Source organism: Kitasatospora sp. NPDC058046, assembly GCF_042885595.1.
Lineage (GTDB): Bacteria > Actinomycetota > Actinomycetes > Streptomycetales > Streptomycetaceae > Kitasatospora.
This window is the reverse complement of the sequence record NZ_JBHVRS010000015.1, coordinates 6,653-120,080: the sequence shown is the minus strand read 5'-3', so window position 1 is coordinate 120,080 and position 113,428 is coordinate 6,653. Positions and strand designations below refer to the sequence as shown.

103 protein-coding genes are annotated in these 113,428 nt (G+C 73.7%); 55 read left to right on the top strand and 48 right to left on the bottom strand.

Annotated features, from left to right (window positions below):
* Positions 1-392: 392 nt before the first annotated feature.
* The 4 genes from ACFVU7_RS27610 to ACFVU7_RS27595 all read right to left on the bottom strand — a co-directional run bounded on the left by ACFVU7_RS27610 (position 393) and on the right by ACFVU7_RS27595 (position 6,462).
* Entirely contained in the window at positions 393-2,309 is a 1,917-nt protein-coding gene (locus tag ACFVU7_RS27610) for a glycoside hydrolase family 5 protein (protein WP_388047671.1), read from the bottom strand.
* A gap of 126 nt (positions 2,310-2,435) precedes the next feature.
* Positions 2,436-3,242, bottom strand: coding sequence for a siderophore-interacting protein (locus tag ACFVU7_RS27605; protein ID WP_388047819.1), 807 nt, complete (start codon positions 3,240-3,242; stop codon positions 2,436-2,438).
* A 184-nt stretch (positions 3,243-3,426) separates the two neighbouring features.
* A complete protein-coding gene (locus ACFVU7_RS27600) occupies positions 3,427-4,371 on the bottom strand; it encodes a DUF5996 family protein (RefSeq protein WP_388047669.1) in 945 nt (314 codons plus the stop codon).
* 108 nt (positions 4,372-4,479) lie between these two features.
* Positions 4,480-6,462, bottom strand: coding sequence for a heavy metal translocating P-type ATPase (locus ACFVU7_RS27595; protein ID WP_388047667.1), 1,983 nt, complete (start codon positions 6,460-6,462; stop codon positions 4,480-4,482).
* Between the two features lie 109 nt (positions 6,463-6,571).
* Between ACFVU7_RS27595 and ACFVU7_RS27590 the strand changes: the two genes are divergently transcribed.
* From ACFVU7_RS27590 to ACFVU7_RS27520, 15 genes are all read left to right on the top strand, one after another.
* Positions 6,572-6,967, top strand: a complete 396-nt coding sequence (locus ACFVU7_RS27590; protein WP_388047665.1) for an ArsR/SmtB family transcription factor — start codon at positions 6,572-6,574, stop codon at positions 6,965-6,967.
* A gap of 334 nt (positions 6,968-7,301) precedes the next feature.
* Positions 7,302-10,664, top strand: a complete 3,363-nt coding sequence (locus tag ACFVU7_RS27585; protein ID WP_388047663.1) for a type 2 lanthipeptide synthetase LanM family protein — start codon at positions 7,302-7,304, stop codon at positions 10,662-10,664.
* Positions 10,661-12,889, top strand: a complete 2,229-nt coding sequence (locus ACFVU7_RS27580; RefSeq protein ID WP_117485623.1) for a peptidase domain-containing ABC transporter — start codon at positions 10,661-10,663, stop codon at positions 12,887-12,889. Before ACFVU7_RS27585 ends, ACFVU7_RS27580 begins: the two co-directional genes overlap by 4 nt.
* Positions 12,890-13,013: 124 nt before the next feature.
* A complete protein-coding gene (locus ACFVU7_RS27575) occupies positions 13,014-13,205 on the top strand; it encodes a hypothetical protein (RefSeq protein WP_049659012.1) in 192 nt (63 codons plus the stop codon).
* A 40-nt stretch (positions 13,206-13,245) separates the two neighbouring features.
* Positions 13,246-13,434: a hypothetical protein gene (locus tag ACFVU7_RS27570; protein WP_074003145.1), complete on the top strand. Its 189-nt coding sequence runs from the start codon at positions 13,246-13,248 to the stop codon at positions 13,432-13,434.
* A gap of 48 nt (positions 13,435-13,482) precedes the next feature.
* Positions 13,483-13,674: a hypothetical protein gene (locus ACFVU7_RS27565; protein ID WP_074003146.1), complete on the top strand. Its 192-nt coding sequence runs from the start codon at positions 13,483-13,485 to the stop codon at positions 13,672-13,674.
* A 22-nt stretch (positions 13,675-13,696) separates the two neighbouring features.
* Positions 13,697-13,891: a hypothetical protein gene (locus tag ACFVU7_RS27560; protein WP_387828920.1), complete on the top strand. Its 195-nt coding sequence runs from the start codon at positions 13,697-13,699 to the stop codon at positions 13,889-13,891.
* 203 nt (positions 13,892-14,094) lie between these two features.
* Positions 14,095-14,517, top strand: a complete 423-nt coding sequence (locus ACFVU7_RS27555; protein ID WP_049659008.1) for a hypothetical protein — start codon at positions 14,095-14,097, stop codon at positions 14,515-14,517.
* Between the two features lie 79 nt (positions 14,518-14,596).
* Positions 14,597-15,142, top strand: a complete 546-nt coding sequence (locus ACFVU7_RS27550; protein ID WP_181970381.1) for a hypothetical protein — start codon at positions 14,597-14,599, stop codon at positions 15,140-15,142.
* Positions 15,135-16,325, top strand: coding sequence for an MAB_1171c family putative transporter (locus tag ACFVU7_RS27545; protein ID WP_388047661.1), 1,191 nt, complete (start codon positions 15,135-15,137; stop codon positions 16,323-16,325). The genes ACFVU7_RS27550 and ACFVU7_RS27545 overlap by 8 nt, the downstream gene beginning before the upstream one ends.
* 159 nt (positions 16,326-16,484) lie before the next feature.
* The gene (gene dnaE, locus ACFVU7_RS27540) at positions 16,485-20,051 is read left to right on the top strand and encodes a DNA polymerase III subunit alpha (protein ID WP_074003307.1); all 3,567 of its coding nucleotides are present in this window, start codon (positions 16,485-16,487) and stop codon (positions 20,049-20,051) included.
* Between the two features lie 177 nt (positions 20,052-20,228).
* Entirely contained in the window at positions 20,229-20,702 is a 474-nt protein-coding gene (locus ACFVU7_RS27535) for a nucleoside deaminase (protein WP_388047659.1), read from the top strand.
* Between the two features lie 108 nt (positions 20,703-20,810).
* Positions 20,811-21,851, top strand: a complete 1,041-nt coding sequence (locus tag ACFVU7_RS27530; protein ID WP_388047657.1) for a zinc-binding alcohol dehydrogenase family protein — start codon at positions 20,811-20,813, stop codon at positions 21,849-21,851.
* Positions 21,852-21,950: 99 nt separating this feature from the next.
* Positions 21,951-23,075 (top strand): DUF5954 family protein, encoded by a 1,125-nt coding sequence (locus tag ACFVU7_RS27525; protein WP_388047655.1) that lies wholly within the window; start codon positions 21,951-21,953, stop codon positions 23,073-23,075.
* Positions 23,076-23,211: 136 nt separating this feature from the next.
* Positions 23,212-25,062 (top strand): FAD-dependent oxidoreductase, encoded by a 1,851-nt coding sequence (locus tag ACFVU7_RS27520; RefSeq protein WP_388047654.1) that lies wholly within the window; start codon positions 23,212-23,214, stop codon positions 25,060-25,062.
* Positions 25,063-25,127: 65 nt separating this feature from the next.
* Here the strand turns inward: ACFVU7_RS27520 and ACFVU7_RS27515 are convergent, their stop codons facing one another.
* The 4 genes from ACFVU7_RS27515 to ACFVU7_RS27500 form a co-directional block, all read right to left on the bottom strand.
* Positions 25,128-26,411: a HEAT repeat domain-containing protein gene (locus tag ACFVU7_RS27515; RefSeq protein WP_388047652.1), complete on the bottom strand. Its 1,284-nt coding sequence runs from the start codon at positions 26,409-26,411 to the stop codon at positions 25,128-25,130.
* Between the two features lie 165 nt (positions 26,412-26,576).
* On the bottom strand, positions 26,577-27,239 hold the full coding sequence (locus ACFVU7_RS27510; RefSeq protein ID WP_388047818.1) for an NADPH-dependent F420 reductase: 663 nt from the start codon (positions 27,237-27,239) through the stop codon (positions 26,577-26,579).
* Positions 27,240-27,374: 135 nt separating this feature from the next.
* Positions 27,375-27,827 (bottom strand): nuclear transport factor 2 family protein, encoded by a 453-nt coding sequence (locus ACFVU7_RS27505; protein WP_049650237.1) that lies wholly within the window; start codon positions 27,825-27,827, stop codon positions 27,375-27,377.
* A complete protein-coding gene (locus ACFVU7_RS27500; RefSeq protein ID WP_388047651.1) occupies positions 27,824-28,033 on the bottom strand; it encodes a hypothetical protein in 210 nt (69 codons plus the stop codon). The genes ACFVU7_RS27505 and ACFVU7_RS27500 overlap by 4 nt, the downstream gene beginning before the upstream one ends.
* A 99-nt stretch (positions 28,034-28,132) precedes the next feature.
* Here ACFVU7_RS27500 and ACFVU7_RS27495 point away from each other — a divergent pair, with 99 nt between their 5' ends.
* On the top strand, positions 28,133-28,600 hold the full coding sequence (locus tag ACFVU7_RS27495; RefSeq protein WP_049650238.1) for a nuclear transport factor 2 family protein: 468 nt from the start codon (positions 28,133-28,135) through the stop codon (positions 28,598-28,600).
* A 35-nt stretch (positions 28,601-28,635) separates the two neighbouring features.
* Here ACFVU7_RS27495 and ACFVU7_RS27490 read toward each other — a convergent pair whose 3' ends face one another.
* Positions 28,636-29,379: an SDR family NAD(P)-dependent oxidoreductase gene (locus tag ACFVU7_RS27490; RefSeq protein ID WP_388047648.1), complete on the bottom strand. Its 744-nt coding sequence runs from the start codon at positions 29,377-29,379 to the stop codon at positions 28,636-28,638.
* Between the two features lie 53 nt (positions 29,380-29,432).
* On the bottom strand, positions 29,433-30,308 hold the full coding sequence (locus tag ACFVU7_RS27485) for an SDR family NAD(P)-dependent oxidoreductase (protein ID WP_388047646.1): 876 nt from the start codon (positions 30,306-30,308) through the stop codon (positions 29,433-29,435).
* 81 nt (positions 30,309-30,389) lie between these two features.
* Here ACFVU7_RS27485 and ACFVU7_RS27480 point away from each other — a divergent pair, with 81 nt between their 5' ends.
* The 4 genes from ACFVU7_RS27480 to ACFVU7_RS27465 all read left to right on the top strand — a co-directional run bounded on the left by ACFVU7_RS27480 (position 30,390) and on the right by ACFVU7_RS27465 (position 34,612).
* The gene (locus ACFVU7_RS27480; protein WP_388047644.1) at positions 30,390-31,115 is read left to right on the top strand and encodes a TetR family transcriptional regulator; all 726 of its coding nucleotides are present in this window, start codon (positions 30,390-30,392) and stop codon (positions 31,113-31,115) included.
* 187 nt (positions 31,116-31,302) lie between these two features.
* Positions 31,303-32,847 carry an MFS transporter gene (locus tag ACFVU7_RS27475; RefSeq protein ID WP_388047643.1) on the top strand — a complete coding sequence of 515 codons (1,545 nt, stop codon included), beginning with the start codon at positions 31,303-31,305 and terminating at the stop codon, positions 32,845-32,847.
* Between the two features lie 141 nt (positions 32,848-32,988).
* Positions 32,989-33,378: an SCO5389 family protein gene (locus ACFVU7_RS27470; protein ID WP_049650243.1), complete on the top strand. Its 390-nt coding sequence runs from the start codon at positions 32,989-32,991 to the stop codon at positions 33,376-33,378.
* Between the two features lie 199 nt (positions 33,379-33,577).
* Positions 33,578-34,612: an LLM class flavin-dependent oxidoreductase gene (locus ACFVU7_RS27465; RefSeq protein WP_388047641.1), complete on the top strand. Its 1,035-nt coding sequence runs from the start codon at positions 33,578-33,580 to the stop codon at positions 34,610-34,612.
* Between the two features lie 89 nt (positions 34,613-34,701).
* Here ACFVU7_RS27465 and ACFVU7_RS27460 read toward each other — a convergent pair whose 3' ends face one another.
* The 11 genes from ACFVU7_RS27460 to ACFVU7_RS27410 all read right to left on the bottom strand — a co-directional run bounded on the left by ACFVU7_RS27460 (position 34,702) and on the right by ACFVU7_RS27410 (position 45,844).
* Positions 34,702-35,271 (bottom strand): Uma2 family endonuclease, encoded by a 570-nt coding sequence (locus ACFVU7_RS27460; protein WP_079272261.1) that lies wholly within the window; start codon positions 35,269-35,271, stop codon positions 34,702-34,704.
* 175 nt (positions 35,272-35,446) lie between these two features.
* Positions 35,447-36,895 (bottom strand): WGR domain-containing protein, encoded by a 1,449-nt coding sequence (locus ACFVU7_RS27455; protein ID WP_241852931.1) that lies wholly within the window; start codon positions 36,893-36,895, stop codon positions 35,447-35,449.
* 192 nt (positions 36,896-37,087) lie between these two features.
* Positions 37,088-38,098, bottom strand: a complete 1,011-nt coding sequence (locus ACFVU7_RS27450; RefSeq protein WP_375877297.1) for a quinone oxidoreductase — start codon at positions 38,096-38,098, stop codon at positions 37,088-37,090.
* Positions 38,099-38,303: 205 nt separating this feature from the next.
* Positions 38,304-38,549, bottom strand: coding sequence for a hypothetical protein (locus tag ACFVU7_RS27445; RefSeq protein WP_388047639.1), 246 nt, complete (start codon positions 38,547-38,549; stop codon positions 38,304-38,306).
* Between the two features lie 38 nt (positions 38,550-38,587).
* Positions 38,588-39,163: a GNAT family N-acetyltransferase gene (locus ACFVU7_RS27440; protein WP_388047637.1), complete on the bottom strand. Its 576-nt coding sequence runs from the start codon at positions 39,161-39,163 to the stop codon at positions 38,588-38,590.
* Positions 39,147-40,082: a class I SAM-dependent methyltransferase gene (locus ACFVU7_RS27435; protein ID WP_079272263.1), complete on the bottom strand. Its 936-nt coding sequence runs from the start codon at positions 40,080-40,082 to the stop codon at positions 39,147-39,149. Before ACFVU7_RS27435 ends, ACFVU7_RS27440 begins: the two co-directional genes overlap by 17 nt.
* 129 nt (positions 40,083-40,211) lie before the next feature.
* On the bottom strand, positions 40,212-40,667 hold the full coding sequence (locus ACFVU7_RS27430) for a Pycsar system effector family protein (protein WP_388047635.1): 456 nt from the start codon (positions 40,665-40,667) through the stop codon (positions 40,212-40,214).
* Positions 40,668-40,822: 155 nt separating this feature from the next.
* The gene (locus tag ACFVU7_RS27425) at positions 40,823-41,785 is read right to left on the bottom strand and encodes a hypothetical protein (protein ID WP_388047632.1); all 963 of its coding nucleotides are present in this window, start codon (positions 41,783-41,785) and stop codon (positions 40,823-40,825) included.
* Entirely contained in the window at positions 41,769-44,045 is a 2,277-nt protein-coding gene (locus tag ACFVU7_RS27420; RefSeq protein ID WP_388047630.1) for a hypothetical protein, read from the bottom strand. Before ACFVU7_RS27420 ends, ACFVU7_RS27425 begins: the two co-directional genes overlap by 17 nt.
* Entirely contained in the window at positions 44,042-45,007 is a 966-nt protein-coding gene (locus tag ACFVU7_RS27415; RefSeq protein WP_388047627.1) for a hypothetical protein, read from the bottom strand. The genes ACFVU7_RS27420 and ACFVU7_RS27415 overlap by 4 nt, the downstream gene beginning before the upstream one ends.
* 144 nt (positions 45,008-45,151) lie before the next feature.
* A complete protein-coding gene (locus ACFVU7_RS27410; protein WP_241852933.1) occupies positions 45,152-45,844 on the bottom strand; it encodes a Crp/Fnr family transcriptional regulator in 693 nt (230 codons plus the stop codon).
* A 413-nt stretch (positions 45,845-46,257) separates the two neighbouring features.
* Here ACFVU7_RS27410 and ACFVU7_RS27405 point away from each other — a divergent pair, with 413 nt between their 5' ends.
* The 5 genes from ACFVU7_RS27405 to ACFVU7_RS27385 all read left to right on the top strand — a co-directional run bounded on the left by ACFVU7_RS27405 (position 46,258) and on the right by ACFVU7_RS27385 (position 51,031).
* Positions 46,258-47,997 (top strand): ATP-binding protein, encoded by a 1,740-nt coding sequence (locus ACFVU7_RS27405; RefSeq protein ID WP_388047624.1) that lies wholly within the window; start codon positions 46,258-46,260, stop codon positions 47,995-47,997.
* A 17-nt stretch (positions 47,998-48,014) separates the two neighbouring features.
* Entirely contained in the window at positions 48,015-48,401 is a 387-nt protein-coding gene (locus ACFVU7_RS27400) for a roadblock/LC7 domain-containing protein (protein WP_181970384.1), read from the top strand.
* Positions 48,402-48,479: 78 nt separating this feature from the next.
* Positions 48,480-48,842, top strand: coding sequence for a DUF742 domain-containing protein (locus ACFVU7_RS27395; RefSeq protein ID WP_380670015.1), 363 nt, complete (start codon positions 48,480-48,482; stop codon positions 48,840-48,842).
* Positions 48,823-49,440, top strand: coding sequence for an ATP/GTP-binding protein (locus ACFVU7_RS27390; protein WP_375877289.1), 618 nt, complete (start codon positions 48,823-48,825; stop codon positions 49,438-49,440). Before ACFVU7_RS27395 ends, ACFVU7_RS27390 begins: the two co-directional genes overlap by 20 nt.
* An 88-nt stretch (positions 49,441-49,528) precedes the next feature.
* Entirely contained in the window at positions 49,529-51,031 is a 1,503-nt protein-coding gene (locus ACFVU7_RS27385; RefSeq protein ID WP_388047621.1) for a cytochrome P450, read from the top strand.
* Between the two features lie 60 nt (positions 51,032-51,091).
* Here ACFVU7_RS27385 and ACFVU7_RS27380 read toward each other — a convergent pair whose 3' ends face one another.
* The 3 genes from ACFVU7_RS27380 to ACFVU7_RS27370 form a co-directional block, all read right to left on the bottom strand.
* A complete protein-coding gene (locus ACFVU7_RS27380; RefSeq protein WP_388047619.1) occupies positions 51,092-52,726 on the bottom strand; it encodes a purple acid phosphatase family protein in 1,635 nt (544 codons plus the stop codon).
* Between the two features lie 142 nt (positions 52,727-52,868).
* The gene (locus ACFVU7_RS27375; protein ID WP_387973790.1) at positions 52,869-53,690 is read right to left on the bottom strand and encodes an SAM-dependent methyltransferase; all 822 of its coding nucleotides are present in this window, start codon (positions 53,688-53,690) and stop codon (positions 52,869-52,871) included.
* 191 nt (positions 53,691-53,881) lie between these two features.
* Positions 53,882-55,234, bottom strand: a complete 1,353-nt coding sequence (locus ACFVU7_RS27370) for an MFS transporter (RefSeq protein WP_079272265.1) — start codon at positions 55,232-55,234, stop codon at positions 53,882-53,884.
* A 146-nt stretch (positions 55,235-55,380) separates the two neighbouring features.
* Here ACFVU7_RS27370 and ACFVU7_RS27365 point away from each other — a divergent pair, with 146 nt between their 5' ends.
* Entirely contained in the window at positions 55,381-56,985 is a 1,605-nt protein-coding gene (locus ACFVU7_RS27365; RefSeq protein WP_388047617.1) for an alpha/beta hydrolase, read from the top strand.
* A 60-nt stretch (positions 56,986-57,045) separates the two neighbouring features.
* Here the strand turns inward: ACFVU7_RS27365 and ACFVU7_RS27360 are convergent, their stop codons facing one another.
* The 3 genes from ACFVU7_RS27360 to ACFVU7_RS27350 form a co-directional block, all read right to left on the bottom strand.
* A complete protein-coding gene (locus ACFVU7_RS27360) occupies positions 57,046-57,396 on the bottom strand; it encodes a 5-carboxymethyl-2-hydroxymuconate Delta-isomerase (protein ID WP_375877678.1) in 351 nt (116 codons plus the stop codon).
* 127 nt (positions 57,397-57,523) lie between these two features.
* Positions 57,524-57,916 (bottom strand): ribonuclease domain-containing protein, encoded by a 393-nt coding sequence (locus ACFVU7_RS27355; RefSeq protein ID WP_074003174.1) that lies wholly within the window; start codon positions 57,914-57,916, stop codon positions 57,524-57,526.
* Positions 57,917-58,012: 96 nt separating this feature from the next.
* Entirely contained in the window at positions 58,013-59,083 is a 1,071-nt protein-coding gene (locus ACFVU7_RS27350; protein WP_388047615.1) for a phosphatidylinositol-specific phospholipase C domain-containing protein, read from the bottom strand.
* 291 nt (positions 59,084-59,374) lie between these two features.
* On the opposite strand from ACFVU7_RS27350, the gene ACFVU7_RS27345 reads away from it, so the two are divergent.
* Positions 59,375-60,019, top strand: a complete 645-nt coding sequence (locus tag ACFVU7_RS27345) for a dihydrofolate reductase family protein (protein WP_074003175.1) — start codon at positions 59,375-59,377, stop codon at positions 60,017-60,019.
* A 71-nt stretch (positions 60,020-60,090) separates the two neighbouring features.
* Here ACFVU7_RS27345 and ACFVU7_RS27340 read toward each other — a convergent pair whose 3' ends face one another.
* Both ACFVU7_RS27340 and ACFVU7_RS27335 read right to left on the bottom strand, forming a co-directional pair.
* On the bottom strand, positions 60,091-60,969 hold the full coding sequence (locus tag ACFVU7_RS27340) for a geranyl diphosphate 2-C-methyltransferase (protein WP_074003176.1): 879 nt from the start codon (positions 60,967-60,969) through the stop codon (positions 60,091-60,093).
* Positions 60,970-61,056: 87 nt separating this feature from the next.
* Positions 61,057-62,355 carry a family 2 encapsulin nanocompartment cargo protein terpene cyclase gene (locus tag ACFVU7_RS27335; protein ID WP_241852934.1) on the bottom strand — a complete coding sequence of 433 codons (1,299 nt, stop codon included), beginning with the start codon at positions 62,353-62,355 and terminating at the stop codon, positions 61,057-61,059.
* 545 nt (positions 62,356-62,900) lie between these two features.
* Here ACFVU7_RS27335 and ACFVU7_RS27330 point away from each other — a divergent pair.
* Positions 62,901-64,226 carry a radical SAM protein gene (locus ACFVU7_RS27330; RefSeq protein WP_049651571.1) on the top strand — a complete coding sequence of 442 codons (1,326 nt, stop codon included), beginning with the start codon at positions 62,901-62,903 and terminating at the stop codon, positions 64,224-64,226.
* Positions 64,227-64,275: 49 nt separating this feature from the next.
* Here the strand turns inward: ACFVU7_RS27330 and ACFVU7_RS27325 are convergent, their stop codons facing one another.
* Positions 64,276-65,109, bottom strand: a complete 834-nt coding sequence (locus ACFVU7_RS27325; protein ID WP_388047614.1) for a thioesterase family protein — start codon at positions 65,107-65,109, stop codon at positions 64,276-64,278.
* Between the two features lie 152 nt (positions 65,110-65,261).
* Positions 65,262-66,239, bottom strand: coding sequence for a sphingomyelin phosphodiesterase (sph, locus tag ACFVU7_RS27320; RefSeq protein WP_049651569.1), 978 nt, complete (start codon positions 66,237-66,239; stop codon positions 65,262-65,264).
* 237 nt (positions 66,240-66,476) lie between these two features.
* On the opposite strand from sph, the gene ACFVU7_RS27315 reads away from it, so the two are divergent.
* Complete coding sequence (locus ACFVU7_RS27315; protein ID WP_380745469.1) at positions 66,477-67,175, top strand: hypothetical protein; 699 nt, start codon at positions 66,477-66,479, stop codon at positions 67,173-67,175.
* Here the strand turns inward: ACFVU7_RS27315 and ACFVU7_RS27310 are convergent.
* Positions 67,157-68,464: a hypothetical protein gene (locus tag ACFVU7_RS27310; RefSeq protein ID WP_388047612.1), complete on the bottom strand. Its 1,308-nt coding sequence runs from the start codon at positions 68,462-68,464 to the stop codon at positions 67,157-67,159. The genes ACFVU7_RS27315 and ACFVU7_RS27310 overlap by 19 nt on opposite strands.
* A gap of 218 nt (positions 68,465-68,682) precedes the next feature.
* On the opposite strand from ACFVU7_RS27310, the gene ACFVU7_RS27305 reads away from it, so the two are divergent.
* Complete coding sequence (locus tag ACFVU7_RS27305) at positions 68,683-69,930, top strand: GNAT family N-acetyltransferase (protein WP_388047609.1); 1,248 nt, start codon at positions 68,683-68,685, stop codon at positions 69,928-69,930.
* Positions 69,931-70,005: 75 nt separating this feature from the next.
* Entirely contained in the window at positions 70,006-70,575 is a 570-nt protein-coding gene (locus tag ACFVU7_RS27300) for a PH domain-containing protein (protein ID WP_388047608.1), read from the top strand.
* 101 nt (positions 70,576-70,676) lie between these two features.
* On the opposite strand, the gene ACFVU7_RS27295 is transcribed toward ACFVU7_RS27300, so the two are convergent.
* Entirely contained in the window at positions 70,677-72,737 is a 2,061-nt protein-coding gene (locus ACFVU7_RS27295; RefSeq protein ID WP_388047606.1) for a glycogen debranching N-terminal domain-containing protein, read from the bottom strand.
* 218 nt (positions 72,738-72,955) lie between these two features.
* Between ACFVU7_RS27295 and ACFVU7_RS27290 the strand changes: the two genes are divergently transcribed.
* From ACFVU7_RS27290 to ACFVU7_RS27265, 6 genes are all read left to right on the top strand, one after another.
* Entirely contained in the window at positions 72,956-73,948 is a 993-nt protein-coding gene (locus tag ACFVU7_RS27290; RefSeq protein WP_310593080.1) for a LacI family DNA-binding transcriptional regulator, read from the top strand.
* A gap of 57 nt (positions 73,949-74,005) precedes the next feature.
* Complete coding sequence (locus ACFVU7_RS27285) at positions 74,006-75,259, top strand: extracellular solute-binding protein (RefSeq protein ID WP_388047604.1); 1,254 nt, start codon at positions 74,006-74,008, stop codon at positions 75,257-75,259.
* Complete coding sequence (locus ACFVU7_RS27280; RefSeq protein ID WP_388047602.1) at positions 75,249-76,355, top strand: carbohydrate ABC transporter permease; 1,107 nt, start codon at positions 75,249-75,251, stop codon at positions 76,353-76,355. The genes ACFVU7_RS27285 and ACFVU7_RS27280 overlap by 11 nt, the downstream gene beginning before the upstream one ends.
* Positions 76,342-77,238 carry a carbohydrate ABC transporter permease gene (locus ACFVU7_RS27275; protein ID WP_079272266.1) on the top strand — a complete coding sequence of 299 codons (897 nt, stop codon included), beginning with the start codon at positions 76,342-76,344 and terminating at the stop codon, positions 77,236-77,238. The genes ACFVU7_RS27280 and ACFVU7_RS27275 overlap by 14 nt, the downstream gene beginning before the upstream one ends.
* A 51-nt stretch (positions 77,239-77,289) precedes the next feature.
* Complete coding sequence (locus ACFVU7_RS27270) at positions 77,290-79,116, top strand: glycoside hydrolase family 15 protein (protein WP_388047600.1); 1,827 nt, start codon at positions 77,290-77,292, stop codon at positions 79,114-79,116.
* A 126-nt stretch (positions 79,117-79,242) separates the two neighbouring features.
* Complete coding sequence (locus tag ACFVU7_RS27265; RefSeq protein WP_074003184.1) at positions 79,243-80,730, top strand: glycoside hydrolase; 1,488 nt, start codon at positions 79,243-79,245, stop codon at positions 80,728-80,730.
* 80 nt (positions 80,731-80,810) lie between these two features.
* Here the strand turns inward: ACFVU7_RS27265 and ACFVU7_RS27260 are convergent, their stop codons facing one another.
* The gene (locus tag ACFVU7_RS27260) at positions 80,811-81,536 is read right to left on the bottom strand and encodes a dienelactone hydrolase family protein (RefSeq protein WP_388047598.1); all 726 of its coding nucleotides are present in this window, start codon (positions 81,534-81,536) and stop codon (positions 80,811-80,813) included.
* Positions 81,537-81,679: 143 nt separating this feature from the next.
* On the opposite strand from ACFVU7_RS27260, the gene ACFVU7_RS27255 reads away from it, so the two are divergent.
* Together ACFVU7_RS27255 and ACFVU7_RS27250 are read left to right on the top strand one after the other, a co-directional pair.
* Entirely contained in the window at positions 81,680-81,997 is a 318-nt protein-coding gene (locus tag ACFVU7_RS27255; protein WP_387977166.1) for a hypothetical protein, read from the top strand.
* Positions 81,998-82,125: 128 nt separating this feature from the next.
* Positions 82,126-82,341 (top strand): cold-shock protein, encoded by a 216-nt coding sequence (locus tag ACFVU7_RS27250; protein WP_049650536.1) that lies wholly within the window; start codon positions 82,126-82,128, stop codon positions 82,339-82,341.
* A 33-nt stretch (positions 82,342-82,374) separates the two neighbouring features.
* Here ACFVU7_RS27250 and ACFVU7_RS27245 read toward each other — a convergent pair whose 3' ends face one another.
* Positions 82,375-83,121, bottom strand: a complete 747-nt coding sequence (locus ACFVU7_RS27245) for a hypothetical protein (RefSeq protein WP_388047596.1) — start codon at positions 83,119-83,121, stop codon at positions 82,375-82,377.
* Positions 83,122-83,463: 342 nt separating this feature from the next.
* On the opposite strand from ACFVU7_RS27245, the gene ACFVU7_RS27240 reads away from it, so the two are divergent.
* On the top strand, positions 83,464-84,753 hold the full coding sequence (locus ACFVU7_RS27240) for a hypothetical protein (protein WP_380745426.1): 1,290 nt from the start codon (positions 83,464-83,466) through the stop codon (positions 84,751-84,753).
* Positions 84,754-84,839: 86 nt separating this feature from the next.
* Here the strand turns inward: ACFVU7_RS27240 and ACFVU7_RS27235 are convergent, their stop codons facing one another.
* The 8 genes from ACFVU7_RS27235 to ACFVU7_RS27200 all read right to left on the bottom strand — a co-directional run bounded on the left by ACFVU7_RS27235 (position 84,840) and on the right by ACFVU7_RS27200 (position 94,151).
* On the bottom strand, positions 84,840-85,052 hold the full coding sequence (locus tag ACFVU7_RS27235) for a hypothetical protein (protein WP_117485691.1): 213 nt from the start codon (positions 85,050-85,052) through the stop codon (positions 84,840-84,842).
* Positions 85,053-85,138: 86 nt separating this feature from the next.
* Complete coding sequence (locus ACFVU7_RS27230) at positions 85,139-85,840, bottom strand: hypothetical protein (RefSeq protein WP_388047594.1); 702 nt, start codon at positions 85,838-85,840, stop codon at positions 85,139-85,141.
* A gap of 112 nt (positions 85,841-85,952) precedes the next feature.
* Positions 85,953-86,669, bottom strand: coding sequence for a ribonuclease H (locus ACFVU7_RS27225; RefSeq protein ID WP_388047592.1), 717 nt, complete (start codon positions 86,667-86,669; stop codon positions 85,953-85,955).
* 42 nt (positions 86,670-86,711) lie between these two features.
* Entirely contained in the window at positions 86,712-88,883 is a 2,172-nt protein-coding gene (locus ACFVU7_RS27220) for a trehalase family glycosidase (RefSeq protein WP_388047590.1), read from the bottom strand.
* Positions 88,880-90,997 carry a beta-galactosidase gene (locus tag ACFVU7_RS27215; RefSeq protein WP_388047588.1) on the bottom strand — a complete coding sequence of 706 codons (2,118 nt, stop codon included), beginning with the start codon at positions 90,995-90,997 and terminating at the stop codon, positions 88,880-88,882. Before ACFVU7_RS27215 ends, ACFVU7_RS27220 begins: the two co-directional genes overlap by 4 nt.
* Positions 90,994-91,878 (bottom strand): carbohydrate ABC transporter permease, encoded by an 885-nt coding sequence (locus ACFVU7_RS27210; protein ID WP_388047586.1) that lies wholly within the window; start codon positions 91,876-91,878, stop codon positions 90,994-90,996. Before ACFVU7_RS27210 ends, ACFVU7_RS27215 begins: the two co-directional genes overlap by 4 nt.
* Positions 91,875-92,807 (bottom strand): carbohydrate ABC transporter permease, encoded by a 933-nt coding sequence (locus ACFVU7_RS27205; RefSeq protein ID WP_074003192.1) that lies wholly within the window; start codon positions 92,805-92,807, stop codon positions 91,875-91,877. Before ACFVU7_RS27205 ends, ACFVU7_RS27210 begins: the two co-directional genes overlap by 4 nt.
* Before the next feature lie 9 nt (positions 92,808-92,816).
* Complete coding sequence (locus ACFVU7_RS27200; RefSeq protein WP_388047584.1) at positions 92,817-94,151, bottom strand: ABC transporter substrate-binding protein; 1,335 nt, start codon at positions 94,149-94,151, stop codon at positions 92,817-92,819.
* 153 nt (positions 94,152-94,304) lie between these two features.
* Here ACFVU7_RS27200 and gcvPA point away from each other — a divergent pair, with 153 nt between their 5' ends.
* From gcvPA to ACFVU7_RS27175, 5 genes are all read left to right on the top strand, one after another.
* The gene (gene gcvPA / locus ACFVU7_RS27195; protein WP_375875943.1) at positions 94,305-95,678 is read left to right on the top strand and encodes an aminomethyl-transferring glycine dehydrogenase subunit GcvPA; all 1,374 of its coding nucleotides are present in this window, start codon (positions 94,305-94,307) and stop codon (positions 95,676-95,678) included.
* Positions 95,675-97,273: an aminomethyl-transferring glycine dehydrogenase subunit GcvPB gene (gene gcvPB, locus ACFVU7_RS27190; protein WP_388047582.1), complete on the top strand. Its 1,599-nt coding sequence runs from the start codon at positions 95,675-95,677 to the stop codon at positions 97,271-97,273. The genes gcvPA and gcvPB overlap by 4 nt, the downstream gene beginning before the upstream one ends.
* Positions 97,270-98,475 carry an ATP-NAD kinase family protein gene (locus ACFVU7_RS27185; protein WP_388047580.1) on the top strand — a complete coding sequence of 402 codons (1,206 nt, stop codon included), beginning with the start codon at positions 97,270-97,272 and terminating at the stop codon, positions 98,473-98,475. The genes gcvPB and ACFVU7_RS27185 overlap by 4 nt, the downstream gene beginning before the upstream one ends.
* Positions 98,476-98,499: 24 nt before the next feature.
* Complete coding sequence (locus tag ACFVU7_RS27180) at positions 98,500-99,246, top strand: SDR family NAD(P)-dependent oxidoreductase (RefSeq protein WP_380742288.1); 747 nt, start codon at positions 98,500-98,502, stop codon at positions 99,244-99,246.
* A gap of 139 nt (positions 99,247-99,385) precedes the next feature.
* Positions 99,386-100,039: a GntR family transcriptional regulator gene (locus ACFVU7_RS27175; protein ID WP_049657573.1), complete on the top strand. Its 654-nt coding sequence runs from the start codon at positions 99,386-99,388 to the stop codon at positions 100,037-100,039.
* Between the two features lie 56 nt (positions 100,040-100,095).
* Here the strand turns inward: ACFVU7_RS27175 and ACFVU7_RS27170 are convergent, their stop codons facing one another.
* Both ACFVU7_RS27170 and ACFVU7_RS27165 read right to left on the bottom strand, forming a co-directional pair.
* On the bottom strand, positions 100,096-100,848 hold the full coding sequence (locus ACFVU7_RS27170) for an MBL fold metallo-hydrolase (RefSeq protein ID WP_388047579.1): 753 nt from the start codon (positions 100,846-100,848) through the stop codon (positions 100,096-100,098).
* 34 nt (positions 100,849-100,882) lie between these two features.
* A complete protein-coding gene (locus ACFVU7_RS27165) occupies positions 100,883-101,887 on the bottom strand; it encodes a GlxA family transcriptional regulator (protein ID WP_380779725.1) in 1,005 nt (334 codons plus the stop codon).
* A gap of 176 nt (positions 101,888-102,063) precedes the next feature.
* Between ACFVU7_RS27165 and ACFVU7_RS27160 the strand changes: the two genes are divergently transcribed.
* Entirely contained in the window at positions 102,064-102,705 is a 642-nt protein-coding gene (locus ACFVU7_RS27160; RefSeq protein WP_388047578.1) for a DUF4937 domain-containing protein, read from the top strand.
* 36 nt (positions 102,706-102,741) lie between these two features.
* Positions 102,742-103,227: a hypothetical protein gene (locus tag ACFVU7_RS27155; RefSeq protein WP_388047576.1), complete on the top strand. Its 486-nt coding sequence runs from the start codon at positions 102,742-102,744 to the stop codon at positions 103,225-103,227.
* A 59-nt stretch (positions 103,228-103,286) separates the two neighbouring features.
* On the opposite strand, the gene ACFVU7_RS27150 is transcribed toward ACFVU7_RS27155, so the two are convergent.
* On the bottom strand, positions 103,287-104,438 hold the full coding sequence (locus tag ACFVU7_RS27150; RefSeq protein ID WP_388047574.1) for a hypothetical protein: 1,152 nt from the start codon (positions 104,436-104,438) through the stop codon (positions 103,287-103,289).
* Positions 104,439-104,553: 115 nt separating this feature from the next.
* On the opposite strand from ACFVU7_RS27150, the gene tsaA reads away from it, so the two are divergent.
* Positions 104,554-105,000: a tRNA (N6-threonylcarbamoyladenosine(37)-N6)-methyltransferase TrmO gene (gene tsaA / locus ACFVU7_RS27145; RefSeq protein ID WP_380779718.1), complete on the top strand. Its 447-nt coding sequence runs from the start codon at positions 104,554-104,556 to the stop codon at positions 104,998-105,000.
* Between the two features lie 68 nt (positions 105,001-105,068).
* Here tsaA and ACFVU7_RS27140 read toward each other — a convergent pair whose 3' ends face one another.
* Together ACFVU7_RS27140 and ACFVU7_RS27135 are read right to left on the bottom strand one after the other, a co-directional pair.
* Positions 105,069-105,986: a phosphotransferase gene (locus tag ACFVU7_RS27140; protein ID WP_388047573.1), complete on the bottom strand. Its 918-nt coding sequence runs from the start codon at positions 105,984-105,986 to the stop codon at positions 105,069-105,071.
* A gap of 142 nt (positions 105,987-106,128) precedes the next feature.
* A complete protein-coding gene (locus tag ACFVU7_RS27135; protein ID WP_387825582.1) occupies positions 106,129-106,614 on the bottom strand; it encodes an ATP-binding protein in 486 nt (161 codons plus the stop codon).
* Between the two features lie 453 nt (positions 106,615-107,067).
* Between ACFVU7_RS27135 and ACFVU7_RS27130 the strand changes: the two genes are divergently transcribed.
* The 7 genes from ACFVU7_RS27130 (at position 107,068) to ACFVU7_RS27100 (ending at position 113,294) form a co-directional block, all read left to right on the top strand.
* Positions 107,068-107,727 carry a phosphoribosyltransferase gene (locus ACFVU7_RS27130; protein ID WP_388047571.1) on the top strand — a complete coding sequence of 220 codons (660 nt, stop codon included), beginning with the start codon at positions 107,068-107,070 and terminating at the stop codon, positions 107,725-107,727.
* A gap of 66 nt (positions 107,728-107,793) precedes the next feature.
* Positions 107,794-108,351 carry a GNAT family N-acetyltransferase gene (locus ACFVU7_RS27125; RefSeq protein WP_380742265.1) on the top strand — a complete coding sequence of 186 codons (558 nt, stop codon included), beginning with the start codon at positions 107,794-107,796 and terminating at the stop codon, positions 108,349-108,351.
* 352 nt (positions 108,352-108,703) lie between these two features.
* Complete coding sequence (locus tag ACFVU7_RS27120) at positions 108,704-109,189, top strand: hypothetical protein (protein ID WP_388047569.1); 486 nt, start codon at positions 108,704-108,706, stop codon at positions 109,187-109,189.
* 127 nt (positions 109,190-109,316) lie between these two features.
* Entirely contained in the window at positions 109,317-109,676 is a 360-nt protein-coding gene (locus ACFVU7_RS27115; protein ID WP_388047567.1) for a hypothetical protein, read from the top strand.
* Between the two features lie 60 nt (positions 109,677-109,736).
* Positions 109,737-110,828: a PLP-dependent cysteine synthase family protein gene (locus ACFVU7_RS27110; protein WP_049651746.1), complete on the top strand. Its 1,092-nt coding sequence runs from the start codon at positions 109,737-109,739 to the stop codon at positions 110,826-110,828.
* 50 nt (positions 110,829-110,878) lie between these two features.
* The gene (locus ACFVU7_RS27105) at positions 110,879-112,111 is read left to right on the top strand and encodes an MFS transporter (RefSeq protein WP_388047816.1); all 1,233 of its coding nucleotides are present in this window, start codon (positions 110,879-110,881) and stop codon (positions 112,109-112,111) included.
* 250 nt (positions 112,112-112,361) lie between these two features.
* Positions 112,362-113,294, top strand: a complete 933-nt coding sequence (locus tag ACFVU7_RS27100) for a S1 family peptidase (RefSeq protein ID WP_117485736.1) — start codon at positions 112,362-112,364, stop codon at positions 113,292-113,294.
* Positions 113,295-113,428 lie beyond the last annotated feature (134 nt).

Here is a 113,428-nt window from a genome sequence, read left to right as displayed (position 1 = left end):
CCCGGCCTCGACCTGCCCGGCCCGCAGATCCCCCCTGCGCACCGCCGGAGCGCCGTCGGTCCTCTCCCCGTCGAAGAGGCCGATCATGGTCCAGACCTGCCGAGAGGTTGGCAGAGAAGCCCTGCGCCGTCAAGGGTCGTTCCGACCCGTAGGAAAGACGTCATGAACGCGTCCAACCTGCGGGAATGCGACCACGGGGGCGGGCTTCTGATCGTTCGTCATCGTCTCAACGGGCGGCCGCTCCCGCCGTCGGCCCCCGGACCCCCGGAGCCGTCGCCGAATCGGGTCCGGGCCGTCGCCGCATCAGCTGAGCGCCCGCCGCCGGAGCGGCCCAGCAGCCACCGCCGGATCAGCCCCGGGCCCCGCCGATTCGGCCCCGGGGAGCCGCCGAATCAGCCGAGCGGGCGGCAGAGCAGCGCGGCCGGGGCCCCGTACTGGAGGCGCTGCCAGGTGGACGCGACGCCGGCCAGGTACTCGCCGTCCGCGCACTGGCCCTTGTAGCGGCCCGGCGCCCAGTCGCTCGCCACCGAGCCGCCGGTGGCGGGCCGGTTGTCGCCCCGGTCGAACCAGACCGTGCGGCCGGTCAGCGGCAGCGGGCCGGCCGCCGGGGCGCAGAGCAGGGCGGCCACGGCGTTGGCGCGCACGCTGTAGCCGACCGCGAAGCTGCGGTCGGGGCACTGGAGCTTGTCGTAGCCGGACGCCCAGTCCCCCGCGGTGACGTAGCGCCCGTCGGTGACGGTGGTCCAGTCGCCGCTGCCGGCGGCCGGCTCGCCCGCGTCGGTGCACAGGGCCCGGCTGTCGCCGCGGGCGAGGGCGGTCAGGCGCAGGCCGTCCGGGCAGTCGCCCTTGCGGTTGCCGGGGCTCCAGTCCGGGCGGGCCAGCATCCGCCGGGAGAGGACCTGGTCGGCGTGGTCGAGGGCGAGCATGCTCCAGTGGTCGACGGCGGGCACCGGGCCGCTCGCCGACGGCGCGCCGACCAGCCGGGTCCAGTCGGCGGCCCGCCAGTCGCCGGGGTCGGTGAGGCCGGTCCGGGTGCCGTCCGGGCCGTAGGAGAGCAGCGCCCAGCTGTCCTGCGGCCGCCCGGCGGCGTCGGCCCAGCCGACCAGCGGCCAGACGGCGAAGTCGGTGTCGCCGCGCACCAGGATGTCGGTGAACGCGTGCAGCCAGGCCTGCTCCTTGGCGTCGGTCGAGCCCCGGCCGCCCGCGCCGAACTCGCTGATCCACACCGGAGCGGTGAAGTGCTGCCCGGCCCGGGTGACGAACAGCGCCTGGTCGTCCACCACCTGGGCGAGCTGCTCGGGGGTGAAGTCCTGGTAGCGCGGGTCGCTGGTGGATCCCGGGCCGCTGCCGGCGCCGGTGTTGGCCGGGCCGGTGTAGCCGTAGAAGTGCGCGGCGTAGACCAGCTTGCCGGAGTCGATCAGGGTGTGGGACAGGTTGCGCACGGGGGTGAGCATCGGGCGGCCGTGGCTGAACCCCGCGGCGGGGATGCCGTACCAGTTGATGCCCTCCATGACGACCAACAGGTCCGGGTCGGCCCGCAGGACGCGGTTGCCGGCCTCCTCGAAGGCGGCGTACTCGTCGTGGGCGTCGCCGAGGCCCCAGTTGGGGTCGTCCCAGACGTCCCGGCGGACCTCGTTGCGCAGGTCGACGCCGACCACCCGCTTGTCGGCCTTGTAGCGGTTCACCATGAACAGCCAGTCGTCCTCCCACTGCGCGGTGGACTGGCCGCTGTTCCAGCGCTCGTTGCCGTCCAGGCCGCAGCAGAAGCGGTAGCTGGTGGTGTGGTTGTTGAGGATCACCGCGAAGCCGTCGGCGGTCAGCGCGGCCACCACGGCGTCGAACACCTGGAGCGGGGTCCGGCCGCGCAGCTGCGGGTTGGCGGCGACGGCGGAGTCCGGCACGGGGGCGGTGTCGTGGATCATCGCGTTGGCGAACGGCAGCCGGACGCTGTTGAGGCCCAGCCCGTGGAAGTCGGCCAGCAGCCGGGCCACCGGCACCCGGTCCAGGCCCAGCGGGAGGTTGTGCGACACCTGGCCGGCCTGGTTGTTCGCCGGGTCGTCGGCGCTCCCGCTGCCCTGCCAGGTGCCCTGGGCTCCGGCCCAGTTGGCGGCCTTCAGCTTGAAGCGGTCGCCGTCGGCGTCGACGATGTAGCGCCCCCGGGTGCTCAGCGGGCCGGTCCAGGACGCGGCGAGCCGGGCCCCGGCTCCGCCGTCCGGCGCCGCGATGCCGGGGCCCGCCGCCAGCACGGCGAGCACCGGCAGGGCCGCGACCAGGGCGAGCAGGCGCGCCGCGAGACTCTTCATCGTCATCCCCGCTGTGGTGAGGTGGCTCGGGCCGTCACCCGGCGCTCGGCGCACCGTCGGCGAGAACGACAATATGACGGAACCTCATGTTCCGGGAGGGTGCGTACGGCGGCGCTTCCCCGGCCCCCCGCTTCAGTCCTCGCTGCCCTCCCCCGGGCCGTCCTCGGCGCGCTGGTCCTCGGTGCGCCCGGCCCGCCAGTAGCCCATGAAGCAGACCGCGCGCCGGTCCATCCCCCGCTCGCCGACCAGGTGGCGGCGCAGCTCGCGCACCGAGGCCGCCTCGCCCGCGATCCAGGCGTACGGCCGCCCGTCCGGCAGGTCGGCGGCGCGCACCGCCCCGGTGAGGCCCGGCGCGCCGGAGCGGCGGTGGAGCCAGACGGTCTCGACCCCGGCGCGCTGGGCCGGGAGGTAGGCCTCCTCGGCCGGCCCGTCCACCTCGGCGAAGACCCGGACCGGCAGGTGCGCGGGCAGTTCCTCCAGGATGGCGGCGATGGCGGGCAGCGCCGACTCGTCCCCGGCCAGCAGGACCCAGCCGGGATCGGCGGGCAGCCGGAACTCCACGCCGCCCGCCTCCTCGACGGCCGGTCCGCAGACCACCACCCGGTCGCCGGGCGCGGCCGTGGCGGCCCACCGGGAGCCCGGGCCGAGGTCCCCGTGCACGGCGATGTCGATGTCGATCTCGTCGGGGTCGCGGCGCTGGCCGCGGACGGTGTAGGTGCGCAGCACCGGGCGCACCCGCGGGTCGGCCTCCCGCCAGCTCTGGTACCAGCCGAAGTCGCCGTCGCCGGGCGGGATCAGCGGCTCGGACTGTCCGGGGAGCGGCAGCAGCAGCTTGATCCGCTGGTCGAGGCCGCCGTTGACGAACCCGGCGAGGCTCTCACCGGTGAGCGTGACACGGACCAGGTGCGGGGTGAGTCCGGCGGTGCGGGCGACGCGCAGGGGGAAGAGCGCGAAACGGGCGGGAGCGGTGACGGTGGACAGGGCGGGCTCCTTCCAGCGAACGGGCGGACGCCGCGGCCGTGCCGGTCCGTTCGTCGTCGACGCGCACCGCAGCTTAGGTGAGGCTAACCTAAACTCCGCGCCGAGGACAGCCGCCCTGGTTCGCCGTCAGTCACCGTTCCCGTCAGCCGCCGTTCCCTGCCGCCACCGGGTCGGTGATGCCGCCGGGCGAGGCCTCGCCCCGGACGTCCCAGCCGGCCAGGCGGGCCGCGGGCTCGTAGACGGACTCGTAGAAGTCCAGCACCACGGCACGCGGGTCCTCCCGGCCGCGGACCTCGTCGTACGGCAGGACGGCCAGGTGGCTGCCGCTGCGCTCGACCCAGCGGGCGGCACCGGGCCGGAGCGGGCTGTCGGCCAGGCCGGCGGGCTCGGGGGCCGCGTAGGAGTAGAAGGCCGGGTCCGGGAAGGAGTCGTCGCCGAACCAGAAACCGGAGCTCACGACCTCGCGGGAGTAGGCCTCGCGGGTCACCGGGTCGACGGTCCGCGGCTGTTCGATCACCCGGCCGGAGAAGCGGGTGACGGCGATGTCGAAGGTGTGCCAGAAGTGGTGCACCGGGCTGATCTTCCCGCAGAAGCCGGCGGCGAACTCCTCCAGCACCAGGTTGACCTGGCTCAGCACCTGCCAGTAGCGGTTGACCCAGAACGGGTCGTAGGCGGCGTGCTCGGTGTCCTCGGTGAACGGCCGGCCGGCGTCGGGCAGGTCGAACGGGAACGGGTGCGAGACCGTGACCGGCACGCCGACCGCCGCGAGGGAGTCGAGCGTACGGCGGTAGAACGACGCCACGGACTGCCCGGTGAGCGGGAACGAGGCCGTGCGGCCGTCCGAGGAGGAGACCACCAGCCGGTGGTTGACGAAGTCGAAGTCGACGCAGAAGGTCCCGCCCCCGTCCAGCACGGCCATCGGGCGGGTGGTGATGCCGCGCCCGGTGAGGTGGTAGGGGACGTTCCACCAGTGGTTGCGCCGCACGCTGCACGCCAGGCGGATCTTGCCGACGACCTGGGCGAAGCGGTGGACCGTCGCCTTGGAGTCCTGCCACTGGGCCAGCGGGATCGGGGGGAACAGCTCCATGGGGGCCACGCTAGGCCGGTGGGGGCCGCCCCGCATCCGCACCCGGGCGTCGCACGGCCTCGGCCGGCGCGCCCCGCCGGGGGACGCGCCGGCCTCGTTCCGGACCGGTCAGAGGGCGCGCGCCCTCGTCCAGGCGGCCTCGCGCAGCAGCCGCAGCCCGTTGAGGCCGACGATGACGGTCGAGCCCTCGTGGCCGAGCACGCCCAGCGGCAGCGGGAGGGTGGCGACCAGGTCCCAGACCACCAGGGCGGTGATGAACACCGAGGCGATCACCAGGTTCTGCACCACGAAGGACCGGGCCCGCCGGGAGAGCGCCACCACGGCCGGGACGGTGGCCAGTTCGTCACGGACGATCACCGCGTCGGCGGTCTCCAGCGCCAGGTCGGAGCCGGCCCGGCCCATCGCGATGCCGGTGTGGGCGGCGGCCAGCGCGGGCGCGTCGTTGACGCCGTCGCCGATCACCAGCACCTTCCGTCCGGCCGCCTCCCGCTCGCGGACGGCGGCGACCTTGTCCTGCGGCAGCAGCCCGGCCCGGATGTCGGTGATGCCGACCTCGGCGCCCAGGTGGGCGGCCGCGCGGGGGTTGTCGCCGGTGAGCAGCATCGGCGCGGTACCCGTGAGGGCCGTCAGCGCGGCGACGGTGGCGGCGGCGTCCGGGCGCAGCCGGTCGGCGATGCCGAGCACGCCGACCGGGACGCCGTCCGCCTCGACCAGCACGGCGGTGCGGCCGGCCTCCTCCAACTCGGCTGCCAGCGCGGCGGCTTCGGCGCACGCGGCGTCGGTACGGCCGTTGATCAGCCGCGCGGGCGCGCCGACCGCGACCACCCGGCCGTCGACGGTGGCGGTGACGCCGACGCCGGGGGTGGAGCCGAAGTCCTCGGCGGCGGCCGGGGTCAGGCCGCGGTCGCGGGCGGCGTCGACGACGGCGCGGGCGAGCGGGTGCTCGCTGGGGTGCTCGGCCGCGGCCGCCAGTGCCAGCAGCTCCGCCTCGGCGAGGCCGGAGCCGGTGAGCGGCCGGAGGTCGGTGACGCGCGGGGTGCCCTCGGTGAGGGTGCCGGTCTTGTCGAGGGCGACGGCGTCGACCTGGCCCAGACGCTCCATCACGACGGCGGACTTGACCAGGACGCCGTGCCGCCCGGCGTTGGCGATGGCGGAGAGCAGCGGCGGCATGGTGGCCAGCACCACCGCGCACGGGGAGGCGACGATCATGAAGGTCATCGCCCGCAGCAGCGAGCCGGTGAAGGCCGCGCCGAAGGCCAGCGGGACGGCGAAGACGGCGAGGGTGGCGGCCACCATGCCGAGCGAGTAGCGCTGTTCGACCTTCTCGATGAACAGCTGGGTGGGCGCCTTGGTCTCGGAGGCCTCCTCGACCAGCTGCACGATCCGGGCGATCACCGTGTCGGAGGCGTCCCGCTCGACCCGCAGCCGCAGCGCCCCGGTGCCGTTGAGGGTGCCGGCGAACACCTCGTCACCGGGCTGCTTGGCGACCGGCAGCGGCTCGCCGGTGATGGTGGCCTGGTCGACCTCGCTCGCGCCGTCGAGCACCCGCCCGTCGGCGCCGATCCGCTCGCCGGGCCGGACCAGCACGGTGTCCCCGACGGCCAGCCGCTCGGTGGGCACGGTCTCCTCGCCGCCGTCGGGCAGCAGCCGGGTGGCGGTGGCCGGGGCGAGGTCGAGCAGTCCGCGTACCGAGTCGGCGGTACGGGCGGTGGCCAGCGCCTCCAGGGCGCCGGAAGTGGCGAAGATGACGATCAGCAGCGCGCCGTCCATGACCTGCCCGACGGCGGCGGCGCCGAGCGCGGCCACGATCATCAGCAGGTCGACGTCGAGGGTCTTCTCCCGCAGCGCCTGGAGCCCGGCCCAGCCGGGTTCCCAGCCGCCGGTGACGTAGGCGAGGGCGTACAGCGGGCCCCAGGTCCAGGCGGGGGCGCCGGTCAGCTGGAGCGGCAGCGCGACCAGGAAGAGCACCGTCGCGGCGGCGGCCCAGCGGGCCTCGGGCAGCGACAGCACCCGGGTGCGCCGCCGGGGCGCGGTGTCCGGACGCGGCGCGCCCGGGGACGCGGGGCGCTCGGTCAGGGTGGTGGAGGACATGGCGGACGGGACCCTTCGGGGCAGGCCTGGGCAGGGCGGGGCCGGTGACTCACTCACGATACATGAACATATGAAGGCCCCTTCATCTATCAGTTGTAGTATTGCCCGCATGGGTCATGGAGCCACCCCCGCCACCGCCGTCCCGCACACGCGCCTGGACGCCACCAGCGCTGCCCGGGTGGCCACCACCCTGCAAGCCCTGGCCACACCCTCCCGCCTGCTGATCCTCTCCCGGCTGCGCGAGGGCCCCTGCGCCGCCACCGAGCTCGCCACCGAGGTCGGCCTGGAGCAGTCTGCCTGCTCCCACCAGTTGCGCCTGCTGCGCAACCTCGGCCTGGTCATCGGCCGGCGCAACGGCCGCCAGGTGGTCTACGCGCTCTACGACAACCACGTCGCCGCACTGCTCGACCAGGCCGTCTACCACATCGAGCACCTGCGCCTGGGACTCAGCGACGCCGACGACCCCCAGGACGCGGACGAGCCGGTCGGCACCGCCACCCGCTGACATCGGCGCCGGGTCGCGCACCCTGGGCCGACGGCACCCGCGCGGCCCGCCGCAGAGGCGTGGGCAGCGCTCAACATCCCAAGCGTGAGGCACGGTTCGGCCTTCACGGCACGACCGGCCTGCCCCTGCTGGCAGCTGAGATGAATGACTTGGGCATTGTCATTCACACCACTTGACGGGCCGCCGCAAGCCGAGCAGACTCGCATCGCGGCACCAGCTGACATGAATCCGTGAATCAAAGCCATTCACACCAGCTGCCATTGCCTGCCCGTTCCCGGCAGCGTCCGCCTGCCCGCCTCCGGATCGCCCGTCCTCCGCGCCCCAGGAGTCCAGCATGCCCTCGAACACCCCGCCCGATGCCGCGGCCGCCGCCCCGCCCTGGTCACGCGTCAACCGCGCACCCCTGACCGGGAGTTGGTGGGCCCGCGGCCTGTGGCTGGCCGAACGTCTGAGCGGCGAGGGCGACCCGCCCGCCCCGGTCGCCGACAACCCGGCGGAGGGCAGCCTCGGCTGGCGCGCCGACCGCCGACTGGCCCGCTGGCGCTCGGCGTTCACCGACCACGCGCCGGACACCGCCGAAGCCCAGGCCCGCGCGCTCGGCATCGACCCGCCCCTGCTGCGCCGGCTGCTCGCCGAACACCCCGACAGCCTGGCCGCGCGCACCGTCAAACCGGCCTGGGCCCGGTTCGTCGAGGATGTCGTCGCCCGCGCACCACGGCTGCCCCCGGCGCCCGACGGGGAAGACACCACGGAACACGACGAGGGGCACGACGGAACGCACCGGCACGGCTTCGCCGACTTCGCGGCCGTCGTCGAACCCTTCCTCGCCGAGGCCCTCCGCCTGCTGGAGGCACCCGCCCGCACCGCGGACGCCACCGAGCCCTCCGCCGCCGTCCTCGCGGCCGTCCGGCGCTCGCTCACCGCCGGCCTGCGGGACCAGCTGGTGTCCGTCCTCGGCCGCACCCTCGTCCTCGAACTCCATGTGGCCCGGCTGTCCGGCCAGTTGATCGGCGACACCCCGCAGGAGCGCTTCCACGCCTTCATCGCCTGGCAGCGAGAGCCCGAGCGGCTGGCCGCGCTGCTGGACGAGTACGCCGTCCTGGCCCGGCTGCTGGCGTGCGCCACCCGGAACGCCGTCCACGCGCACCGGGAGTTCCTCGACCGCTTCACTGCCGACCGGCCCGCACTGGTCGAGCGGCTCTTCGCCGGACGCGACCCCGGCGAACTGACCGAGGTGCGCACGGGCCGCGGCGACGGCCACGAGGCGGGCCGCTCGGTCGCCCTGCTGACCTTCTCCTCCGGCGCCCGGCTGGTGTACAAACCCCGGCCGCTGGCCGTCCACGAACACTTCAACGCCCTGGTCGACTGGTACGACACCGTCCTGCCGGGCCCCGGCCCGGGCACCGTGGCGGTGTGGGACCGGGGCGGGTACGGCTGGATCGAGTACGTGGAACCGGCGCCGTGCGCCGACCACGCGGCCGCCGAGCGGTTCTACCACCGCCTCGGGGCGCTGCTGGCCCTGCTCTACGCGACCGCCGCCACCGACTTCCACTTCGAGAACGTGATCGCCGTCGGGGAGCACCCGGTCGCGGTCGACCTGGAGTCCCTGTTCCACGTCGGCGTGCCCCACCTGACCGGCAGCCCGCTGATCGACGACGACCCGGCGCAGCACCTGCTCGCCCACTCGGTGCAGCGGGTGGGCCTGCTGCCCTCGGTGCTGGTAGGCGACGGCGGCGCGGTGCTGGACGTCGGCGGGATGGGCGCCGACAAGGGCGCCGTGATGCCCTTCAAGTCGCCCACCTGGGAGGGCGACGGCACCGACGAGATGCGCCTGACCCGGGTGCAGCGCGCCTTCGAGGGCAGCGCGAACCGGCCGCGCCTGGACGACCGCGACGTCGACCCGGCCGACCACCTGGCGTCCCTGCGGGCGGGGTTCGAGGCCGGCTACCGCGCCATCGCCGCCCACCGCGAGGCGCTGCTCGCACCGGACGGCCCGCTGGAGCGGTTCCGCGAGGACACCTGCCGCACCATCGTCCGCGCCACCCGGGTCTACGCCCACCTGCTGGGCGAGAGCACCCACCCGGACGTCACCCGTGACGCGCTCGACCGCGACCGGGTACTCGGGCTGATCTTCGCCCAGTCCGCCGGGAACCCCGCCCAGCGGCCGCTGCTGCGGCTCGAAGCCGAGGACCTCTGGAGCGGCGACGTCCCGCTGTTCCGCTCCGTCGTCGGCTCCCGCGACCTGCGCACCCACCGCGGCCGGTCGCTGCCGCGGGCGCTGCCCGAGTCGGGGCTCGACCGGGCCCGGCGGATCGTCGCCGCCATGGACGAGCACGACCTGGCCACCCAGGACTGGATCATCCGGGCCGCCTTCGCCGCCCGGGCCACCACCGGGGGAGCCGGCGGTGCCGCACCCGCGGGCACCGGCCCGCGCCCGGCCGGGCCCGCCACCGGCCCGGACCGCTCCCCCGGCGGACGCGCCCTGCGCCTCGCCCGGTCCGTCGCCGACCGGCTGCTGGCCGACGCGCGCCGCGACGGCGGGCGGGCCGGCTGGCTCGGCCTCGACCTGAGCCGGGACCAGTGGCGGGTCACCGCCCTGCGGGACGACCTGTACGGCGGCTACCCCGGGACGGCGCTGTTCTTCGCCCAGCTCGCCGCCGTCACCGGGGAGGAGCGCTACGCGCGGTGGGCGCGGCGGATCCTGGCACCGTTCCCGGAGCACCTGGCCCACGTGCTGCGCCACACGCCGAACCGCTCCTGGGGGGCGTTCGGCGGCCTCGCGGGCACCGCGTACGCGCTCGACTGCGCCGCCGTGCTGCTCGACGACCCCGCCCTGGCGGAGCCCGTACCGGGCCTGTTCACCGCGGCGGCCGGCGCCCTGGACGACGACCGGCAGCTCGACCTGATCGGCGGGGCGGCCGGCTGCCTCGCCGTGGCCGAGGCCCTGGCGCACCGGTACGGCGCCGCCGCGCACGACTGCGCCCGGCGCTGCGCGCGGCTGCTGGTGGAGAAGGCCGAGGCGCACCCCGGCGGCACCGTCGCCTGGCGCACCGCGATGCCCGCCGCACGGCCGCTGCTCGGCATGTCCCACGGCGCCGGCGGGATCGGCTGGGCGCTGCTGCGGCACGCCGCCCGCACCGGGGACGCTGCCGCGCTGCGCACCGGCCGGGCCGCGCTCGCCTACGAGGAGGCCGGCTACGACCCCGAGATCGACAACTGGCCGGACTACCGGGAGCAGGCCCCCCGGCCCTGGCGGGCCACGCCTCCCCCGGGCACCTTCGCGGCCGTGCACGCCTGGTGCCACGGCGCCCCCGGCATCGGACTGCTCCGGGCCGACCTGCCCGCCGGGGTCCGCACCCCGTCGAGCGACCGGGCGCTGCTGCGCGCCGTGCGGTCCACCGCCGACGCCGGCCAGATCGGCGACGACAGCCTCTGCCACGGCACCCTGGGCAACCTGGAGCTGTTCGCCGCGGCCGCCCGCGCCGGGGTGGCCCGGGCCCGGGACGACCACTCCCGGACCCGCGACGCCCTGCTGGCCGCGATCGAGGAGCGCGGCCCGGTCTGCGGCACCCCGGGCGGGATCGTCACGCCCGGCCTGATGACCGGCCTGGCCGGCATCGGCCACGGACTGCTGCGGATCGCCGCGCCCGAGCGCGTCGCCCCCGTGCTGCTGCTCGCCCCGCAGGAGGCCCCGTGAGCGCCGCGACCGACCCCGCCCGGCCGGCCGCCCCCGCCCGGGAGCGCTCCCGGCGGCGCGCCCACCGGGTGCCCCAGCGGCTGCAGTTCACCCGGACCGAGTGCGCCGCCGCCTGCCTCGCCATGGTGCTCAGCCACTACGGACGGGACTCCACGGTGGCCGACTGCCGCCCGCTGCTCGGCGCGGGACGCGACGGCGCCTCGGCGGCCGTGCTCGTCGACGCGGCGCGGCAGGCCGGGCTGACCGTCCGCGTCGACCGCGGCCCCGCCGCACTGGAGCAGCCGCTGCGCGGCCCGGTCATCGCCTACCTGCGGACCCACCACTTCGTCGTCCTGGAGCGGGTCGACCGCCGGTCGGTCCGCCTGGTCGACCCGGCCGGCGGGCGCCGCCAGATCTCGCGGCAGGACTTCGACGGCCTGTACGGCGGCGTGACGGTCGCCCTGGAGCCGGGCGAGTCCTTCGAGGAGCGGCACACCCCGCTGCGCGACCGCCCGATGGTCCGCTACCTGCGGCGCTTCCTGGCCGCCCCGGGCGGCCGCTCCCTGCTCGCCCTGACCGCCCTGGTCACCGGACTGCTGCAACTGCTGGGCCTGGCCGTCCCGTTGCTCACCCGCACCGTGGTGGACTCGCTCCTCCCGCAGCACCGCACCGACCTGCCCGTCCTGCTGGCCCTGTCCGCCGTCGGCATCGCCCTGCTGACCGGACTGCTGACCGCCCTGCGCGCACTGGCGCTGCTCGCCCTGCGCCGGCGCGGCGACCTGGTGCTCACCCGCTCCTTCGTCGAACACCTCTTCCGGCTGCCGCTGCGGTTCTTCCTCGAACGGGGCCGCGGCGACCTGCTGATGCGCACCTCCAGCGTCTCCAGCACCCGGGAGACCCTGACCCAGCAGCTGATGACCGTGGCCCTGGACGGCGTCCTGCTGGTCGGCTACCTGGTCGCCGTCGTGCTGCTGCAGCCCCTCTACCTGCTGGCCGTCGCCCCGCTGTTCCTGCTCCAGCTGCTCCTGGTGGTCCACGCCCACCGCCGGCTGCGCAACCTCGCCCAACTGGAGCTGGTCGCCAAGGCGGAGGAGCAGAGCTACCTGGTCGAGGCGCTGGAGGCGATCCTGCCGCTCAAGGCGAACGGCGTGGAGAGCCGCGCCGTGGAGCACTGGCAGGGGCTGTTCACCCGCTACCAGGGCGCGATGCTGCGGCGCGGACGCGCCACCGCCGGGCTCTCCGGGGCGCAGCGGGCGATGACCTCGCTCGGGCCGCTGCTCATGCTGGGCGTCGGCGCCTGGATGGTCATGACCGGCCGCTCCACGCTGGGCACCATGCTGGCCGCGAACAGCCTGGTGCTGTCCGTCCTGGCGCCGCTGGAGACCCTGTCGACCACCGGTCAGCTCTACCTCACCGTCAACGCCCAGGTGGAACGCCTCTTCGACGTCCTGGACGCCCCGGCGGAGACCGGCGGCCGGCTGCGGCTCACCACCCGGAAGGCGACCTCGGTGGACGTCCGCGCGCTGACCTTCCGCTACCAGGCGTCCGGGCCGCCGGCCCTCAGTGGGATCGACCTGTCCGTCCCCGCCGGCGGCAAGCTCGGCATCGTCGGCCGCACCGGGTCCGGCAAGAGCACCCTGGCCCTGCTGCTGCTCGGGCTGCTCCCGCCCGACGAGGGGACGGTGCGCCACGACGGCGTGCCGATCGACCGGCTCGACCTCGCCGACCTGCGCGCCCACTGCGGCGCCGTCCTCCAGGAGCTGAGCCTGTTCGGCGGCAGCATCCGGGACAACCTGACCCTCGGGCGGCCCGACGCCGAGGACGCCGAGGTGATCCGGGCCGCGCGGATCGCCGGGCTGCACGAGGACGTGCTGGCCCTGCCGATGGGGTACGACACGCCCGTCGGCGAGAGCGGCTCGGCGCTCTCGGCCGGCCAGCGCCAACGGGTCGCCCTGGCCCGGGCCCTGGTGCACCGGCCGCGGCTGCTGCTGCTCGACGAGGCGACCAGCCACCTCGACCCGCAGACCGAACGCCATGTCGACGGCGCGCTCGCGGAGCTGGCCGTCACCCGGATCGTCGTCTCCCACCGGCTGAACGCCGTGCGCAACGCCGACCAGATCCTCGTCCTCGAACACGGCCGGATCGTCCAACGCGGCCGCCACGACGAGCTGATCGAGCAGGAGGGCGCGTACCGCCTGCTGTTCGGCGCGGCCGACACCGACGTGCGCCCCGCCGCGAGCCGCTGAGGCCGACGGGCCACCGTTCCGACGGGCCACCTTTCCGACGGGCCGCTCGACGCCCGTCCCCATGAACCCCGGTCGGCCGCCCGGCCGTCCGGTCGAGGAACCACCACCGAGAGGCAGGAACGCCATGAGCGACAACAGCACCGCCCGTGCGTGGAAGGACCCCGAGGACGCGGCCCGCGCCGTCGCCCCCGCCCACCCGTCCGGCGAGGTCGACCTCGGCCTGTTCGTCGGCGGCCTGTCCGACGAGGAGGGCGGCAGCGAGGCCCTCGGCACCGGCGGCTGCTGCCCCACCTGGGCCACCGGCACCCACTGCTGACGGCCCGTACCCCCCGACCCGGAGCGGAAGGAGCCGAACCATGAGCGACGAGGAGACCGTCCGGTCCTGGAAGGACCCCGAGACGGCCCGCACCACGCCCGGCCACCCGCTGGGCGAGCCCGACCTCACCGCCCTCAGCGGCGGCGAGGAGCCGGTGACCGTCTTCGAGATGTGCACCGGCCAGACCGCCTGCGGCACCTGTGGCGGCTTCACCTTCGGCTGCTGCTGAACGACCCTGCCGAACGACCCTGCCGAACGACCCCGAAGGAGTCGAACCATGAGCAACGAGGACATCGTCCGGTCCTGGAAGGACCCCGAGACGGCCCGCACCGCCCCCGGCCACCCGGTCGGCGAGCCCGACCTCACCGCCCTCAGCGGCGGCGAGGAGCAGATCACCGTCTACGACATCTGCACCACCAACCAGACCGGGTGCGGCACCTGCGGCAGCTTCAGCTTCGGCTGCTGCTGAGCGGCCCGGAGGGAGTCGGACCATGAGCGACGAGGAGACCGTCCGGTCCTGGAAGGACCCCGAGACGGCCCGCACCGCCCCCGGCCACCCGCTGGGCGAGCCGGACCTGACCGCCCTCAGCGGCGGTGAGGAGCCCTTCACCAACAACGACGTCTGCAGCAGCACCGACCAGAGCTGGTGCGGCACCTGCGGCAGCTTCAGCTACGGCTGCTGCTGACCCGCGCACCACCTCGCACCACCCTGCACCATCCCGCACCGGGCGTCGGGTCCGGCCCTCCCCCGAGGGCCGGACCCGCGTTCGTCCCCCGGGGACGGCACCGCCCGACGCCGGGGCGACGCCCGAAGCTACGATGGTTACCCGGTGGCCGGCCCCGCGTTCCAGTGCCGCCGGGACCGGCAGTGGCGGCGCAGGAGGCGGAGATGGCGGAACCCGGGGCGAGCACGCTCGCCGAGAAGATCGAGACACTGTTTCGCACGGTCCGGCGCCCCAACCGGGAGCAGTACAGCAACGAGGACGTGGCGCGCGCCTGTCGCGAGGCCACCGGCGAGACCTTCTCGGCCACCTACCTGTGGCAGCTGCGCACCGGCAAGCGCGACAACCCGACCAAGCGCCATCTGGAGGCGCTGGCCGGGTTCTTCCACGTCTCCCCCGCCTACTTCTTCGACGACCGCTCCGAGGAGATCGTCGCCGAACTCGCCCTGCTGGAGGCGCTGCGGGACGCCGGCGTACGGAACATGGCGCTGCGGGCGGTGGAACTCTCGCCCGAAGCCCTGGACACCGTCTCCGATGTGATCGAGACTATCGCTCGCCGGGAGGCTGCCAGGGGGAAGCCCTCCCCGTGAGCACGACGTGGTGCCGCCGAGGGGACACCCGCAACGGCTGACCGGCCACGTCGGCCCCGGCGGACTGGGGAGGCGCGCGTTGCGATGGATCCGACGCCACGGCGGACTGATGCGGCGATGTCGCGCGATCAGCGAATCACTGGACCTGCCCGACCCGTTCGACGCCGCCGAGCTCGTCGCCCGCCTCGCCCGCGCCCGCGGCCGTCCGATCGACCTGATCGCCGTGCCCGCACGGCCCGGGGCGCCCTGCGGGCTGCTGGTGACGACCGGCCAGGCCGACTACATCGTGTACGCCGAGGACACCAGCGAGGTGCACCGCCAGCACATCCTGGTGCACGAGTACGCCCACCTCCTGCTGGGCCACGCCGACGGCCCCTCGCCCGACCCCGGGCTCACCCGCGGCCTGCTGCCGCACCTGTCCCCGACCCTGGTCGGGAAGGTCCTGGGCCGCACCGTCTACCTCGAACCCCAGGAGCGGGAGGCCGAGTTGCTCGCCTCGCTGATCCTCAAACGCGCCCTGCTGCCCGGCGGCCGGGCGGCCAACGCCCAGTCCCGCGACGCCGAGTGGGCGCAGCGGCTCTCCCCGCTGCTGGGCCGGCGCCGCCCGACGGGCCCGCATGACTGACCCCGTCCTCGCCTGCGCCGCGGTCTTCCTGCTCGGGCTGAGCACGTACCGGTTCTTCGCCGGCCGGCACCGCGGCACCACGCCGGCCCTGCGCTACACCTGCTGCTTCGCCTGGTGCTTCGGCGCCTCCCTGGCGCTGATGGCCGGCCGGACGGGGGCGGACATCGACCACGGGACCGGCCTGGCGGGCCTGTCCTGGATGCTCACCGACCACCTCAAGATGGGCTCCGCAGGCTTCCTCGCCCTGGCCGCCGTCTCGCTGCGCCGCCCCGCCGCCGACGCCCGGGCCCTGCGCCGCCGCCAAGCCGGCGTCGCCCTCGCGGTCCTCGTGGCGACGGTCCTGTTCCTGCTCGCCCGGATCACGGAGGTCGACGGCCAGTTGGTGGCCACCGGCGGCGCCGGACCGGCAGCGCTGGCCGGCTACGACCTGGTCAGCGTCGGCTACGTGGTCGGCTGCCTGGTCACCCTGCTGCGCCAGACGTTGTCCTGGACGCGCCAGGCCGACACCGCGGCCCTGCGCACGGCCCTCGTCCTGATCACGCTCACCGCCGCCGTCGGGCTGCTCTGGACTGCGTGGGGGGTGGACGACGTCCTCGGCGCGCTGCGCTCGGGCCGCCAGCAGAGCACCGAGGACCCCGTCTCGCTGGCGCTCGGGCGGCTGTGCGCGGTGCTGCTGCTGGCCGGTGCGACCACCCTGCTGTGGGCGCGCGCCGGCCGCGCCGCCCGGCGCTGGCGGGCCGCGTACCGCAGCTACCGGTCGCTCGGCCCGCTGTGGCGGGCGCTGCACGCGGTCTTCCCGCAGATCGCCCTCGCCGCCGGCCCGCTGCCCTTCGCCGACGCCGAGCTCGCGCTCTACCGCCGGGTCATCGAGATCCGGGACGGGCTGCTGATCCTCCGCCGCTACCGCACCGGCGAGACGCCCCCGGCGGGGCCGGAGCAGCCGCGGGGCGGCGGCGCCCGGGCCACCGACGCCGCCGCGCGGGCCGAGGCCGCCCGGATCGCCGCCGCCCTGGTCCGCGCCCGCGCCCAGGCAGACACGCCCGCCGAGGCCGCCGACCCGCCGCAGGCCGAGCCGTCCCTGCCGCCCAGCGCCGGCATCGAGGCCGAGACCCGCTGGCTGACCCAGGTCGCCCAAGCCCTGCGGACCATGCCGCCGCTGCCCGTCGGCCGCACGGCCGGCTGACCGGAGCGGGGTCGGCCGCACTGGCCATGATCCCGTCAAGGAAGCGACAGGGCCCCGTCAAGATCGCGGCGGCGGGCCCGCGGGGCTGCGCGTCGGCGTCGCGGACCGGATAGGGTGGACCGCTTCCCCGTCCGCGTCCCGTCCCAGGAGCACAGCGCCGTGTCCGACAGCTTCGCGCACCTGCACGTCCACACCGAGTACTCGATGCTGGACGGCGCCGCCAAGAACGGCAAGCTGTTCGCCGAGGCGGAGAGACAGGGCATGCCCGCCATCGCGATGAGCGACCACGGCAACATGTTCGGCGCGTACGAGTTCTTCCACGCGGCCGCCAAGACCGGGGTGAAGCCGATCATCGGCATCGAGGCGTACGTCGCACCGGCCTCGCGCTTCCTGAAGAAGCAGGTGTTCTGGTCCCCCGGCGGCCAGCGCCCCACCGGCTCCGACGGCGAGGGCGGCAAGGACGTCTCCGGCGGCGGCCGCTACACCCACATGACCATGTGGGCGCAGAACGCCACCGGCCTGCGGAACCTCTTCAAGCTCTCCTCGCTCGCGTCGATGGAGGGCTACTACATGAAGCCCCGCATGGACCGCGAGCTGATCGCCGCCAACGCGACCGGCATCATCGCCACCACCGGCTGCCCCTCCGGCGAGGTCCAGACCCGGCTGCGCCTCGGCCAGTACGAGGAGGCCGTCAAGGCGGCCGGCGCCTACCAGGACATCTTCGGCAAGGAGAACTACTTCCTGGAGCTGATGGACCACGGGCTCTCCATCGAGCAGGACGTCCGCGAGGACCTGCTGCGCCTGGCCAAGCAGCTGAACATCCCGCTGCTGGCCACCAACGACTCGCACTACGTCACCGCCGACCAGGCCGACGCCCACGACAGCCTGCTCTGCGTCGGCGTGGGCAAGAACAAGGACGACCCGAACCGCTTCAAGTTCAACGGCAGCGGCTACTACGTCAAGACCGCCGAGGAGATGCGCGAGCTCTTCCGCGAGCTGCCGGAGGCCTGCGACAACACCCTGGCGATCGCCGAGCGGGTGGAGTCGTACGAGGAGGTCTTCACCTACGTCGACCGGATGCCGCAGTTCGACGTCCCCGAGGGCGAGACCCAGGCCTCCTTCCTGCGCCAGAAGATCGCCGCCGGCCTCCAGCACCGCTACGGCGACAACCCCAGCCAGGAGGTGCTGGACCGGGTCGAGCTGGAGATGGGCGTGATCACCCCGATGGGGTTCGACGCCTACTTCCTCGTGGTCGCCGACATCTGCCAGTACGGCCGGGACAACGGCATCCCGGTCGGCCCGGGCCGTGGTTCGGCGGCCGGCTCGATGGTTGCCTATCTGACCGGCATCACCCAGCTGGACCCGCTGGAGCACGACCTGCTGTTCGAGCGGTTCCTCAACCCCGAGCGCATCAACCCCCCGGACGTCGACATCGACTTCGACGACCGCCAGCGCGACCAGATGGTGCGCTACGTCACCGACAAGTACGGCTCCGCCTACACCGCCCAGGTCAACACCTTCGGCACGATCAAGGCCAAGGCCGCCGTCAAGGACGCCAACCGCATCCTGGGCTACCCCTTCGCCATGGGCGACCGGATCACCAAGGCGATGCCGCCGGACGTCATGGGCAAGGGCGTGCCGCTGGCCGACCTGTTCAACGACAAGCACCCGCGGTACAACGAGGGCACCGAGATCCGGGCGCTCTACGACAACGAGCCCGACGTCAAGAAGATCATCGACACCGGGCGGGGCATCGAGGGCCTGATCCGCGGCACCGGTGTGCACGCCGCCGCCGTCATCCTCTCCTCCACCCCGCTGCTCGAACTGATCCCGCTGCACATGCGGGACAAGGACGGCGTGATCATCACCGGCTTCGACTACCCGTCGTGCGAAGCCATGGGCCTGATCAAGATGGACTTCCTGGGTCTGCGGAACCTGGGCATCATCGACCACTGCATCAAGATCGTGAAGGCCAACCGGGGCGTCGACGTCGACATCGAGAAGATCCCGATCGACGACCCCACCACGTACCAGCTGCTGGCCCGAGGCGACACCCTCGGCGTGTTCCAGCTCGACGGCGGCCCCATGCGCGCCCTGCTCAAGCTGATGAAGCCCACCGAGTTCGCCGACATCTCCGCCGTCTCCGCGCTGTACCGGCCCGGCCCGATGGGCATGAACTCGCACACCAACTACGCCCTGCGCAAGAACGCCCAGCAGGAGATCATCCCGATCCACCCCGAGCTGGAGGAACCGCTCAAGGACGTCCTCGGCCCCACCTACGGCCTGATCGTCTACCAGGAGCAGGTGCAGCGAGCCGCCCAGGTGCTGGCCGGCTACTCGCTCGGACAGGCAGACCTGCTCCGCCGCGCGATGGGCAAGAAGAAGAAGGAGGTCCTGGAGAAGGAGTTCGTCCCCTTCCACGCCGGCTGCAAGGAGCGCGGCTACTCCGACGAGGCCATCCAGGCGGTCTGGGACGTCCTGGTCCCGTTCGCCGGCTACGCGTTCAACAAATCGCACTCCGCCGCGTACGGCCTGGTCTCCTACCAGACCGCCTACCTCAAGGCCAACTACCCCGCCGAGTACATGGCCGCCCTGCTCACCTCCGTCGCCGACGACAAGGACAAGATGGCGATCTACCTGGCCGAGTGCCGGCAGATGGGCATCAAGATCCTCTCCCCCGACGTCAACGAGTCGGTGGTCGACTTCACCGCCGTCGGCAGCGACGTCCGGTTCGGCCTCAAGGCGGTGCGCAACGTCGGCGTGCCCGTCATCGAGTCCCTGGTCGGCACCCGCGAGGAGAAGGGCAAGTACACCTCCTTCGCCGACTTCCTGGACAAGGTCGAACTGGTGGTGTGCAACAAGCGCACCGTCGACTCCCTGGTCAAGGCGGGCGCCTTCGACTCGCTCGGCCACACCCGGCTCTCGCTCAGCAGCGTGCACGAGAACGCGATCGACGCCGTCACCGGGCTGAAGAAGCAGCAGGCCATCGGACAGGACGACCTGTTCGGCGCCCTCGACGCCGGCGAGGGCGGCGGGCCCGGCATCGGACTCGACTTCCAGCTCACCGAGAACGAGTGGCCGCGACGCCAACTCCTCGCCCTGGAACGCGAGATGCTCGGCCTCTACGTCTCCAGCCACCCGCTGGACGGCGCCGAGCACATCCTCTCCCAGAACCGCGACAGCTCGATCGCCCAGCTCCTCGACTCCGGCCGGTCCGAGGGCGAGGTCCGGCTCTCCGGGCTGATCACCGGCGTCGACCGGCGGATCAACAAGGCCGGCAACGCGTGGGCGATCATCACCCTCGCCGACCGCGACGGCTCGGTCGAGGTGCTGTTCTTCCCGGCGACCTACAACCTCATGGCCGAGCAGATGATCGAGGACAACGTGATCTCGATCCGCGGCCGGCTCAACGAGCGCGACGGGTCACTGAGCGTCTTCGGCCAGGAGATCACCACCCTCGACGTCTCCTCCGCCGAACTCGGCACCAAGCCGCCCGTCCAGATCACCGTCCCGGCCGCCCGGATCAACCCCCAGGTGGTCGCCGAGCTCAAGCTCGCCCTCCAGAACCACCCCGGCGACGTCCCGGTCCGGCTGCGCACCACCAACTGGGACAAGGACACCCTCTACGAGCTCGGGTTCCGGGTGAACCCGGACAACGGGCTCGCCTCGGACGTCAAGACCCTCCTCGGCAACCGCTCCTGGGCGGGGGCGGCCGTCCGGTCCTGATGCTGCCGTGCCCGGCCCGGTCCGTTCCGTTCCTCGCAGCGGGCCGGGCCGGTCGGCTGTCCGGCCCCTGCCGGGGACCGGGTTCGGTGGTGCCATGGAGGTGGGCGGACGGCCGGGCCGACTCGTCGGCCTCCCGCCCGCCCCGCCCCAGCCGCTCCACGCCCGAGGAGTACGCCGATGCCCGACCACACCCGCACCCACCTGCTCGCGGCCATCGAACTCGCGGCCTCCGCCCGCGCCCACGGCAACCACCCCTTCGGCGCACTGCTGACCGACGCGTCCGGCGGCGTCCTGCTAACGGCCGAGAACACCGTGCTGACCGACCACGACGTCACCGCCCACGCGGAGACCAACCTGGTCCGGGCGGCCTGCCGCACCCTCGCCCCGCACCAGCTCACCGAGACCGTCCTGTACACCAGCACCGAGCCGTGCGCGATGTGCGCCGGCGCGATCTACTGGAGCGGCATCCGGCGGGTGGTCTACGCGCTCGCCGCCACCGAACTGAACGCCATCGCGGGAGCGGACCCGGACGAACCGGTGCTCGACCTGCCCTGCCGCCTGGTCTTCGCGGCCGGCGGCAACACCGTCGAGGCCTCCGGCCCGCACCTGTTCGACGAGGCCTCCGCCGTCCACACCGGGTACTGGGGCTGACCGGCCACGCCGTGCGCGGCCTGGCGGGGCGGGCGCGGGGCACCGTGGGTAGGTACGGAGCGTGACACCGGGCGGTCCGCGTGCCCGGCGGACCGGCAGGAGGCCGCGATGACCACGAGGGAACCCCTACCGACGGAGACCGGAGCCTGGGTGGTGGACCGCCCCGGGCCGGTCGGCGGGCCGGGCCCGGGCCCGCTGGTCTGGGAGCGCCGACCGCTCGACCCGCCCGGGCCGCAGGAGATCCTGGTCGAGGTGGAGGCCTGCGGGGTGTGCCGCACCGACCTCCACCTCGCGGAGGGGGACCTCTCCCCCAGGACGGCGAGGCGCACACCCGGGCACGAGGTGGTCGGGCACGTGCTGGCGGCCGGGTCCGAGGTCGAGGAGTTCACCGTCGGGGACCGGGCCGGGGTGGCCTGGCTGGCCCGGACCTGCGGCGGCTGCGGGTACTGCCGCAGCGGGCGCGAGAACCTCTGCCCCGACTCCCGCTACACCGGCTGGGACCGGCACGGCGGCTACGCCGGGCACGTCACCGCGGACGCCCGCTACGCCTACCGGCTGCCCGAGGGCCCGCCCGCCGAGGAACTCGCCCCGCTGCTGTGCGCCGGGATCATCGGCTACCGGGCCCTGGAACGGGCCGAACTGCCGACGGGCGGGCTGCTCGGCATCTACGGCTTCGGCGCGTCCGCGCACCTGACCGCCCAGATCGCCCTCGCCCGGGGCGCCCGGGTGGCCGTGTTCACCCGCTCCGAGGCGGCCCGACGGCTGGCACTGGAACTCGGCGCCGCCTTCGCCGGCGACTCCTACGACCCGCCCCCGCAGCCGCTGGACGCGGCCGTCCTCTTCGCCCCGGTCGGCGGCCTCGTACCCGCCGCCCTCACCGCGCTGGACCGCGGCGGCACGCTCGCCGTGGCCGGCATCCACCTCACCGACATCCCGTCGCTGGACTACCAGCGGCACCTCTTCCAGGAGCGCACGCTGCGCAGCGTCACCGCCAACACCCGGGCCGACGGCCTGGCCTTCCTGGCGGAGGCGGCCCGCGCCCGCCCGGTGGTCCACCTCAGCCGCTACCCCCTGCGCCGGGCGGACGCGGCGCTCGCCGACCTCGCCGCGGACCGGGTGACGGGCGTCGCGGTGCTCGTACCCGAGTAGCGCGCCACCCGGAGCGGCACGGCGGTGACCCGCCCCTTCGGAGTGACAGGAGGGGCCGTTTGACTGCGCTCGGTGGCCGACCGGTTGCATCATGTGCGCATGGTGAACTTCCCTGACGATGTCCCCGGTTACCTCTCCATCAGGATGGCCGCCCCCACCGAGCCGGTGGCGGGGATGGCGGACGTCGAGGCGTGGACGGCCCGCGACAGCTATCCGCAGATCCTGTCGGCCGGGAGCAGGGCCTTCGGCGTCGCCCGTGAACTGCCCACGGGCGGCTGGGCCCTGCGCACCTCGATGGCCGAGGTCTATCCGCAGTCGGCCCGCGACGACCTGGGCATGGTCTGCCGCGAGCAGGCCGGCCGGGCGGAGCAGGCCGGCGACACCGCGGCGCAGCAGCGGTACCTGGCCGTGGCCGGGCGGCTGGAGTGGGAGAAGCTCGACGAGGTCGAACTGGACGTCCGCTACCGCGTGGTGCGGGCCGAGCGGTACATCCGCAGCGGTCCGGACGGCCCGGAGCCGCCGCGCTCCACCGACCCCGACGACCACCGCAAGCGCCCGCTCGCCGAAGCCCTGGACCCGGCCGCCGGCTTCGTCATGGACCCCGCCCTGCCGACCGGGCTCTCCACCGGCATCCTCAAGACCGACCTCATCCAACTGGTGCCCACCGCACGCGACTTCCCGCCCGAGGTCCGCCGGGACGCGCTGCGTTCCAGCACCACCCACCCGGGTGTGGTGCTGCTGCCGGCCGCCTTCGGCGTCGCGGAACGGGTCGACGGCCGGTGGCGTCCGGTCGGCGTCATGGACGCCCCCACCCCCTTCCGCGCCCGGGACATCCTGTCGATGCGGCTGCGCGTGACCGAGCCGGTCGAGCGCCGGCTGAGCGACCGGCAACGGGCCCACTACGCAGAGGCGGCGGACCGGCTCGAAGCCGAGCAGGGCTTCGAACTCACCGTCGAGGACCGGCTCCTGCGGATCATCCGGGTGGAGCGCGCCGTCCGCTTCGGCCCGGACGGACCCGAGGGGCCCCGCCCTTCCGACCACGACCCCGAGGACCCGATCCTGGTGATGGACCAGAAGCTGCGAGCGCAGGGCATCGTCCCCGACGAGGACGATGACGAGCCGATCGTCCTCGACGAGTCCGCGCGGGAGTTCCAGCGCCTCTTCGAGGCCGAGATGGCCCGGCGCGGCACCCCGCTCCCGCGCTTCGAGGACGACGGGGCGTAGGGGCGGGCCCCACCCCGTCGAACACCCCTCCACCACCGTGGTCCGTGACGGGTGACCGGCACCGGCCCCGCTCGTTGCACACCGGGGGGTCATCCCAACCGCTCGGGGTGACCAAGGAGCCGGAGGTGCGCGCAGCATGGGGTTGGCCGAGGGTTCACAGGACGGTTCGCACGAGGACGCGGTGAGCGGGCGGACCCGACGCCAGTTCCTCACCCGCGCCGCCGCGTTGGGCGGGGCGCTGGCCGTCGGTCCCGCCGCCGGCGCCGCCCCGCTCCCGCGTGGCGCGGGCACCGGTGCCCGCGGCGGCGCCGGGCGGACCGTGGCGGTCCTCGGCGGCGGGGTGTCCGGGCTGAGCGCGGCACACGAACTGGCCGAGCGCGGCTACCGGGTGACGGTGTACGAGTACTACGCCGCGCTCGGCGGCAAGGCCCGGAGCATGGACGTGCCGGGCGGCGCGCGCGGTGGACGCCGAGCGCTGCCGGGCGAGCACGGCTTCCGGTTCTTCCCCGGCTTCTACCGCAACCTGCCGGACACCCTGCGCCGCATCCCCTACCCGGGCAACCCCGGCGGCGTCCACGACAACCTGCGCGACGCCACCCAGGCGCTGCTGGCCTTCGACGCCCCGCGCCCGGGCCTGCTGCTCCCGTTCCGGACCCTCACCCGCCGCCCGCTCGACCTGGGCGACCTCGCCCCAGACGCCCTGCGGCGGACCCTGACCGGCGCGCTGGACGAGGTGCTGCACCTGCCCGCCGACGAGCTGGCCTACTTCGTGGACCGGGTCCTGGTCCACCTGACCAGCTGCGACCTGCGCCGCGAGCAGCAGTGGGAACGGGTGCCGTGGTGGGACTTCATCAGGGCCGGGCGGATGTCCCACGACTACCAGCGCCTCCTCGGGGTCGGCGTGTCCCGGGACCTGGTGGCGACCCGGGCCGAGCAGGCCAGCACCCGTACGGTGGCCCGCACCATCATCGAGGCCTTCCTGCTGAACGGGCTGCTCGGGCGCGGCGTCGACGGACAGCTCGACCGGGTGCTCAACGGCCCCACCAGTGAGGCCTGGATCGACCCGTGGGCGGCCCACCTCTCCGCACTGGGCGTCGAGTTCCGGACCGGCACCGAGGTCCGGGAGGTGCTGTACGGCGAGGGCCGGATCACCGGGGTCCTGGTGGCACCGGCCGGCGGCGGCGCCCCCGAGACGGTGCGGGCCGACTACTACCTCAGCGCGCTGCCGGTCGAGCACGCCCGCACCACCTGGGGTCCGCGCCTGCGCGCCGCCGATCCCCAACTGGCGCGCTGCGACGCGATCGGCACCGACTGGATGACGGGCATCCAGTTCTACCTGCGCCGCCCGCTGCGGCTGGTGCACGGCCACGCCATCTGCCTGGACTCCCCCTGGTCGCTCACCACGGTCAACCAGGCGCAGTTCTGGGACCGCGACTTCGCGGCCGCCTACGGCGACGGCACGGTGCGCGACTGCCTCTCGGTCTGCGTCTCGGAGTGGGACCGTCCCGGCGTCCTCTACGGCAGGACGGCCAAGGAGTGCACCCGCGAGGAGGTCGCCCGCGAGGTCTGGGCGCAGTGCCGGCGGGCCCTCGACCGGCCGGGCGCCGGTTGGCCGGCGGACGCGGACGTGCACTCGTGGTTCCTCGACCCGGCCGTCACCGGCCTGGGCGGGCCGGCCCCGGCCAACCGCGAGCAACTCCTGGTCCACCCCGCCGGCACGCTCTACCACCGGCCCTCCGCCGCCACCGCCGTCGGCAACTTCTTCCTGGCCGGCGACTACGTCCGCACCGACGTCGACCTGGCCACCATGGAGGGCGCCAACGAGTCCGCGCGCCGCGCCGTCAACGCCCTCCTGGACGCCGACGGTTCGCCCGCCGAACGCTGCCGGATCCAGCTGCTCTTCCGTCCCCCGGAGCTGGAGCCCCTCAAGCTGGTCGACGAGGCCCGCTACCGCCTCGGCCTGCCGAACACCTTCGACCTCGGCTGACCCGGCCCGCCCGGACACAAGGGTATGGAGCGGCGGCGATCCAACAGGTCCCGCGCGGGCGTTCCCTACCCAGCGGTGGCCGGCGCCTCCAACTCTTTCCGGCGCTGCTCGTACCGCGAGGGCGCGCCGAGTATCCAGGACCAGGCCTCGTACTCGTCGACGGTCCCGACCCGGGCGGCGCCGTCGACGCAGCGCGGATCGTCCCGTTCGGCGAGTCCGAGGACGGCCCAGATGCGGGTCACCTGGTCCTCGTCGTCGAGCAGTTCGGCGAGGACCTCGCCGACCGCGCTCGCCGGTTCCCCGCTCTCCGCGAGCTGATGGGCGACAAGTCGGCGAACAGCGGCGTCGTTGTCCCGAGCCAGTACTCGCATGGCATCCAGCCCCTCGGACGCGTAGGTCCACCGCCCCGAACGGTCCGGGACCGTGTGCTCCAGGGTCGCGGGCACTCGGGCGCGCACCTTCGAGGCGGGGTGCGCGAGAAAGGACAGGCCGAGGGGCTCGATCCTCGGGTCCTCGTGGTGGCTCAGGCCGACCAAGACCTCGGCCAGGACGTCCGCGTGGTCCCCCTCCGCCGCCCAGTCGAGGAGGAACTCCAGCGTGCGCTGGTCGAACGGGCTCGGGTCGGCGGACATGGGGTCACCGAGGAAGAGGGATGTCAGGAGCTCCGCACCGAAGCGGCGGCGCAGGGGATCGGGGTGGGACCGCAGTGCCACCGCGGCCTCCCACGTCTCGTCGTCCTGCCTCTCGGCAAGCGTGCTGATGATCTCCCCCCAGACGGCGTGCTCCCGGTCGGGGTACGCGAGGGCGCACGCGCGGCCGGCCAACTCGTCGACTCCCAAGCGGAGTCCGAGATGCTTCTCGAGGAGAGTGAGGATTCCTGTGTGGCCGTCGCGGACGGTCGTTTCGCCGAGTCGGATCTCGTGGTAGTCGGTGGACCATTCCCTGTCCCGGACCCGGACCCACTCGACCGGACCCGAGGAGCCGGTCCGTTCCCGCAGCATGCCGACCGCGCCCGTCTCGTGCCACTGCCGGGCACGTGCCAACAGTTCCGCGCGAGTGTCCTCACCGAGCAGCGCCGCCTCGCCGAGCAGGCCGTGGGCAAGACCGACGGAGCCGCTGTCGACGGCCCGCAGCCGCGGGGTGGTCCCGTCGGGCAACCGACGGTCCACATCCGCGCCGCCCTCCACCAGACAGTCGGCTGCCAACGAGTCGAACGCGGCGATGGCCAGGCAGAGTGCAGGGGTTCCCTGCTCGTCGACGGCATTGGGATCCGCCCCGTCCTCCAGGAGCATCCTGACCGCGTTCTCGTCCCCTCTCCGCACCGCCGCGATGAGTGGATCCTCGCCCATACCCCTAAGCCCCCGTTACTCTCGATCGCCGGCCGTCAGAACAGCAGCAGGCCCGCAGGGGCGTGGTCGGCCAAGAGCTTCCACACGCCCCGGGCCGGAGCCAGGGTGACGGACAGGCCGACGATGTCGCCGCCCCTGGCGGGACAGTCTGTCACGGCCGGTCGTTCAACGGTCCGCCGTGATCGCCGCTCGGGCCTGGTCCGCGCCGATCACTTCGCCGTCGAGGCCGGACTGGTGCAGGTCCCCGCCGGGGGCCTCGATGCGTCCGGCGTCGGCCAGGCCGCCGGCCCTGACCGGGTCGAATCCGGCCGTGCGGATCAGCCGCTCGGCGGCCGCCGCGGCGTGCTCGTCGTCGGTGGCGTAGAGCAGCGCGGCCCGCTGCGGGGTGCGGTTCGCGCTCGCGGCGAGCGCCTCGGCGGCGAGGGTGCCGAACGCCTTGACGTAGTGGGCGCCCCCGGGCAGGAGCGCGGCGACGACGGAGCCCGCCGACTGCCCGTCGGGCAGGGACCGCACCATCCGGCCCTGGTCGTCGAAGGCGATCGGGTTCGACGGGTCGACCACGACCTTGCCCACGAGCAGCGGCGAAACCTGCGGGATCAGCTCCTTGATGGTGTCGAGCCAGACGGCGAACACGACGGTGTCGGCCTCGGCGACGGCGTCCCGGACGGTGGCGGTGTGCGCGAGCGGTCCGAGCTCGTCCGCCAGCTCCTGGGCCCGCGACGCGCTCTTCCCCGTCAGGACGACGTGCTCTCCTCCGGCGACCAGGTGCCGGGCGACCGCGCCGCCGATGTTGCCCACGCCCACGATTGCGGTGGTCATGTTCCTCAGCCTTCCTCTCCGCGAATGTAGGGGTCAGGTGTTCCTCGGATGCCCCGGAGGTTGTCGGGCAGTAGCCCGAATGCCTGAGACGCCACCCGGTCGAGGGTGGTGGGGTTCCCGGCGAGGACGCGGGTCCGATGGCTCCTACGCGCGGCCGCTGTGCGGCCAGCCCTGGGCGTCGAACACGGCGGTGGGGTCGAGGTAGTCGCGCCAGTGCGCCACCTTGCGGTCCCTGACGGTCACGACGGAGACGAAGCGGTTGTCGTAGGGCCGCCCGGTGTGGACCGAGGTGCCGTGGACCTCGTACTCCAGGACGACCACCGAGGTCTCGGGGTCGCGGTGGACGCGGAGGTTGTCCGCGCCGTGCAGCGTCACGTAGTCGCCGTAGTCGCTGTACAGGTCGACGATCGCCTGGCGTCCCTCGACGCGCCTGGGGTATCCCGGCACGGTGATCACGAACTCGAAGACCACGTCCTCGGCCAGCAGGTCGTAGTAGTCCTCCCCGTCGACCAGGCCGTCCAGCCCCTCCTTGACGATGCGGAAGAACGGGCTGTTCGCCCCGACCAGGGGGGTGTCGTCGTCGACGGTCCTGCTCACTTCTCCTCCAGGGTCCACGTACCGGGCGTGGCGCTCGGCGAACTCGCGGACGGTCGTGGCCGGCCGGTGCCCTTCCCGGTGTCGCCGGTGGGCCTAGCGCCGTTGCCGGCGATGACGGCGATGGCGGCGATGCCGACGCCGGTGAGCCGGCGCAGCACCAGAGCGTAGTCGGCGGGGATACCGGCGGCGACCGCGCCGTCGACCACGTCTCCTGGTCGGTGTCCTCGTGGCGGACGGGGCGCGGTTGAGGAGCCCGGCCTCCGGTGCTCTGATTCAGGTGTCGCACCCGTCCGGAGGGAGTCACCGTGTCGCCCCACGATCCGATCCCGCCCCGGGAGGCCGCGGACCGGCTGGCCATCCGGGAGCTCGTCGACGCCTACGCGCACTGCGCCGACCGCCGTGACGCCGAGGGGCAGATGGCCCTGTTCACGGAGGACACCCGTTTCCTGGTCTTCATGGACGCCACCGCGGCCGAACCGACCCAGGAACTGCGCGGCCGCGACGCCCTGGCCCCGGTCTTCGACAACCTGAACACCTACCGGGCCACCACCCACTTCAACGGGCAGAGCACCGTGGTCCTGGACGGCGACCGGGCGAGCGGCGAGAGCTACTGCCTGGCCCACCACGTCTCCTACGGCACGGACGCCGAGCGGTCGATCATGATCGCCTCGATCCGCTACCTGGACCGGTTCGTCAAGCGCGACGGGGAGTGGTTCTTCGCCGAACGACGGCTGATGGTCGACTGGACCGAGACCCGCCCCAGCACCCCCTGAAGCAGGCAGGCCGGGGCGCGGCGGGCCTCGTCCCGTCAGGCGAGGAATCCGCCGTCGACGGCGAGGTGGCTGCCGTTGACGTAGGCGGCGTCGTCCGACAGCAGGAACGCGATGGCGGTGGCGATCTCGCGCCCGGTGCCGACCCGGCCCATGGGGATTCCGGTCCCGGCGACCCGCCTGGTGTCCTCGGGGTTGGCCCGGGTCATCTCGGTGTCGATGACGCCGGGTTGGAGTTCATTGACGCGCACCCCCTGGCCGCCGAACTGGATCGCGGCGGTGCGGGTCAGGCCGCGGATGCCGTGCTTGGCGCTGGAGTACTCGGCGGTGGGGCCGCCGCGGTCGGCGAACACGCTGGAGACGTTGACGATCGCGCCGCCGCCCGAGGCGAGGATCGCCGGGATCTCGTACTTGATGCCGTAGAAGAGGCTGTTGAGGTCGATGTCGACGGTGCGCCGCCACTGCTCGGGGGTCATGTCGGGCAGCGGGGTGAAGTCGCCGGAGACCCCGGCGTTGTTGACGGCGTAGTGCAGCGCGCCGAACGCCTCGACCGTACGGGCGACCGCCCGCTCGTTGTCCTCGGGGCGGCTGACGTCGCCGGGGACGGCGAGGGCCCGCCCGCCCGCGGCGGTGATCTCGGCGACCACCTCGGCGAGCCGGTGCTCGCGGCGGCCGACGACGGTGACGGCGGCGCCGCGCCGCGCCAGCAGGAGCGCGGTGGCGCGGCCCATGCCCGAGCCCGCGCCGGTGACCAGTGCGGCCTTGCCGTGGAACGGTCGCATGTCCGGGTTCTCCCTTCGGGACCTTGGGACTTCGGGACTTCGCGGCGGGCGTCTCAGCCGTTGGCCGGCAGGTCGACGGGGTAGGCGGCGCCGGTGTCGGCGGACGCGGAGACGGCCTGCCAGGCGGTGGCCTCGGCGAGCTGGCCGCGGGAGTAGTCCAGCGCCATGTCCGCGGCGCCGGCGCCCAGGAGCAGGTGGGTGGGCAGCCGGTCGGCGTGGACGAGCCGGACGAGGATCTGCGCCGCGCGGTCGGGGTCGCCCACGGCCGCCCCGCCGCCGCGCAGGAGGTCGGCGAGGGCGCCGACGGTGGCGCGGTAGTCGGCGGGTACGTCGTCGACCTCCATCGAGGCCCCGGCCCAGTCGGTGGCGAACCCGCCGGGCTCGACGACGAGGTAGCGGATGCCCAGCGGCGCGGTCTCGGCCGCCAGGACGCGGGTGAAGCCGTCCACGGCGAACTTCGCCGCCTGGTAGGAGCCGAGCCCCGGGGTGGCGCCGACGCGCCCGCCGACGGAGGAGAACTGGATCACGATGCCGCCGCCCTGTTCCTTCAGCAGCGGGATCGCGGCCTTGGAGACGTGGTAGACGCCCCAGAAATTGGTGTCGAACTGGCGGCGGAAGTCCTCCTCGTCGGCGGTCTCGACCGGGGCGAGGTTGGCGTACCCGGCGTTGTTGACCACGACGTCGACGGAGCCGAAGGCCGTACGGGCTGCGGCGAAGGCGGCCTGGACCGCGTCCGGGTCGGTGACGTCCAGGGCGACGGGCAGGACGCGGTCGCCGTAGCGGGCGACCAGGTCGTCGAGCTGCTCGGGCTTGCGGGCGGTGGCGACGACCCGGTCACCGGCCGCCAGGGCGGCCGAGGCCAGGGAGCGGCCGAAGCCGCGCGAGGAGCCGGTGATGAACCAGGTGCGGGTGTCGGTGTGGGTGCTCATGGATTTAGTGAAACACCGTTGCGCTAATAACGCAACGCCGGATTGTTATTACCGCAACCACGTTTCGCTAGACTCGACGGCGTGACCGACTCCGACTTCCAGCGCGCCCGCACCCCCGAGGCCAAGCGCGCCCGCGAGGACGCGATCCTCGCCGCCGCCGCCCGCCTGGCCACCGCCAACGGCGTCCGCGAGGTGACCGTGACCGCCATCGCCGACGAGGTCGGCATGCACAAGTCCGCGATGCTGCGCTACTTCGAGACGCGGGAGGACATCTTCCTGCGGCTCGCCGCCGAGGCCTGGCAGGACTGGTCGGCCGAGGTCCGCGACCGCCTCGCCGCCCTCACCCCGTGCGAGACCGCCTCGGACCCCGAATGGGCCCACGGAGCCCTCGCGATCGCGGGCGTCCTGGCGCAGTCGCTGGTGGCCCGCCCACTCTTCTGCGACCTGCTCGCGCACACCCCGTTGAACCTGGAGCGCAACGTCTCCCTCGACACGGTCCGCGCGTTCAAGGTCCGCGCCATCGCCGAGGTGGACGCGGTCGGCGCGGCCCTCGGCCCCGTCGCCCCGCTCGGCGCCGACCAGGCCCGCAGCGTCGTCACCACCGCCACCTCGATGGCCGGCGCCCTGTGGCAGATGGCCGCCCCCGGCACCCGCCTGCGCGCCTTCTACGAGACCGACCCCGAGCTCTCCCACTCCGTCGTCGACGTCGAGCCCCGCCTCACCGACATCCTGACCGCCCTGCTCACCGGCTACGCCGTCGCCGCCACCCGGCGCACGGAGGACGGATGGCCCCACGACACGCCCTGACCCCCGCACCGCTCCACCCCGGCCTCCACCGCACCCCGGCTTCGCACCGGTGCACGGAGTGACCGGGAAGCGGCTGCCTGTCCGTAATGAACGATTGTGTTCCCTATGCCCCGGGGATACCGTCGGTAGTGGTGAACGAATCCGTCCCCTTCCCGTCGTTCACCCCCGAACCCTTTGGGGGACCGCCATGGCCACCTCGCGCGCCCTGGCCGAGGCTTCGCCCGCGACCGCACGTCGGGGCCAGCACCCGGGGATTGCACTCACCGTCATCGCGGCGACACAGCTGATGGTCGTCCTGGACATCACGATCGTGAACATCGCGCTGCCGCACATCCAGCAGGCGCTGAAGTTCAGCACCACCGACCTGTCCTGGGTCATCAACGCCTACACCCTGACCTTCGGCGGGCTGCTGCTGCTCGGCGGGCGGGCGGGCGACATCCTCGGGCGGCGGCGGGTGTTCGTCGTCGGCGTGCTGGTGTTCAGCCTGGCCTCGCTGCTCGGCGGCGTCGCGCAGTCCTCCGCCTGGCTGCTGGCGGCGCGGGCCCTGCAGGGCGTGGGCGGGGCCATCGCCTCGCCCACGGCGCTGGCGCTGATCGCCACCAACTTCAAGGAGGGCCAGGAACGCAACCGGGCCTTCGGGGTCTACTCCGCCGTCGCCGGGGCCGGTGGCGCGATCGGCCTGCTGCTCGGCGGCATGCTCACCTCCTGGCTGTCCTGGCGCTGGGTGCTCTTCGTCAATGTGCCGATCGGCATCGCGATCGCCCTGCTGGCGCCGCTCTACATCAACGAGTCCGAGCGCCACCCCGGCCGCTTCGACCTGCCCGGCGCCCTCACCGCCACCGCGGGCATGGTCTCCCTGGTCTACGGCTTCATCCGCGCCTCCGACCACGGCTGGACGGACCCGGTGACGCTCACCGCCTTCGGCCTCGCCGTGGTCCTGGTCGCGGCGTTCGTGGCGAACGAGCGGCGCGCACGCCAGCCGATCATGCCCCTGCGCCTCCTACGGGACCGCAACCGCTCGGGCGCGTACGGACTGCTGCTCTGCGTGGCCGCGACGATGTTCAGCATCTTCTTCTTCATCACCCTGTTCGTCCAGGAGATCCTCGGTTTCAGCCCGCTGCGGGCCGGCTTCGCGTTCCTGCCGATCAGCGTGGCCATCGTCGGCGCCGCCCAGTTCGCCGCCCGCAACCAGCTGCGCTTCGGCCCCAAGCCCTTCCTCGTCGCCGGCTCGCTCCTGGTGCTGGGCGGGGTCGCCTGGGCGACGCAGATCGACATCGACAGCAGCTACGTCGGCGGCATCCTCGGACCGACCATGATGTTCGGCTTCGGCATGGGCTCGATCTTCGTCCCCGCCACCCTCACCGTCGTCTCCCACGTCGCCCCGCACGAGACCGGCGCCGCCACCGGCATGCTCAACACCACCCAGCAGGTCGGCGGCTCGCTCGGCCTGTCGATCCTGGTCACGGTGTACGGCACGGCCAGCCGCGCCGAGGCCCGGCAGCAGGCCGGGGCCTTCCTCCGGCAGGCCACCCCGCAGCAGGCCGCCCAGTTCCGGGCCACCGGCCGGCTCCCGGAGCCCTACTCCTCGCAGGTGCTGGTGCACGGCATCGCCAGCGCCTTCCAGCTGGGCCTGGTGTTCGCCGCGCTGGCGGTGGCGATCGCGGTGTTCGTCATCAAGGTCAGCCGGGTGCCGGTGCCGCCGGCCGTCAGCCCTTCGGGGGGAGGTGCTTGACAGGGCGTCAGGGTGACCGGGAGAGTCTTCCCCGTAATGGTTTTCATCTTCGATAACCGTTTGCGGGTGACCCCTGCCCGCCACGGGTCGAAGCCCGACCCGTTCCCGAAACCCCGACGCACCCCCCGAAAGAGGACACCCATGTCGCTCGACGTCTCCCCCGCCCTCCTCGCCCAGGCCCAGCAGGGCCGCGTCGACGAGGCCGAGTTCCTCGACACCGTGCGCGCCTCGCTCCCGTACGCCTACCAGGTCGTCGCCGGACTCAGTACCGAACTCGCGGCCGGCGACGCGGAGTTCACCACCGACAACACCACGCCCAGCGACGAGCAGCGCGCCCAGCTGCTGCGCGCCCTCGCCAGCAACGCGATCCGCGGCAGCCTGGAGAACCACTTCGGGGTGAAGCTCGCCTTCGTCAACTGCCACCGGGTCGGCGCCTTCCGCCCCGGCACCGAGGACGGCGCGGCGTACCGCGAGTTCACCTCGCTGCACAACCAGATCCGCAACCAGAGCCCGGAGCTGCGCAGCTGCTGACGGCGCCCCGGTGCGGCGGCTCCCACCCGGCCCGACAGGGTGGGAGCCGCCGCCGTACGTGTCGCCGTGTTGCGCACCGTTGCGGGCCGGTGTCCGGATCGCGCGTCGATCTTGTCGGGCGGCGCGGCGGCTGCGTACGTTCGAAACGCACCACCCGACCGGCCCGCCCCGGGCCGCCCCTCACCCCGCGGAGCCCACCATGTCGCCGAACCCCCGACCGCTGCGGAAACTCGGCTTCCTGACCATCGGGCTCTTCGACGAGGCGGACCCGCGCCGCGGCCACGAGTCCACCCTCGACCTCATCACCCTCGGCGAGCGGCTCGGCTTCGACAGCGCCTGGCTGCGCCACCGCCACCTCCAGTACGGCATCTCCTCCCCGGTCGCCGTGCTCGCCGCCGCCACCCAGCGCACCAGCCGCATCCAGCTCGGCACCGCCGTCACCCCGCTCGGCTGGGAGAACCCGCTGCGGCTCGCCGAGGACCTGGCCACCGTGGACGTGCTCTCCGGCGGGCGGCTCAATCCCGGCTTCAGCGTCGGCCCGCCCACCCACTACGCGCACCTGCGCGACGCGCTCTACCCCGACACCGGCGACCAGGAGGACTTCAGCCCTCGGCGCGCCGAGCGGCTGCTCGCCCTGGTCCGCGGCGAGGACGCCTCCGACTTCGCCGGCACCGAGGGCATCGAGGTGTACTCCCGCCGCGTCCAGCCGCACTCCCCCGGGCTGGCCTCCCGGCTCTGGTACGGCGCCGGCAGCCTGCGCTCGGCCCGCTGGGCCGGCGAACAGGGCATCAACCTGCTCACCAGCAGCGTCGTGAAGGCGGAGGGCGACGACGCGGAGCCGCTCGACTTCGCCGCCATCCAGGCCGCCCAGATCCGCGCCTTCCGCGAGCGCCACCCCGACGGCGACCGCGCCCGGGTCTCCCAGGGCCTGGTGGTCATCCCCACCGACAGCGCCACCCCCGAGCAGCGCGCCAAGTACCAGGCCTACGCCCTCGCCCGCGCCCCGCGCACCCTCGCCCCGCAGGGCCCGGCCCGGCTGCTGTTCGCCCCCGACCTGGTCGGCACGTCCGAGGAACTCGTCGAGCGGCTGCACGCCCACGCCGGCTACCGCGAGGTCGACGAGGTCGCCTTCGCCCTGCCGTTCACCTTCGAGCACGAGGACTACACGCAGATCCTCACCGACCTGGCGACCCGCCTCGGCCCCGCCCTCGGCTGGACCCCCGGCCAGGACTGACCGACCGCACGACTCCCGGGGGAGCACCATGGACGTCGACACCCTCGACACGGCCGGCGGCTACGGCCACCTCGTGAACCGCCGACGGCTCAGAACTCGCTGGTGTCCACGTCCAGTTCGAACGGCTCGGGCAGCCGCACCGGCACCCCGAACGGGTGCGGCCCCTCCACCCTGGTGTAACCGAGCGCACCCGGCTGGGAGAACAGCGTGCACGCCCGCTCCTGCCGGTCCACCAGGAGGTAGAGCGGCGCACCGAACTGGGCGTAGCGGCGGCGCTTCACCGTCCGGTCGGTGTCGGCGTTCGACGGGGACGTGACCTCGACCACGAGGACGGTCTGATCGGGAAGCAACGCACCGGGGTTGTTCACCGCCAGTTTCACCGGCACAAGGGCCAGGTCCGGGATGTAGTAGTTCTCGGTACCGGGCAGGTCGAGGTTGCCCGAGCCTGAACGCAATCCGAGTTCGCGCTGGCGGGGTCCGATCTGCAAGCGGATCAGATCGACGGTGTTCTCATGCTCCCAGGACGGCGACACGGGGGTGATGACTCCCTCAACGATCTCAACGCGTTCACCCGCGATGTGCTGAATCGCATACTTGAGGGCTTGCTCCGGGTTCGGCACGTGGCTGTAGTCGCCCGGGCCGATGTGCGCTGTGCTCACGTAGTGCTCTCCTGTCCGGCGCTGGTCTCAACGCTCAGGGGCTGCCCGGCGGAAAGACTACCGGGGTAACACCGCCGCATATGCACGCGCCACCAGACCTACCCGCCAAAACCGGACAACCTCGGGAAGCCGCCGCCCCGAGCCGGATCACCGTCACCAGGCATCAAGTCGCCGGTCAGAGCAGGCGCTTGATCTCGCCGCGTGCCCGGTAGAAACCGCCCGAGGCGGACTCCCGGACCTCGGCGACCAGGTAGCGGGCGCCGGGGATGCGGATGTCCTTGGGGAACTGCACCCGCCAGGACGGGTCGTAGCCCTGCGAGAGCACCCGCACGCGCAGCCGGGTGCCGTCCTGGACGCACTCGACCTCGACCTCGCCGCCGGTCCGGGCGGTGGCCACCGCGACCGTCTCCAGCCCGGCGCCGGCCCGCACCGGCTCCCAGCCCGCGCCCTTGACCTCGGCGGTCTTCGGCAGCGTGCCGTCCTCGGCCGCCCGCACCGCCTGCTCGCCGGCGTCCAGGCAGGCCAGCGAGCCGTCCGTCGTCACCAGGTAGAGCCGCCCCTCCCGGTACTGCATGCTGTACGCCGAGCCGCAGCCGGTGGCGAGCTTCCACAGCCGCGTGCCGTCGGCGGCGAAGCAGTACACCGAGGAGTGGTTGTCCCCCGCGAAGACGTACTCGCCGTCCGGGGAGGCCGCGCAGGAGAACACGCCGGCGTCGCAGCGGTAGGCGGCCACCTCGGCGCCGTCCGACTTGCGCAGCCGGTGCACCCAGCCCTGCCCGGTGCCGGCGAACACCTCGTCGGCCTCCTGCCAGCCGAACAGCACCCCGCCCCGGGTGGGGGTGTACCAGCGCTGGTCGCCGCTGCGGTTGTCGTAGCGGGCGACCCCGCGCGAGTGGCCGTGGTAGACGCCGTCGGCGTCGCAGCGCACCATCCAGCCGGACCGGCCGTCGGCCTGACGGCGCCACTGGAACTCGTCCTCGTGGTCCACCGTGGTCAGCCCGCCGCGCTCGTCGGCGACGCCCAGCACGCCGTCGTGGATGTCGAGCCAGAAGATGTCCACGTCCTGGGCTATCTCGTACGCCACCCGCGGGATCTTGCCGCCCAGGTCGTACACCTTGCCGTCGTCGCAGCCGGCGTAGATCCACCAGTCGTCCGCGACGATGCACTTCACGCCGTCCGGCAGGCCGTAGCGGGCCGTCACCTCGCCGTCGTGGGTGAGGGTGTAGACGTCGCCACGCTCGTTGCCGACCCAGGCGTGCTCCTCGCCGACGAAGATCCCGAAGGCGGGCGAGCCGGAGCGGAAGCGCCACAGCAGCGGCGCCTGGCGGGCGGTCGAGCGGCTGCTGACGATCTGCCGCCTGGTCACCTCCCGGCGCTGGCGCACGCCCCGGACGGCCGGGGCGTAGCCCTTGCGGACCTTCTCGCCGATCTTCTTCGCCGCCGCCGAGGCCGCCTTCTCCGGGCTCGGGTACGTCGTCGCCTTGCTCTGCCCGGGCTCGCCGATCCGCCCGTACCGTACCGTCACCACCTGGCCGACGAGCCGCACCTCGTAGAACTTGTGCGCACTCCCCTCGTCCTCGGACAGTTCGAGGTACGTGACCTGCTCTTCCACGGCGACGGACACGGCGCGGTCCCCTTTCGGGCGACGGAGATTTCGGGCAAGGGAAACGGGGGCCGGCGGGACCCGCCCGCCGACACCCCACAAGCTACGACCGGGCACTGACAATCGGCTCCGGTCACGGGCGGGACCCGTGAGGTCAGCCCGGGTCAACCAGGAGGGCGCAGCCTCCAAGATCCCCGACCTCGTCACCCGCGATCAGCTCTGCGTCTCCTCGCGGCGTCCGACAGCGGCCGCATCGGGTACGACGAGCAGCTTGCCGGTGGTACGCCGAGCCTCCAGATCGCTGTGGGCCTGGGCGGCCTCGGACAGTGCGTAACGGCCCGTCACGGTGACCTCAAGCGCCTTGGAGCGCACCCACTCGAACACATCGGCGGCCCGTCGGAGCAGTTCGGACCGATCGGCGATGTAGTGCCCGAGGCTGGGCCGGATCAGGGTCAGCGAACCGCCGTGGGCGAGCCGAATCGGATCGAACGGCGGCACGGCACCACTTGCCGCGCCGAAGAGCACGAGATGGCCGCGGGTCCGCAGGCTGGCGAGGCTCGCATCGAAGGTGTGCGCGCCGACGCCGTCGAAGACAACCGGCAGTCCCTGACCGCCGTTGAGCCGCCTCACCTCGGCTGCGAGATCGTCGACTGCGGAGGAGAGGATCACCTCGGCGGCCCCGGCACGCTTCGCCAGCTCGGCCTTCGCCGTGGTCGACGTCGTGCCGATCACCCTGCCGCCGAGATGGGTGATGAGCTGGGTCAGAAGCAGCCCCATGCCACCGGCAGCCGCATGCACGAGCACCGTGTCGCCCCCCTGAACCGGGTAGGCGTCCTTGACGAGATAGTGCGCGGTCATGCCTTGGAGGAGCACCGCGGCGGCTGTCTCGAAGCCGATGTCGTCGGGCAGCGGCACCAGCCGGGAGGAGTCCACGACGGCCCGCTCGGCGTACGCGCCGGGAATCTCCACCCAACCGACCCGGTCCCCGACTGCGACGTCAGCGACGCCGGGTCCGACTTCGACGACCGTTCCGGCGCCCTCGGCGCCCGGGGTGAAGGGCAGCGGGACGCTGTACCGGCCTTCGCGGTGGTAGACGTCGAGGAAGTTGACCCCGGATGCGGCGACCTCCACGACCGCTTGGCCCGGGCCCGGCGTCGGTTGATCGATATCGACCAGTCGCAGCACCTCGGGACCGCCCACTTCGGACATCTGAATCGCTCGCATGACCCCTCCTGAAACGGCAGACTTCCCTCACCGAACTCCACTCGTGGCGATCTTATTTCCGCTCGCGGTGAGGTGCCGTAGCCGTCACGTCCAGGTCAGCGGCATGAAGCCGGCCGTACCGCGGCAACTGCCCTGGAGCCCGCGGCTGCGGCTGCGGCTGCGGCTGCGGCTGCGGCTGCGGCCGAGCATCGTTCAGCGTGCCGGCTCAGGAGGTTCGGTGGGCCTGTCGAAGGAGGTGTTCCCGCTCGGAGTGGCTGGTGGTCTGCTCCGCGGCCGCGCGACAGTGCGTGACTGCGGCCTCGTGGTCACCGGCCAGGTCGAGCAGTTGGGCCCGCACCGCCCCGCCCTCCCGCGTCCGGCCGACCGCCCAGGCGGCGGCGATCCGGGCCAGGTACGGCACGGCGGCCCAGGGGTGAGCGTCCTGGCCGGCGAGGGCGGTGGTGGGATCCATGGGCGGGATCCTGGCGGTCGGGACCGACCGACCCGGTGTCAGCGCCCGGCCGCCGCCCGTTCCCCGTCCAGCAGGCACACCATGTGGAGCTTCGCGACGGGCCGGCCGGCGACCAGGACGGCCTGCGGCTCCCGGCCCCACACCTCGAAGCCGCAGGAGGTGTAGAGCCGCAGGGCCGGTTCGTTGCCCTCCGAGACGGTCAGCAGGACCTGCCGCAGCCGCCCGTCCCGGGCCGCCGTGCGCAGCACCTCGCGCACCAGGGCGCGGCCGATGCCCCGGCCGGCGGCGTCGCGGGCCACCGCCATGCCGTAGAGGGTGGCCTTGTGCCGTTCCTGACTGCGGCTGGGCACCTTCAGGCCGGCGGTGCCGACCAACGCGCCTCTGCCGCGTGCGGCAGCGGTGTTGTCGAAGGCGCCGATCAGGGTGCCCGGCCCGTCCTGGGCCTCGGCGAGGCGGCGCAGCGTCGCGGCCAGGGGCTTGCCGGCCTCCTCGGTGTGGCTGGAGGTGAAGGCGCTCGGTGTCTCGCGCAGCGCGGCCAGCCGGAAGCGCCGGTACGGTTCGGCGTCGGCGACACCCAACGGGCGGAGGGTGATCAGGTCAGCCGAGGCGGACACGGGTGCACCTCGTCACGTACGGGAGGGCGATCTCCTCGCGGCCGGCCAGGTCCGGGTGGGTGGCGAGCAGCTGCTCGACGTCGGCCAGCAGGCGGACCCGCTCGTCCTCGGGCAGCGCGATCACGTAGCTGCGCGAGGCGACCATGTCGACGATCCCGGCCCGGGTGGTGACGTGCTCCCAGCGGATCTCCAGCCGCTCGGGCGCTCCGAACGGCGCCGGGAGGGCCGGCCGGGTGTCGATCCGCTGCGGCGCCGAACGGTGCATCAGCACGCCCAGGGCGGCCGCCCACGGCTCGGACTCGTCCCGGACGTTCCACACCAGCGCGAGCGTCCCGCCGGGGGCGAGCACCCGGGCGATCTCCGGCACGGCGGCCGCCTGGTCGAACCAGTGCCAGGCCTGGGCCACCACCACCGCGTCCACGCTGCCGTCCGGCAGCGGGATGCGCTCGGCCGAGCCCGCCCGGACGGCCGCCTTCGGCACGGCTGCGGCCAGCCGGGCCCGCATCCCCTCGTCGGGCTCGACCGCCACCACGTCCAGGCCCGCCTCGACCAGCAGCCCGGTCAACTTGCCCGTCCCGGCGCCCAGGTCGAGCACCCGACGGGCCTCCCGGGGCACCGCCGAGCCGACCAGCGCCCGGGGGTAGCCCGGCCGACCGTGCTGGTACGCGTCCGCCGCCACGCCGAACGACCGCGCCCGCAGCCTGCCGGCCCACCGCCTGGTCGCCCCCTGCCGCGTCATCCCGCAGGCCCGCCCGATCTCCTCCCAGGTCGCCTCCCGCCCGCGCCGCAGCTCCTCCACCAGCTCCGTCCGCCGCCCCTCCAGCGCCTCGATCACCCCCGACAACCGCCGCAGCCCCTCCACGCCGCCGCCACCGGCCACGTCCTCCGCCACCCGCCGACCTAGATCACCTGTCTCCATGGCCCGGCACTGTACGGAGCTTCGGCGGAGGTCGTCAACAGCTATTGCCTGGTGGCGCAACATCTGTTGCCTCCGGTCGCGCCACCGGCCCCGGCCGGGGTGCGGCCGGGGCCCGTCAGCCGCCCGCTGTCACAGCGGCCGGAGGGTGAGCGCGAACTGCGGAAGCGTCAGCAGGAGCAGGGCGGTGCCGGCCTCGATCCAGCGGTACTTCGCGCGGATGATCGCACTGGTACCGGCCAGCGCCGACAACAGCGGCCCCGCCGGGTCGTGCCCGGCCCGCTCGAAGGCACGGCGCAGCCGCTCGGGGCCCGCCCCCGGCGCGATGTGCTCGAAGTACCCCGGACCGTCCGCACCACCCCGCCGCCCCTTGCGGTGGCGCGGCACCAGCGCGGAGGCGAAGCAGCCGACGGCCAGCAGGGCGCTGGCCGTGGCGCTCCACCGCAGGAACGGGACCAGCCAGGCCAGGGAGCCGGCGCCGGTACCGCCGCCCAAGGGGATGAACGTGGCGAGCACCGCACCGGTGAACGCCAGGAACACGGCGGCCTTGGTGTCGGCCCGGACGAGTTCCGCGCTGTTGGCCGCCATCAGGCGCTCCATCGCCGACACCGAGGGCGGGCTGGACGCCGCCGTCGGCGCGGTCGGCCGGCGGCTCCTGCCCCTGGAGCGCCCGCGCGGCCCGGCGACCGTGCGCCGCCGCGACGGCTGCCGGCGCACACGTATCCGCACACGCGCCGCCCCGGTCACCGCGGGCTCCCGTTCGGCACACCGCCGGACCAACCGTTGACGTTCGAGTGGAGCTTGACGAAGTCCGGCCCTGAGGACTGTGGGGACTGCGAGGCGGGCCCGGGGACCTGCCGCCCGAGGGCGACCAGGCGGTCGCGCAGCACCTTGGAGATCTCCTCCTGCTCCTGCTCCGTCAACTTGCCCAGCATGAGCGCCATCCGGTCTTCCCAGGTGGTCTCGCCTCGGAGCAGGTCGGCGTGGTTGACCACCCAGTCCAGGACGTCGCGCACCTCGTCGGGTTTCCTGGCGAGCCAGAGCCCGGCGAGGGCAACCGGTCCGTCCTGGACGGACCGTCGGCAGAAGGCGTACTCCTCCTGGTTCTTCGCCATCCAGTCGAACGGCATATCCGTCGCATCCGGCGCCCCGAGCCGCAGTTCGTTTCCGTGCTCGCGCTCGGAAACACCCGTGACCCGGTAGCTGAGACCGAAGTGGGGCAAAACGTACGGCGCCGCGAGGTACTGCATCAGTTGATCAGGGCCCAGGCTGGTTTGCGCGGTGACGAACCGCTCCCTGAGCTGGTGCAACCGTCCGTCGAGGTCCTTACGGACCGGCAGCCAACCCCGACTGGTCCTGGTACGCACGACCTGTGCGGCATCGTGGACCCACCACAGGACGTGGACCTCCACCGATTCCGTGCCGTACGGAGTGGGGAGGCCGACCCCGCGGAGGCCCGAACGCTCATCGAGCTCGACCAGGTACGCCCGGTCGAAGCCGCGGAGCCCCAGCCGCGCCGCGGCTCCGCCGTCCTCCCCCATGCCATCCGGTCTCGGACGGCTCGCCATCAGTTGGTGGTGCATCCCGGCCCGGTCCACCAGGACCAGGGCACGGTCACGCCGTCCGGACCAGCGGTACCGGAGGATCTCCCGCCAGGGGGCGCGGGTGGCCTGGGTGTAGATGGGCAAGTCAGCTTCGACGGTCATCGGATCCTCCGAAAGCAGGGGCGGAACGATACGGCTGCGGCTCGCCGCGCCGCCAGGCCTCCAGCGTGCGACGGGCGATGACACGCCCGACCAGGTCAAGGTTGTCGCTGCTGTCGATCTCGACGAATAGCCCCAACTCACCCGGGCGCATCTCCCATGAGAGCGCTATGAGCAGCGTTTCGACGGCGACGCGAAGCGGCTCGTCCCAGATCGCCTCGTGGCACCAGCCAATCAGCATGTTGCTCGTGTCAGCGAAAAGCCTCTCGTCATTGAGTGACCTTCGGATGAAGGCGATCACAGGCTCGACGAACTCACCCTCAGGGCTGAGCTGTTGCCTGAACCAGGACAAGTCCCACAGCAGTCCGGGAAAGGCCATGTGCGCGAGCTCCGCGTCACGACCCGGTTTGCCGGCCCATTCCATGAGCTGCCGGAAGACAACCGACTGGTTCCCGCCCGCGAAGAGGCTCACCAGCGACCAGCGCACCGCCCCGGCGACCGTGTCCTCGTCTTCTTCCTCGCCTCGATAGCAGCCCCGGAGCAGGGAGAGCGCGAGTTCCGGCCGGGATGCACCGAAGTCCCGGCCGCAGGCATCAGCCACGGTTGACCGAAGCCTCCAACCGCCGCTGATGCTCCAACGACCAAGGCGGTGCTTCACCTCGCCTGCGAGCATCGGGTCTTGCGCCGCGATGCCCAGGGCATATGCGGCCGTGCTACGGCTCTGCGCGCGGTCGGATCTGGCCAGGTCATGGATGTGGCTCAGCGCCCTGCGGCCACCACTCCATGTTGTGGCCAGACCCACCACACGGCCCATGGGCTCAGCCAGGTCACGCTCGGTACCGGGAACCTTGTCGATCCACTCGGTCAGCAGTCCCGACACCTCGGCGTACTGCCGCCACACGTACCGCAATACCGTCTCCGCCTGCCGGTGCCGCTTGAAACGCACCGGCTCCACCGTGTAGGCGTAGCCCGAGATCTCCCGACGCTCACTCGGCGAACACTCGGCACGGATGGTCGCCAGCAGCTCGTCCAACGAGCGCCGGAAGACAAACCTCGGATTCGGTTGCGGATCCTCGTGGCGCACGACCCGTCTCTGCTCGCCCTCCCGGTCCGCGCCGACCCGCACAACGGCGTCAAGCCGACCGTCGGCCAGTGCGAGCAACCGGTCGGTCTCCTCCCGGACGATCCGGTGGTCGAGCCCCTCCAGGACGCTTGTCACAAGTAGGAACGCCAGGGCATCCGGGTCCTCGCGAAGCTCTTTCAGGAGGTCGGGGACCTCCGTCTCCGCGAGGAAGCTGAGCCGTTGGCCGAGGTCAGCCGGATCGGGGCCGTCGTCTCCGGTTCGGCTCACCTCGTCGACGAGTTCAGCGACCTGGGCCGGCACCAGCTCGGGCGCCAGCAGGTCGTCCAGGTCCTCTGCCAAGCGGTCCAGCAGTGCCTGTCGTCGCCCCCTGTGGGACACCACTGCCTCCAGGCGCGCGTCAAAGACCGCGCGTGGCAACGGAGGCGTGTAGCGCACCGGGCTGTGCTCCAGATCGCGGGCCACGCCGCGCAGCCGGTCGGCGTTGTCCGGCAGCATGACCACCATGAAGGCCTTGGCGTCCTCCAGCCTCTGGCGCAGCTTGGCGATCGAGGCCGGTCCCAACCGGACCGTGGGCGACAGGCCGTGTACCAGGTAGCCGCGCGCCTCGGCGTGCGTCGGCTGCCAGGACGACAGATCCGAGTCGCTGTCGAGCGCGCGCAGGGCCATGCTGTTCCCACTGCTCTCGACCAGAAGATTGAGGGCGGTGGTTCGGCGCCCGGTGCCGGGTTCACCGGCGAGGAAGAGCAGGCGGGTGCCGAGCGTACGCAGCGCCTCGGGGAAGCAGTCCGGCTCCGCGAATCCGGTTCGGGCGGCCATGACCTCCACCGTGGAGATGGGGCCGTCCTGTGCCTCCACCTGCTCGCCCCCGACCGGGGCGGCCCCGGCCGCGCCGTTCTCCACTCGCTGGTCCCCGTGCACGGAGCCGGTGTTGATGTTTCCACCCGGTGCGTAAATGAAGTTCGACCGCCGCGCGGATCCGGGCCGGGTACCTGCTCGATTGGCGAACTCGGCGTCGAGTTCCTCGAAGTCGACGAAGTCGAAGTCGAGGGCCGGATCGTCGGCTCTGCCCGATTTCCCGGAGCCGGGCCCGTCCGAGCCTCCTGCGCCGGCCCCGTCCGGCGGCGGCACACGACCCCCGCCGGACGGCCCCTCGATGGCCGGGCGCTCGTCGGGGTTCACCGGCGGTGCTCGTTCTTGTCGCCGTGGACGATGTCGCCCAGGTTGCCGTTGACCGTCCCCACCTTGTGCCCCTCCACGCGGTCGCCACCGTAGGAGTCACCGCGCACGTTGGTGACGGTCTGGCTGCCGTGCACCGTGCCGGCGTTCAGGTTGCTGCCGTTGCCCCGCTGGTTCACCGCCGTGCGCGGCGCGCGGCGCTGCTCCCCGCTTCCGTCCGCCGCCCGCTTCGCCCGTCCCTCCTTCTCCTCCCGTCCTTCCTGCTCCTCCACCACCGCGTCGCCGAGGATCCTGCGGTCGTACAGGTTCCCGGACGGCGTGGGCACGTACAGCCACGCCCGCTGGTCGAAGCGCTTGCCCTCGACGGTGGCCGGCACCTCGATGAAGTGGTCGGGGTGGCGCCCGGTGTATCCGCCGGCCACCGCGTCCTGGTAGCAGCGGTCGGACAGGATGGCGGCGACCTGGGTGATGCTCGCGTTGGAGGCGGCCAGCATGGCCTTCACCGGACGGGAGTCGAGCAGCCGGTGGGTGTCGTTGCGCGGGGTGCCGTTGCCGTCGAACTCGCCGCCGTCGTCCGGGAGCGGGCCGATGTTGAGGCTGACCCGCAGCCGGATGCGCACCGTCCCGACCGAGTGCACGTTGAACTCGGTGAGCACCTCCTGGAGGGTGTTCAGCCAGGGGTGGATCAGGAAGGGCATCCAGGCCGGGTCGAAGCCGAATACGTACCCGTCGCCGGTCGAGTTGGGGAAGCGCCGGTCCTTCCAGACCTCGCCCAGTCCGGCCCGCTCGAAGGAGAGTCGGAGCAGCTGCGGCACGTTCGCGCTGATGGTGCCGTGCTCGATCGCCGGGTACCCGGTGAAGTCCTTGGCGTCGACGGCGACAATGCCCCGGTATGGCGGGAGGTGCCGGCTGCGGCTGTACGGCAGGGCGCTGGCCTCGGGCATCGGCTGGTCGAACTCCGTCATTCTCTGCTCCTTGTTGTTCCGTGCTGACCTTGCGCCACCAAGCTTCGCGATCCGGCGTCGCGCGGTGTGCTCGCTCGGTGCGGTACGCGAGTGACGGATGTCACATCCGAGGCCGCGCGGGTCAAGGAGTGCTGGGACGGAGCGTCAGTCGCGCGGAACGTCAGCCGCTCGCCGGAGTGCGGGGAGGTCGTCGAGGGCGATGGACTTGCGGCCGGCCTCGACGCGGTGGGCGGCCAGGGCGGTGAGGCCCGCGGTGACGGTGTTCCGGGAGACGCCGAGGTGCTGGGCCAGTTCGTCCCGGGTCAGGGCGAGTTCGATCCGGCGGCCGGGCGTCTGCGCGAGGCCCGTGGAGAGGTCGGCCAGCGCGACCAGGGCGGCCGCCAGCCGGGGGACGACGTCGCCGCCGATCCGGGCCAGATCGGATTCCCGCAGCCGGCCCATGGCGTAGCGGACCATCACGGGGAACAACCCCCGCTCGGCGACGAAGCGCAGGAAGGCCTCCTTGGTGAGGACCGCGACCGTGCAGTCCGAGATCGCCTGGACGCTCGCGGAGCGGACGCCGTCGTCCAGAACGGCCACCTCGCCGAGGAGTTCGCCCGGGCCGCGGAAGGCCAGCAGCCGGACGTCCCCGTTGCGTTCCCGTCGGCTGACCTTGGCCACTCCGGTCCGCAGGGCGAGGACGTGGGTGCCCGGTTCGCCCTGGCGCAGCAGGGTGGCGCCGATCGGGTGCCGGCGTTCGAAGGCCTCCTCCAGCATGCCCGCCCACACCGCGTCGCCCATGAGGTGGCGCAGGGTCCGGCCCAGCGCGGCCGGTGTGCGGCTGTCGTGATCGTTCATGCGACGACCCTAGGAGGGGCGGCGCACCGGACGCAGCCGAATCGGGCCCGGCCGCGGCTCCCCTTCCGGGTGATTGCCGCGCCTCCGGTTGACCGGAGTCACCGCGCTTAGCACGAACTCGGCGCGAGACGCGGGGACTTGGCGCGGAAACCCTTCGCATGAGCGAATCCGGCGCGGGTCGGCGGCGCGCGGGCGGCGCGACGAGAAGCCTGGTGGGTGGGCGGTGGCCGCTCCGGTTGCGACTGGCGTGCGAAATGTCGGGACTGTCCGGCAGATTGCCACAAGTCGGTTGCGGGACGGTATTTTTGACTTTCGGTCAGGATGTCCTGAACTTGGCTATGCTGCACCACCACGCCTCCGGAGCCGCTCCCCCCGCTTTTGTCCGTACTGTTCCGATCGTTTGAGGATGCTGAATGCTTCGAGCTGGATCGTCACCCGCCAGACGGCGCCGAGCACCCCTGCTCGGCTGGTTGTTGCCGACGGCCGTGATGGCGGCGGCCGTGGCGGTCGCCGCGGTGGCGGTGTCCGCCGGGGCCCGGGCCGGGGTGCTGTGGTGCGGGGCGACGGGCACCGTGCTGGTGGCCGTGGTGGCCGCCGAGTCGGCCCGCCGGGGGCGGGCCCTGAGCGAGTCCCGTGACCTGCACGCCCGGCAGGTGGAGGAGTGGCAACGCAGGTTGGCCGGGCAGGAGGACGAGCTGGACCGGCTCGCCCGGGTGGAGATGCGCAGGGTGGTCGCCGGGGCCCGGTACGGGTACTCCTTCGACGTCCTGACCCGCCCGTTCGAGGAGAGCGAGGCGCCCGTCTCGCCACGGTTCCGCCGCTCCCTGGTGGCCGTCACCGAGGCCGTCGCCAAGGCCGTCGACGACGAGGTCAGCCGGCGCGACTCGGCCGAGCGGGCCTTCGTCAACATCGCCCGCCGGGTCCAGGCGATCATCCACCGGCAGGCCAAGGACCTGCGGGAGATGGAGGACCGGCACGGCAACGACCCGGCGGTCTTCGACGACCTGCTGCGCCTGGACCACGGCAACGCGCTGAGCGGCCGCCTGGCCGACAGCATCGCCGTCCTGTCCGGTGCCCGCCCCGGCCGCCAGTGGACCCGTCCGATCGCGCTCTACAGCGTGCTGCGCGGCGGCATGTCCCGGATCCTGGAGTACCAGCGGGTGGACCTGCACCCGGTGGCCCAGATCTCCGTCACCGGGCCGGCCGTCGAGCCGCTGATCCACGCCGTCGCCGAGCTGCTCGACAACGCCACCCGCTACTCCCCGCCGCACACCCACGTGCACCTGAGCGCCTCCGAGGTGCAGAGCGGGATGGCGATCGAGATCGAGGACGGCGGCCTCGGCCTCACCGACGAGGCCCGGTTCCGCGCCGAGCGCTCGATCCGCGAGGCGATGGTCTCCAAGGACTTCGACGACCTCACCGAGTCCCCCCGGCTGGGCTTCGCCATCGTCGGCCGGCTGTGCCAGGCGTACGGCTTCCAGATCTCGCTGCGCCGCTCCGCGTACGGCGGCGTTCGGGCGGTGCTGGTCGTGCCGCAGGAGCTGCTCACCACCGCGCCGCCGACCGGGCGGGCGCACGGCATCGGCGCCTTCTCCGGCCCCCGCCCGCTGCCCGCGAACCCGCCCCGGCACGCGGCCGCGGGCCGCCCCTGGGGCACCCGGACGACCTCGGCCGGCGTCGGGCCGTCCTACGGCTCGACCAACCCGTGGGGGCCCTCCGGCCCGGGCGCCGGGGACGACGAGGTGATCGTGACCGAGTGGACGCCCAACGGCCTGCCGCAGCGCCGGCGGAGCCGTCCGATGATGCCCCGGGGCGGCTTCGGCGGGGCCGCGCGCCCCGCCCAGCGCGGCACCGCGCAGCCCGGCGGGCCGACGGCGCAGCCGCCCGGTCCGCTGGCCGGCCCGCCGGCCCAGGCGTCGCGCCCCGCCAAGGAGCCGAAGCAGCCGGGCCTGTGGCTGGAGGCGTTCATGGACGGCATCAAGGGGACCGGGCCGAGCCCGTCCGGTCCGGCGGGCGCCGGGCGCGCCACGGACGCCGAACAGACCGGTGCCGGACGAACGGCCACCGGGCAGACGGACGCCGGGCAGTCGGGTGCCGGACGCACCAGCGCCGCACACACCAGTGAAGAGACGGCAGGGAAAGGCGAGCAGTGATTCCGCACCGCAGCAACATGGACTGGATCCTCAACGACCTCGCGCACAGCGTCCCGTGCGTGCGCCACGTCATCGTGCTGTCCGCCGACGGCCTGCGGATCGCCCAGTACGGCACCGACCCGGACACCGCCGACCGCCTCGCCGCCGCCTGTGCCGGGCTGCAGAGCCTGGCCGGCGCGATCGGCCACGAGTTCCCGCACGGCGACGGCTCGATGCGGCTGGTGGTGATCGAGGTGGACGGCGGCTACTTCTACCTGATGGCCGCCGGTGACCGCGCCTACCTCGCGGTGCTCGCCGACGAGGGCGTGGACGCCGGGCTGGTGAGCCACCAGATGCGCGACCTGGTCGCCCGGATCGGCGAGCACCTGTCCACGCCGCCGCGCAACCCCGAGGCGGTCGCGTGAACCGCCACCCGTCCCGCCCTGCCGCGCCGAGCTCCGGCGGCGGGACGGGCACATGAACGAGCACAGTGAGGCGGTGGCATGACGGCCGCGCAGGGCGGCTGGGACGGCCCCGAGCCCGACCGGCTGTACGTCATCACCCGGGGCCGCAGCGGCCCGTCGGGGCCGGGGGTCTTCGACCTGGTCACCCTGATCGTCTCCCGCGCGGAGCCGACCCCCGCCCACCAGCCGGAGCACGCCGCGATCCTGCGGCTGTGCCGCTCCCCGCTCTCGGTCGCGGAGGTCTCCGCCTACCTGGAGCTCCCCGTCAGCGTGGTCATCGTGCTGCTGGCGGACCTGCTCGACGACGGGCTGATCGAGGCCCGCAGCGCCGCCGTGCCCGCGGCGGAACTCCCCGACCGTGCCCTGTTGGAGGCGGTGATCCATGGACTTCAGCGGCTCTGACACGGTGGTCGGGCCGGCCGGGGCGGACCTGCTGCCGGACTCCGTCACCACGGCGGTCAAGGTGGTGGTGGTCGGCGGCTTCGGCGTCGGCAAGACGACGCTGGTCAGCGCGGTCAGCGAGATCCGCCCGCTGACCACCGAGGAGACGATGACCCAGGCCGGGGTCGGGGTGGACGACCCGACCGGCGTCGAGCAGAAGACCTCCACCACGGTCGCCATGGACTTCGGCCGGATCAGCATCAGCGACCGGCTCGTGCTGTACGTCTTCGGCACCCCCGGCCAGGAGCGGTTCTGGTTCCTCTGGAACGGCCTGTTCGAGGGCGCCCTGGGCGCGGTGGTCCTGGTGGACACCCGGCGGCTGGAGGTCAGCTTCGAGGTGATCGGGCGGCTGGAGGAGCGCGGTGTGCCCTTCGTGGTGGCCGTCAACAGCTTCCCGGAGGCCCCGGCCGTTCCGCTCGACGAGCTGCGGAGCGCGCTGGACCTGCCGTCCGAGGTGCCGATCGTCAGCTGCGACGCGCGCAGCCGGGAGTCCAGCCGGGACACCCTGATGACCCTGATGCACTACCTGTACGAGCTGGCCGTCCCGGCCACCGGCTGAGCAGGCACCCATGCCCGCTCGCCGGCCACCCACCGTCCGCCCGAGCCCGTCCGCTCGTCACCGAACCCCACCCGCGACCGGAGACCCCGTGACCACCCCGATCCCCGAACCCGCCGGCCCCGAATCCGTCGGCTCCGCGCCGGCCACCGCCCCGCCGCCCGGCTGCCCGGCCCACGCGGGCGGCGGCATCGCCCCGACCGGCCCCGGCGGCCTGCGCCGCCTGTACGGCCCGGAGGCCGAGGCCGACCCGACGGTCCTGTACGACAAGCTGCGCGCCGAGCACGGCGAGGTCGCCCCGGTGCTGCTGCACGGCGACCACCCGGCCTGGCTGGTGCTCGGCCACGGCACCAACATCACCGTGATGCGCACCCCCACGCTGTTCTCCCGGGACTCGCGCCTGTGGAACGCCTTCCGCAACAACGAGGTCCCGCCCGACTCCCCGCTGCTGCCGGTGGTCGCCTGGCAGCCGATCTGCGTGTTCGCCGACGGCGACGAGCACCGCCGGCTGCGCGGGGCCCTGCTGGACGGCCTGAACGGCTTCGACCGGCGCGGCATCCGCCGCCACGTCCGCCGCTTCACCACCGACCTGGTCCAGGTGGTCGGGCCGACCGGCCAGGCCGAGCTGATCTCCCAGTTCGCCGAGCACCTGCCCATGCTGGTGATGACCAAGCTCCTCGGCATGCCGGACGAGTACGGGCCGCAGCTGGTGACCGCCGCCCGGGACCTGATGAAGGGCACCGAGACGGCGATCGCCAGCAACGAGTACGTGGTCGCCGGTCTGCGCCGGACCATCGCCCTCAAGCGCGAGCACCCCGGCGACGACCTGACCAGCCGTCTGCTGGCGCACCCGGCCGGGCTGACCGAGGACGAGGTGATGGAGCACCTGCGGGTGGTGCTGCTCGCCGCGAACGAGACCACCGTCAACCTGATCGCCGACTCGCTGAAGATGGTGCTCACCGACCCGCGCTTCCGCGCCCACCTCTCCGGCGGCCAGATGACCCTGGGCGAGGCGCTGGACCAGGTGCTCTGGGACTCCCCGCCGATGTCCCTGGTGGCCGGCCGCTGGGCGACCGCCGACACCGAGCTGGGCGGCCAGCAGATCCGGGCCGGGGACCTGCTGCTGCTCGGGCTCGCGGCGGCCAACGTCGACCCGGTGGTCCGCCCCGACCTGGCGGCCCCGCTGTACGGCAACCGCTCCCACCTGTCCTTCGGCGCCGGGCCGCACGAGTGCCCCGGCCAGGACATCGGGCGGCACGTCGCCGAGGCCGGGATCGACATCCTGCTCACCCTGCTGCCGGACGTCCGGCTCGCGGTGCCCGAGGAGGAGCTGGTCTGGAGCTCGGCCTGGATCTCCCGGCACCTGACGGCGCTGCCGGTGGAGTTCACCGCCCGCGACATCGAGCCGGACCCGCTCTCGGTGGCGGAGGCGGAGCTGGCGGAGGCCGACGCGAAGGCGGAGGCGGAGGCAGGGGTGGAGGCAGGGGCGGAACAGGCGAAGGCGGCGCCGGAGCGGGGCGTCCCGGCGGCCCCGACGATCCCGGCGCAGCGCCGCGGCTGGTGGGACGTGCTCACCGGCCTGTTCCGGCGCTGACCGGCACCGCCACTGACCGACACCGGCGCCGGTGTCGGTCAGTGGCGGTGGCGGAGGCGGTCAGCCGTCGCGCCCGTCCGTCCGGCGCCGGTACAGGGTGAAGGTGTCCACCGGGGTGAGGTCCCCGTGCGGTCCGTCGAAGGTGTAGTAGGTGACCTTCATGGTGGTGGTGCCGCCGCGCCGGTCGCCCGGGTCGACCTCGAAGGCCGCGAAGCCGTGGGCGTGTTCGCGGTCCTGGACGGCGGCCCAGGGCGCGTCCTCGGTGAGCCAGACCGACTCCCGGTAGGGCGCGCCCGGCTTCGGGTCCTCCAGCCCGATGACCACCCGGCCCTTGGGCTGCTCGAAGAGGTCGTCCTGGGTGGTGGCGGCGTTGCCGCCGGCGCCGATGACCATGTGGACGGTGCCCCGCCCGGTGTCGACCATGTCGGTGCGGGTGCTGGTCGGCACCGGGGTGCGGGCGTCGTTGGGCAGGGTGCCGCGGACGGGGTGGGAGCGCTCGTAGTAGTGCTCGTGGCCGCACACCACCAGGTCGACCCCGTAGGCGTCGAACAGCGGGCCCCAGGTCTCGCGCAGGCCGAGGTCGCTGCCGGAGCCGTGCTTCGAGCTGGAGATCATCGGGTGGTGCATGCAGACCACGATCCAGTCGATCGCCCGGTTGTTCCGCGTCGTCCGCAACTCCCGCTCCAGCCAGCGCCGTTGGGCTCCGCCGGAGAAGCCGCGCAGGTAGACGTCGCCGGAGTTCTGGATGGCCTCGTCGTCGTTGGCGAGGCTGATGAAGCGCACCGAGCCGACGGTGAAGGCGTACCACAGGCCCCGGGTCTCCTCGTCGGAGGAGGCCGAGGAGTCGGGGAGGGAGAAGTACGCCTGGTAGCCGAGCGCGCCGATCGGGCCGTTGCCGCCCTCGTTCTCGTGGTTGCCGACGCAGGGCATCCAGGGCCGCAGCCGGGTGGAGCGGCTGTTGCTGATGAACCAGTCGGCCCAGGTCGCGGTGCGGCTCTGGCCGTGGCGGCCGGCGTAGGAGGAGTAGCAGAGGTCGCCGTTGATGAGGTTGAACAGCGGGCCGACGCGTTCGACCGCGGCGACGATGTCGGCGGAGGCCGCGGTGCCGACCTGGCTGCTCATGAACACCGGGTACTTGCCGAGCGGGGAGGGCATGCCGTCGGGGAAGGTGATCCGGCGGCGGAGGTTGGGCGCGGCCTGGTCGCCGAAGCTGGTGAAGGTGAACGGGGCCCGGCCGCGCGGGGCGGTGGTGAAGGTGCCGGTCTCGGGGGTGGCCCCGTCGTGGCCGGCGCTGTAGAGGTAGGTGGTGCCCGGGCGCAGGCCGGTGAGCCGCGCGTGGTGGACGTACACCTCGACCTTGTCGATCGAGTCCCGGTAGGTGCGGGTCTCGGCCTGGACGACCCGGCCGAGGCCGCCGTCCGGTGAGCCGTACCGCACCTGCGGGCGGCGCACGGACTGCGGGGTGAGCCAGGAGACGGTCATCTCCGTGCCGGCGTCGGTGCCGAACTGGAGGTGCAGCCCGGACACCGCGGCCGTTCCGGAGCGGTGCGGGGTGGTCTGCAAGAGCGGGCTGGTGGGCGCGTCGTCGGCCGGCTGGGCGGCCGCGGGTTGCGCGGCCGCCGTCGAGGCCGCGGCCACCAGGGCGGCTCCGGCCGCCGAGGTGCCCTTGAGGATGGACCTGCGTGCAATGGTCATGAGGACTCCGCCTGCCGAGTGGGGGTTCGACAGGCAGTCACTTTAATGACATGTGCACGTAAAGACGATCGTTTTCGCAGCTTCCGTTCGCACGCTTCGTTCTCAGGCCTCGTTCGCAGGGCCCGTTCGCAGGGCTGGGCGCCTACGCCTTGCGGCCGACTCCCCCGTACACCCCGACCTTCCCCTCGCCCGGCGCCGGGCCCCCGGCGGGCTCCGGGTGCCAGCGGTCGACCAGGACGACGCCCGGGTCGTCCAGTTCCAGCCCGCTGAAGAAGCGTTCGACGCGCTCGCGCGAGCGGAGGTGGAGGTCGATCCCGGCCTCCGCGTAGCGGCGGGTGGCGATCCCGGCGCGCTCCGGCGCGATGTCGGCGGTCCCGGCCGAGAGGGCGAGGAAGCTGCCGGCCGGCAGGGCGTCCAGGAGCTTGCGGACGGGCGGGTGCGCGACCTCGTCGGAGAGGAAGTGGACGATGTTGATGAGCGTCAGGGCGACCGGCTCGCGGAGGTCCAGGGTGGCGGCCACCCCCGGGTCGGCGAGGAACTGCTCCGGCTCGCGCAGGTCCCCCTGGACGTAGGCGGTACGGCCCTCGGGGGTGCTGGTGAGCAGGGCCCGCGAGTGGGCGAGCACGATCGGGTCGTTGTCGACGTAGACCACGCGGCAGGCCGGGTCGACGGCCTGGACGATCTCGTGCAGGTTGGGCGTGGTGGGGATGCCGGTGCCCACGTCCAGGAACTGGCGGACGCCGTGCACCCCGGCGAGCCGGCGGACCATCCGCCGCATCACGGCGCGGGCGGCGGTGGCGTCCTCGCGCACGCCGGGCAGTTCGGCGAGGACGCGGTCGCCGACCTCGCGGTCGGCGGGGAAGTTGGTCTTGCCGCCGAGCAGGTAGTCGTAGACCCTGGCGGAGTGCGCCCGGTCGGTGCGCAGGTCCACCGGCGGCGGCTCCTCGAACCCGGCCTCGGTCAGCCAGCTCTCCGACACGCGGCCCCCCGGCGCGCAGTCGTCCGAGCCGCAGCCGTCGAGCCCGCAGTCCTCCGGCAGGCCGCCGTCCTGTGTGTTGGTGTCCGGTATGTCGGTACCCGGTGCGTCGATGCCCACGCCAGCCCTCCCCGTTCAGCAGTGGTCCGGACCACTCAACCACAGCCGATGACTGTCCGTCAGGCGGTTCCGGGTGTCCGCTGAACCGCTCCTTCCGTCTCGCGGACGGCCTCGGCGAAGGAGGGCACCTTCATCGCCGTCAGCAGCGCGAGGGCCGGGCCGGCCGTGCAGACGGTGACGTACGCGGGGATCACGCCCAGCCAGTGCCGGCCGCTCAGCCACTCGGCGAGCAGCGGGAAGGTGCCGCCGAACGCCGCGATGGTGGCCGCGTTGACCACGCCGAGGCCGACCGCCCGCACCTCGGTCGGGAACAGCAGCCCGGTGAAGACGTTGAGCGTGCCGAGCACCGTGGCCACCAGCATCCCCAGCAGCACGGCGACGACCTGGAACGGCAGCCAGCCCTGGCGCAGCCCGGCGAGCAGCACCCCGACCAGCGGGATCGGCAGGCCGAAGCCGATCCGGGCGACGGGCAGCAGGCCGAAGCGGTCGGCGGCGGCGCCGGTGAGCAGCATGGTGGCCAGCACCACGCCGAGCACCACGGTCATGAAGGAGGCCGCCTCCTCCTTGCCGATCACGTGGTAGGCGGCGGCGTACTGCGGCAGGTACACCAGCGCGAAGTAGTAACCGACCGTCCCGCCCAGGGTGTTGAGGAAGACGGTGAGCACCGCCCAGCGGTGCTCGCGCAGCGTCCGGAGGAACGGCGGGCGGGCGGTGCGGCCCGCCCGCTCCCGGGCGCGGTGGAACTCGGCGCTCTCCGGCGCCCACCGCCGCACCCAGACGGCGGCCAGCCCGAGCAGCGCGGCGACCACGAATCCCCAGCGCCAACCGCCGTTCTCCAGGCCGGACTTGCCGAGGGTGTGGATCAGCAGGGTGAGCACGCCGAAGGAGAGCAGCGAGCCGAGGATGATCCCGCCGTAGGAGACCGAGCTGAACGCGAAGCGGTGCCGCCGCGGGGCGGTCTCGGTGACGTACGCGGCCACGCTCGGCGCCTCCCCGCCGAAGGCCAGCCCCTGTACCACCCGGGCGAGCACGGCCAGCACGGCCGCCCAGACCCCGATGCTCCGCTGGCCCGGGACGGCGGCGATGCCCAGGCTGGCGACGGCGATCACCGCCATGCCGAGGCTGAGCGCGAAGCGCCGTCCCCGGGTGTCGCTGAGCCGCCCGATCAGGTACGAGCCGACCGGCCGGGCGACGAAGCCCACCGCGAAGGTGACGTACGCGCCGAGCACGCCGCTGACGCCGTGTTTGCCGTGCCCGAAGAGGTCCGCCGCGAAGTAGGGCGCGAGGACGGCGTAGATGTTCCAGTCGAAGGACTCGACCACCGATCCGACCGTCGCCGCGGCCAACTCCCGCCGCCGCCCGCCGGTTTCCGCCTGGTGACGGAGCGGTGCCACCGCACTGCTTTCTGTCATGGCCTCAGCATGGCACCGTTCGGACCGCCGCGGAATCACTTCTCGCGGCCGGTGGGCGGCGTGCTCCGGCCCGTTGACGCAGAGCACTCTGAGAATCCCATGTGACTGATGTGACAGGCAGGTGATATTCCTGTGCCGTGCATTCCATGATCACCCGGACCCCGCGGCGCGCCCTGCCCGCCGCCGTCGCAGCCCTCGCCACCGCCGCCCTGCTGGCCGGCTGCACCAGCGGAGGCGGCACCGCCGCCGCGCCCTCGGCCTCCCCGGACGCCGCCGCCGTCGCGACGCCGAGCGCCGCCCCGACCCCGACGCCCAAGCCCACCGGCGCCGCCGACCCCGCCCTCAAGGCGTTCTACGGCCAGCAACTCGCCTGGGGCCCCTGCCAGAAGGACCCGCAGAACGAGGAGGACATCTCCGCGCTCCAGTGCGCCACCCTCAAGGTGCCGCTGAACTACGCCGCACCGGAGGTCGGCACCCTGGACGTCGCCGTGGTCCGCAACCCGGCGACCAAGCCCGACCAGCGGATCGGCTCGCTGCTGATCAACCCCGGCGGCCCGGGCGGCTCCGGCGTCGGGATGGTCACCTACGACCCCAAGGGCTTCGACGGCCCGGTGCACGACCGCTACGACATCGTCGGCTTCGACCCGCGCGGCACCGCCGGCACCAGCCCGCTCAACTGCCTGGACGACCGCACCCGGGACGACTGGCTGACCACCGACCAGCCCGCGGCCGACCACGGCAAGCAGCTGGCCGACGCCTGCCAGGCCAAGTACGCCCAGCTCCTGCCCTTCGTCAGCACCCGCAACAGCGCCCGGGACATGGACGTGCTGCGCGGCGCCCTCGGCGACCAGAAGCTCAACTACCTCGGCCTGTCCTACGGCACCTACCTCGGCTCGCTGTACGCCGAGGAGTTCCCGGACAAGGTCGGCCGGCTCGTCCTGGACGGCGCCACCTCGGCCTCCACCTCGCTGGTCCAGCACAACATCGAGCAGCAGGGCGGCTTCGAGCGGGCCCTGAAGGCCTTCGCCGCGGACTGCGTCACCAAGGACGCCTGCTCGCTCGGCAAGGACCCCGAGCAGGCGGCGCAGAAGCTCGCCGCGTTCCTCGACGGGCTCAAGGACAAGCCGCTCAAGACGGAGAAGGGCCGCACCCTGACCTCGAGCGCGGCCTGGACGGGCGTGCTCAGCCGGCTCTACGGCGGCGAGAAGGCCTGGACCGGGCTGCGCAACTCCATCGGCTGGGCGATGGTGCGCGGCAAGGGCGACTACCTGCTGGACCTCGCCGACGGCTACAACGGCCGCGACAAGGACGGCAAGTACCGCCCCTCGGCGGACGCCTACACGGCCATCCACTGCGCCGACGGCGCCACCGACGCCCCGGCCGGCGAGCAGTTGCAGGCCGCGCTGACCGACCTCGCCGCCAAGGCCCCGCTGGTCAGCAAGCACGACCCGATGGCCGCGCTGTTCGACCCGGACTGCCGGATCTGGCCGGCCGCCTCGACCGAGAGGCCGCACGCGGTCAAGAACACGGCCGCCGTCCCGATCGTGGTGGTCGGCACCACCGGCGACCCGGCCACCCCGTACGCCTGGGCCGAGAAGCTGACCGCCGAGCTCGGCAACGCCGTCCTGGTCACCCGCGAGGGCGAGGGCCACACCGGGTACGGCGCCAGCAAGTGCGTGCGCGCCTCGGTGGACGCCTTCCTGCTGGACGGGACCGTCCCGGCCGCGGGCATCCGCTGCCCGACGGACTGATCCGTCCCGCACGATGACGGCGCCGGGCCCGCGGGCCCGGCGCCGTCGCCGCTTTCCGGGTCAGTGCCCGGGGTGGTGGACGAACCGGTAGGTGTCCCGGTCGAGTTCGGTGACCTGGACGCCGATGGCGGCGGGCCCGGCGATCCGGGCGCGCAGGGCGGCGAGCACCCGGGCGGTCAGTTCGGCGCGCTGCTCGGCGCTGCGGCCGGCCAGGATCTTCACCTCGACCAGCACCACGGCCTCGCCGCTCGTCCCGTCGCCGACCCGGTGGCCGCCGGCGGGGCGGAAGAGCGTCTTGCAGTCCGCCACCGTGGTGTCGATCACCTCGGTGATCGCCTGGTGGACCTCGGCGGCCAGCGCCGTCCGGTCGAAGTCGAGTTCGGCCGAGTGGTCGACCAGGATCTGCGGCACGGGAACCTCCGGGAGTCGTTGCCGGGACGCCGCCGACGCTACCGGACGGGCCCCGAGCGCAAACCCCGGGCCCCGGCGCGGGGTGCGGCGCCGGGGCCCGGGGCTGTCCGGTGGAGCGGTGGCCGGGTCAGCAGCCGAAGTCGACCTTGCGGAAGGTCACGTAGTGGTCGGCGGTGTAGTAGTCCTCGTGGTACTGCTTGCCGGTGACGATGCGACGGGTGCCGCGGGTCGGCGAGCCCGGGGTGACCACGGTGTACTCGTGGTAGTAGCCGGTCGCCTGGGCGGGCAGCACGCGCTCCTTGTTCTGGAAGACGACGCCGTCCTGGCTGTACGGGAAGGGACCGCCGGAGGCGATCAGGTTGAGGGTGGTGTGGGCCTGGGAGGGCAGGGCCGACAGGCACACCGAGCCGCTCACCGCGGCGTGCGCCTCGGTGGCGACGGCGATCGGCGCGAGGGTGACCAGGGCGACGGTGGCGGTGGCGGCGACGCGGGTCTTCCACGCGCGTAGAGTTCGGGTCATGACAACCAGGATGGCGATCCTCCGGGCCCTCCGGAAGCCCCGTTCCAACTCTTCACCTCCGGTCAACTTCGCCGTCCCTCCCAGGACTTGACCAGGTCAGCCGCGCGACAGCACCAGCGACTGGACCGACGCCAGCCGGCGCCAGTCACTGGAGACGATGCTCGCGTGCGCCTTCGCCAGCTGCTCGGTGCGGGCCCTCGCCTGGTCGGCCGTCGGGTCGGTGGCACTGATCTCCGGGGCGACCAGGTGGGAGTCCGTCATCACCAGCAGGTAGTGGGCGTTGTCGTACCAGGCGGTGTCGATGGTCCTGGCGAAGGTGGAGGCGTCGCCGTCGAAGACCACGAACCAGGGCCGGATCGAGGTGTCCGCGCCGGTGTACTGGCTCCGCGGGTCGCCGGTGGCGGCGCCGAGCACGGACGGGAAGACCTGCGCCTGGCCGATCCGGCCCGCCGCCGCCAGGTCGCGCAGGTGCCGGCCCTGCTCCACGTCGGTGTGCAGGGTGTCGAAGGGGTTGCCCAGCTCGACGGTGCCCGGGATCGCGTACAGCAGCACCTTCCCGGCCAGCGCCGAGCGGCGCGGCCAGTTGCCCGCCCGCACCGCCTCGTCGACGCTCGCGTACGAGCCGCCGCCGGGCTTGGCCAGCAGGTCGGCCGGGCGCAGCACCGCGGAGCCCAGGTGGTCGGCGATCAGCGCGTCCAGCTGGTCCGGGCCCATCCCGAGGTCGGCCGAGTAGCCCGGCTTGAGCTCCAGCTTGATCACCAGCGGCCCGGCGCCCGGGTGCGCGGCGAGCCAGACCCGGACGTCGTCCAGGCAGTTCTCCAGGTACTGGTCGGTGCTGCCGCCGTACAGCTGGGCGGGGGTGCTCGCGGCGGTGCAGTTGTTGGAGTTGCCGAACGGGTTGGAGTGGCTGACCTGCCACCGCTTGGTGAAGATGTTCGGCCAGAGGTCCAGCTCGATCATGCCGGTGCCGGTGTCCAGGCCCTGGGCGAGGTACGGGAAGGCCGCCGGGTCGTAGGTGTTGTGGAGGCCGACAGTGGTCGCGGAGCCGAACGGCAGGTCGCCCGGCCCGGCCGTGGTGGCGTCCGCCGGGGCGGTCGGGATCAGCGCGGCCGCGGCGGCGATCAGGCCGGCGGCCAGGAGTCCGGTCAGGGTGCGGCGTACGGTCATCGGAACGGTCCCCCAAGTCGTGGGATGCCGGCCGCCCTGCTCCCGGGCAGCCTGACGAAGCATCGCCCGCCCGGGCGTGCTCAGGATGAAGAAGGCACGACAATAGCGTGACGGCTGCACCGCTTCTCCCCCGCTCCCCTCCCCTTCCTCCACGCGCTCCGCACCCGTCCCACCCGCCACGCCCGGGACGGTGACGGAACGTCATGGCATCGGAGCCGCGGGTTAGCGTGGCCCGCGAAACGGGGCGCGGCCGACCGGTGCGCGCCGAGGCGCCGAGCGGCGGAGGCTGCGATGTCCCTGGTCCGGGTCCACAACTTCTCGATCTCCCTGGACGGCTACGGCACGGGCGAGGGCCAGAGCCTCGACGCGCCGTTCGGCCACGCCGGCGGCCGGCTGCACAGCTGGTTCTTCGGCACCCGGACGTTCCGGCGGATGCAGGGCGAGGAGGGCGGCAGCACCGGCGTGGACGACGCGATCGCCCGCACCTGGGCCGACGGCATCGGCGCGGAGATCATGGGCCGCAACAAGTTCGGCCCGCAGCGCGGCCCCTGGCAGGACGAGGACTGGCGGGGCTGGTGGGGGCCGAACCCGCCGTTCCACACCCCGGTCTTCGTGCTCACCCACCATCCGCGCCCCTCGGTGGAGATGGACGGCGGGACGGTCTTCCACTTCCTGGACGCCTCCCCCGAGGAGGCGCTGCGCCGGGCCAGGGAGGCGGCCGGCGGCCTGGACGTGCGGATCGGCGGCGGCCCGAGCAGCGTCCGCGCCTTCCTGGCCGCCGATCTGGTCGACCACCTGCACGTGGTCGTGGTGCCGGTGCTGCTCGGCCGGGGCGAACGGCTCTGGGACGGGCTCGAAGGGCTGGAGCAGCGCTTCCGCACCGAGGCGGTGAGCAGCCCGAGCGGCGTCACCCACCTCACCTTCACCCGGCCGTAGCCGGCCCTCGTGCGAACGACGGCGGCCTCCCCGCGGGTACGGGGAGGCCGCCGTCGTGCGGTGCTACCGGATCAGACCCGGTCGGCCGCGATCAGCACGTACTGGAAGGAGCCGTCCTTGTAGGACTCGATGAACGCCTCCTCGATGCCGGTCACCAGCGAGGTGGTGTTCCGCAGCTCCCAGTAGGGCAGGGTGTCCGGCGTCAGGTCGATGACGGCCTGCGGCACCAGGCGGTTGTCGGCCATCGCCCGCAGGTACTCGCGGCGGGAGTGGATGTTGCACTCGAAGTGGGCGTTGATCTGCGAGACCCACTTCGAGGGCTGGCCGTAGCGCGGGTTCCAGCAGCCGGTGATGGTCACGTACCGGCCGCCGACGCTCAGCACCCGGGAGTGCTCGGCGAACAGGTCGTGCAGGTCGACGTACATGCTGGACTCGTTGTTCCAGGAGCCCGCGACCGAGCCGGTCTCGATGGGCATGTTCAGCATGTTGGCGACCTGGGAGCGGACGAACCCGCCGATGCCCAGCTCGGCGGCGCGCTTGTTGCCGAAGTCGGCCTGCTGGGTGGAGAGGGTCAGGCCCTCGACCCGGCAGCCGAAGCGCTGGTGGGCCATCACCATCGAACCGCCACGGCCGCAGCCGGCGTCGACCAGGGTGTGGTCGGCGCGGATGTCGCCGAGGTGGCCGAGCAGCACGTCGGCCTGGGCGGACTCCAGCCGGTGCAGCTCGGCGATCACCTTCTTCTCGCGCTCGGCGTCGGCCGGGTCCCCGATCGCGGCCTGGTCGATCGCGCCGATGCCGTAGTGGTGGTGGTAGAGGCCGTCGACGTCACCCAGGCGGAGGTTGACCGGACGGGCCTCGTGGTCCCAGTAGCGCGCGATGTCGCCCTGGTACGGAGTCGCCGGGCCGGGGATGGTGTTGCCGGGGGTGGTGATGTCGTCGGTCACGGACATGGGTCAGCTCCTAGCGGATGGTCAAGGGGTCGGTCATCAAGGGAAGTGCGCTGCCGGCGGGAGGTGGTGCCCCCGGAGGGGCCGGTGTCACCAGAAGTCGGGCAGGGTGTAGCGGTAGGTGTTGGTCTGGTGCCAGTAGTGGTTGCCGTCGACCCACGCGGACACACCGCGCAGGAACCGTACGAGTGTCGGCACCGGGCAGGACACGGCCAGGGCGGCCGCCTCGGCCTCGAAGGCCAGCATCAGCTCGTTGTGAACCTCGACCGCCTTCAGGTAGCCCTCCTTGCGGGAGACGCCCTCACGCTCGGAGATCACCACCGGCAGGTTCAGGTGCAGTCCGGGGCTGGCCAGCTCCTTCATGTACGAGTACAGGTCGTTGACGATGGTGGTGGCGTTGCCGGCCAGTGCGATCACCCGCTGCATGGCGGGCAGCGCGTGCAGCTCGGCGGGCAGCTCGTAGCCGCCGACGGTGTCCGTGATCGTCGGGCAGGGGCGGAAGTTGTTGAACTGGCGCATGGCCAGGTACTCCCACACCTCCGGGACGTGGTCCGCCTGGTCCCAGGAGGCCTCGGCCAGGTACCCGAGGTGCAGCCGCGCCATGTCGTGCCGGAACCGGTCCGACTGGGAGGGCGTGGCGGCCCGGGTGAAGTACTCCATCGCCGAGTGGTAGGCGCGCCGGGGCGCGTCCGAGCTCAGCGAGGCCTCCCAGCCGGGGTGGTACTCCGACGTGGTGTGCAGCGGGTCCAGCGCGGTGTGCGCGAGCAGCAGGCGGCTGCCCAGGCCGATCGGCGAACCGCCGAGGTCCTCGCAGTAGCAGTCGTCCACCGCGTTCTCGGCCACCATCAGGCGGGCCGCGAGCATCAGGTGGTCGACGCTCGGCGCGTCCGGGTGGCAGGCCACCATGTAGCGCCCGGTGGAGAAGCCGTTGAAGTCCTTCTCCCACTCCGGCGGGTAGAGCTCGATCTCCTCCATCGCCCAGGCCTTGAGCTTCGCGCTCAGCGCCTCCACCCGCACCGGGTCGGGCTCGGCGATCGGGTGGTGGTAGAGGCCGGGGATCGGGTCGCCGCTCCGGGGCTTGCCGCCGCTCGGCGCCTCGGCGGCCGACCCGGCGGCGGCCGGGGTCGGGGTCGCGGCGGTCGGGACGGGCAGGACGTGGGCGGACGGCACCCGGAACCCGGGCGTCGCCGCCGCGGTCTCGGTCACCGTCGTGGCCTCGGTCACGGTCGCGGTCGCCTCGGGCGCCGGGACCACCTCGACCGGGACCTCGGGCGTCGGAGCCTGGGGCGCCGAGACCTCGTCCGCCGGGGCCTGCGGCCTGAACTGCAGCCCGGAGGTGCCCAGTCCGCTGGGCCCGCGCAGGATCCGTTCGATCGCGGGGGAGCTCATGGGCCCACCACCGGGGCGGTGACGGGCCCGGATGGTGTGTCCGGCCTGGCGCACAGGGGCATGGAGCCTCCTCTGAAGGGGGTCGCACAATATGACGGGTCGTCATCCCACCCGCCTCGAACGGGATCTCCGGTCTCCGGCCCCGTCTCGCTCGGTTCACCACCGTAGGCGCGAAGGCGCGTTCCGCATCGCACCAGACGATCTTCATCACCCGATAGGGTGAACGTTCCCCATGCGGGTGTTTGGGCGCGCCCCCGTCGTGCATCACCCCGCACCGCACCTGGGCACTCCTGTCACGAACCCGCCCGCCGAGCCGCCCGTCCGCGCGTCAACTTGCCGCCACTCGCGCGTGTCCCGCTCCCGCCGGCCGCGTCGTCCCGCTCGTGGCGCGGGCTGTTCGAACGCGAAACGAAATCACCCACGGCCGCCCGCCGGGGGCCGGTCGATCGTCCCGGGCCGGGCCCGGTGCGCGGCCGGGCGCGTAAGGCGGGACAGAATGGGCACGGCGCCGTCGAGGAGGCGGGGCCAGGAAGGAAGACCAGCGCATGGAGAGCCAGGCCCGCAGCCGCACCGCACTCGTGGAGCAGCTCATGGAGCGCTATCCCGACGTGCCCCGGGAGGCGGTGATCAAGGAGGACCTGCTGCGCGGCGGCATGGCCTTCGACGAGTCCGCGCTGAGCGGCAGCGCGGGCGCCGACGGGGGCGGCGAGGTCAAGCCGAAGTCGTACTTCATCTTCTCCTTCGACCACCGCACGCTGCCCGAGCTGGGCGCGGCCGCGCTCAACCGGCCGCCGGAGGAGGTCGTGCTGACCGGCGGGCCGTACGGGCTGCGCCGCACGGTGGTGTCGGTGCGGGTGAACCCGGACTCGCCGTACCGGGTCGGCGCCGGGGACGACGGCACGCTCGGCCTCTACCTGGACGGTGCGCGGATCGCCGACGTCGGCCTGCCCCCGATGCCGGACTACTACCGGCACACGCTGGCCAACGGGAAGTCGGTGATGGAGGTCGCCCCGACCATCCAGTGGGGCTACCTGATCTACCTCACGGTGTTCCGGGTCTGCCAGTACTTCGGCGCCAAGGAGGAGTGCCAGTACTGCGACATCAACCACAACTGGCGCCAGCACAAGGCGGCCGGCCGCCCGTACACCGGGGTCAAGCCGGTCGAGGAGGTGCTGGAGGCGCTGGCGATCATCGACCGGCACGACACCGCCCGGGCCTCCCAGGCGTACACCCTCACCGGCGGGGCGATCACCTCGCACGTCGGCGGCCGGGACGAGGCCGACTTCTACGGGCAGTACGCCAAGGCCATCGAGGAGCGCTTCCCCGGCCGCTGGATCGGCAAGGTGGTGGCCCAGGCGCTGCCGCGCGAGGACGTCCAGCGCTTCCACGACTACGGTGTGCGGATCTACCACCCCAACTTCGAGGTGTGGGACAAGCGGCTGTTCGAGCTCTACTGCCCGGGCAAGGAGCGCTACGTCGGCCGGGACGAGTGGCACCGCCGGATCCTCGACTCCACCGAGGTGTTCGGCCCGGAGAACGTGATCCCCAACTTCGTCGCGGGCGTGGAGATGGCCGAGCCCTTCGGCTTCACCACGGTGGACGAGGCGATCGCCTCCACCGAGGAGGGCCTGCGCTTCTTCATGTCCCGCGGCGTGGTGCCGCGCTTCACCACCTGGTGCCCCGAGCCCACCACCCCGCTCGGCAAGGCCAACCCGCAGGGCGCGCCGCTGGAGTACCACATCCGGCTGCTGCAGACCTACCGGGGCACCCTGGAGGAGTTCGGCCTCTCCTCCCCGCCCGGGTACGGCCCGGCGGGCCCCGGCAAGGCCGTGTTCTCGGTGAGCTCCTTCATGGACTCGCTGACCGGCTGAGGACCCGCCCCGGTGGTGCGGGCCGCGACGCCCGCACCACCGGGCGCCGTCAGCCCGCGTGCTGCGGGCGGACGGTGAGGATCTGCTCGGCCCGGCCCAGCGGCCCGCGGACGTCGTGCAGCACGGTGCTGGTGACGCCGTGCCCGGCCGGGCCGAAGCTGACGCTGGTGTCCAGGCCGGTCCAGCCGCCCTCGGGGCGGCGGTGGAAGTGGATCGTCAGGTCGGTGTTGGGGAACATCCACTCGGTGGGGCTCTGCCGCACGGCGATGCCGTTGGCGGTGTCCACCAGCATGACGAAGGAGGCGTGCGGGCCGCTGGGCTCCCCGGCGACCAGCTCGACCGGGGTGGAGAGCCAGGCGGCGGCGCGGCCCGGGGCGCTCTCCCGGCGGCGGACGTCGATCGAGGCGATGTAGCCGCCGCCCCAGACCCCGCGCATCGTCCAGGGCTCGAACTCCTCGGGCGCGGGCAGCGGCTCGTCGTGGGTGCCGGCGACGGCGGTGGTGTCCAGCTCGGCGAGGAACCAGGCGCGGGCCCGGACCACGGCGCGCCCGCCGATCGTCACGGTGGCCTCGACCAGCTCGATGGTGCGGCCGGGGCGGACGGTCTCCACCGTGATCTCGCACTCGTCGAGGGCGATCAGGCCGAGTATGTCGTAGCTGATCCGGGCCAGCGCCAGGCCGTCGGCGGGGCGGCCGGTCCCCTGCTGGTCGGCCCTTCGCTGGCCGGCCCGGTACCGGTCGATGGCGTGCACGATCAGGCCGCCGAGCGGGCTGAAGTGCTGCTCGTCGGGATGCCAGGCGCCCTGCGCCTGCACGGTGGGCTTGTAGGTGTGGTCGCCGGTGCGCTGGTAGTAGCTGTCGGGCGCGGCGTTGGGGGTGGTCACGTGCGCTTCTCCTCGGGCCGGATCGCTGGCTGCCGGGCGGGCGCCGCCGGGGTACGACGGCGCCCGACCTCGGCGTTCAGGATCGTAAGGGGCCGAACCGCCCGCGCGGCGTCACGGGTGACGCATCCCACACCCCCGGGGGATCCGGCCGGTCAGTGCGCGGCGAGCGGGTAGTGGTCGGAGAGGTCGGTGTAGGTGTAGCTCTTGCCCCAACTGCTGACCGTCCAGGGCGCGCTGTGCACCCGGACCACCTCGTTGACGTACTGCTGCGGGCGGGCGTGGTCGGCCCGGTAGAGGACGTAGTCGAGGTCCTCCTTGGGCTCGCCCGGGTAGCGGTAGGCGGCGATGGAGTTGTCGACGGTGTCGAAGGAGTTCGGCCAGCCGGTGCGGGCGGAGGCCGGGGCGAGGTTGCCGTTGCTCAGCAGCGCCTGGTACTCGGAGCCGTGCGAGTCGATGTTGAGGTCGCCCGCGACCAGGACCGGCTCGTCGGCCGGGATCCGCTTGGCGTCCAGGAAGGCGCGCATCGCGGTGAGCTGCTTGGCCCGGATGTCCGCGGCCTGGCCGCTCGCGCAGCCGGAGTCGGTGGACTGGAGGTGGGTGCCGACCACGTGGGTGCGGCGGCCGTTGACGTCCAGCACGGCGTAGGCGAAGCCCTTGTTGGAGAACCAGTCCGAGCCGCAGGCGTCCTTGAAGACGTACTGCTCCTTGCGCAGGATCGGCCACTTGCTGAGCAGGGTGACGCCGCCGTCCTCGGGGGTGGTGGAGCTGTAGCTGCCGGAGGTGGCGTCCCAGCCGCTGGTGGAGCGGCCGACCACCGGCGTGTGGTACGGGTAGGCGGCCGAGGCCTTGGCGGTGAGCGCGTCGGAGGCCGCGTTGTCGAAGGCCTCCTCCAGCACGACCACGTCGTGGCCCTGGAAGAAGTCCGCCGAGGCGATGGCCTGCGCCCGGTACTGCTGGCCCCAGTTGGGGTAGAGCGAGGTGCTCATCAGGAAGGTGTTGTAGGTCAGCACGTCGAGCGGGGGCGCGGTCGTCGGGGCGGTCTCGGCCGAGGCCGGGGCGGCGCCGAGCACGGCGAGGACGGTGGCGGCGGCACCGGCGGCGAGGGTGCGGCGGACGGACGACAGGGGCATCGGGCCTCCAGGAGGGCATCGCGGGTGTTGTCGTGGACCCGTCGGGTCAAGGGATGTTGTGTATCCAACTCGGCTCCCCGCACGGCCCGCAAGACAGCGGGCGAGCATGTGATGAACTCGTCGGTAACACCCGCGTCGAGGCCTGACGGGCGGTCACCGCCCCGCCCCTCCGTACCGCGTGCCGGGAGCGGCGGTCAGACTGTCCCCAGCACCACGGAAGAACGGACGGGGGAAGGCATGGCCCGCAGGAAGAAGCAGAAGAGGCCGCTCGCGGAGGGGGTGGTCCGGCCGCCGAAGCGGGTCCGCAGGCGCCCGGAGCCGCAGCTGTCGCCGAAGGCGGTCCGCCGGACGGCCTGGCTGGTCGGGGTGCTCACCCCGGTGCTGATGGTCGGCCTGGCCGTGCTCGGCAGCAACCCGGACTACGAACTCCCCTGCGGCATCCTGGCGTTCGTGGTGCTCTCGGCGGGCGTCATCGGGCTCGGCTTCGTCCGGCCCCGCGGCCTGGTCATCTGGCCGGCCGTCCTGTTCGGCGTGCTGCTGCTGGCGCTGCCGGCGGGGAGCATCCGGGCGCAGATCCTCACCGACCGCGGGGTGGAGACCGCGGTGGTGGTCACCGCGGCCCACAGCGCCAAGGACAGGAACGGCACCGTCAGCTGGACCTGCGACCTGCGCCGCGCCGACGGGCGGCCGCTGCCGCACGCCCGGGTCGGCGGCTTCGGCTGCTCGGCGTACGCCGTCGGCGACACCGAGAACGTCCTGGTCGACCCGGCGGGCTGGGCCCCGCCGGTCTCCCTGGACGAGGACCTCCCGTTCCGCCGCGGCGGCGTCTACGTCACCGCGGCGCTGGCCGTCCTGTGGGGCCTGCTCACCCTGGTCGCGGCGCGCCGCACCCTGCGGGATCCGGGCGCCGCGGCCGGTCAGCGGGGCGGCAGGTAGCGCACCAGGACGTCGGAGCCGGTGCCGTTCAGGGCGCCGAACAGCAGGGTGGTGCCGAACGCGTCCACGGCGGGCGCGAAGGACGGGCCGACGCCCTCGGCGACCCGCTCGACCAGGCCGGTCCTCAGGTCCCGCCGGAAGAGGTCCGGGGCGCCGTTGGTGTCGCCGGGCACCAGGCCGGCGTCGTCCGAGACGAAGTAGGCCCAGCGGTCGTCCGCCGTCATGACGCCCGGCTGGGTGCCGGCGGGGGCCACCTCGGTGACCGCCCCGGTGCGCAGGTCGCGGGCGAGGAGCGGGACGCGGGTGGCGCCCTGGCCGGGCTCGAACACCCGGAACAGCGCGAACCGGCCGTCGGGGCTCAGCCGGCTCTGCCGCACGGCGTCGCGCAGGGTGCCGCTCGCGTCGACGCTCGCGCCCTCGATCCGGCCGGTGCGGGTGTCGTAGACGTAGAGCGGGAAGAGCTGGCGGGCGGGCGGCGGCTTCAGGGCGGGCCGGGCGGTCGGGCCGGTCGCGGCGGCCGGCAGCAGGTTGGCCGCCTTCGACCGGAACGCGACGGTCCGGCCGTCCGCGCTGAGCGAGGGCTCCACCGAGCCGCCGTCGGCGGGGACGCCGCCCTGCCCGGTGCTGACCAGCCGGGTGCCGCCGGTCCGGCGGTCCGTCAGGTAGACGTTGGCGGTGCCGGCCGCCGCCCCGGGGGCGAGGTCGGCGCGGTCCGAGGAGTAGGCGACGAAGCGGCCGTCGGCGCTGATCGCGGGGCTGACGGAGTTTCCGGCGCCGGTGCCGGCGGTGACCAGCTCGGTGCGGCCGGTCAGGCGGTCGCGGACGTAGACGTCGGTGCGGCCGCTGCCGTTCCCGGGGACGGCGTTGGCGGCGTCGCTGCTGAAGGCGACGTACCGGCCGTCGGCGCTGATCGCCGCCTGGCTGGTGGAGCCGTCCAGCTGGGCGCCGTCGTCGGCGAGGCTGACCCGCTCGGTGTGCCGCGTCCACAGGTCGCGGACGAAGACGTCGTAGAGGCGGTTGGTGTCCCCGGGCACCAGGTTCGAGGCCAGCGAGGTGAACAGGGCGTACCGGCCGTCGGCGCTCAGCCCGAGCGGCTCGGACCAGTCGTCGGCGGGCGCGCCGTCGGGGCTCACGTTCACCCGGACCGGGTCACCGCTCGCGGACGCGGATGCGGACGTGAGCGTGAGCGTGGCCGCGGGCTCGGGCCGCGCGTGGGCCGCCGGTGCCGCGGTGCCCGCCAGCAGCGCGGCCGCCAGGACACAGACCACCCGGAGCGTCGTCGTCTTCATGGGCTCCCCTCCCCTTGGATTCCTCGTGGATTCCCCCGCACTCCCCCGTCCCCCAGGAGGAAGCCAACCCTCCGGTCGTGGCCACGGTCAACCCGACCACGCCCGAGACGGGTACGATCTCGCCAACTCCCCTCCACATCAGGCGTGTTCCCGCTCTTCCTTGCCGGTTCGGCAAAAACCCCTTGGCCGCGCGCGGCCACCGGTGCGAGGGTCCGGGAATGACCGTTGACGAACCCTTTGCCCTGCCGACGGCCCTGCCCGGCGGCCTGCTCCTGCGCGAGTCCCGGCCGGAGGACGAGGAGCGGATCGGCGCGCTGCTCACGGAGCGGGGCGACCCGGGGGACGCGCTCGACCACCGCCTGGTGGTCGAGGACCCGGACGCCGGCCGGTCGGCCAGCGCCGTGGTGGTCGACGGCGACCGGGTCGTCTCCACCGCCACCCTGCTGGACGAGGAGCTGCGCCTCGGCGGTGTCCGGCTGCCCGCCGGGCAGGTCGACATGGTCGCCACCGACGGGGAGTACGAGGGCCGCGGCCTGGTCCGGGCCCTGCTGCGGTGGGCGCACGCACGCTCCGCCGCGCGCGGGCACGTGGTCCAGGTGATGATCGGAATCCCGTACTTCTACCGGCTGTTCGGCTACGAGTACGCGATCGACATCCCGGTCTCGCGGCCGCTGCTCACCGCCCCGCCCGCCGTCGGCGCCGGGGACGCCCCCGCGCTGCGCACCGCCCGAGCGGCGGACCTGCCCGCCCTGGCCGCGCTCCAGGAGCAGGCGCAGCGCGGCTTCGACCTCGCGATGGGCCACGCCCCCGCCCGCTGGCGCTGGCTGCTGGCGCACGAGGCGAGCACCCTGCGGGTGGTCGAGCGCGCGGGCGAGGTGGTGGCGGTGGGCCGCACCACCCCGGTGGACGACGGCGAGTTCCACCTGGTCGAGGCGGCCGCCGCGGACGAGCGGGCGGCGCGCGAACTGCTCGCCGGTGTGGCTGCGTTGGCGCCCGAGGCGCGGCTCCAGGTGGTGCACCGGCCCGGCACCCTGCCGGCCACCGTCTGGCACGGGCTGCTGGACGACACCCCGCGCCCCGAGGCGGAGCAGTACTACGTCCGCATCCCCGATCCGGCCGTGCTGCTCGACCGGCTGCGCCCCGTGTTCCGCCAACGCCTCGCTGCCGCCGGCCTGGACCGCGCCGACGGCGAACTGCTGCTCTCCACCTACCGCGCGCACTACCGGATCCCGCTCGGCGAGCGGGAGCCGGGCGAGGTGGTCACGGGCGGCACGATGCAGGGCACGGGCCCGGGCGGCGGCGTGGGCGTGGCGCCGGACGCGCTGGCGGCGCTGCTCTTCGGGCCGTACGGGCTGGAGGGGTTGAGCCGCATCCGGCCGGACGTGTACGGGCGTGGGGACGAGGAGCTGCACCGGGCGCTGTTCCCGCCGCTGACGTCCGATCTGCTGACGTACTACCTGCCGTGACGTCCCGTCCGCCGGGCCCCGTCACGGGGACCCCGCCCTGTCGGGGCCCGGGGGCCGGGGCGTAGGGTGCGCCCTGTGAACGAACTGATCTTCCGGGGGAAAGACAAGTTCCGCCCGTCCTGGTCCGATTTCGGTCTGCTCGCGATCATCCTCGCGGCCCAACTGGTCATCGGCTACGAGAGGCTCGGCCTCGTCCCGACGCTCCTGATCGTCGCCGGGACCCTGGTGATCGCCGTCCCGAGCCGCTACGCCACCATGCGGTGCTGGAGCCGGGTCGGTGCCGACGGGATCACCCTCTGCTGGGGGCTCGGCCGTGGCCGCACCTACTCCTGGCAGCAGATCGCCTGGATCGACGTGCGGGAGACCAAGGGCTTCGGCATGAGCGAGGGCACGCGCGCGGCCCGGATCCACACCGTCGACGGCCGGCGCCGCTCGCTTCCGGCCCTCCAGAGCAGCACCTTCTACCCGTCGGCCGACTTCGACACGGACTTCCGCCGGGTCGTCAACTGGTGGGAGCTCAGCACCGAGCCGGGCGAGCGCGTCCGGCCGGGCGCCCAGGTGCGGGACCGGCTGACGCCGGTGAAGGTCGGGCTCCTGGCCTCCGTCGTCCTCGGCGCCGTCATCCTCGTCGACGTCCTGCGGTAACCACCGGAACTCCCGGTCGGCTCCGGTTCCCGGGTGGGAGCCGGAGCCGACCTGTGTTTCCGCGCGACCGAAGCGCCGTCGGCGCACCGCGGTGCCGCCGGTCAGTCGACCACGGTGACCGTGAAGCCCTCGGGCGCCCGCAGCCGGACCGCGCCGGTGTGGTCGGTGGTCACCTCGATCGGCAGTCCGGCCACCGTCAGCCCCTCGATCCGCAGCGACTCGTACCCGGCGGGCACCCGCGCCCGGACCGTCAGCCGGCGGCCCGGTGCGTCGGCCTCCAGGCCGAGCAGCGACTGGAGGACCGTCACGGCGGAGGCGGCGGCCCAGGCCTGCGGGCGGCAGGACGCCGGGTACGGGACGGGACGGGCGTAGCGCTCGCGCGGGCGGCCGCCGAAGAGCTCGGGCAGCCGGTGGTCGAAGCCCGCGGCGGCGCGCACCAGTCCGGCGGCCAGCGGCTCGGCGGCCTCGTGCAGTCCGGCCTTGGCGAGGCCGTGGACGGCGATGGCGCTGTCGTGCGGCCAGACCGAACCGGTGTGGTAGCCGAGCGGGTTGAAGCCGGCCGCGGCGGCGTCCAGGGTGCGCAGCCCGTAGCCGCTGTCCATGCCCGGGGCGGTGAGCCGGGCGGCGACCAGGGCGCTCTCCTCGGCGTCGAGCAGGCCGGTGCCGAGCAGGTGGCCCATGTTGGAGGCGATCGAGTCGACCCGGCGCTTGTCCCCGTCGAGGGCGACCACCGGGTAGCGGCCGTTTCCGTCCTCGGTCCAGAAGCTGTCGCGGAAGCGTTCCCGCAGCCGCTCGGCCCACTGCCGCCAGTGCTCGGCGCCGGGGCGGCCGAAGGCCTCCAGCAGGTCGGCCGCCTTGACCGCCGCCTCGTGGGCGTAGGCCTGGACCTCGCTGAGCGCGATCGGGGCGTCGGCGATCCGGCCGTCGCGGAAGCGGATGCTGTCGGAGGAGTCCTTCCAGCCCTGGTTGGACAGGCCGCTGCCGGTGCTGTCCACGTACTCCAGGAAGCCGTCGCCGTCCGCGTCGGCGTACCGCTCCAGCCAGTCGAGGGCGGCCTCGGCGTGCGGGAGGAGGTCCTCGACCTGGTCGGCGGGCAGGCCCCAGCGCCAGGCGTCGTGCAGCAGGACGAGCCAGAGCGGGGTGGCGTCGGCGGTGCCGAAGTAGCAGGGCGGCAGGTGGGCGCCGGTGTCGAGGTGCTGCTCGGCGCGGCGGACCTCGTGCAGGATCTTGCCGGGCTGCTCCTCGGTGGCCGGGTCGACGGCGCGGCCCTGGCGCCGGGCCAGGGTGCGCAGGGTGCCGGCGGCGAGTTCGGTGCCGAGCGGGAGGAGCATCCGGGCCGCCCAGAGCGAGTCGCGGCCGAACAGGGTGAGGAACCAGGGCGCGCCGGCGCCGAGGAAGGTGTCGGCGGGGCTCAGCGGGTCGGTGAGCAGCAGGCCGCGCAGGTCCTGGTGGGAGCGGGTGAGCCAGTGGCCGAGGTCGTGTTCGCGGCCGGTGACCGCGGGGGCGCGCCAGGGGGCGGCGTCGGCGGGCGGGGCGGGGAAGAGGTCGCCCTCGGCGTGTTCGGCGGTGCACTCCAGGACGGCGTGCCAGGACTGGCCGGGGGCGAGTTCGATGTCGTAGCCGGCGGTGCCGGTGGCGGGGTCGAGGTGGTCGGGGGCCGGGGTGAGGGCGAGGACGGCGGTGAGCGGGCCCCGGCTCCAGCGCAGTGCGTCGTCGCCGTCGGCGCCGGGGATCAGCGGGGTGTCGGCGCGGCCGGCCTTGACGGTGTCCATCGCGGCGAAGTCGCTCTCGGCGCGCAGGTCCAGGCGCAGCCGGGCGGTGAGGTCGCCGCCGTTGTGGACGGTGTAGCGCTCGGTGAGACGTCCGGGGGCGAGTTCGCGGCGGCGTTCCAGGGTGGTGGCGGGGTCGGCGGTCCGCTCGGCGAGGCCGCGCAGCACGGTGACGAAGGTGGTGCTGCCGTCCGGTCCCTCGGCGGTGGCGACGGGGGCGTTGGGGACGCCGGGGACGGTGGCCTCCAGGCGGGAGAGGATCCGGCGGTCCCCGTGGAAGAAGCCGTCCGCTCCCCCGGCGAACCGGCCGTCGGGGCGGGAGGCGCAGAAGCTCGGGGCGGCCACGGAGAGCCGGGCGTCGTGCAGGAACGGCTGCAGGTCAATCGCTTCCATCGCTGACATGGTCTCTTCATCCTCTGCTGGGGGCTTGACAGTTGCTTCCACCCGGGCGCAACCTTTCTGCCGTTGGAGCGTTCCAAGACATTAACCCCCCTGGTGGGGATGATGGAACCCCGGATTGGAACGCTCCAACATTCATGTCGATGGAGACAGAACCTAGGATCGCCGTCATGCATGCACACTCATCGCCCCGGCCCAGGACAGGGTCCGCCGTGACCCTCGAAATGGTCGCCGCCCGGGCCGGCGTGGGCCGCCAGACGGTCTCCAACGCGATCAACTCGCCCGAGCTGCTGCGCCCGCAGACGCTGGAGCGGGTCCGGCGCGCCATCGACGAGCTCGGCTACCGGCCGCACCGGGCCGCGCAGGCCCTGAAGACCAGGGCCAGCAGGCTGATCGGCTACGGCATCCGCTCCAGCAGCACCGGCGTCGCGACCCCCGTCCTGGACCGGTTCCTGCACTCGCTCTCCGAGGCCGCCGACCGGGCCGGCTACCGGGTGGTGCTGTTCGCCGTCGCCCCCGGGGACGACGAGCTCACCAGCTACCGGCAGCTGCTGGACGAGCACGGCGCGGACGGCTTCGTGCTCAGCGGCACCGACCGCGGCGACCGCCGCCAGGGCTGGCTGCACGAACAGGGCGTCCCGTACGTCGCCTTCGGCCGCACCTGGAGCGGCCGGGACGTCGGCGACTGGGTCGACGTGGACGGCGCCGCCGGGACCTCGGCCGCCGTCCGGCACCTGGCCGGGCTCGGCCACCGCAGGATCGGCTTCCTCGGCTGGCCCAAGGGCTCCGGCGTCGGCGACGACCGCGCCCGCGGCTGGCAGAGCACGATGCGCGAACTCGGCCTGCCCACCCGGGGCCGCCGGGCCGAGAGCCCGGACGACCCGGAGCGCGCCACCGAGGCCGCCGAGCGGCTGCTCGCGGCCGGCGCGACCGCGGTCGTGGCCGCCAGCGACACCCTGGCCCTCGGCTGGTACCAGGCGCTGCGGCACGACGGCCGCACCCCCGGCCCGGAGGCGGCCGTCATCGGCTTCGACGACTCGCCGATCGCCCCCCTGCTCTTCCCCTCGCTGTCCAGCCTCGCCCAGCCGCTCGACGCGGTCGGCCGCGAGTGCATGCGGCTCCTGCTCGACCGGCTCGGCGACCGGCAACGGCCGACCGAACACGTCCTGCTGGAACCGGAACTGGTGCTCCGCGAAAGCGTGTGACACCGCTCCCCCGAGCCGTCTCCGACCCATCCCCCCACCCTCGCAAGGAGATCACGCATGGCCACCTCCCGCACCCTCGCCGCGGCCGCCGTCTGCGCGGCCGTCGCCCTCGGCGCCGTCACCGGCTGCTCCTCCTCCGGCGGCTTCGGCGACTCGACGGCCAAGCAGTCCTCCGGCGGCAAGCAGGACCTGACGGTGCTGATCGCCACCTCCGGCGAGGCCGAGACCGCCGCGGTCAAGGCGGCCACCGCCGCCTGGGCACAGCAGACCGGCAACACCGTCACGGTGCAGATCGCCAGCAACATCAACCAGCAGCTCGGCCAGGCCCTCGCCGGCGGCACCCCGCCGGACCTCTTCTACGTCAACTCCGACCAGTTCGCGAACTACGCCAAGGGCGGCTCGCTCTACGCCTACGGCGACCAGATACCCGACGCCGCGGACTTCTCCGAGCAGCTGCGCAAGGCCTTCAGCAACGACGGCAAGCTCACCTGCCTGCCCAAGGACAGCTCCACCCTGGGCCTGGCGATCAACACCGACCTCTGGAAGCAGGCCGGCCTGACCGAGGCCGACTACCCCACCACCTGGCAGCAGCTGTCCGACGACGCCGCCAAGCTCACCAAGGACGGCGTCACCGGCCTCGTCACCGCCCCCGACTACCAGCGGGTCGGCGCCCTGCTGAAGGAGGCCGGCGGCTGGATCACCGACCCCAAGCAGAAGACGATGACCGCCGACAGCCCGGCCAACAAGCAGGCGCTGGAGTACCTCCAGACCATGATGAAGGCCGGCTCCGCCAAGTACGTCGCCGAGGTGGACGCCGGCTGGGGCGGCGAGGCGCTCGGCAAGGGCAAGGCCGCGATGACCATCGAGGGCAACTGGCTGAAGGGGGCGATGGCCAAGGACTACCCGAACGTCCCGTACAAGGTGCTCCCGCTGCCCGCCGGCCCGGCCGGCCCCGGCACCCTCGCCTTCAGCAACTGCTGGGGCATCGCCGCCAAGAGCACCCACCAGGCCGCCGGCGTCGACCTGGTCAAGCACCTGACCAGCGCCGACCAGCAGCTGGAGTTCTCCAAGGCCTTCGGCGTGATGCCCTCGCGCACCAGCGCGCTGGCCACCTACGCCCAGCAGTACCCGGAGTCCAAGGCCTGGGTCGACGGCGTCGCCACCTCCCAGCCGCCGGTCACCATCGCCGGGTTCAACCAGGTGCTCACCCAGTTCAACACCGACCTCCAGTCGCTGAAGACCGGCGACCCGGCGGCCGTCCTGGGCAGCCTCCAGCGCAACGGCGAGCAGGCGCTCAAGAATGCCAAGTAAGAGCGCCGCCCGTACCGACCGCACCGCCCGTACGGCCCGCTCCGCCGGGACGAAGGCCGGGCGCGGCCTGCGCGAGGGAGCGTGGGGCTGGCTGTTCACCGGCCCCATGGTCCTCGTCCTCGGGCTCTTCATGGTCCTGCCCATCGCGATGGCCCTGTGGGTCAGCCTGCTGCACTGGGACGGCCAGTCCAACCCCTTCAGCGGCAGCGCGGACTTCGTCGGCCTGGACAACTACCGGCGGCTGTTCACCCAGGACGGCCTGGACCGCACCCTGTTCGCCACCTCGCTGCGCAACACCCTGTACTACGTGGTGCTGACCGTGCCGCTCCAGACGGGGCTGGCGCTCTTCCTCGCCATCGCCGTCAACCAGCGGATGCTGCGCGGCCGAGGCGCCCTGCGCACGGTGTTCTACTTCCCGTCCGTCACCAGCTCGATCGCCGTCTCGACGGTCTTCCTCTTCCTCTTCCAGGGCAGCGGCGCCGTCAACCGGATGCTCGGCTGGCTCGGCGTCCAGGGGCCGAACTGGTTCGCCGACCCGCGCGGACTGGTCTGGCTGGTCCTCGGCTGGTTCGGCGTCGACCAGCCGGCGCCGACCGCCGGCGGGCCGCTCGGACTCTCCTGGTCCGAGTGGTTCGCCGGGCCCTCGGTCGCGATGTCCACCCTGATCCTGATGGCGGTCTGGACCACCTCCGGCACGTTCATGCTGATCTTCCTCGCCGCCCTCCAGGACATCCCGCGCGAACTGGAGGAGGCCGCCGCCCTGGACGGCGTCAACCGCCGCCAACTGCTGCGCCACGTCACCCTGCCCGCGCTGCGTCCCGTCCTGTTCCTCGTCCTGACCCTCGGCCTGATCTCCACCTGGCAGGTCTTCGACCAGGTCTACGTGATGGGCAAGGGCGCCCCCGGCAACACCACCCTCACCCCCGCCTACCTGTCCTACTCCTCCGGCTTCGACAACGCCGACTACGGGCAGGGCGCCGCCATCGCGTTCGTCCTGCTCGGCCTGATCCTGCTGCTCACCGCCGTCCAGCGGTGGGTGCTGCGGGAACGGGACGGCAAGCCGGGGCGGAAGGGAGCCCGACGTGCCACGCACTGACGCCCCGCGGGCCGAGGACCGGCCGGTCCTCGGCCGCTTCCCCCGACCGCTGCGCCTCCTCGGCTACGCGGCCCTGGCCGGCTTCGCACTGATCTACCTGCTGCCGTTCCTGCTGCAGCTGGTGAACAGCTTCAAGACCGACCCGGACGCGGCCGCCCACCCGATGTCACTGCTCCCGGACGGCGGCACCCTCGCCTCCTACCGGCGGCTGCTCGGGCTGGCGGACGGCGTGGAGAACGTCCCGTTCCTGCGCTGGCTGGGCAACAGCGTGGTGGTGACCGTCCTGGTCACGGCCGGCCGGGTGCTGTTCGACTCGATGGCGGGCTACGCGCTGGCCCGGATCAGGTTCCCCGGCCGGCGGCTGCTCTTCGGCTTCGTGCTCGCCGTGATGGCGGTGCCGGGCGTGGTGCTGCTGATCCCCAAGTTCCTGGTGCTGAAGAGCTTCGGCATGTTCGACACCTACAGCGGGATGGTCCTGCCCCTGCTGGTCGACGCCGCCGGGATCTTCATCATGAAGCAGTTCTTCGAGTCGGTGCCGCGCGAGATCGAGGAGGCGGCGCGGATCGACGGCGCCGGGACCTTCCGGATCTTCTGGTCGGTCGTGCTGCCGATGTCCCGGCCCTCCCTGATCACCCTCACCGTGCTCTCCTTCCAGGGCTCCTGGAACGAGTTCACCCACTTCCTGGTCTCCACCCAGTCCAGCGACCACGACACCCTGACCACCGGACTCGCCCACTTCGTCGCCGGCGGCCTCGGCTCCGGCACCCAGTACCCGCTCAAGCTGGCGGCCGCGCTCGTCTCCACCCTCCCGGTGGCGCTGCTGTTCTTCTGCTTCCAGCGGCACTTCGTGCGCGACGCCAACTCGGGCTCGTCCAAGGGCTAGCCCCCGCTTTTCCCCTCTCCCATCCCTTCCGCACCACTCTGGAGAACACCCGTGCCCGCCCGCATCGAGGACTACGCGCTGATCGGCGACATGCAGACCACCGCCCTGGTCGGCCGGGACGGCTCCGTCGACTGGCTCTGCCTGCCCCGCTTCGACTCCCCGGCGGTCTTCGCCGGCCTGCTGGGGACCGACGAGCACGGCTTCTGGCGGCTCGGCCCGGGCGGCGACACCGCCGCCCCGGCCGTGCCCGCCGACCGCCGCCGCTACCGGGGCGACTCGCTGATCCTGGAGCAGGAGTGGGACACCGACGGCGGCACCGTGCGGGTGGTGGACTTCATGCCCCCGCGCGGTACCGCCGCCCCACAGCTGATCCGGATCGTCGAGGGCGTCTCCGGCACCGTGCGGATGCGCTCCGCACTGCGGATGCGCTTCTCCTACGGCCGGGTGGTGCCCTGGGTCCGCCGCGTCGAGGAGGGCGGGCAGTCGCGCACGGTGGCCGTCGCCGGCCCCGACTCGGTCTGGCTGGACGGCGAGGCCGAGACCTACGGCCGCGACCTCACCACCTACGCCGACTTCACCGTCACCGCCGGGGAGCGGATCGCCTTCGCCCTCACCTGGCAGGCCTCCCACCTCGACGCGCCCAAGCCCCCGGACGCCGAGGGCATGCTCGACGCCACCGCCGACTTCTGGCACGACTGGGCCGACCAGTGCACCTACCAGGGCCCCTACCGCGAAGCCGTGATCCGCTCCCTGATCACCCTCAAGGGCCTCACCTACGCCCCCACCGGCGGCATCGTCGCCGCCCCCACCACCTCCCTCCCCGAGGACATCGGCGGCGAACGCAACTGGGACTACCGCTACACCTGGCTGCGCGACGCCGCCATCACCCTCTCCTCCCTGCTGCGCACCGGCTACCGCGACGAGGCCAAGGCCTGGCGCGAATGGCTCCTGCGCGCCGTCGCCGGCGACCCCGAGAACCTGCAGATCATGTACGGCATCGCCGGCGAGCGCGAGCTCACCGAGTCCTCCCTCGACTGGCTGCCCGGCTACGAGGGCTCCCAGCCCGTCCGCATCGGCAACGGCGCCGCCGGACAACTCCAACTCGACGTCTACGGCGAGGTCGTCGAAGCCCTCCACCTCGCCCACATGACCGGCCTCGTCCGCAACGACCACGCCCACCAGCTCCAACTGCGCCTGATCGACTACCTCGAGGACCACTGGCAGAACCCCGACGAGGGCATCTGGGAGGTCCGCGGCCCCCGCCGCCACTTCGTCCACTCCAAGGTCATGGCCTGGGTCGCCGTCGACCGCACCATCGAACTGCTGGAACGGACCGACGAGCAGGGCCCGTTGGAGCGGTGGCGCGCGCTGCGCGACACCATCCACGCCGACGTCTGCGAGCACGGCTACGACCCGGACCGCAACACCTTCACCCAGTCGTACGGCTCACGCGAACTCGACGCCTCCCTGCTGCTGATCCCCCAGGTCGGCTTCCTGCCCGCCGACGACAAGCGCGTCATCGGCACCATCGAGGCCATCCAGCGCGAACTGTCCACCGAGGACGGCTTCGTCCTGCGCTACCCCACCGACGGCGGAGTGGACGGCCTGCCGGGCGACGAAGGCGCCTTCCTCGCCTGCTCCTTCTGGCTCGCCGACGCCCTCGCCCTGATCGGCCGCACCGACGAGGCCCGCGAACTGTTCGAGCGCCTGCTGTCGATCCGCAACGACGTCGGCCTGCTCGCCGAGGAGTGGGACCCGCGCCTCAAGCGCCAGGTCGGCAACTTCCCCCAGGCCTTCAGCCACGTCCCGCTGATCGACACCGCCCTGCGGCTCACCCAGCCCCTCGGCCCGGAATCCGGGGACACCACAGCTCCGTGAGACCGGCAACCACAGGGCCGGGAAGTGATCAACAGCACACTGGTTCCGCCTCTCGCCGGTGGTGCAGACTGAGCGCTTCGCGCACGCCCCACATCCGGGCGCGCGGATTCCGTTCAGGGGGATTTGATGGAACGTCGTACGGTTCTGCGTGGACTGGTGGGCCTGCCGGTCGGAGCGATGGCGGTGCTCTCCGCCGCCCGACCGGCCTGGGCCGACTTCACCACGACGGTGAATCCGTCGGCCAACTGGGGGACCTGGGAAGGGTGGGGCACCTCGCTCGCCTGGTGGGCCAACCAGCTCGGCCCCCGGGAGGACCTGGCCGATGTGCTGTTCAGCCGGAAGACCGTCCGGTTCCAGGGGCAGACGGTACCCGGGCTGGGGATGAACGTGGTCCGCTACAACGTCGGCGGCTCGGGAACGAACAGCATCGGCGGCCGGACGATGAAGCCCGGTCCGACACTGGACGGCTTCAAGCAGATCGAGGGCTACCAGCTCGACTGGGCCTCCGCGGACCCGCAGTCGTCCAGCTGGAACTGGAACGCCGACGCGCACCAGCGCGACATGATGTGGCTGGCCCGGGACCGCGGCGCCGACAGGTTCGAGCTCTTCAGCAACTCGCCGATGTGGTGGATGCTGAAGAACGACGACCCCCGCGGAGCGCCGGACGGCTGGAGCTGCAACCTGCGGGACGACAACTTCGGCCGCCACGCGGCGTACATGGCGACGGTGGCCCGGTACGCCCACGACCACTGGGGCATCGACTTCACCTCCGTCCAGCCGGTCAACGAGCCGGGGGCCAACTGGGGTGGCTACTCGCCGGACTTCGTCGGCGGACAGGAGGGCTGCCACTACGACCGGCCCCGACTGGCCGAGATCATCCGGCAGACCCGCACCCAGCTGGACGCGCGCGGCCTGCACTGGATGATGGTGGCGGGCCTCGACGACTGGGGCGTCGGCAGCGCCGCGTACAACTGGCACGACAACCCCGACTTCGACGCCGCCACCCGCGCGGCCGTGGGACGGGTGAACGTCCACGGCTACGACGTCGACGGTGACCGCGACGCGCTGTACAAGATGGTGGCGGCGGACGGCAAGAACATCTGGATGTCCGAGTACGGCGACGGTGACACCAGCGGCCTCCAGCTCGCCCGGAACCTCAACTTCGACCTGCGCTGGCTGCACCCCACGGCATGGGTCATCTGGCAGATCCTCGACTGGGAGAACTACGGGGCGATCACCCTCACCAACGGGGTGATCGGCGCGGTCAACCCGAAGTACTTCCTGCTCGCCCAGTACATGAGGCACATCCGCCCCGGCATGACGATCATCGACGCGGGCCACCCCGACGCCGTCGCGGCCTACGACAGCGTGAACCACAAGCTGGTCATCGTCGCCGTGAACTACGGGGAAGGACAGTGGATCAACTTCGACCTCTCCCGGTTCGGCAGGCCCGGTCAGGACGGCGCCCTGGTCGAGCGGTGGGCCACCGGGACGGACGCCGGCGGTGAGCGCTACCAGCAGCACGCGGACACCGTGATGCGCGGCACCCGGTTCTGGTCCTACTTCAACGCCCGTACCGTGCAGACCTTCGAGGTCTCCGACGTCCACCTGTAGGACGTCCGCCGGCAAGGGGCCCCGCCCTGGTGCCCGCCCCTGCCCGTCGACCCGGTCGGTCGGCGGGCAGGGGCCGGGGCTCACTCCTGTACGGGCACGCACTCGTCGAGCAGGCCGACGATGTCGCGCCAGGCCCACTGGGCCTGCCGCGGGTGGTGGGCGACGCCGGGGAGCACGGCGTGGCCGACCGTCGGGTGGTGGAAGGCGTGCTGGGCGCCGCCGTAGACCACCAGGCGCCAGTCGACGCCCGCGGCCTGCATCTCGGCGGCGAAGGCGTCCCGCCGCTCGGCGGGCATGATCGGGTCCTCCGACCCGACCCCGGCCCATACCGGGCAGCGGATCCGGGCGGCCTCCCCAGGGCGGCCCGTGACCAGGCCGTTGACCGTCCCGATCGCCCGCAGGTCGACGCCGTCGCGCCCGAGTTCCAGCGCGATCGCGCCCCCGGTGCCGTAGCCGATGGCGGCGATCCGCTCGGGGTCGGTCCGCGGTTCGGCGAGTAGCACGTCGAGGGCCGCGTGGCCGATGCCCCGCATCCGGTCGGGGTCGTCGAGCAGCGGCATCACCCGCGCCAGCATCTCCTGCGGGTCGCTGATCCAGCGCCCGCCGTGGAGGTCGAAGGCCAGTGCCACATAGCCCAGTTCGGCGAGGGCGTCGGCCCGGCGGCGCTGGAAGTCGTTCAGGCCCGGCCCCTCGGGCCCGATCAGGACCGCGGGCCGGCGGCCGGTTCCGGCGGGCAGCGCGAGGTGCCCGATCATCGTCATTCCGTCGGCCGGGTACTCGACCGTACGCGTGGTGACCATCGTCATGGAACGGGACTGTAGTGAGGACCGGCCCCCGCCCGGGCCCGACTTAGCCGTCGGCAGAGCGGGCGGCCCGCCGCCCCGCCGCAGGCCGATCCGCCACTCGCGCACCCGTAGACTCGGGCGCGAGCCGGACGGGATGAGGACCGATGGACTACTGCCGCCACGAGTTGAGCAACTGCGCGGACTGCGCTCCGCGGGCGCGGCCCCGCGAGGGCGCGCCCGGCGCCGAGTGGGACGGCTGGCCGCCGTCGGCGATCATCGTCCACGCCAGCCGGAAGGCGCATCTGCCGGGCTGCCCCCACATCCTCCCGGCCGACGTCGAACCGCCGGTCTACGGCTGGGTGCTCGACCCCTCGCCGGGGGCGTGGCGCCGGCTCTCCGACTCCAACCCGCTGCACGCCACCGGGGGCAACACCCAGCGCTCCGCGACCAGCCGCTGTCAGGACTGCGACGCCACCCAGTAGGCCGTACCGGAGGTCGGGGGCACGGTCACCGCGAACGTCCCGGCGGCCGCCGCTGCGCTTCGCGTCGGAGCGGCTCCGCTGCGTGAGAGACTGGCGCGGTCAGTGTGATCCCTGTGCAAGGAGTGGACATGGCCGACCGCCAGAACGGCACCGTGAAGTGGTTCAACGACGAGAAGGGCTACGGGTTCATCACCCCGGAGTCCGGCCCGGACCTGTTCGTGCACTTCAGGTCGATCGAGGGGGCCGGCTTCAAGTCCCTCGTCGAGGGCCAGCGGGTGACGTTCGAGGCGGTCCAGGGCCAGAAGGGGATGCAGGCCGACAAGGTCCAGGTCGTCGAAGGCTAGGGCGTGCCCCGGGCCTGACGGGTGGCGGCCCGGCTACACCGGCCGCCGGCCGGTGAGCCTCTGCCACCGGTCCCGTGCCTCGTCCAGTTCCCGGCGGGCCCCGGGGATGCGCGTGTCCGCCTTCTGGCGGGCCAGCACGTCGGCGAGCCGGCGCCGGGCCTCCTCCTGGTCGGCCGTGTCCTCGACCGCTTCGCGCAGGTCGGCCTCGGCCCGGGGCACGAGCGCCTGGCGTTCGGCCGTGGCCGCCTTGGCGTCGGCGGCGGCGTTGAACACCTCGACGACGAACTTCCGGACCTCGGCCTCGGGCGTCCCGTCCAGCGGGACGGAGACCATCTGCCGACGGCCGGTCGGGAGCGCCACGTAGACGTGGCCGTCGGTGCCGGAGTACTCGTCGAGGAGCGCGACCTCGTGCAGCGGGTACTCCGCCGTACGGCCCTCGGCCGTCACCTCCAGTGCCCGGTCGTACAGCCGCAGGCTGTCCCCGAGGGAGGACCTCAGCGACCCCCGGTCCGGGGACCGGAGCCGGTCCAGGTGCGCCCGGGCCTCGCCGACCCGGCTCGCGTGGGCCCGCTCGGCCGCTTCGACGGCGGAGCGGGCCCTGCCGCGTTCGCGGCCCGCCTCGCGCTTCAGGTCGCGGAGCTTCCCTCGGGCGGCGTCCAGGTCGCGCCGGTGCTCGGCGTACTCCGGGCCGAAGGCGCACCGCCAGCCCCCGGGGTAGCGCAGCATCAGCCAGGCCACCGCTCCGGCGGCCACCAGCACGACCGTCAGGATCCAGCCCACGGGCCCCATCGCTCCCCCTCCCACCGGTTCCCTCGGCCGGCAGCGGCTCCCGCCGGTCCCGGACGGAGCCGATCGTACGAACGGCGGCCCGTCGGCGTGCGGGATTCCGGGAATCAGGAAGGCTCCTCGGGCCCGACTTCCGGGTTTTGGTCATGTTTTTGGCCGTTCTGGTTAAAGACCACGCCAAATAATCGAATGACCTCTTGCCGAAACTGTGATCACATGTGTGGGCGCTGTGGCGTTGTGCGTCACAGGGGAGGGACCGGTCCGCCTCACCGGGCGGGCCCGATCAACAGGAGCCGCACCATCAACACCGCCATCCGCAAGGCCGCCCGTGGGGCCGTGCCCGTCGCCGTCACCGCCTCCGTGCTCGCCACCGGCCTCACCGCCTGCGGCACCGTCCAGCAGCTGTCCGCCGCGCAGAAGGTGTCGAAGGCCTTCGACAAGGTCCGCGACGGCAAGTCGGCCGGCTTCACCCTCTCCATCGACGCCACCCCCGAGCAGGTCGCCGCGTTCGCCAACTCCGGTGAGCACAAGGGCGGCAAGGGCATGATCGGTGCCGCCCGGGGCGACGGCGACATGGACGAGAAGACCGCCAAGGCGATCTCCGGCCTCTCCGTCTCGGTCGCCATCTCGGCCGACAAGCCGCTCAAGGACGTCGAGGCCTTCAGGGACGCCGCCAAGGCCGACAAGAACACCGACCTGACGCTCGACAAGTCGGTGCGCGTCTCCTACGTGCTCGCCGACCGCAGCGGCACCGCGCTGCTGGAGTACCGTCAGGTCGACGCCACCGGGTACCTGCACGCCGACGCCAAGGGCCTGGTCAAGCTGGCCGGCGAGGACCCGTCCGTAGTGGACGAGCTGCGCAAGGGCATGCCCGAGCAGCTGAAGCCGGTCGGGGACGTGCTGGCCGGCAAGTGGGTCTCCTTCGACCTCCAGTCGCTCGCGGACCAGGCGAAGGAGTCCGACGGCAAGAAGGCCGCCGCCCCGAGCGCCGCCCCCACCCTCGACCCGGAGCTCCAGAACCAGCTCCTCAACTCGATCAAGGACGTGATCGGCCGCACCGTCACGTACGAGGACAAGGGCAAGAAGGACGGCACCGAGCACCTCTGGGTGAGCGCCCCGGCCCGGCAGCTGGTGGACGAGATGTTCAAGGCCGTCAAGCCGCTGTCCGCCAAGTTCCCCAAGCAGCTGGGCGACTTCCCGGACCAGGCCCCGAGCGACGTGCCGGACCGTAGGATCGGCGTCGACCTCTACCTGAAGGACGGCGCCTTCTCCTCCGCCACCTTCGACCTCGCCCAGCTGGCCGACAAGGTGGAGCCGGGCGTCAACTTCCCGGTGAAGCTCGCCTTCAGCCAGGCGGCCCCGAACGTCCAGGCCCCGGCCGACGCCGTCAAGGTGACCGACGAGCAGCTGATGGACGCGGTGCTGGGCCTGGCCACCGCCGGGGACGACTCCGACGACGAGGACCCGGAGGACCTGCCCGCCGCCGCTCCGCTGACCGCCGCCCAGCTCAAGGAGCTCGCCGCGCTCGGCATCCCGGAGGTCCGGGCCCGCGTCTACAACGAGGCCGGCCTGACCTTCCAGGACATCAAGGAGATCGCCAGGACGACCGCCCCCGCCGGGGCGTAGCCGTACCGACCCGACCGGCCGACCGCCCCCGAGCGGTCGGCCGGTCGCGTATTTCCGGCCGCGTGCTCCCGGCCGCGCCTCATCGGTCAGCCGCCCGACGGCCGCCGGGAGCACGGGTCGAGCAGTTCGACCCGGCCCTCGCGGAGGTGGCCGCGGTGACCGTCCCCGTACTCCAGCCGCAGGCTGCGGTCCGCCGGGGCGCCGACCACGACGGCGCACTCGACCGCGGCATAGGAGGACTCGCGGTAGACCCACACCCTGTCCCCGACGTGGAACTCCGCCGTCTCCGAGACGATCACCGGGCTCACCTCCCTTCGGGCCCCGCCCACTCGTCTGTACGGTGCGCGGCGCCCGGCTGTTCACCTCCGGCCGGAGCCGGCCGCGGTCACCGGCCGGGCGGCCGGGTCGGCGCCGTGCCGGTCGGCAGGTCGGCCGGGCGGCCCTCCTGGTCCACCGCGGTGCCGTCGGGGTAGCTGGCGCACTCGCTGCCCGCGCTCACCTCGAGGGTGTGGTACGCGGGGTCGAAGCGCAGCGAGGCGCTCTCCGCGAGGGAGCCGGGGCCGGAGTCCGGCGGCGTCAGCGTCAGGCTGGGGACCGGGGCGGACTCGTCGGAGGAGGCGACCGTCCAGCCCTGGGCGGTCAGGCTCTGCCGGGCCCGTCCCACCGCCTCCTCCCACTCGGGCCGGGTGACCCCGGTGAGGGTGAACCGCGCGCGCAGGGCCGCCGTGCGGGGCTGGTCGGCGCCGGTGTCGTTCATGCTCTCCAGGAGGTGGGAGAGGCCCCGGGCGGAGCAGGCGCCGTAGATCCGGGCCGTGATCCCGTCGTCCCCGCGGTGGTCAGGAGCCGGTGTCGCCTCCGGGCGCAGCGCGAGGGCCTCGTAGACGGTCTGCGTCCGGGCGTCCAGGTGCCGCGCGACGGCCGCCGGGTCCGCCACGGGGTACGGCTTGCCCGTCCAGGCCGCCTCCGCCGCCCCGTACGCCGTGTACCCGACCGTGCCGAGCACCAGGACCCCGGCGGCCCCGGCCACCGCCGTGACCCGCACGGCCGTGCGGCGGCCCGGGCCGTCCTTCGTTGCGCGATTCCTCATGATCACCATCGTTCACCGCCGGGCCGGGCCGCCGCATGAGTACGGATACTCACCCGGCGGCGTCGGCGTACTCGCGGTCGGACGGGGCGGCGGGTCAGGCGTGGGTGGCAGGTCAGGCGTGGGCGGCGGCGCACTCCGGGTGGCCCCAGGAGCTGCCGACCTTGGTGATCTTGTCGCCCTTGGCGTACCCGCGGCTGCACGGGCAGGTGCCGGGGAAGCGGGCGTTCAGGGTGCGCGAGCCGCCGCTCCGCTTGGCGGCGCCCGTGCTGCCGGTGGCGCCGGTGGAGGCGGAGGCGGCGGGCCGGGTGCTGCGCGCCTTGGGGGCCTTCGAGGCGGCGGCCGGGTCGGGGACGGGCAGGTCGGCGGCGGTGCCGGAGGCGTCCTGCTGGGTGCGGGCGGCGTCGCTGGCGGCCTTGTCGGCGATGGCGTTCAGCGGGTCGCCGTCCACCTGGTGGGCCGGCACGTACACGAAGGTGACGTCCCGGCCCTCCAGCAGGGCGTCGATCGCCTGGATCAGCTCCTGGTTGGCGACCGGCTTGCCGGCCGCCGTCTTCCAGCCGTTGCGCTTCCAACCCTTCAGCCACTTGGTCACCGAGTCGCGGGTGTAGGTGCTGTCCAGCCGCACCTCCAGCGGCGCCGCCGGGTCCGTCGCGGCCAGCAGCTGCCGCAGCGCCGTCAGCTCGCCCACGTTGTTGGTGCTGTGCCCGAGCGCGCCGGCCTGCCAGCGCTGGGGCGCCCCGGTGGCGTCCGCGACCACGTAGGCCCAGCCCGCCGGCCCGGGGTTGCCCTTGGCTGCTCCGTCACACGCTGCAATGACTCGTTCGACCATGCCCCGATCATGCCTGGTCGGACGGCCCGGAGACAAAGCCGCTCAGGTGCGCAGCAGGGGCAGCAGCAGCGCCGCCGACCAGCTGAAGTTGGTCGAGCTGTGCCCCTCCCCCGTCAGCGGGTCGTAGTTCTCCCGCACCGGGCCGTCCCCGGCCAGTCCGGCGGCGGTGGCCAGCAGCCGCTCGACGGTGCGCCGGGCGTCCTGCTCCCAGCCGTAGCGGCGCAGGCCCTCGATCGCGAAGTAGGTCTGGTCGAGCCAGGCCAGTCCGCGCCAGTAGCCGCCGGGGTCGAAGGAGGGCGAGCTGCGGGCCACGGTCGGGAACGGCATGGCGGTGCCGAATTCCGCGGGGTCGAGCAGCAGCCGGCGGACGGTACGGGCCTGGGCGGCGGTGGCGGTGCCGGACCAGAGCGGGATCGCGCCCTCGATGCCGCGGCCGCGGGCGGTGAGCCGGGCGCCGGTGGCCAGGTCGGTGTCGTGGAACCAGCCGGTGGCCGGGTCGTACATGGTGTCGCGCACGGCGGTGTCGATCCGCTCGGCGCGGGCGCGCAGCCGGTCGGCGGCGGGCCGGTCGCCGAGTTCGGCGGCGATCAGCGCCAGGTGGCGGTGGTCGGCGGCGAGGTAGGCGTTGAGGTCGACCGAGCGCTGGTCGAGCGACCAGCCGAGCAGCGTGCCGTTCGCGTCCCGGTTGGGGACGACCGCGGAGGTGTCGAAGCGCGGGGCGTTGTCCATGCCGGACTCCCAGGCCGCCGCCTCCCGGCAGTCCTCGGCGCTCGCGTTGGCCGGGTCGACGGTGGCGCCGTACTGGCACAGGCCCTCGCCGAGGTGGTCGCGGGTGCGGTACCACCAGTCCCGGTAGGCGGTCAGCCTGGGCAGCATCTCGCGCAGGAAGGCTCGGTCGCCGCTGCGCCGGTAGACCTCCCAGACCGCCCAGGAGGCCAGTGGGGGCTTGGAGTTGCGCTCGTTCCAGTTGCCGCCACCGGTGGTCTGGTCGTTGTAGAACACGCAGTCGGGGACCATCCCGGCGTCCTGGGGGCGCTCGGCGGACCCGGACGGGACCTGGTGGTCGAAGACGGCGCGGATCTGGTCGGCGGCGAGGCCGGGGGCGAAGGCGGCGGTGCCGACGGCCTGTTTCCAGGTGTCCCAGGCCCAGACCCCGCTGAACCACTTGTAGGAGAGCGTGGGGGTGACGGCGTCGTGCCGGATCCTTCCGGCCGGGCTGCGCCAGTTGGTGACGAGGGTCTGGACGCACTTGGCGGCGGTGCGGCGGCGGGCGGCCGGGACGCCCTCGGTGGCGCGGACGAGGTACCCGTGCCAGCGGGCGGTGCCCTCCGCCGCGACCCGTTCCGGGGTGCGCAGCGCGGTGTCCGCCTCCTTCGCGGCGCGGGCGTACTCGGCCTCGGTGAAGGTGTAGCTCTCGGTCCAGTCCAGGCTGCGGGTCTCCCCCGGCGCCAGCCGTACGGGCTCGGCGAGTTCGGTGCGGTGGCCGTCGCCGTCGGCGCTCAGCACGACCCGGACGGGCCGGGCGTGGCGGACGGCGAAGCGTTCGGTGCCGTCGGTGAGGTAGTCCCAGGTCTGCCGGACCTTGGCGAAGCGCACCTCCACGCCGCGTTCGGCGGCGACCAGCTTCGGTGCCTCGCGCTGGGGGCCGGTGGCGGGGCGCAGCAGCCGGCCGGTCCAGGCGGCGGCGAGGGTCCGTACGGCCGGGCCGGTGTTGGCGAGCCGGGCGCGGAGCAGGGCGGTGCGGTTGCCGGCGAAGCGCAGGTCCAGGGTGAGGGCGAGGCCGCCGCCGAGGTCGTGGGTGAGCCGCAGCAGGCCGGGCAGCGAGGTGCCGCGGGCGGGGGCGCCGGCGGTGAGGTCCAGGGGGCGGCCCTGTTCGGTGAGCTGGAGGCGGGTCAGGCCGTCGCTGAGCCACCAGGGGTACTCCTGGGCGAGGTACAGCGGGCCGGTGAAGCCGCCCTGGGGGTCGGTGGGGCGGGGCAGGGCGTAGGCGTGCCAGGCGCCGAGGTCGGCGAAGACGGTGATCGGGTTGTTGCCGCGGGCGTCGCCGGGGTAGGCCTGGGCGGGGGTGCCGTGCAGGTCGAGGACGTCGGCGTAGCGCTCGCCGTCGACCGTGTCCGGTCCGTCCTGGGCGTGGGCGGCGGCCGGGGCGGCCAGGGTGCCGGCGGCGGCGACCGCCGAGGCGGCGAGGAAGTGGCGGCGGGTCAGCGGGTTCACGGGCGCTCCTCGGCGGCGGGGAGTCGGAGGACGGCGGCGCCGAGCGGCGCGAGGGTGACGGCGTCGCCGGTGGCGGCGCCGGTGAGCAGGTCGGTGCCGGGCGTGTCGAGGGGCACGCGGCGTTCGACGCCGCCGTGGTTGAGCAGGAAGAGGTACTGGCGGCCGTCGGCGGCGTGGCGGCGGGTGGCCTCGACGTCCGCCGGGAGGTCCGGTAGTTCGGCGCCCACGCCGGCTTCGGCGAGCGGCAGGTCGAGCACCCGGCCGGTGTCGGCGCCGAGGTGGCAGCTGAGGTACCAGGCGGTGCCGGCGCCCAGCCGATTGCGGGTGACGGCCGGGAGGCCGGCCAGCGTGCCGGAGGCGTAGCGGGCGAGGGTCTCGGCGCCCTCGGTCTCGATCCACTCGCTCCAGCGCTCGGCGCGCAGGTCGGCGCCGTGCGGCTCCGCGTGCGGCTCGGCGCCGTCCGACCGGGGGCCGTCAGGCGCGGTGCCGTCCAGCCGTACGGCGGTGGTCTCGCCGTCCGGGATCGGCCAGTGCTCGTCCACGACGATCCCGAGCAGTTCGCGCAGCGGCCCGGGGTGGCCGCCGGGGTGGATGTGGTCGTGCCGGTCGGCGATGCCGCTGAACGGGCCGCAGACCAGCCGGCCGCCGTCCCGTACGTAGGCGGTGAGGCGGTCGGCGGTGGCGGTGTCGAGCAGGTAGAGGTTGGGGGCGAGCACCAGCGGGTAGCCGTCGAGCCCGGCGGTGGGCGGGACGAAGTCGACGGTGACGCCGCGCTCGTGCAGCGCCGCGTACCAGGGGCGGAGCAGCTCGGGCCAGCGCATCCGGGCGGAGGGGTGGTCGTCGAGTTCCAGCGCCCACCAGCTGTCCCAGTCGAGCAGGACGGCGGCCCGTCCGCGCAGCCGGCTGCCGGCGATCTCGCCGAGGCGGCGCAGCTCGGCACCGAAGCGGACGGTCTCCTGCCAGCCGCGCGCGGCGGTGCCCCGGTGCGGGAGCATCGCGCTGTGGAACTTCTCGGCGCCTGCCACCGAGGCGCGCCACTGGAAGTGCAGGACGCCGTCGGCGCCGCGGGCGAGTGCCTGGAGCGACCAGAGGCGGTAGAGGCCGGGACGCTTGGGCACGTTGACCGGCCGCCAGCTGACCGCGGAGGGGGCCTGTTCCATCAGCAGCCAGGGGCGGCCGCCCTTGAGCGAGCGCATCAGGTCGTAGTTCATCGCCGCGTTGACGTGGGCGCGCGGGTCGGCCGGGTCGGGGTAGGCGTCGTCGGAGACGAGGTCCTCGTGCCGGCTCCACTCCCAGTAGTCCAGCGCCTTGAGCATCGACATGAAGTTGGTGGTGACGGGGACGCCGGGCGAGACCTCGTCCAGGACGGCCTTCTCGGCGCGGTGCAGGGCGAGTAGCGCGTCCGAGCAGAACCGGCGCCAGTCCAGCAGCTGGGTGGGGTTGACCGGGCCGGGCGCGGTGCGCGGCGGCTCGATCTGCTCGAAGGAGGTGTAGCGCTGCGACCAGAAGGCGGTGCCCCAGGAGCGGTTCAACTCCTCGATGCCGCCGTGCCGTTCGCGCAGCCAGCGGCGGAAGTCGACGGCCGAGTCGGGGCAGAAGCACTCCTGGACGTGGTCGCCGTACTCGTTGTGGATGTGCCACAGGGCGAGCGCGGGGTGGTGGCGGTAGCGTTCGGCGAGCGCCCGGGTGAGCCGGACGGCGGCCCCGCGGTAGGCGGGCGAGGAGGGGCAGTAGTGCTGGCGCGAGCCGAACTCCAGCCGGACGCCGTCGGCGGTGACGGGCAGCAGGTCGGGGTGGGCGCGGACCAGCCAGGCGGGCGGGGAGGCGGTGGCGGTGGCCAGGTCGACGGCGACGCCGTGCCGGTGGCAGAGGTCGAGCAGGCGGTCCAGCCAGCCGAAGTCCCAGCTGTCGGCGTCGGGTTGGAGGCGGGCCCAGGAGAAGACGCCGACGGTGACCAGGTTGACCCCGGCCTCGGCCATCAGCTTCACGTCCTCGGCCCACACCTGCTCGGGCCACTGCTCGGGGTTCCAGTCCCCGCCGTACAGCAGGCCGGGCACCCGGGTGAGGCGGTCGGTGGTCACGGTCAGGCGGTCGGTGGTCACGGTCGCGGTCATCCCTTCACGGCTCCGCCCAGCAGGCCCGCCACGAACTGCCGCTGGAAGAGCAGGAAGAGCACCATCAGCGGGAGCGTGGCCAGGAAGGAGCCGAGCATCAGGCCGGAGTAGTCGACGTGGGTCAGCCCGGTCAGCGTGTTGAGCGCGACCGGCACGGTGTACTTGTCCTCGGTGTTGAGCATCAGCAGCGGCCAGATGAAGCCGTTCCACTGGCCCATGAAGGTGAAGATCACCAGCGCGCCCAACTGCGGCCGTACGCACGGCAGGACGACCTGGTAGAAGGTGCGCAGCTCGCCGGAGCCGTCGATCCGGGCCGACTCCAGGAGTTCGTCGGGGAAGTCCAGGAAGCCCTGGCGCATCAGCAGGATGCCGAAGGAGTTGGCCAGGAAGGGGACGATCACCGCCTGGTAGGTGTCGATCCAGCCGAGGCTGGCCATCATCTGGAACAGCGGGACGAGCAGCACCTGCAGCGGGATCATCATGGTCGCCAGCACCAGGCCGAGCAGCAGCCCGCGGCCGCGGAAGCGGTACTTGGCCAGCCCGTAGCCGCACATCGCGGACAGCAGCGAGCTGAGCGCGGTGTAGACGACGGCGATCCCGAGGCTGTTGAGCATGACCCGGCCGAAGCCGATGGTCTCCTGGAGGTGCGCCAGGTTGCGCAGCAGGTTGCCGCCGGGCAGGAACGGCGGTGGGGAGTGGAACAGTTCGGAGCTGCTGTGGGTGCTGGCGATCAGCATCCAGGCGAAGGGCACCAGGCTGAGCACGGCGCCGAGGGTGAGGGCGGCGAGGACGGCGATCCGGCCGAGGCGGGCGGGCAGCGGGGCGCGGCCGCCGCGACGCGGCGCGGTGGTGGTAGCGGCAGTGGGGGTGGCGGTGGTCATCGGCGGCGTTCCCTTCCGTAGAGCCGGAACTGGAGCAGCGAGACCGCCGCGATGATCAGCACGACCACCCAGGCGATGGCGGCCGCGTAGCCGAAGTCGAGCTGCTGGAAGCCGACCTTGTAGAGGTAGACCACCGGGGTGAGGGTCGCGTCGCCGGGGCCGCCGCGGGTCAGTACGTAGTTCTCGTCGAAGAGCTGCAGGGTGCCGATGGTGGAGGTGATGACGCAGAACAGCACCACCGGGCGCAGCTGCGGCAGGATCACGCCGCTGTAGGTGCGCACGGTGCCGGCGCCGTCGAGGGCGGCGGCCTCGTACTGGTCGCGGCCGATCGCCTGCAGTCCGGCCAGCAGGATGACGGCGTTGTAGCCGGTCCACCGCCAGGTGACCGAGCCGATCAGCGAGATCCTGGCCCAGGTGGGCGAGTTGAGCCAGTCGACCGGGCCGAGGCCGAGCGCCTGGAGGAGCTGGTTGGCGAGGCCGCCGTCGGTGCGCAGCAGGACCTGGAAGACCACGGCGTAGGCGACCAGGGTGGTGATCGCGGGCAGGAAGAACACCGCCCGCCAGCCGGCCCGGAACCGCAGCCAGGACTGGTTGAGCAGGACGGCGAGCACCAGGGCGAGGCCGATCATCACGGGCACCTGGACGGCGAGGATCAGGCCGGTGTTGACCAGGGAGTGCAGGAAGGCCGGGTCGTGCAGCATCCGCCGGTACTGGTCCAGGCCGACCCAGACGTCGGCGCCGTCGCGGCGGGCGGTGAAGCTCTGGTAGAGGCTGGCGCCGAGCGGATAGGCGAAGAAGGCGACGAAGAGCGCGGTGGTGGGCCCGGCGAACAGCCAGGCGGCGGTGCGTGGGGAGCGTCGGCGGCGGGCGGGGGCGGCCTGGGTGGTCGCCGACGGCTTGCGCAGGGTGGCCGGGAGGCTGCTGGTCATCGGGCCCGCCTACCCGACCGTCTGGCGGCCGGTCGCGGTGGCGATCTGGCGGGCGGCGGAGCGCAGGACGGTGCCCGGGTCGGCGCCGTTGTGCAGCACCTGGTTGACGGCGGTGGTGACGATGTCGCCGGCCTTGGAGTCGTCGGCGGTGAGCTCGACGGTGGGGATGGCGCGGGTGAGTCCGGCGAACAGCTCCATGGCCGGCTGGCCGCCGTAGTAGGGGGCGGGCTGCTGGAAGTACGGGTCGTCCAGGGCGGGGAGGTAGGCGGGGAAGAGGCCTTCGTGCTGCATCATCGAGGCCTGGTTGGCCTTGTCGGCGAGCAGGAAGGAGAGGAAGGCCCAGGCCGTCTCCGGGTTCCGGCTCTGCGCGGTGACGCACAGGGTGGAGCCGCCGCTGTTGGAGGTGCGGGGGCCGCCGGGGGTGAAGGCGGGCAGCGGGACGACGCCGACCTTCCCGCCGAGGTCGGCCATGTCGCTGGTGAGGGTGCCGTCCCACCAGGCGGCGGTGGGGGTGGTGGCGGCCTTGCCGTCGTGGGTGCCGGAGACGAGCCCGGACCAGCCGTTCTCGAAGTCCACCAGGTCGCGGTCGACGAGCTGCTTGAGCAGGGTGAGCGCGCGTTCGGCGGCGGGGGTGGCGACGGCCACCTTGCCGTCGGTGAACCAGCGCTGGCCCTGCTGCTGGAGCAGCATGGCGAAGAAGCTGTCCTGTTTGGCGTCCAGGATGAGCAGCTTCCTGCCGGTGGCGGCCTTGAGCGCGGTGCCGGCGGTGAGGTAGTCGTCCCAGGTGGCGAGGCCGGCCGGGTCGATGCCGGCCTGCTGGAACAGGTCGCGCCGGTAGAACAGGGCGCACGGCCCGCTGTCCCAGGGCAGCGCGAAGACCTTGCCCTTGGCATCCGTGACGGTCCGCCAGGACGCCTCCGCGTACTGGGACTTGAGGCCTGCGGCGCGACTGGTGAGGTCGACCAGGCCGTTCGGGAAGTTGCCGATGTAGGTGGGCAGCTTGTGGCCCTCGACGGTGAGGATGTCGGGCAGTCCGCTGCCGGCGCCGAACCCGACGGAGATCTTGTCGTAGGCGTTGTCGTAGCCGATGTCCACCACGTCGACGGTGGTGCCGGGGTGGGCCTGTTCGAAGGCCTTGCCGAGCCGTTGCATGGCCTTGGCGGCGACGTCCCAGGACCAGATGACGACCTTGCCGGAGAGGGCGGCGCCCGGGCTGCCGGTGAGCTGCTTGGCACTGGTGCCGCCGGCGCCGCCGGTCGCGCAGCCGGTGGCGCCGGCCATCAGCAGCGCGCCGCCCGCGAGTCCGGCGGAGAGGATCCGGCGCCGTGCCGGACCTGATGTCAATTCGCCCTGGTCACGGGCTGGTTGGGGATCTTTTTTGTGCCGGGTTCGTGCGGACATCTTGCCTCCCGACTGGTGAATGCCGAATGCTGTATACAGAACTCAGCATTCACAACCCCGTCAAGGCTTGTGACTGAAATCGCGGAAGGTGCCAGCATGAGCACACGCGTCCCCCGAACCCACCCGTACATCCCCAACTCCGCCCCGCAGGTGAGGAAAGCGATGCTGGCGGAGGTCGGCGCCCAGGACGTCGAGGAGTTCTACGCCGACATCCCGGCCGCCCTCCGGCTGGACCGCCCGCTGCGGCTGCCCGAGCCGCTCGGCTCCGAGGCCCGGCTGGTCGCCCACATGGAGGAGCTGCTCTCCCGCAACACCGCCGTCCCGCCGGGCCGCAGCTTCCTCGGCGCCGGCTGCTACCGCCACCACGTGCCCGCCGTGGTGGACGAGATCGTCAACCGCAGCGAGTTCCTCACCGCCTACGCGGGCGAGCCGTACGAGGACCACGGCCGCTTCCAGGCGCTGTGGGAGTACCAGTCGCTGATGGCCGAGCTGCTGGCCGTCGACGTCGTCAACGTGCCGACGTACGACGGGTTCCAGGCCGCCGCGACGGCGCTGCGGATGGCCGGACGGGCCACCGGGCGGCGCCGGCTGGTGCTGGTCGGCGCGATCGACCCGGACCGGATCTCCCGGATCCGCGACTACGTCCGGGGCGTCCACGAGCTCGTCCTCGTCCCGGCCGATCCCGCCGCCGTCCGGGCCGCGCTCGCCGAGGGCGACGCGGCCGCCGTCTACGCCCAACTCACCGACCACGACGGCCGGGTGGACCAGGAGCTGCCGAGCTACATCGAACTCGCCCACCAGGCGGGCGCGTTGGCCGTCGCCCACGTCCACCCGCTCAGCCTCGGCGTGCTCACCCCGCCCGCCGAGCTCGGCGCCGACCTCACCTGCGGCGACCTCCAGCCGCTCGGCATCCATCCGAGCTACGGCGGCGGCAACGCGGGCTTCATCGGCAGCCCGGACGACGAGCGCCTGGTCGCCGAGTACCCGAGCCGGCTGTTCGGCCTCGTCCCCACCGACGTCCCCGGCGAGTACGGCTTCGGCGACGTCGCGTACGAGCGCACCTCCTTCGCGGTGCGCGAGGAGGGCAAGGAGTGGGTCGGCACCGCCGCCGCCCTGCACGGCATCGCCGCCGGGGTCTACCTCACGCTGATGGGCCCGCACGGCATGCGGGAGATCGGCGGGACGATCCTCGCCAACACCGCCTACGCCCGGCAGCGGCTGGCCGAGGTCCCCGGCGTGGAGCTCGCGGACCCGCGGGCCGTCCACTTCGCCGACTTCACCGTCCGCTACACCGGCGAGCGCACCGCCGCCGAGACCGCCGAGGCCCTGCTCGCCCGCGGCCTGCACGGCGGCACCCCGGTCGGGGCCGACGGGGCCGCGGCCCGCGAGGGCCGCTACTGCGTGACCGAGCTGCACACCCGGGCCGACATCGACCGCCTCGCCGACGCACTTGAGGAGATCGCGAAGTGACGAACCGTCAGAACACCGAGCCGGTGGACCCGCGGATCGCCCCCAAACCCGCCCTGCGCCGCTTCCACCAGGCCCGCTGGGACGAGAAGCTCGTCTTCGAGCTCGGCGCCCCCGGCGAGCGCGGCGTCCTGCCCCCGCTGCCCGAGCCCGCCGTCACCGCCGCCGTCGGCGACCCGGCCGAGCGGCTGCCCGCCGCGCTGCGCCGTGCCACACCGCCCGCCCTGCCCGAACTCGGCCAGCAGCAGGTGCTCCGGCACTACCTGCGGCTCTCCCAGGAGAACCTCGGCGCCGACCTCAACGTGGACGTCGGCCAGGGCACCTGCACCATGAAGTACAGCCCCAAGGTCAACGACACCTTCGTCCGCGACCCCCGGATCGCCGCCCTGCACCCCGCGCAGGACCCTTCCACCGTCCAGGGCGTGCTCGAACTCGTCCACCGGCTGGAGCAGTTGCTCAAGGAGGTCTCCGGCATGGACCGGGTCAGCCTCCAGCCCGGCGCGGGCTCGGCGGCGATCTGGACCAACGTCTCGGTGATCCGCGCCCACCACGCCGCGCGCGGCGAACTGGAGCAGCGCGACGAGATCATCACCACCGCCTTCTCCCACCCCTCCAACGCCGCCTGCGCCAAGACCGCCGGCTTCCGGGTGATCACCCTGCACCCCGACGCCGACGGCTACCCCGACATCGAGGCGCTGCGCGCCGCCGTCGGCCCGCGCACCGCCGCACTGCTCATCACCAACCCCGAGGACACCGGCATCTACAACCCCCGGATCGCCGAGTTCGTCCGGATCGTCCACGAGGCCGGCGGCCTGTGCGCCTACGACCAGGCCAACGCCAACGGCATCCTCGGCATCACCCGGGCCCGCGAGGCCGGCTTCGACCTGTGCCACTTCAACCTCCACAAGACCTTCTCCACCCCGCACGCCTGCGGCGGACCGGCGGCCGGCGCCTGCGGCGTCACCGCCGAACTCGCGCCCTACCTGCCGCGCCCCACCATCGAGTTCGACGGCGAGCGGTACGTCCTGGACGACGACCGGCCGGACTCGGTCGGCAAGATCCGCCCCTACCTGGGCGTCGTGCCGAACCTGGTGCGCGCCTACGCCTGGATCACGGCCCTGGGCGCCGAGGGGCTGCGCGAGGCCGCCGAGACCGCCGTGCTCAACAACAACTACCTGCTGCACCGGGTACGGCGGATCCGCGGCGTCTCCGTCCCGTACGCCGAGGGCCGCCCCCGGGTCGAGCAGGTCCGCTACAGCTGGCAGCAGCTCAACGAGGACACCGGCCTGCACAGCGAGGACCTCGGCTACCGCGCCGCCGACTTCGGCACCCACTACTGGACCAGCCACCACCCGTACGTCGTCCCGGAGCCGATGACGCTGGAGCCCACCGAGTCCTACTCCCGGGCCGACCTGGACGAGTACGCGGCGATCCTCGCCGAGGTCGCCCGCGAGGCGTACGAGGACCCGGAGACCGTCCGCACCGCGCCGCACAACTCCACCGTGCACCGGATCCGGCACGAGCCGCTGGACGACCCGGCGGTCTGGGCGGTCAGCTGGCGCGCCTACCGCCGCAAGGTCCTGGGCGAGCGGCCGTGACCTCCGCCCCGGGCGCCCGGATCGGGCTGGTGGTCAACCCGGTCGCCGGCCTCGGCGGCCTGGTCGGCCTCAAGGGCAGCGACGGCGCCGAGGTCCAGCGGCGGGCCCTGGCGCTCGGGGCCCGCCCGCAGGCTGTCGCCCGGGCAGCGCTGACGATCGGTCAACTTCCTTCAGGCGTCGAACTGATCACCGTCGACGGCCCGATGGGCGCCGCCGCGGCGCGGGCGGCCGGCCGGCCCGCGCGGGTCGTCCACCACAGCACCGGGCCGCGGGCCGCCGGGGCACCGGGCACCGGGGAACCGAGCACCGCCGCCGACACCCGGGCGGCGGTGCGCGCCCTGGTCGCGGCCGGCGCCGGGCTGCTGCTGTTCTGCGGCGGCGACGGCACCGCCCGCGACGTGCTGGACGCGCTCGGGCCCGAGCCCCGGGTGCCGGTGCTCGGCATCCCCGCCGGGGTCAAGATGCACTCCGCCGTGTTCGCCGTCCACCCCCGGGCCGCCGCCGAGGTCGCGGCGGCCTGGGCGGCCGGCCGCGGCGTCCGGCTGACGGCCGCCGAGGTGGTGGACCGGGACGAGGCCGCGCTGCGGGCCGGCCGGGTCTCCGCCCGGCTGTACGGCCGACTGACCGTCCCCGTGCTGCCCGCCCGGGTCCAGCAGCGCAAGACCGGCAGCTCCGGGCCCGACCCGGGGACACCGGCCGGCCTCGCCGCCGAGGTCGCCGAACGCGTCGGCCCCGGCGGGCTGCTGCTCCTCGGGCCCGGCAGCACCACCTACGCGGTGGCCACCGCGCTCGGCGCGCCGGGCGCCAGCCTGACCGGCGTCGACCTGCTGCGGCTCGGCCCCGCGAGCGCCCTCGGCCCCGGCCACGCCGACGGCCTCGCCACCGCCGCCCGCCTCCTGATCCGCGACGCCCGGGCCGACCAGCTGCGCGCCCTGCCCACCACCCCCTGCATCGCCCTCTCCCCGATCGGCGGCCAGGGCTTCCTGCTCGGCCGCGGCAACCAGCAGCTCACCCCCGAACTGCTGCGCGCCGCGGGCCGGGAACGGCTGCTGGTGCTCGCCACCGAGGCGAAGCTCGCCGCCCTGGCGGGCCGCCCGCTGCTGCTGGACACCGGCGACCCCGACCTGGACGACGCCCTCTCCGGCCACGTCCGGGTGATCACCGGCCGCCGCTCCGGCGCCGTGTACCGCCTCTCCGCCTGACCTCCCACCCACAGAGGAGCCCCCATGATCGACCTGCACGGCAAGCGCGCGATCGTCACCGGCGCCGCCTCCGGCATCGGCCGGGCCACCGCCGCCCTGCTCGCCGAACTCGGCGCCGCCGTCGTCCTCCTCGACCTCGACGCCGAGCGCGGCGAACAGGCCGCCAAGGAGATCGGCGGCACCTTCGTCCGCTGCGACGTCTCCCGACGCGCCGACTGCGAGCGGGCCGTCAGCACCGCCGTCGAGCAACACGGCGGCGTGGACGTGCTGTTCAACAACGCGGGCATCATCCGCCGCTCCACCGTCACCGAGATCAGCGACGAGGACTGGGACCTGGTGATGGCCGTCAACGTCCGCTCGATCATGCTGCTCAGCGGACTGGTGGTGCCGCTGATGGCCGCGAGCGGCGGCGGCAGCATCGTCAACACCGGCTCCGGCTGGGGCATCAAGGGCGGCGGCCGGGCCATCTCCTACTGCGCCTCCAAGGGCGCCGTGGTCAACATGACCCGGGCGATGGCCATCGACCACGGCCCGGACAACATCCGGGTCAACTGCGTCTGCCCGGGCGACACCGACACCGGCATGCTCGCCGAGGAGGCCCGCCAACTCGGCGAGAGCCCCGACGCCTTCTACACCGACGCCGCCGACCGCCCGCTCGGCCGGATCGGCCAGCCCCGGGACATCGCGCAGACCGTCGCCTTCCTGGCCAGCGACGCCGCCGCCTTCGTCAGCGGCGCGGTCATCGCCGTGGACGGCGCCGGCACCGCCTGACCGCCTGACCGCCCGCCAGGACCCGGCCCGGGCGGTCGGGCACCGGTGGCCGGGCGCCCGACCGCTGGTGGCCGGCCGCCCGGCCACCGGTGCCGGTCGCCCGGCCGGTACGCTACCGACCAGGAAGAAGGGAAGCCCGATGGCGATCGAGCGGCGTCCGCTGCGCGAGCAGGTCAAGGACGAACTCCTGGAGCAGCTCGGCCGCGGCCGGTTCACCCCCGGCGAGTCGATCAACGAGGTCCAGCTCGCCGAGGAACTGGGCGTGAGCCGAACCCCCCTGCGCGAGGCCCTGATCAGCCTGGAGCGCGAGGGCATCATCACCAGCGAACGCGGCAAGGGCTTCCGCTTCGCCCCCACCGGCAAACAGGAGTTCCTCGACCTCACCGCGATCGTCATCGCCCTGGAGTCGCTGGCCCTGCGCACCTCCGACCCGGCCCACCTGGCCGAGATCGCCCCCCGGCTGCTCGCCGAGGCCCGCGCCTTCTCCGCCCCGCAGGCCCCGCACGGCACGATAGAGCGCCACGACGACGCCTGGCACGCCCTGCTGCTCTCCGGCTGCGCCAACGCCCGGCTGCGCGAGATGATCGACTCGCTGAAGCTCACCCTGCACCGCTACGAGCGGGTGGTGGTCGGCGACCACGAGATCCTGGAGCGCGCCGCCGAGGAGCACGAGCGGATCGCCCAGTGCCTGCTGGACGGCGACATCGACCAGGCCGTCGCCGCACTGGAGGCCAACTGGACCGGCGGCATGGAACGCATCCTGCACCGGCTGCCCCCGGTCGCCGCGTTCTGAGCCGCCTGCCCCGGGAGCCGCGTTCCGAGCCGGTCGCCGCACTCCGGGCCGCCCCGTCAGCCCAGCAGTTCCGGGACGCCCGGGGCGAGCCAGTGCAGCCGGTCGGCCAGGCCGGCCGCCTCGAACCGCGCGGTGGTCTCCGCCCGCCCCTCGGTGAAGTGCTCCCACGAGGTGTAGTGGACGGGGACGACCCGGCGGGCGCCGAGCGAGGCGGTGAGCGCGGCCGCCTGCGCCCCGTCCATGGTGATCAGCCCACCGCCGCCGAAGGCCCCGATCCGGGCGGCACCGAGGTGCAGGATGGCCGTACCGATCCGGAACTTCCGCCCCACCGCGTCCAGTTCGGGGATGTGCACGGTGTCGCCCGAGACGTAGAGCGCCTCCTCCTCGCCGGGCACCTCGACCACGAAGCCGGTCACGTCCCCGACCGGACCGTGCAGGCCCGGCGTACCGGTCACCCGCAGGGTCCGGCCGTCCACGGTCAGGGTGCGGCTCTGCCAGGGTGCCAGCCCGAGCGCGCCGCCGCCGAGCCGGGCGGCCCCGCTGACGGTGGTCAGCACCGGCCGCCCGGCGAGCAGGGTCCGGCCGCTGGCGTCCAGGTTGTCGGGGTGCTCGTCGTGGCTGAGCAGCACGGCGTCCACCGGCGGCAGCTCGTGCGCACCGATCGCCGGAGCACCGGTGCTGCGCAGGACCACCGGGTCGTGCCGGTACTCAGCCGGAGCCGGATCGAAGACGGGGTCGGTGAGCAGCCGCAGCCCGCCGACCTCCAGCAGGACGGTCGCGGTGCCGATGTGGGTGGCCTTGATCTTCACAGTGTTCTTTCCCTTGCGGTGAATTGACGTTCGGTCAGTTGTCGGTCCGGACCCGGAAGCGGCTCCGGTAGTCCCCCGGCGTGGTGGAGAGCCGGTCCCGGAACACCCGGTGCAGGGTCTCGACGGAGCCGAAGCCGCAGGCCCGGGCGACCCCGGGCAGCGGGTGGTCGGTGCGCTCCATCAGCCGGCGCGCCGCCTCCAGCCGAAGCTCCTCGACGTACGCCCCGGGCGTCGTACCGGTCTCCGTACGGAAGACCCGGGCGAAGTGCCGCTCGCTCATGGCGAGCCGGCCGGCGAGGGCGGGCACCGACAGGTCGGCGTCCAGGTGCTCGCCGATCCAGCGGCGCAGGTCCCGCAGGTCCGCCCGGCCGCCCGGGCGGTGGGCCAGCGGGACGCTGAACTGGCTCTGGCCGCCCGGGCGTTGCAGGTACATCACCATGATCCGGGCGATCTCCAGCGCGAGGTCGTCGCCGTGGTCCTCGGCGACCAGCGCCAGGGTGAGGTCCATCGAGGTGCTCAGGCCGGCGCTGGTCCACATCCGCCCGGAGCGGATGAACACCGGATCGGCGTCCACCTCGACGGCCGGGTGGTCGGCGGCCAGCCGCTCGGCGGTCGCCCAGTGGGTGGTCGCGCGGTGCCCGTCCAGCAGCCCGGCCGCCGCCGTCACGTGCGCGCCCGCGCAGACCGAGGCGACCCGTCCGGCCCGGGGGCCGGCCTCCCGCAGCCAGGCCACCACGGCCTGGTCCACCCGGGGCACCGGCCCGTCCGGCCCCAGGTCCACCCGGCCCGGCACCAGCACCGTGTCCGCGCGGACCCGCGCCTGCGCCAGCGTCCCGGTCACGTGCAGCGGCACCCCCGAGAAGGTCTCCACCGGCCCGCTCCGCTCGGCGCACACCCGCACCTCGTACCCGGGCCGCCCGGGCGGCAGCAGCCGGCCGGCCAGCGCGAAGATCTCGGCGGGCCCGGCCACGTCCAGCGCGTTCACCCCGGGGAACACCGGGACCACGACCAGATGCGGCAGGCGGAGTGCGTCGTCCATGCCCCCACCCTCGCCCGGAGTCGGCTCTGGCGGCAATGACGGGACTCTGCAACATCCGGCCATCGGCCCGGGTCCTCTCGTCATCCGAAAGAGAGGACCTACGCCCCCGGCCGTACCGCCCCCGCGACCAGCGCCCGATTGACCGTCCTCCGCCTCCCGGCGGCAGGATGGCCCGCATGTGGGGCAAGTGGATCGACTGCCGGGTACGGCCCGGAGCACGCGAGGCGTTCGCCGCCGGCCAGCGCCGCTGGTCGGCGATCTCCGACCAGCCGGGCCTGGTCGGCCAGACCGGCGGCTGGGCACCGGACGGCGACCGCGCCCTCCTCCTCGCCCTGTGGGCCGACGAGCCCGCCTACACCCGCTTCCTGCGCGAACGCCACGACCGGGCCGCCGCCGACGCCGCCCAGCACTCCGCCTACAGCGCGATCGAGGTCGCCACCGGCCCGGTCGTCCTCACCATGCCGGGCTCCTCCCCGTCCCTCCCCGACGCCCTCACCCGCGCCACCGTCCTGCGGGCCGCCGACTGCCGCCTCCACCCGGGGCGCGCCGACCACTTCCTCGACGTCCAACACCGCCTCTGGGCCCCGGGCATGGCCGCCGCCGACGGCATGCTCGGCGGCGCCGTCACCCGCCTCGCGCCCGACCGCTACCTCGTCACCACCCTCTGGACCACCCCCGCCGCCCACCACGCCTACACCACCGACCACCTCCCCGCCCTGCTCCCCCGCGCCGCCGTCCCCACCGACGTCCACACCCTCACCGGGCACCTGCTCCCGCTCGAACCGTCCTGGCTGGTCCTCCCCGTCCGGTCGCCGTGACGGGGCCTGTCAGGGGCCGGCCCTACACTCCGGGCCATGTCACTGCCGCACTCCGTAGGCTCCGTCGACGACCAGCTGTCGGTCCTCGACTCCCTGCTCGCCGCCCCGTTCCCCGAGCGCGCGGACACGAGGACCGAGCACGGCTGGGGCGGCCCCGGGCACCAGCTCGCCGTGCTCCGGGCGAGCCGCGACTTCTGGGACGACCCGGGTCCCGAGACCGTCACCGAGGCCGAGGAGGAACTCGAAGCCGACCTCACCGCCCTGACCGCCGTCCTGACCGACCGCTGGGGCGCCCCGGACACGATCGACCTCTGGTCCCACCTCGGGTACGACCAGCCGGACTTCGCCGACACCGACGGGCCCGAGCCGCTGGTCTCCCTGGCCTCCCTCGTCTTCCACCTGCCGGTGTGGCGGGTGCCGTCCGCCGGGCGCTGGGTGGGCCTGATCATCGGGCAGGCCGACCGGGAGTTCCCGCTCGAACTCCTGGTCGCGATCGGCGAGGAGTCCTGCCTGCCGCGGTGAGCTCCCTCGCGCCGTCGCCGCCGGACCGGGCGCCGACCACGCGGGGCCGGGCCGCGCCGTCACCCCGGCGCCCCCGGCCGGTGGGCGTCGCAGTACCAGCCGCCCGGATACAGCCGGGCTCCCGGCGCTCCGCACGGGATCCGGCCCGCCGAGCAGATCTCCCGCCGCACCGGCGGGATCACCCGATCGGAAGTGAGCGGCTCGCCCACCGGGTCGTACGGGTCCCCGGGCAGCAGCAGCCGATGCGGCGGGCGGTGCGGAGCACGGCGCTGCTCCGGCACCCGCGGGTGGTCGGCCCCGCGCTGACGCGGGATCACCGGCCGGTCCGTCCGGTCCGCCAGCACCCCGCCGTTGGCGAGGAAGCGGCGCCGGTCCGCCTCGGGCGCCCAGAATCGCAGCGGGCCGCCGTTCCGGGTCCGTTGGGTGATCGGCACATACACGCCGCCGGCGACCCGGCGCACGAAGTCGTCGATCCGCGGGACCAGCACCGCCCACGTCGGGTGCCACCGCCCGCAGCGGCCGCCGCCGCGCACCTGGCAGGGCCGCGGGCTGACGCGGTCGCACTTCAGCAGTTGGAGGGTCCGCACCCCGCCGCGCAGCAGCAGGTCGCGGTCCTCGCGGATGGCCCGGGCCGGCAGGTTGTCGGTGCGCACCCAGTGGACCTGGTCGATGAGCGGCGCGTTCGGGTCGACGGTGTGCCAGACCGCGGTGATGCCGTCCTCCCGCGCCAGCCGGTTCCGACGCCGGACGGACTGCGCGCTGACGTACGAGAGTTGGGGCTCGAACCCGAACCGGCGGCCGTCCGCGCCGGTGACCAGGACGGCGGGCCGCCGCCCGTCGGCCGTCCCGGCCCCGATCTCGACGGCGTGCCCGTCGCTCTCGGCGGCCCGGGCGTAGCGCTCCTGGTAGGCCTTGCGCTGCTCGTCCTGGGCAGCGGTGTGGGCCCGGCGGTGCGGGTTGTGGTGGGAGGCGATGCGCCGACCGCGCCGGAACGACAGGTACATCCACTCCGGCTGGTCGGGGCGGGCGTCCCGGCAGATGGGGCAGAGCAGCCCGCGCTGGGCCACCGGCCGCCGGTCGGCGCGCAGCCGGTGCCACAGGCCGGGCTGTTCGGGGACACCGAGGTCGTCTCGGTCGAGGTCGAGGAGGCGGTCGAGGTCGGTGTTGAAGACCAGGTTGCGCGTAGGGAGTTCACCGTCGTACTCGTTCATGGCGTCTCATCTCTGCCATCAACCACGAGAGGGAACTTCCAGTCTGCACCGGGGCACCGACACCCGGGCCCGCTACCGTGCTGCCGGACGGAGCCGAGGGTGCACGGAGGGCGCAATGACGGACAGGGGTTTGCGGGAGCGGAACCAGCGGGAGCGCGGGTTCGAGGTGCGGGCGATCGGGTGGGTGGAGTCGCCCTTGCTGGAGCGGGCGGGGGCGCCGAGGCAGGGGGACGAGGGCGCGCCGGAGGCGTGGGTGGCCTTCGAGGCCGAGGTGGAGCGGGGGCTGCGGGACCTGGTGGCCGGGCAGGAGGTGCTGTTGCTGACCTGGCTGCACCGGGCGGACCGGGAGGTCTTGGCGGTGCGTCCGCGCGGGGACCGCTCCCGGCCGGAGACCGGGGTGTTCGCGACCCGCTCGCCGGACCGGCCGAACCCGATCGGGCTGCACCGGGTCACCGTCCTGGCCGTGGACGGCCCGCGGCTTCGGGTCAGCGGACTGGAGGCGATCGACGGCACCCCGGTGCTGGACGTGAAGCCGGTGCTGCCCGGGCTCGCCGAACGGTAGCGGGTCGGCGGGGGCGGCGGGGGGCGCCGTCGCCGGCCCGGGCAGCGCATGACGGTGGCAGCGCGCCGTCAGCGGCCCGCCGTGGCGACGAGGCGGGCCAGGGCGGCCCGGGCGGGTGGGCCCCAGGTGGGCTTGCCGCCGGGGCGGCCGTGGTCGCCGGCGTGGCCGATGCGCAGGCAGGAGAGGGCGCGCAGCACCGCCCAGCCGCGGGCTCGGCGCAGGGTGGCGGGGTCCGGGGCGGGCCGGTAGGCCGCGTGGAAGCGGTCGGCGGCGCCGTCCGGCAGCAGGATCCAGGCGGCGGCGAGGTCACCGGCCGGGTCACCGGCGAAGAGGTCGCCGAAGTCGATCACACCGCAGAAGGTGCCGTCGGCGGTGAGCACGTTGGCCGGGTGCAGGTCGCCGTGGAGCCACAGGTCCGGGCCCGTCCACTCCGGCGCGGTGACGGCGTCCTCCCAGACCGCGCGGACGGCCTCCGGGTCGGGGAGCAGCCCCAGTTCGACGGCCGAGGCGAGCTGCCTGGCGAAGCCCTCGGCGTGGTCGGCCAGCGGTCCGCCGCGGCCGCGACCGGCGGGCGCACCGGCGGGGGCGGGGCGGTGAAGGGCGGTCAGGAAGGCGGCCAGGGTGTCGGCGGCCCGCGCGGCGCGGGTGGCGGGCGCGCGGTCGGCGGGCTCGCCCGGCACCCAGGTGGTGACGATCCACGGCCGCGGGAACCGCTCGGAGGGCTCGCCGAAGCGCTGTGGGACGGGGACGGGCAGCGGCAGGTGCGGGGCGAGGGCGGGCAGCCAGGCGTGTTCCTTGCGCAGCAGCTCGTCCGCCGACGTCGTCGCCCAGGGCAGCCGGACGGCGAGGTCGTCGCCGAGCCGCCACAGCTGGTTGTCCCAACCGCGCGCGCCGAGCGTCACGGGGCGGTCGGCCAGGTCGGGGTGCTGGTCGCGCAGCAGCGCGCGGACCAGCTCAGCGGTGATGTCGGTCCCGGTGTCGGTCATGCCGGGCAACGGTAGTCGGGCAGCGGGGGGCGGTGCCACGGGAACGGGAAAGGGCGCGCCGGGCCCCGGAGTTCGACGGGTGCCGTGCGCCGGCTGCGGAGCGCCGGACGCACCCCCGGACGAGGGCGAGGACGTGCGGCGATCAGCCCGGCCGTTCCGGCGCCCCGTCCGCACCGGCCGCCGTCAGGGCCGGCGGGCGCGACACCTCCAGCCAGACCAGCTTCCCGCCGGCCTCGGGCCGGGAGCCCCAGGCGGCGGAGAGCCGGTCCACCACCCGCAGTCCGTGCCCGCCCGGGCGGCCCGTACCGGCGGACGGGCGCAGCCGCGGCGGGACGGGGCTGGCGTCCGCGACCTCCACCCGCAGCCGGGCACCGTCCCAGTGGAGCCGCAGCTCGCTCGGGCCGCCGGGAGCGTACAGACAGGCGTTGGCGACCAGCTCGGCGACCATCAGCAGGACGTCCTCGGCGGCGGCCCGCCGGTCCTCGTCGACGGCCGGGAGCCACTGCCAGGACACCAGCGCCCGTCGGCTGAACTCGCGGCTGCGCCGCACCGTGCCGGGGCCGCCTTCGAGCGCCAGTCGCCTGACCTGCTCCCGGCCTGGGGGCCCACCGTTCCCGGGGCGGTCCACGGCCTGCCTCCTCACGTCGGTTCGGCTCAGGCGGCGTGGTGGTGGCCGGGGTGGGGCCGTGGCACGCGGTCGGCCCCGGTTCTCGCGAGCAGCCGTGGCCCGGCCGTCCGAGCGACCGGTCGCGCCTCCGGCCGGGCGCCTCGCTCGTGGTCCCGCGGGGACGGCGCGGGGCCGTCACCGGGTGCACGGTGCCAGGCGGACCTCACCGCTGGTGCGAGCGGGAGCACCGTCCGTCGGCCGTCCATGCCCCGCGCCTGCCCGTTCCCCGCCGGTGCACACGCGCCGTCCGTTCCGTACCACCCCCGGATCGCGCCCGGACGTTAGAGCCCGCCGCAACGGGGCAGCCGCCCCGGTGACGGGGCGGAACGGACGGCGCCCGCGGGCCGCTCGCCCGTCCGCACCACCCCGGTCCCAGCCGAGCCGCTCGAACACCTGGAGGACGAGGACGGGCCCGTGAGATTCCTCGACCGCAGCGCCGCCGGCCACCAGCTGGCCCTCAGCCTCGCCCCGCTGCTGGGCGGGCGGGCCGGTGCCGGGCTGGTGGTCCTCGGCCTGGCCCCCGGCGGGCTGCCGGTGGCAGCCGAGGTCGCCGAGTCGCTGGGCGCCCCGCTCGACGCCACGGTGGTCCGGCCGCTGACCGTGCCCGGCCACGACCGCCCGGTCGGCGCGATCGCCGACGGCGACCCGCCGCTGCTCGACCGATACGCCCTGGAGAGCCTCGGGATCACCTCGGCCGAACTGGACGCGAGCGTCAGACGGGAGCGGGTCGAGGTCCACCGCCGCGAAGCGCTCTACCGCCCTGGCCGGGCCCGGCTCCCGCTGAGCGGGCGCACCGCCGTCCTGGTCTCCGACGGGCTGACCGACGCGCTCACCGCCCGGGCGGCCCTGCACGCCCTGGCCGCCGACCACCCGGAGCGGCTGATCCTCGCGGCGCCGGTCGGCGACGCCCGGATCGCGGCCGACCTGCGCCGGGACGTGGACGCGGTGGTCTGCCTGCACCTGCCCCGCTACGCGCACGCCGCCGGGCCCTGGTACGGCGAGTTCCACGAGGTCACCGACCGCGAGGCGGCCGTCCTGCTGCAGCGGCGCACCCCGGCGGACGGCCCGGACTGACGATCGGACGACCCCGGCCGGAAAACCCGTTTGCCCGGCGAGGCGTGCACGGACCATCCTCCTGCCATGAACCATCCCCAGCACGTCATCGCCCTGGACGGGGCCACCCTGCGCCGCTTCGACGGCGAGGCGGATCTGCCCGAGTTCTTCGCCGTCATCGAGGAGTCGCTGGAGCACCTGCGGCCCTGGATGCCCTGGGTGGGCGAGCACAGCCGCGCCAAGACCGCCGAGTTCCTCGCCGGCCGCGCGGAACTCTGGGCGAACGGGCGGGACTTCACGTACGCGATCGTGCTCGACGGCGCGATCGTCGGCGCCTGCGGGCTGTTCCGGCGCGAGGACACCCCGGACGAGGTCCGCGAGATCGGCTACTGGCTGCACCCCGCCGCCACCGGGCGCGGGCTGGCCACCCGGACGGCGCGGGCCCTGGCCGACGAGGCCTTCCGCCTCCCCGGGGTGGAGGCCGTCGAGATCGTCCACGACCCGGCCAACCGGGCCAGCGGCGCCGTCCCGGCCCGCCTCGGCTTCACCGAGCACCTGCGCCGCCCCGCCGAGGTGCTCGCCCCGGCGGAGACCGGGGAGGAACTGGTCTGGCGGCTGACCAAGGAACGGGCCTCGGCTCAATAACCCGGTGGCCCGCACCCGGTCCGGTGACCCCGGCGGTCCGCAGCCAGGGGGGAGCGTGCGGACCGCCGGGTGCGCCCGTCGGACGGGACGGTCCGGCGGCGCGTCGGGGGCGGACGCGGTCGGAGACCTCTGGCTCCGCGCGGAGCGCCCCATCTCGCACTCCGCGTTCCCGCCGTGGACCTCACCCACGGCATCGCGCGTTCACTCCCGTGCCCAGGAGACCCTCCCCGCCCTCGCCGATAACACTTTCTTCCGACTCTTTCGATCGCGCTCCGGATGAAGCCAGTTGACGATTCATCACACCAACCGAGGCGCGCTATGGCGAAGCAGGAAGTCGGGCTAGGATCACGGCATGGTCACCGCCCGGTCGCCGTTGCGTACACGACGCGCCCACCCCCGAGGGGTGGCGGCGCGGCTGTTCTGGCTGGGCGCCCTGCTGATGGCCGTGTTCGCGTCCCACGGGTTCAGCGCGGAGACCGGCGCCGGGCACACCGATCCGATCCGGATCGTCTGGTCCGCCCACGCCACGGCGGCGGGCGACAGCCCCCAGGCTCCGAACTCGCCGAAGGCTCCGCAGCCCACGCGGCCCGCCCACCAGCAGGAGCACGGCGAGGACGCCGACCACCCCGGCGGCGAGTGCCTGTCGGGGAAGCCCGAGGACGGCCCCGACGCCGAGGCCGCCTGGTCGGCCGTCGCCGCCCAGCCCACCCTCGGGGACGCCGCACCGGCGCCCGACCCGACGGGCCCGACGGCCGGAGGCACCGGAGACGCCGGAGCCGGGAACACCGCTCCCGGAACACTCGAACCCCCGCACCGGATCGCCCGGCTGAGGGTCTAGACCGGCCCCGGGCCGCGCCCCGCCCCCGCCCGCCTCGCGGCGCGCGGGCCGGCGCCCGTCGCCCGTGTCCGCCCCCTCCGCCCCCGCGATCCGCTGCCGCCCCCGCGCGGCCGCGCGGAGTCCCGTCATGCCCATCAGGCTCCTGGCCGCGCTGCTGCTCGGCCTGTTCTCCCTGCTGCCCGTCGGCTGCCCGCAGCAGCACCTCGACGCCCATCCGCTCCGCTCCCCCGCGGCGGCCACCGCCCCGGCCGAGCCGGGCGACTTCCCCGCCGACTCCCTGGAGCGGCACTGCGCGACCGGGGAGGCCGCCGCGCCCGCGCAGCGGTCCGTCCGGTCGACGGCCCTGCCCGCTCCGTCCCCGGCCACCGTCCCCGGCGGGGACCGGGCCGTGCCTGCCGCGCCCCGCCCGACGGCCGCCGCCGGGCGCGCCGCCCGTACGTCCGGGCCGAGAGGCCCGTTGCTGGTCACCGGTCGGTGGCGGATATAGCGGCTCGGCGTCCGTCCGAGCTGCCGTACCTTCCGCCAACCTCCCGACAGGAGACGAGACATGACGTCCCTCACCCATCGCACGGACGACCACGCGGCCCTCAGCGGCCTGGTCGGCAACACCCCGGTCCTGCGGATCGGCGAGCCGCTCGCCCCGGCGGGCCGCGGCTTCTGGGCCAAGCTGGAGGGCTTCAACCCCGGTGGCATCAAGGACCGCCCGGCCCTGCACATGGTCCAACGGGCGCGGGCCCGGGGCGAGTTGCGCCCGGGCGGCCGGATCGTGGAGTCCACCAGCGGCACGCTGGGACTGGGGCTCGCGCTGGCCGGCATGGTGTACCGGCACCCGGTCACGCTGGTCACCGACCCGGGGCTGGAGCCGACCATGACCAGGCTGCTCACCGCGTACGGCGCCGAGGTGGAGGCGGTCGCCAGTGCGCACCCGCGGGGCGGCTGGCAGCAGGCCCGGCGCGACCGGGTGGCCGAACTGCTGGCCCGCCACCCGGGATCGTGGTGCCCCGACCAGTACAACAACCCCGACAACACCACCGCCTACACCCCGCTGGCGCTGGAGCTCGCCGCCCAACTGGGCCACCTGGACGTGCTGGTGTGCAGCGTCGGCACCGGCGGGCACTCGGCCGGCACCTCGCGCGTCCTGCGCCAGCTCTACCCGGGGCTGCGGGTGGTCGGGGTGGACACCGTCGGCTCCACGATCTTCGGCCAGCCCGCCCGGACCCGGCTGATGCGCGGCCTGGGCTCCAGCATCTACCCGCGCAACGTCGCCTACCAGGCCTTCGACGAGGTCCACTGGGTCGCCCCGGCCGAGGCCGTCTGGACCTGCCGCCGGCTGGCCGCCTCGCACTACGCCACCGGCGGCTGGAGCGTCGGCGCGGTCGCCCTGGTGGCCGGCTGGCTGGCCCGCACCCGGCCCGCCGGCACCCGGATCGCCGCGATCTTCCCGGACGGGCCGCAGCGCTACCTCGGCACCGTCTACGACGACGAGTACGGCGCCGCGCACGACCTGCTGGACCACCCGCCGGCGGACGGCCCGGACGAGCTCGCCCGGCCGGACGAGCGGGAGGTCACCCGCTGGACCCGCTGCGCCGAGGTGGTCGACCCGCTGACCCTCCCGGGCGCCCCCGGCGGTGCCGCGTGAGGGGGCTGACCGCCCAGTTCCGGGGCCACGAGCGCAGCGTCCGGCTGCTGATGGTCAACCAGTTCACCATCAACCTGGGCTTCTACATGCTGATGCCCTACCTGGCCGCGCACCTGTCCGGCGGCCTGGGCCTGGCCGGCTGGACGGTCGGGCTGGTGCTCGGGGTGCGCAACTTCACCCAGCAGGGCATGTTCCTGGTCGGCGGCACGCTGGCCGACCGGTTCGGCTACAAGCCGCTGATCGTGGCGGGCTGCCTGCTGCGCACCGCCGGCTTCGCCGCGCTCGGCCTCTCCTCCTCGCTGCCCGCCCTGGTGGCGGCCTCGGCGGCCACCGGCCTGGCCGGGGCGCTGTTCAACCCGGCCGTGCGGGCGTACCTGGCACGGGACGCGGGCGAGGAGCGGCGGGTGGCCGCGTTCGCCCTGTTCAACGTCTTCTACCAGGCGGGCGTCCTGCTCGGCCCGCTGGTGGGCATGGCGCTGACGGCGGTGGACTTCCGCACCACCTGCCTGGTCGCGGCCGGGGTGTTCGCGGTGCTCAGCGCCGTGCAGATCCGGTCGCTGCCGGCCCGCCGGGGCTCCGGGCCGGACGAGGGGCACGAGCGTACGGGTGTCCTCGCGCAGTGGCGCGGGGTGCTGGCCAACCGGCCGTTCCTGCTCTTCGCGGGCGCGATGACCGGCTCGTACGTGCTGTCCTTCCAGGTGTACCTGGCGCTGCCGCTGGAGGTCCGCCGGCTGGGCGGCGGCGGCACCGGCGGGACGGTGGCGACGGCGCTGCTGTTCGTGGTGTCCGGGCTGGGCACGATCCTGCTCCAGACCAGGGTGACGGCCTGGTGCCGGGCCCGGATCGCGCCGGGGACGGCCCTGGTCGCGGGGGTGGCCGTGATGGGCGCGGCCTTCCTGCCGCTGCTCGCCGCCTCGGCCCTGCCCGTCCCGGGGGCGGGCCCCGGGCGCTGGGCGCTGGCCGCAGGCCCGCCGGCGCTGGCCGCGTTCCTGCTGGCCCTGGGCACGGTGCTGGCGTACCCGTTCGAGATGGACACCGTGGTCCGGCTCTCCGGGGACCGCCTGGTCGCCACCCACTACGGGCTCTACAACACCGTCTGCGGGGTCGGCATCACCCTGGGGAACCTGCTGACCGGCGCGGCCCTGGACGCCGCCCGCGCGGCCGGGCTCGCCGCACTCCCCTGGCTGGCGCTGTGCGCCCTCGGGGCGGCGTGCGCGCTCTCGCTGCGCGCCCTCCACCGCGGCCGCCGGCTCGCCGGGTCCGAACCGGTGCCCGCCCTGTAGGAGCGGCACGGCAGCCGCCGAACGGCGGACCCGCGGGCTCACTCCTGAGCCTGCGGGTCCGCCGACACCCCATCAGGAAGCTTGTACCGAACGGTCCGTTTCCTCATACTTCCGGTCAGCGCCGGTCAGGAGCTGATCATCCGCCGTGCTTCCGGAGAGCACCGGCCGGGGTCCGCCCATCGCCTGACCGCGCTTCACGGCCCCAACCCTCAGGGCCGTCGCCCCCCTCTGGAGGAGATCGGTGAGGACCATGCGCCCCACGCCCCGCACCGGCACCACACCCGGCACCACCCGCCGTACCGGCCGTACGCGCCGCTTCCGCCTGCTCGCCGCCGCCCTGGGCCTGCTGACCGCCACCGCGGTCGCCGCGCCGGGCGCCGCAGCCGCTCCCATCCCCACCGCCCCCACCGTCCCCACGGCCCCCACCGCCCGACCGGAACAGCTCCTGGCGGTCAGCGAGGCCATCCTGGGCGCCGAGGTCAACGGCACCGCCTGGTACGTCGACGAGGCCGCCGGACACGTCGTGGTGACCGCCGACAGCACCGTCTCCCCGGTCTCGCTCGCCAAGCTGATGAGCTCCGCCGGCGCCGACGCGTCCACCATCACCGTCCACCGGGTCCCCGGCGCGTTCACCCCGCTGCTCGCCGGCGGCGACGCCATCTACGGCGGCCAGTACCGCTGCTCGCTCGGCTTCAACGTGGTCAGCGGCAGCACCTACTACTTCCTCACCGCCGGGCATTGCGGCAACGTCGCCGCCAACTGGTACACCGACGTCAACCACGCCAACCTGATCGGCCCGACCATCGGCTCGACCTTCCCCGGCCACGACTACGCGCTGGTCCGCTACGACAACGGCGCGCTCAGCCACCCGGGCGGCTTCACCTCCGCCCCGGACGCCGTCGTCGGCGAGGCGGTGCAGCGCACCGGCTCGACCACCGGCACCCACGGCGGCACCGTCACCGGGCTCAACGCCACCGTGCGCTACACGGACGGCAGCACCGTCCGCGGCCTGATCCAGACCAACGTCTGCGCCGAGCAGGGCGACTCGGGCGGCCCGCTGTACGACGGGGCCAAGGCGCTCGGCCTCACCTCGGGCGGCAGCGGCGACTGCACCTCGGGCGGGACGACCTTCTACCAGCCCGTCAACGCGGCGCTCTCCGCGTACCAGGTCAGCGTGTACTGACACCGGCCGCTCCCTGCGAGCCGTGGGGGGGGGGGGCGCGGGGGGGGGGGGCCCCGCCCGGGGGGGGGGGGGGGGGGCGCCGGGGGGGGGAAAAAAGAAGGGGGGCCCCGAGGGAGGTATGTGTGTTTTTGTGG

Bases quoted from the DNA above. Each gene is read 5' to 3' on its own strand.
- ACFVU7_RS27610 (WP_388047671.1), bottom strand. From the start codon at position 2,309: ATGACGATGAAGAGTCTCGCGGCGCGCCTGCTCGCCCTGGTCGCGGCC.
- ACFVU7_RS27600 (WP_388047669.1), bottom strand. From the start codon at position 4,371: ATGGAGCTGTTCCCCCCGATCCCGCTGGCCCAGTGGCAGGACTCCAAG.
- ACFVU7_RS27595 (WP_388047667.1), bottom strand. From the start codon at position 6,462: ATGTCCTCCACCACCCTGACCGAGCGCCCCGCGTCCCCGGGCGCGCCG.
- ACFVU7_RS27590 (WP_388047665.1), top strand. From the start codon at position 6,572: ATGGGTCATGGAGCCACCCCCGCCACCGCCGTCCCGCACACGCGCCTG.
- ACFVU7_RS27585 (WP_388047663.1), top strand. From the start codon at position 7,302: ATGCCCTCGAACACCCCGCCCGATGCCGCGGCCGCCGCCCCGCCCTGG.
- ACFVU7_RS27575 (WP_049659012.1), top strand. From the start codon at position 13,014: ATGAGCGACAACAGCACCGCCCGTGCGTGGAAGGACCCCGAGGACGCG.
- ACFVU7_RS27570 (WP_074003145.1), top strand. From the start codon at position 13,246: ATGAGCGACGAGGAGACCGTCCGGTCCTGGAAGGACCCCGAGACGGCC.
- ACFVU7_RS27565 (WP_074003146.1), top strand. From the start codon at position 13,483: ATGAGCAACGAGGACATCGTCCGGTCCTGGAAGGACCCCGAGACGGCC.
- ACFVU7_RS27560 (WP_387828920.1), top strand. From the start codon at position 13,697: ATGAGCGACGAGGAGACCGTCCGGTCCTGGAAGGACCCCGAGACGGCC.
- ACFVU7_RS27555 (WP_049659008.1), top strand. From the start codon at position 14,095: ATGGCGGAACCCGGGGCGAGCACGCTCGCCGAGAAGATCGAGACACTG.
- ACFVU7_RS27545 (WP_388047661.1), top strand. From the start codon at position 15,135: ATGACTGACCCCGTCCTCGCCTGCGCCGCGGTCTTCCTGCTCGGGCTG.
- ACFVU7_RS27535 (WP_388047659.1), top strand. From the start codon at position 20,229: ATGCCCGACCACACCCGCACCCACCTGCTCGCGGCCATCGAACTCGCG.
- ACFVU7_RS27530 (WP_388047657.1), top strand. From the start codon at position 20,811: ATGACCACGAGGGAACCCCTACCGACGGAGACCGGAGCCTGGGTGGTG.
- ACFVU7_RS27525 (WP_388047655.1), top strand. From the start codon at position 21,951: ATGGTGAACTTCCCTGACGATGTCCCCGGTTACCTCTCCATCAGGATG.
- ACFVU7_RS27520 (WP_388047654.1), top strand. From the start codon at position 23,212: ATGGGGTTGGCCGAGGGTTCACAGGACGGTTCGCACGAGGACGCGGTG.
- ACFVU7_RS27515 (WP_388047652.1), bottom strand. From the start codon at position 26,411: ATGGGCGAGGATCCACTCATCGCGGCGGTGCGGAGAGGGGACGAGAAC.
- ACFVU7_RS27490 (WP_388047648.1), bottom strand. From the start codon at position 29,379: ATGCGACCGTTCCACGGCAAGGCCGCACTGGTCACCGGCGCGGGCTCG.
- ACFVU7_RS27485 (WP_388047646.1), bottom strand. From the start codon at position 30,308: ATGAGCACCCACACCGACACCCGCACCTGGTTCATCACCGGCTCCTCG.
- ACFVU7_RS27475 (WP_388047643.1), top strand. From the start codon at position 31,303: ATGGCCACCTCGCGCGCCCTGGCCGAGGCTTCGCCCGCGACCGCACGT.
- ACFVU7_RS27470 (WP_049650243.1), top strand. From the start codon at position 32,989: ATGTCGCTCGACGTCTCCCCCGCCCTCCTCGCCCAGGCCCAGCAGGGC.
- ACFVU7_RS27465 (WP_388047641.1), top strand. From the start codon at position 33,578: ATGTCGCCGAACCCCCGACCGCTGCGGAAACTCGGCTTCCTGACCATC.
- ACFVU7_RS27450 (WP_375877297.1), bottom strand. From the start codon at position 38,098: ATGCGAGCGATTCAGATGTCCGAAGTGGGCGGTCCCGAGGTGCTGCGA.
- ACFVU7_RS27445 (WP_388047639.1), bottom strand. From the start codon at position 38,549: ATGGATCCCACCACCGCCCTCGCCGGCCAGGACGCTCACCCCTGGGCC.
- ACFVU7_RS27435 (WP_079272263.1), bottom strand. From the start codon at position 40,082: ATGGAGACAGGTGATCTAGGTCGGCGGGTGGCGGAGGACGTGGCCGGT.
- ACFVU7_RS27430 (WP_388047635.1), bottom strand. From the start codon at position 40,667: ATGGCGGCCAACAGCGCGGAACTCGTCCGGGCCGACACCAAGGCCGCC.
- ACFVU7_RS27425 (WP_388047632.1), bottom strand. From the start codon at position 41,785: ATGACCGTCGAAGCTGACTTGCCCATCTACACCCAGGCCACCCGCGCC.
- ACFVU7_RS27415 (WP_388047627.1), bottom strand. From the start codon at position 45,007: ATGACGGAGTTCGACCAGCCGATGCCCGAGGCCAGCGCCCTGCCGTAC.
- ACFVU7_RS27410 (WP_241852933.1), bottom strand. From the start codon at position 45,844: ATGAACGATCACGACAGCCGCACACCGGCCGCGCTGGGCCGGACCCTG.
- ACFVU7_RS27405 (WP_388047624.1), top strand. From the start codon at position 46,258: ATGCTTCGAGCTGGATCGTCACCCGCCAGACGGCGCCGAGCACCCCTG.
- ACFVU7_RS27400 (WP_181970384.1), top strand. From the start codon at position 48,015: ATGGACTGGATCCTCAACGACCTCGCGCACAGCGTCCCGTGCGTGCGC.
- ACFVU7_RS27395 (WP_380670015.1), top strand. From the start codon at position 48,480: ATGACGGCCGCGCAGGGCGGCTGGGACGGCCCCGAGCCCGACCGGCTG.
- ACFVU7_RS27390 (WP_375877289.1), top strand. From the start codon at position 48,823: ATGGACTTCAGCGGCTCTGACACGGTGGTCGGGCCGGCCGGGGCGGAC.
- ACFVU7_RS27380 (WP_388047619.1), bottom strand. From the start codon at position 52,726: ATGACCATTGCACGCAGGTCCATCCTCAAGGGCACCTCGGCGGCCGGA.
- ACFVU7_RS27370 (WP_079272265.1), bottom strand. From the start codon at position 55,234: ATGACAGAAAGCAGTGCGGTGGCACCGCTCCGTCACCAGGCGGAAACC.
- ACFVU7_RS27365 (WP_388047617.1), top strand. From the start codon at position 55,381: ATGATCACCCGGACCCCGCGGCGCGCCCTGCCCGCCGCCGTCGCAGCC.
- ACFVU7_RS27355 (WP_074003174.1), bottom strand. From the start codon at position 57,916: ATGACCCGAACTCTACGCGCGTGGAAGACCCGCGTCGCCGCCACCGCC.
- ACFVU7_RS27350 (WP_388047615.1), bottom strand. From the start codon at position 59,083: ATGACCGTACGCCGCACCCTGACCGGACTCCTGGCCGCCGGCCTGATC.
- ACFVU7_RS27345 (WP_074003175.1), top strand. From the start codon at position 59,375: ATGTCCCTGGTCCGGGTCCACAACTTCTCGATCTCCCTGGACGGCTAC.
- ACFVU7_RS27340 (WP_074003176.1), bottom strand. From the start codon at position 60,969: ATGTCCGTGACCGACGACATCACCACCCCCGGCAACACCATCCCCGGC.
- ACFVU7_RS27335 (WP_241852934.1), bottom strand. From the start codon at position 62,355: ATGAGCTCCCCCGCGATCGAACGGATCCTGCGCGGGCCCAGCGGACTG.
- ACFVU7_RS27330 (WP_049651571.1), top strand. From the start codon at position 62,901: ATGGAGAGCCAGGCCCGCAGCCGCACCGCACTCGTGGAGCAGCTCATG.
- sph (WP_049651569.1), bottom strand. From the start codon at position 66,239: ATGCCCCTGTCGTCCGTCCGCCGCACCCTCGCCGCCGGTGCCGCCGCC.
- ACFVU7_RS27315 (WP_380745469.1), top strand. From the start codon at position 66,477: ATGGCCCGCAGGAAGAAGCAGAAGAGGCCGCTCGCGGAGGGGGTGGTC.
- ACFVU7_RS27310 (WP_388047612.1), bottom strand. From the start codon at position 68,464: ATGAAGACGACGACGCTCCGGGTGGTCTGTGTCCTGGCGGCCGCGCTG.
- ACFVU7_RS27305 (WP_388047609.1), top strand. From the start codon at position 68,683: ATGACCGTTGACGAACCCTTTGCCCTGCCGACGGCCCTGCCCGGCGGC.
- ACFVU7_RS27295 (WP_388047606.1), bottom strand. From the start codon at position 72,737: ATGGAAGCGATTGACCTGCAGCCGTTCCTGCACGACGCCCGGCTCTCC.
- ACFVU7_RS27285 (WP_388047604.1), top strand. From the start codon at position 74,006: ATGGCCACCTCCCGCACCCTCGCCGCGGCCGCCGTCTGCGCGGCCGTC.
- ACFVU7_RS27280 (WP_388047602.1), top strand. From the start codon at position 75,249: ATGCCAAGTAAGAGCGCCGCCCGTACCGACCGCACCGCCCGTACGGCC.
- ACFVU7_RS27265 (WP_074003184.1), top strand. From the start codon at position 79,243: ATGGAACGTCGTACGGTTCTGCGTGGACTGGTGGGCCTGCCGGTCGGA.
- ACFVU7_RS27260 (WP_388047598.1), bottom strand. From the start codon at position 81,536: ATGACGATGGTCACCACGCGTACGGTCGAGTACCCGGCCGACGGAATG.
- ACFVU7_RS27255 (WP_387977166.1), top strand. From the start codon at position 81,680: ATGGACTACTGCCGCCACGAGTTGAGCAACTGCGCGGACTGCGCTCCG.
- ACFVU7_RS27250 (WP_049650536.1), top strand. From the start codon at position 82,126: ATGGCCGACCGCCAGAACGGCACCGTGAAGTGGTTCAACGACGAGAAG.
- ACFVU7_RS27230 (WP_388047594.1), bottom strand. From the start codon at position 85,840: ATGAGGAATCGCGCAACGAAGGACGGCCCGGGCCGCCGCACGGCCGTG.
- ACFVU7_RS27225 (WP_388047592.1), bottom strand. From the start codon at position 86,669: ATGGTCGAACGAGTCATTGCAGCGTGTGACGGAGCAGCCAAGGGCAAC.
- ACFVU7_RS27215 (WP_388047588.1), bottom strand. From the start codon at position 90,997: ATGACCGCGACCGTGACCACCGACCGCCTGACCGTGACCACCGACCGC.
- ACFVU7_RS27210 (WP_388047586.1), bottom strand. From the start codon at position 91,878: ATGACCACCGCCACCCCCACTGCCGCTACCACCACCGCGCCGCGTCGC.
- ACFVU7_RS27205 (WP_074003192.1), bottom strand. From the start codon at position 92,807: ATGACCAGCAGCCTCCCGGCCACCCTGCGCAAGCCGTCGGCGACCACC.
- gcvPA (WP_375875943.1), top strand. From the start codon at position 94,305: ATGAGCACACGCGTCCCCCGAACCCACCCGTACATCCCCAACTCCGCC.
- ACFVU7_RS27180 (WP_380742288.1), top strand. From the start codon at position 98,500: ATGATCGACCTGCACGGCAAGCGCGCGATCGTCACCGGCGCCGCCTCC.
- ACFVU7_RS27175 (WP_049657573.1), top strand. From the start codon at position 99,386: ATGGCGATCGAGCGGCGTCCGCTGCGCGAGCAGGTCAAGGACGAACTC.
- ACFVU7_RS27165 (WP_380779725.1), bottom strand. From the start codon at position 101,887: ATGGACGACGCACTCCGCCTGCCGCATCTGGTCGTGGTCCCGGTGTTC.
- ACFVU7_RS27160 (WP_388047578.1), top strand. From the start codon at position 102,064: ATGTGGGGCAAGTGGATCGACTGCCGGGTACGGCCCGGAGCACGCGAG.
- ACFVU7_RS27155 (WP_388047576.1), top strand. From the start codon at position 102,742: ATGTCACTGCCGCACTCCGTAGGCTCCGTCGACGACCAGCTGTCGGTC.
- ACFVU7_RS27150 (WP_388047574.1), bottom strand. From the start codon at position 104,438: ATGAACGAGTACGACGGTGAACTCCCTACGCGCAACCTGGTCTTCAAC.
- tsaA (WP_380779718.1), top strand. From the start codon at position 104,554: ATGACGGACAGGGGTTTGCGGGAGCGGAACCAGCGGGAGCGCGGGTTC.
- ACFVU7_RS27140 (WP_388047573.1), bottom strand. From the start codon at position 105,986: ATGACCGACACCGGGACCGACATCACCGCTGAGCTGGTCCGCGCGCTG.
- ACFVU7_RS27125 (WP_380742265.1), top strand. From the start codon at position 107,794: ATGAACCATCCCCAGCACGTCATCGCCCTGGACGGGGCCACCCTGCGC.
- ACFVU7_RS27120 (WP_388047569.1), top strand. From the start codon at position 108,704: ATGGTCACCGCCCGGTCGCCGTTGCGTACACGACGCGCCCACCCCCGA.
- ACFVU7_RS27115 (WP_388047567.1), top strand. From the start codon at position 109,317: ATGCCCATCAGGCTCCTGGCCGCGCTGCTGCTCGGCCTGTTCTCCCTG.
- ACFVU7_RS27110 (WP_049651746.1), top strand. From the start codon at position 109,737: ATGACGTCCCTCACCCATCGCACGGACGACCACGCGGCCCTCAGCGGC.
- ACFVU7_RS27105 (WP_388047816.1), top strand. From the start codon at position 110,879: ATGGTCAACCAGTTCACCATCAACCTGGGCTTCTACATGCTGATGCCC.
- ACFVU7_RS27100 (WP_117485736.1), top strand. From the start codon at position 112,362: ATGCGCCCCACGCCCCGCACCGGCACCACACCCGGCACCACCCGCCGT.